We start from the raw sequence: 115,343 nt of genomic DNA, 5'->3' as shown, positions 1-115,343 counted from the left end.
CGCCGATCCCGATGTGCGGCGCCCGCGCCCCGAGCGTGGCGACGAGCCGGTCGCGCCGACGCCGGTAGTTCAGCCGCATGCGGCGCAGATGCCGGTCGTAGGCGCCGCAGGAGATGAAGTCGGCGAGGGTGAGCTGCTCCAGGGACCCCGTCCACAGTTCGCGGGCGCCCTTGACCGCGAGGATGTCGTCCACGAGGTGGTCGGGCACCGCCATCCAGCCGATGCGCAGCGCAGGCGACAGGCTCTTGCTGGTCGACCCGATGTAGACGACGCGGTCGGGGTCGAGCCCCTGCACGGCGCCGACCGGCTGCCGGTCGTAGCGGAACTCGCCGTCGTAGTCGTCCTCGATCACCAGCCCGCCACCCGCCCGCGCCCAGTCGATCACCGCCGCCCTGCGCCCGGGGTGCAGCGGCCCCCCGGTGGGGAACTGGTGGGCGGGCGTGAGCAGCACGGCTTCCGCGCCCGTCGCGGGCAGTTCGTCGATCACGGCTCCCCGCGCGTCCACGGACAGCGGGACCGTGCGCCGCCCGGCCGCGGTCAGGAGCGAGCGATGGAAGGCCAGGCCGTACGACTCGACCGCCACCGCACCGTCGAGCACCTGGCCGAGCATGCGCAGCGCATGGGCGAATCCGGCGCAGACGACGATCCGGTGCGGTGCGGTGCGTACGCCCCGGGCCCTGGCCAGATACTCCGTGAGCGCGGTACGCAGTTCGATGCGGCCCCGCGGATCGCCCACGCCGAACGCGTCGTTGGGCGCCGCGTTCAGCGCGCGCCGCGACGAGGTCTGCCAGGCCGTCCGGGGGAACGTGGCGGCGTCCGGTGAGGTCGGCATCATGTCGTACGCGGGGCGGCGGACCGGCGGCGCCGAGCGGCGCGAGCGGTCCGGCGGCAGCGGTGTGCTGCGCCGCGCGACGCGGGTGCCCGAGCCCTGCCGGGCCACGAGCCAGCCCTCGGCGACGAGTTCGCCGTACGCCTCGCCGACGGTGTTGAGGGCGATGCCGAGATCCCGGGCCAGACTCCGGTACGGAGGCAGGCGGGTGCCGGGGGCCAGGCGTCCGGAGCCGATGGCCTCGCGCAGGGCCCGCATCAGCCGTTCGCGCAGGGTGCCCTCTCCGGTCAGCTCCAGGTGGAAATCCGAGCCGGACCCGTGTTCCGGTTGGTGTTCGCCGGCTGAATTGCCCCGTTGATTTGACATGAGAATGCACCATACCGGGGGGCTAATCCACTCCTAGGGTTCTCCGTATGACAGCAGTTGAGATTCCCCAGCGCATGAACTTCGCCACCGTCGCCCCCAAGGTCTTCAAGGCCGTCCTCGCCCTGGACGCGGCCGCCCGCCAGGGCCTCGACCCGGTGCTGCTCGAACTCGTACAGATCCGCGCGTCCCAGATCAACCGGTGCGTGTACTGCATCGACTACCACACGAGTGACGCGCGCAGGGCGGGGGAGAGCGAGAGCCGCATCTACCAGCTCGACGGCTGGCAGGAGTCCAGCCTCTACACGGCCGAGGAGCGGGCCGCGCTCGCCCTGACCGAGGCGGTCACCCGGCTGCCCGGCGGAGTCCCGGACGCCGTGTACGACGAGGCCGCCCGGCACTTCGAGGAGCGGGAGCTGGCCCAGCTCATCGCCCTCATCTTCACGGTCAACGCCTGGAACCGGATGAACGTCACCACCCGCAAGACCCCCGGAACCGAGTGATCCCCCCTAGCCGCGGTCGCCGATCACCGACATCAACCGCTCGTGCGTCCCCGCGTCCACGGCGGCCACGAGTCCCCGGCTCCCCGGCCCGATCGGAGCGCCGTCGAGGCCGGTGACCACACACCCGGCGGCGAGGCACACGGCGAGCCCCGCGGCGAAGTGGACGCTCCCCGCCAGGTCCGTGCCGTCGGTGACGTACGCGGCCCGCTTGCCGGCCGCCACCCAGGCCAGCGCCAGCGTCGTCGACACGACCCGGGGGCGGAAGTCCGCGACGAACCGCGGGTGGGCGAGCAGGTCCACCGCGCGGAAACCGGGCGCGCTCGGGAACGGCGGATCCAGATTGACGTCCACCAGCCGCGTGGCGGACGACGGCGACAGCCGCGCCTCACCGCCCTCACGCCGCACCCACGCGCTTTCGCCGTCCGTGCAGTAGACCTCGCCGCCGAACGGGTCCGCCACCGCCGCCGCCCCGTCACCCAGCGCCACGTTGACCGCCACCAGCATGCTGCCGACGGCGTAGTTGAGGGTGCCGCACAGCGGGTCCACCAGCCACTGGCGCACCGCGCCGCTCGCGCCCTGCCGCCCGCTCTCCTCGCCGAGCAGCGCGTCGTCCGGCCGCGCGGCAGCGATGACGCCGAGGATCGCCTTCTCCGCCGCCACGTCCGCGGCGGTGGCGAAGTCCCCGGCGCTCTTGTCGATCCGGTCGAGCCGTCGCCCGTACAGGTCGCGCACGACGTCCCCGCCCGCGAGGGCCGCGGCTATGGCCACTTCGGTGTCGTCGAGGCCCGCGTATGAGTTGATCACGGAGCGAAGGCCAGCGGCGCCCAGCCCGACCCGCCGCGCTTTCCGGGCAGAGCGGTCGGCCCGCCGAAGGGTGAGACGCGGGTCACAGCCGGCCGTGTCACATCCCCTGTCGTCCGTTCCGTCAAAGGGGTGTAGCCATCGACAACGGCAGAGGAGCACACCATGGACGCACGCTTGAACTTCTTCGCCAGCCCGCTCGCGGGCAAGGCCCTGAAGCACCTCACCTCGGCGAACAAGGAGCTCATGGCCTCGACGCTGCCCGCCGCGACGCAGGAGCTGGTGAAGATCCGCGCCAGCCAGATCAACGGCTGCGGCTTCTGCCTCGACATGCACACCAAGGAGGCGGCCGCCGCGGGGGAGAGCTCGCTGCGCCTCAACATGATCGCGGCCTGGCGGGAGGCCAAGGTCTTCACCGACGCCGAGCGCGCCGCGCTCGAGTTGGCGGAGCAGGGCACCCGCATCGCCGACGCGGCCGGTGGCGTCTCGGACGAGGCCTGGGCGAACGCCGCCAAGCACTACGACGAGGAGCAGCTGACCGCGCTGGTCTCCCTGATCGCCCTCATCAACGCCTTCAACCGGCTGAATGTCATGGTCCAGCAGCCCGCCGGCGACTACCAGGTCGGCCAGTTCGGATAAGCCGGACCCGCACGGCAAAGCCCCAGGTCCCAGGCGTACTTGCCGGGCCTGGGGCTTCTGTGCGTACGGACGGGAACGGACGGATCAGGAATGGAGAAGCGTGGCCCACGCGCCGCCGCTAGCGTGATCGCCATGGACAACGACGACGCGCCCGCCCCCGGCGGCACGGCCCTCGCGCCGCTCAAGGAGCCGGAGCCGGTGCTTCGGCGGACGGCGTGCCCCACCTCGTCCCGCTCTCCTTCGACTGGGACGACGAAGCGCTGTGGCCGGCCACGCCGGCGGACGGCCCGGCCGGCGGGAACCTCGACGCCACCCGAGCCGTTCGGCTGTCACTGGGCCACACCCGGGAGGTGGTCATGATCGAGGGCGAGGCCGAGGTGCCGGAGATCGACGCGCTGCCGGCCTGGCGCGAGGCCGTCGAGCCGGTCGGCCGCGACCTGGTGCGCGGCGGCCGTTGGGCAGCCTGACGCAGGCCCCATCGAGCCGGATGACGCCGACGGAGGCCGCGCAGGCGGCCCTGCCCCACCAATGGAGAACATGATGACGAGCAAGGCCACCACGACGACGCACGCGCAGTCGCCCGCGCCGCATGCCGCCGACAGCCACGATCTGATCCGGGTGCACGGCGCGCGGGAGAACAACCTCAAGGACATCAGCATCGAGATCCCGAAGCGCCGCCTCACGGTGTTCACCGGTGTCTCCGGCTCGGGCAAGAGTTCGCTGGTGTTCAACACGATCGCCGCGGAGTCGCAGCGGATGATCAATGAGACCTACAGCGCCTTCGTGCAGGGCTTCATGCCGACGCCCGCGCGGCCCGACGTCGACGTGCTCGACGGGCTGACCACCGTGATCACCGTCGACCAGCAGCGCATGGGAGCCGACCCCCGCTCCACGGTCGGCACCGCCACCGACGCCAACGCCATGCTGCGCATCCTCTTCAGCCGCCTGGGCAAGCCGTACATCGGCTCGTCGGCGGCGTTCTCCTTCAACGTCGCCTCGGTCCAGGCGTCCGGCGCGTTCAAGGTCGACCGGGGGGCCGACAAGACCAGGACCGTCAAGCGGACCTTCACCCGCACCGGCGGCATGTGCACGAGATGCGAGGGCCGGGGCACGGTCTCCGACATCGACCTCACCCAGCTCTACGACGACACCAAGTCCCTCGCCGAGGGCGCCTTCACCATCCCCGGCTGGAAGTCGGACAGTTTCTGGACCGTGCGGGTCTACGCCGAGTCGGGCCTGCTCGACCCCGACAAGCCGATCCGCAAGTACACCAAGCGCGAGATGCAGGACTTCCTCTACCGGGAGCCGACGAAGGTGAAGGTGGAGGGCGTCAACCTCACGTACGAGGGGCTGATCCCCAAGATCCAGAAGTCCTTCCTGGCCAAGGACAAGGAGGCGATGCAGCCGCACATCAGGGCCTTCGTGGAGCGGGCGGTCACCTTCACGACCTGCCCCGAGTGCGACGGCACCCGGCTCAGCGAGGCGGCCCGCTCCTCGAAGATCAAGAAGATCTCCATCGCCGACGCCTGCGCGATGGAGATCAGGGACCTGGCCGAGTGGGTACGCGGCCTCGACGACCCCTCGGTGGCGCCGCTGCTGACCGCCCTGCAACAGACGCTTGACTCGTTCGTGGAGATCGGCCTCGGCTACCTCGCCCTCGACCGGCCGGCGGGCACCCTGTCCGGCGGTGAGGCCCAGCGCGTCAAGATGATCCGCCACCTCGGCTCCTCCCTCACCGACGTCACCTACGTCTTCGACGAGCCCACCGTCGGCCTGCACCCCCACGACATCCAGCGCATGAACAACCTGCTGCTGCGCCTGCGGGACAAGGGCAACACGGTCCTCGTCGTGGAGCACAAGCCGGAGACGATCGCGATCGCCGACCACGTCGTGGACCTCGGCCCCGGCGCCGGCACGGCGGGCGGCACCGTCTGCTTCGAGGGCACCGTCGAGGGCCTGCGGACCGGCGGCACCATCACCGGCCGCCACTTCGACGACCGGGCCGCCCTCAAGGAGACGGTGCGCGAGCCCACCGGCGCGCTGGAGATCCGCGGCGCGTCGGCGAACAACCTCCGTGACGTCGACGTCGACATCCCGCTCGGTGTGCTGACCGTGATCACCGGCGTCGCGGGCTCCGGCAAGAGTTCGCTCGTGCACGGCTCGCTGGTGAAGGGCCCCGTGGCCGCCGACGAGGGGGTGGTGGCCATCGACCAGAGCCCGATCCGCGGCTCCCGGCGCAGCAACCCGGCGACGTACACCGGACTGCTCGACCCGATCCGCAAGGCGTTCGCGAAGGCCAACGGCGTCAAGCCGGCCCTGTTCAGCGCCAATTCGGAGGGTGCCTGCCCCAACTGCAACGGCGCCGGGGTGATCTACACCGACCTGGCGATGATGGCGGGCATCGCGACCCCCTGCGAGGAGTGCGAGGGCAAGCGGTTCGAGGCGTCGGTCCTGGAGTACCGCCTCGGCGGGCGCGACATCAGCGAGGTGCTCGCGATGTCGGTGGCCGAGGCGGCGGAGTTCTTCGGCGCGGGCGAGGCGCGCACCCCGGCCGCGCACAAGATCCTGGAGCGGCTCGCCGACGTCGGCCTCGGCTACCTCACGCTCGGCCAGCCGCTCACCACCCTGTCCGGCGGCGAGCGGCAGCGGCTCAAGCTGGCGACCCACATGGCGGAGAAGGGGGGCGTGTACGTCCTCGACGAGCCGACCACCGGCCTGCACCTCGCCGATGTCGAGCAGCTGCTGGGCCTCCTCGACCGGCTTGTCGAATCCGGCAAGTCGGTCATCGTGGTGGAACACCACCAGGCGGTCATGGCGCACGCCGACTGGATCATCGACCTCGGCCCCGGCGCCGGTCACGACGGCGGCCGGATCGTCTTCGAGGGCACCCCCGCCGAGCTCGTGGCCACCCGGCCGACCCTCACCGGCGAGCACCTCGCGAAGTACGTCGGCGCCTGAGGGGCCCCGCTCCCCGCCCCCGCGACCGGGCTCGATTAACGATCAGGACCCCGCCTTGGGCAGGATGGGCCCATGACCGAGATCCGCACGCCCCGCCTCCTCCTCCGCCGCTGGCACGACGACGACCTCGCGCCGATGGCGGACATCAACGCGGACCCGCGGGTGATGCACTGGGTGGACGACGGCCGGGTCCGCGACCTGGAGCAGACGGCGCGGGACATCGAGCGGTGGGAGGAGGAGTGGGACGACGAGGGCTACGGCCTCTTCGCCGTCGAACTCCTGGCCTCGGGCGAGCTGGCCGGCTTCACCGGCCTGTTCGTCCCGGAGTTCCTGCCGGAGGCGGCGGCCGACGCGGCCATCGCCTGGCGGCTCGGCGCGCAGTTCTGGGGCCAGGGGTACGCCTCCGAAGCCGCCCAGGCGACGCTGGAGTTCGCGCTCCAGGACCGTGGAATCGACCGGGTCGTCGCCATCCACCGGGCGGGCGACGACGCCTCCGAGAACATCGTGCGCAAGCTCGGCATGCACTTGGAACGCGAGACGGAGCACCCGGTGTACGGCCACCCGCTGTTCGTCCACGCCATCGACCTCACCGAGTACCAGGCGTGAGGACCGGCGCGGCGTGACCGCCTCCGCGCGCTGAAGCTACAGCTGAGGCTGAGGCTAGGGCTGGAGCAGGTGCGCGTTGGGCGCCTTCGCCGCGTCGGCGTACTCCGGCAGTTCGAGTACGGTGACGCCCGCGCCCTCCAGGAATTGGGTGCCGTGCGCCTCGGGGGCGGCAACATCGGGCTCGCGCCAGGCGGTGACCAGCCGCCGCGCCCCGGATTCGCTGATCAGCCGGGCGCAGGCGCGAGGACGCGAGTCGCGCGTCGCGCACGGCGCCAGAGAGCTGTACACCGTCGCGCCCACCAGCCGCGGATCGGCGGCGTCGATCTTGGCGAAGGCGCCTTCCTCGGCATGGTCGTCCGGGTCCCTCTCGCGGGAGTGGGCGCGGGCCAGTTCGGTGCCGTCGTCGGCGACGACGACCGCGCCCACGCTGAGCGCGGTGGCGGAGGGCGGGCACTGCGCGGCGAGCCGGCAGGCGATGGCCAGCCAGGCCCGGTCGGCGACGGTGGGCTGGTCGCCGGGGCCGGGCAGGCCGCAGGCGGTGGGGTCGTGGTCGTTCATACGGTGCTTGCCTCCTTGGTGGCGTACCGGAGGAGTACCACGAAGCCGCCGCGGTTAGCGCCGCGCGGGGGCCGGGACCGGGTCCGCGGGAGCCAGGCGGTCGGCCAGATACCGCTGGAACTGCCACAGGGGCCGCTCCAGATGCGAGAAGCGTCCGCCCGAGGGCGCGGGGTCGGTGGCCAGGCCCCGCTGCACGCCCCGCACCGCCACCAGGTCCTCGTTCTGGATCACCTCGAACTGCCGCCGGGACGCCTCGACGTACGCGCCGAAGTCCGGGTCCCGCTCGGCCCGCGCCGGGACGAGCACCGTCACGAGCGCGTCGTGCGTGGCCGGGCCCGTGGGCACCCAGCGCACGAAGGTGACGCTGTCGGGCAGCAGGGCCATCACCAGGTTCGGGAAGAAGCCCGCGACCGTCATGCCGGACAGCTGCCGCTCACCGAGGCCCGGGATCAGGGGCCCGACCCTCGGAGCGTCCCCTTCCGCCAGGCCCGGCGCGTCGAGCGCGAACGGCGTGTACATGCTGAACCAGCGCCCCTCGCTCTCGTCGACGACGGTGTCCTTGCCGGGGACGAGGGTGTCGAGGGTGGAGGCGTGCGTCCCCATGTGGTGGTAGTTCTCCGAGCCGTTCTCGAACGCGACCTTCCAGTTCGCGGGCACGCCCTCCCACCGGTCCGTGTACGCGACGACGAGGTCCGCGAGGCCGTACGGCGCGAGCCGGTCGGTCAGCTCCGCCAGCTGCGGGGCGAGCGGCGGCACGGCCGGGTCGGCGCAGACCATGAGCAGCCCGTTCCACTCCTCCAAGCGGTACTGGGGCAGTCGGCACGCCGCGCGGTCGAAGTCGACCTTGCTCATCATCGGTGCGCCGGCCAACTGCCCCGCGTACTCGCCGTTCAGCCGGTAGGTCCAGGTGTGGTACGGACACATGAGGCGCTCCAGGGACCCCTGCTCCGGGGTCGTCTCGGGCGGCAGGATGTCCATGAAGCGGTGCCTGCACACCCGGGAGAGCGCGTGCAGGCCGCCCTCCTCGTCGCGGGTGACGACCAGCGGCTCACCTGCCGCGTCGGTGCGCAGGTAGTCACCGGGCGCGGCGACCTGGGAGACGTGGCCGACGCACAGCCAGTCGCCGCGGAAGACGCGGTCGTGTTCGAGCCGGTGGAAGCTCTCGTCGGTGTAGGCGCGGGCGGGCAGGGTCTCGCCGCGTTCCAGGGGCAGCGCGGCGATGCGGGCCAGCTCGTCGAGGAGGGGCTGTAGCCCGTCGTGCCGGGGGTGAGGTCCGTCGGATACGTCGTGCAGCATGGTGCCACCGCCTTTGTCCGGGATCTGGTCTCGTCCTTCCATGCTGGGTCGCCACCGCGGGCGGCGAATCGCCGCCGGGGACGACATTCCGGTACATCCTTCGGATTACTGGTGTATCCGTACGGTTACTGGCACATCGGCTGCGCCTCGCGCGCCGGGAACCGGCGGCCGGGTGAGCACGTGTCCAGGTCCACGATCAGGTCGGCGGCGCCGAGGCCCGTTCGCTCGTGGGTGACCAGGAGCGTGGTGCGGCCCCGCGTGGCGTCGAGGATGTCGGCGAGCACGGCGGTGGCGGTGTCCGGGTCCAGCCCCTCGGTGGGTTCGTCCAGGACGAGGACGGGCGGGTCGGCGAGCAGTGCGCGGGCCAGCAGCAGACGGCTGCGCTGGCCGCCCGACATCGCGGCGCCGTCCCCGCCGAGGAGGGTCTCCCAGCGGTCGGGCAGCGACTCGACCCAGTCCAGGAGCCGCGCCCTGCGGGCCGCCTGGCGCAGGTCGTCGTCCGTGGCGCCGGGGCGGGCCAGGAGGAGGTTGGCGCGGATCGTGGCATGGAAGACGTGCGCGTCCTGGGTCATGCCGGTGATCGCGCGCCGGGCTTCGGCGCCCGTGAGACCACGCAGCTCCCGCCCGCCGACGCGGATGCTCCCGGATGCGTACGGTACGAACCGCATCAGCGCCGCGATCAGCGTCGACTTGCCCGAGCCGCTGGCGCCGAGGAGCACGACCCGGCGGCCGGGCGGCAGCCGCAGGCTCACCCCGTCCAGGGCGAGGGGGCCGTCGGGGCGGTGGCGCACCCGCAGGTCGGTGATCTCGACGCCGAGCGGCTCGTCGACGGGGAGCGGGTCGGCGGGGGGCGGTTCGGTGACCGGGGGAGGCGTGTCGAAGAGGTCGGCCAGCCTGCGCGCGGAAGCCCGTACGTCTGCCAGCCGCCGGGCGGCGGCGGGCAGCGGCCCCAGGGCCTCGAAGGAGACCAGCGCGAGCACCGCGAGGACGGTCGGATGTACGGCGGCCAGATCACCGGCCGCGTGCGCGCGGAGCGCCAGCCAGGCCACGCCGGCCGTCGCCCCGCCTTGCAGCAGCACCACCACGGCCGAGGCGAGCGAGGTGGTCAGTGCCCCCTGGCGCTCCAGGGCGGCGATCCGGGCAGCGGCGCGCCGGGCCCGCTCGTCGGCGCGGCCCCGGGCCCCGTACGCGGCGAGGTCCGCGGCTCCCTGCGTCAAGTCCACGGTGAGGGCGGCCAGTTCACCCTGTGCCGCCTTCTGGGCGCGGCCCGAACGACGGGACAGCGCCAGCACGAGGGCGGGGACGCACAGCCCCGCCACGGCCAGGAGCAGCCCGAGCAGGAAGCCCGCCTGGGGCAGCAGCGCCATGGCCGTCCCGGTGGCGGCGACGGCCACCGCGCAGGCGGCCACGGCCGGGAACAGCACCCGCAGCAGCAGATCCTGCGCGGCGTCCACGTCGTCGACCAGGCGGGTCAGCAGGTCGCCGCCCCGGAAGGCGGGCGTGCCCGCGGGGGCGAGCGGTACCAGTGCCTCGTACACCCGGATACGGAAGCCCGCGACGGCCCGCAGCACGCCGTCGTGCCCGAGGAGCCGGTCGGCGTAGCGCAGGGCTCCCCGCCCCAGGGCCAGCGCGCGTACGGCGACGATCGCGAGGCTCACGGACGCGATCGGCGGCTGCTCCGCGGCCCGGGTGATCAGCCAGGCGGCGGTGGCCATCAGCGCGGCGGCGGCAAGCTCACTCCCGGCCGAGGCGACCACGGCGGGCAACAGCCGCCGCCAGTGCGGCAGGAGGTGCCGCAGGAGGCGGAGGGTGGGGCGGGAAGGGGGCGTGGGGGTGGTGGCTTTGCTGCGGGGGGTCATGGGGCCACCGGTCTTTCTGTGTGTGGGGGCTGAGGGGTGGGTGCGGTCGGCGTCGGCCAGGTGTGGCGTACTCGGCTGACGCACGGCACCCCGCCCCGTCACGACGCCACCAGGCCGGGCCGGGGGAGGGTCAGGCTTCCCGCGCGTACCGTCACGATCCTGCCGGCATGCGGCAGCAGGCTCGTGCGGTGCGCGACCACGAGCGAGGTGCGGCCGCGCATGAGGCGGACCGTGGCGCGTGTGACGGCGGCCTCGCTCTCGGGGTCGAGGTGGGCGGTCGGTTCGTCGAGGAGAAGGACCGGCGCGTCCTTGAGGAACGCCCGGGCCAGCGCGACGCGTTGGCGCTGCCCGGCGGAGAGCCCCGCGCCGTGCTCGCCGAGCACCGTGTCGTACGCCCGCGGCAACTCCTCGACGAAGAGATCGGCCGAGGCCGCCCGCGCCGCCTCCCGCACCTCCGCGTCGCTCGCGTCGGGCCGCCCGAGGCGGATGTTGTCCGCGACGGACGCCGCGAACAGATGGGGACGCTGCGGCACCCACGCCACCTGCGTACGCCACGCGTCGAGGTCGAGGTCCGCGAGGTCGATGCCGCCCACCTCGACCCGGCCGGAGCGGGGGGCCACGAAGCCGAGGAGCAGCGCCAGCAGCGTGGACTTCCCGGCCCCGCTCGGGCCGACCAGCGCCACATGCTCACCGGGGCGGACGTCGAGGGATACCTGCCGCAGGGCGGGCGCAGCGCCCCGTGCGGTCTCGGTGACCGCGTCGAAGGCGCGCAGCGTGCGCCACCACGTCCAGGAAGTGCCGCGAGGCGCCGGCAGCGTGCCGCGCCGTGGCGGCGCATGCCGACCAGCGCGCCGAACACCGGGATCAGCGGCAGCGTCACGACGACGATCAGCGCCGAGGTCCAGTCGGTCCACGCCAGCCAGGCCACGACCGTCACCGGCACCACCGCGGTGGCCGTCATCGTGGGCAGGTAGCCGACGACGTACGGGTCAAGGGCGTCGAGGCCACGCGTGAGCAGCGTGGCCGTCTCACCGTGACGGCGGGCCGCCAGCCGCAGCGGCCCGGTGCGCCGCAACCGCCCGGTGATCCGTTCCCGCAGGGCCCGCTTGGCGTCGGCCGCGGCGCGCTGCGCTAACGCGCCGCGGACCCACGTCAGCAGTGCGCGCAGCGCCATGACGCAGCCCAGCGCGGCCAGCGGCGCGGTCCGGACGCCCCGGCCCGCGAACCCGTCCGCGAGGAGCCCGGCGAGCAGCACCGCCTGGGCGACCACGAGCCCGGCGCCGAGCAGCGCCAGTGTCGCGGAACACGTCATGTGGCGGCGCAGCGCGGGGAGTTCGCGCAGCAGGCGGCGTTCGGCCGGCTTCATGGCGGTGCCTTTCGTCGATCGGGCGGCTTCAGAAGGAGAAGCGCTCGTTGCCGCAGTACTCGTGCCGCTTCAGAAGTAGCTGGGGTGCCGGCGGCCCGTCCGCCCCCGGAAGACCCACCAGCTCCACGCCTGGTAGGCGAGGATCACCGGGATCAAAAAGACGCCGAAAGCGGAGAGGATCTTCAACGTGGCGCCGTCCGTCACCGCATGGTGGATCGTCAGCCCACCGCCGGCCGCGTCGGTCAGGACGTACGGGTAATGGCCGGCCCCCACCAGCAGCACCGGCAGCGCGGTCGCGCAGGAGGTGGCCGCGAACGCCCGGACGCCGTGTCCGCGCGAGAGGGACCACCAGGCACCGGCCAGCGCCGCCGCGAACAGGACGGCGAGTACCGCCGAGGTCACGCGGTTGTTCATCGAGGCGCCCGCGCCGAAGAGCGTGAGCAGCAGGGGGAGGCAGACCACGGCTCCGGTCGCCCGCAGCAGGAGCGCCCCCGACCGCGCTGCCCTGAGGGACACTTCGGGTCCCGAGCGCAGGGCGACGAAGGCCGCGCCGTGCGCCGCGAAGAGCAGCGCGGTGGTCAGGCCGCAGCCCAGCACGAAGGGGGTGAGCACGTCACCGGCCCCGATGTGGAAGCTGCCGTCGGCGCGGCGGGGCACGCCGTGGAGCAGCAGCCCGAGGACGAGTCCCCAGCACACGGCGGGCAGCGCGCCGCCGAAGACGATCAGGGCGGCCCACCGCCGACGGCCGCCGGCACCGCGGGCGCGGCCGCGCAGCTGGATCGCGGCGTTGCCGAGGACCAGGCCGGCGAGGATCGCCACGATCAGCGGATACATGCCGGACAGGAGGGTGCCCTCCAGGTGCGGGAAGGCGCCGAAGAGGACGCCGGTGAAGGCGACCAGCCAGACCTCGTTGCCGAGGAAGAACGGCGCGATGGCGTCGAGCGCGGCGTTCCCGCTGGTGCGCTTCTCCTCCTGGCCGTCGCGGCCGAGGAAGGGGTGGAGCATCTGCGCGCCGTAGTCATAGCCGCCGAGCACGAAGTACCCGGCGAGCAGCAGGCCGAGGAGGGCCAGCCAGAGGGTCTCCAGATTCATCTCGCTCAACTTTCCGTAGCGGCGGGGGGAGGGGGGAAGCTCACAGCGCGGGCAACGGCTGCTTCTCGTCGGCGCTGCCCTCCGGCCCCTCGGGGACGTCGTCCGGGAGCGGCTCGGTGGCGCCGAGCTGTGTGGCGTCGGGCCCGCGGAGGGCGAAGCGCGTGATGAGGGCCCAGTTCGTCACCGCCAGGGCGAGGAAGATGGCGACGAACAGGGTGCAGGACACGAGCAACGAGGCCCTGCCGACGTGGGAGAGGGCGTCCTCGACCGTCAACTCGCCGTACACGATCCAGGGTTGGCGCCCGACCTCGCGGACGACCCAGCCGCCGACGGAGGCCACGAAGGGGAACGGGACCGTCACCGCCAGGATCCAGGAGGCCCACCGCCAGCGCATCAGACGGTCCTTCCACAGGAGGAAGAGGGCGATGAAGGTGATGGTGGAGACGGTGTTGCCGATGATGGTCATGACGTCCATCGAGATCCGCACGGTGTCCTGCCAGGGCACGTAGTCGCCCGGCCCGTGCTCCTTGACCAGCTGGGCCTGTACCTCGGCGACGCCGCTGTTCTCCAGCACCGCGTCCTTCATGGGCTGGGTGCGCTCGATGACGGGCCGCTGCATCTCGCCCACGATGACGACGAAGAAGGAGGCGACGGTCGACACCCACAGCCCCAGCTTCAGCGAGGTGCGGAAGAGCTCGGTCTCCTTGGTGCCCCGCAGGAAGTGGTACGCGCTGACACCGGCGACGAAGACACCGCCCGTCGTCAGGGCGCCCAGCGTGAGATGGAGGAGGGCGACCAGGGCGCTGGAGTTCGTGAGCAGCGTCGCGAAGTCGGTCAAGTGGGCGGCGCCGTCCCGTACTTCGTAGCCGACCGGGTGCTGCATGAATCCGTTGGCGACCAGGATCCAGTACCCGGACGCGTACGCGGTCAGCGTGACCAGCCAGATGAACGCGGTGTGCACGCCTCCGCGCAGCCGCCCCCAGCCGAAGATCCACATGCCGAGGAAGGTGGACTCGGCGAAGAAGGCGATGAGGGTCTCCAGCGCCAGCGGGGCGCCGAAGACGTTGCCCGCGAACTTGCTCAGACCGCTCCAGCTGAGCCCGAACTGGAACTCCATGACGAGGCCGGTGACGATGCCGACCGCGTAGTTGATGACGTAGAGCTGTCCCCAGAAGCGGGTCGTGCGCTCCCGGAGGGCTCTCTTGACGGGATCACGGGTGAACGCGGCCCGGGTGTGCATGACCGCCACGAGGGGGACGAGCCCCATGGTGAGGATCACGAACAGCCAGTGGATGCCGGTCGTGGCCGCGAACTGGAGTCGGGCCAGATCCGCAGCGCTCATGAGGCGACCTTCCTGGGGGACGAGCGACCGTCGGGACGGCGGACGGGGCGGATGGAACGGGTGCTGAGGACGACGGTAGAGAGAATTGCTTATGCATTCCAAGACCGGTTTAGTCATGTGCAGATAACCCAGAAGGCATAAGTGAAGGTGGACCGTGGATCTTCTTCAGCTGCGCTATTTCCAGGCCGTCGCCCGCTACGAGCACATCAGCCGTGCCGCCGAGGAACTACGGGTCGCCCAGCCCTCGCTCAGCCGTGCCATCGCGCGCCTGGAGGCCGACCTCGGCTCGGCGCTGTTCGACCGGCAGGGCCGGCGCATCCGGCTCAATCAGTACGGCGTGATCTTCCTGCGCCACGTCGACCGTGCCCTGAGCGAACTGGACGACGGGCGCAGGGCGGTCCGCGAGGCCCGTGACACGGGCCTCGGCAGGGTCAGCGTCGCCTCCGAGACCCTGCTGACGGTCACCCCGCTCCTCGGCCGCTTCCGTGCCGCCCACCCCCGCGCCGACGTACGGCTCTACCAGTCGAACGCGGAGGAGATGGACCGTCGGCTGCGTGCCAGGGAGGTCGACTTCTGTGTGGCGTCGCAGCCGTTGACCGGAACGAACTTCGAGTCGGTCGAGCTGACACGGGAGGAGGTGCTGCTCGCCGTCCCGTACGGGCACTGGCTGGACGGCCGGGAGAGCGTGACCATCCCGGAGATCGCCGACGAGCCCTTCGTCTCCACCCGCGTCGGCCACTGGCAACGCGCCCTCCTGGACCGGCTGTTCGCGTCGGAAGGGCTGACTCCGCTGCTGTCCTGCGAGAGCGACGAACCGGCCGCCAGCCAGGACATGATCAGCGCGGGCCTCGGCATCGGTCTCATCCCGGCGGTGTCCCGCCAGGTCGGTACGGAGACACGCGTCCCCGTCGCCTGGGTGCATGTCGACGCGCCCGACTGCCACCGCGTCCTCACGCTCGTGTGGAACCGCGACACCCATCTGTCCGAAGCGGCCCTGAAGTTCAAGGAGTTCACCCTCGGCAGGCCGTTCGTGACGCGCCGCCTCCCCGAACCGCGCGGCGAGTCGGCACCCGACGGCCGCTCGCCCCACCGCGCCTCCTGAGCGGCCCTGGCCAGGAGCGTCGAGCAGCCGCTTCATGAACCCCGGAGCAGCGCGGTGGCCGCGAGCAGGCGTGAGCGACGCGAGCCCTGTACCGCCCCGCGATGTGGAAACCCCGAACCCGCCCTCGCCGTCGTGGATCTGCACGTGGTGATGTGCTGTGCGCGGTGCACTGTCACCTGTACGCGGTGCTGAGCTGCACTGTTGACGGGGAATCGAACCCCCGCGTTGCTCTTCACGCGCCAGGAGTGAGCCGGAAACCGCCGGCTCTCGGTTGTGCACGCCTCCACGACGGCTACCTGCTCCACATCGTGACTTCTTGCCGGACCGCTCAGTCCAGCAGGTCGACCTCCCAGTTGGCGCGTTGGATGCGCACGTCGATCTCCCGGATGTCCCGCGCGAGCGCGTCCGCCTGACCGCGAAGCTCCGCGACCGGCAGCGCGGCGAGCATCACCAGCTCGGAACGGAGCTGCCGGCCGTACCCCCGCTCGCCCGTCCCCGCGGCCGCGTCGGCCGCCGCCGTGACCACCGAATGCCGCAGCCGCAGGACGTCCCGCCGCGCGAGCGCGTCGGTGAGGGTGCCGTCCTCGCCCATGTCCGTCGCGGCGTTGGTCCGGTTGATCCGGCGGATGAGGTCCTCCAGCGAGCCGAGCACCTCGGTGACCTCGGCCAGCAACCGCGCCGCGTCCTCGGCGGGCGTCTCGCCCTCCTGATAGCGCGCGCTGCTGACGATGCGCGCCCGCAATTGCTCCACGCGACGTGTCGCGTCGGCCCGTGCCGCCAACGCCTCGGCAAGCTTCACTGTCCCACTGTCCCGTGTCTCGCTGTCCCGCTCGTCGTGATCTCGCACGAGTATACGAATGCGCTGCTGGGGCCGGTGCCGTGGGCTCGGGCGAGTTCAGCGCGCTCGGCGAGCTCAGGAGGAAGGAGGCCGTACGCCGTGCCAGGAGCGCCAGAGCGCGGCGTAGGCGCCGTCGGCTGCCACGAGTTCGTCGTGGGTGCCGAGTTCGGTGAGCCTGCCCTCTTCCATGACGGCCACCCTGTCGGCGTCGTGGGCCGTCTGGAGGCGGTGCGCTATGGCGATGACGGTCCGGCCTTCGAGGACGGCGGCCAGGGCCCGTTCCGTGTGCCGGGCGGTCCTCGGGTCCAGGAGCGCGGTGGCCTCGTCGAGTATCAGCGTGTGCGGATCGGCCAGCACCACGCGGGCCAGGGCCAGCTGCTGCGCCTGGGCGCCGTCCGGCCGGTGCCCCTCATGGCCCAGGTCGGTGTCCAGCCCGTCGGGCAGATCGTCGGCCCAGGTGGCGCCGACGGCGGCGAGCGCCTCGCGCAGTTCGGCGTCGGTGGCGCGGGCGGCGGCGATCCGCAGGTTGTCCCGGACCGTGCCGAGGAACACGTGGTGTTCCTGGGTGACGAGGACGACGTGCCGGCGCAGTCGGCCGGGCTCCAGGTCGGCGACCGGTACCCGCCCTACCGTCACCGAGCCGGTGTGAGGCCTGTCCACCCCGGCCAGCAGCCTGCCCAGGGTGGTCTTTCCCGCCCCGGAGGGGCCGACGACCGCCAGTCGCTCGCCGGGCCGGACCGTCAGGTCGACGCCGTGCAGGACGTCGCCCCCGTCGTCGTAGGCGTAGCGCGCCCCGGCCACCTCGATCCGGTCGTCGGCCGGCGTGAGCGGGGCGGCCGGTGGTACGGGCGTGGCCGGGCCGAGGCCCTCGATCCTGGCGAAGGCGGCGCCGCTGCTCTGCAGTTGCTCCATCTGCTGGAGGATGGTGTCCAGGGGCTGGGAGAGCTGCCGCAGATACAGGGCCGAGGCGACCACCGTGCCGAGGCTCACCGCGCCGTGACCGTGCAGCACGCCACCGATCAGCAGCACACCGACCACGGGAACGACGTACGAGATGTCCACGGCCGGGAAGAGCACACTGCGCAGGAACAGTGTCCGGGTCCGGGCGGCCCGGCACCTTTCGACTTCCTCCTGGCACACCGTCATGCGGTGCTCCTGTAGACCGAAGGCCTCGATCGTGCGGGCGCCCGCGGCAGTGGCCGCGAGCTGCTCCGCGAGAGCCGAGTTGGCGGCACCCTCGGCAAGGTACGCGGTGAGCGCCCGGCGCAGGTACCAGCGGGCGGCGAACCAGATGCCGAGCAGGCCGAGCACCCCGCAGGCGCCGAGCAGCGGGTCGAGTGCGAAGACCGCCCCGAGGATGAACAGCGCCTGGACCGCCGCGATGAGGACCTCGGGTCCGGCGTCCCGGAGGGTGGCGCCGACCGCGGCGACATCGGCCGTGCCGCGGGTCATCAGATCACCCGTCCCCGCCCGCTCGACCACCGCGGCGGGCAGCGCGAGCGCCCGGTCGGCGAACTGCTCGCGCATACGCGCCAGGGTCCGCTCGCCGAAGCGGTGCCCGACGTAACCGGCGTAACGGGCCAGGACGAGCTGCGCCAGCGCGCAGCCGAGCATGGCGAGCGCGAGGCGGTCCACCGTGGCCACCCCGGCCCCGCCCCTGACGTCGTCGATGATGCGGCCGAGCAGCCAGGGGCCGACGAGCCCGGCACCGGCGGCCAGCGCGTTGAGGCCGATCATGGCCGTGAACGCGCCGGCGTCCCGTCGGATCAACCGGAGCGTCGCCCGGCGTACGCGGAACGGCTCGGCGATGGGCAGGGATCGGGCCGTTGCCCGGGGGCCGGCGGTCATCGCACGGCCTCGCGGGGCGACGGGACGGGCCCTGCGTCGCCGGTGGGTCCGTGGTCCTCGTCGTCCGCGTCGCGCGACACGAGGCGGCGGTAGCCGTGCTGCCCGTCCAGGAGTTCACGATGGCTGCCGACGGCCGCGACGGAGCCGTCGACCAGGTAGTACACGACGTCCGCCTGGTCCAGCAGGAGTGGTGACGTGCTGGTGACGAGTGTGGTGCGGCCGGCCCGTGCGGTGCGCAGCCGGGCCGAGACGGCCGCCTCGGTATGCGCGTCGACCGCGGAGGTGGGCTCGACCGCCAGAAGCACCTCGGGGTCGGCCAGCAGGGCCCGGACCAGGCGGACGCGCTGCCGCTGGCCCCCGGAGAGGTTGCGGCCCCGCGCCTCGATCAGCGAGTCGAGTCCGTCCGGCAGGCCGCGGACGATGTCCTGTGCCATGGCCGCGTACACGGCACGGCCGATGGCTACCTCGTCCCGGCCCCACCCGCAGATCACGTCGCGCAGCGGTCCTGCGAACAGATCCGCTTCGTTGTCCGCCACCAGGATCCGCCGCCGCACCTGCGTCAGGTCGATCTCGTCGAGGCGTATCGCGCCCCAGGTCGCGGCCGACCCGACGAACCGGCCGAGACGGTCGACGACCGCCGCGGACTCCGCCGGCCGGGCGCTGACCAACGCGGTCAGCCTTCCGGGCGCCACCTCGACGCCGGATGCCGGATCACGGAGCGTGGACGGCGGCCCTGGCCCGTCGGAAGCCGCCTCCTTGTCGGCGGAATCGGGCTCCAGGGCCAAGAAACGTATGACTCTGCGGGCAGCGACCAGTCCGCGGCTGAGGTCGTACCCGCCCTCGATGAAGAACGAGACCGGCACCACGAGGACCGCGGCGTATCCGTAGACCGCGACCAACTCGCCCACGGATATGTCCCCTTGTGCGGCCATCCGGGCAGCCAGCCACGTCACGACCCCGAGGAACAGCGTGGGCAGGCCGACGCCCAGGGCCTGCACCCAGCTGGTCACCGAGCCGACGCGGTACCCCTCCGCCCGCAGCGCCCGCGAGCCGCGCCGGTAGCGCTCGGCGAACACATCCTTGCCGCCGACGCCGTTGAGGACGCGCAGGCCCCCGACCATGTCCTCGAACCGGGAGGCGAGCCCGCCCTGTAGCTCCCGGTACGTCGCCTCGGCGCCCTGGAGGCGCCCCAGCAGCGGACCGACGAGCACCGCGAGCAGCGGCACACCGAGCAGCACCACCACGGCGAGCAGGGGCGAAACGGTGAGCAGCAGGACGGCCACGACGATGTAGGCGAGGACCGCCCCGACACCGGGGCCGGTGATGGTCAACGTGGCGGCGATCACGGCGACATCACCGAACCCGATCGTGACGACCTCTCCGGCCGTGACACGGCGCGGCAGCGCCCCGCCCAGCCTGGTCGCCTGCCTGACCACCACCTGCACGGAACGGAAGGCGGCGTCCATCCGCACCCGGGTCATCGTGCGGTGCCGCATGACGGCCAGCCACGCGTTCAATGCCCCCACACCCGCCAACGCCGCCACCCAGCCGACGAGCACGGGCCACTCACCCGGCTCGAGGCCGTCGTCGATGGCGCGCGACAGCAGGTACGGCGGCAGCGTCAGGCAGACCATCCAGGCGCTGCCCAGCAGCGCGCCGCCGGCGATCCGGCGGCGCTGACTGGTGATCAGCCACCACAGATACCGCGCGGCACTTCTACAGTCCGGGGCCCCCGGATCCGCGTACGAACGTTCCATTCACCACACGTTAGTGATCGCCGTTGCTGCCAGCACTGCCCCGAGGCCCTCTTGCAGATCTCTGACGAAGTACTCGGGAACCTCCAGCGACGGGAAATGCCCCCCGGCGTCGGGCGCATTCCATCGGACGATCCGCCGGTACCGTTCCTGTGCCCATGGGCGCGGACACTTCTCGGTGTCGCGGGGGTACATGGTGATCGCCGACGGGACGTCGATCCGCAGTTCGGGATCGAGAGAGTTGTGGCTTTCGTAGTAGATGCGGGCCGCCGACGCGCCGGACCGCGTCAGCCAGTACAGGGTGACGTCGTCAAGGACGCGGTCTCTGGAAATCGTCTCGAACGGGCTGTCCTCGGTGTCCGACCACTCGGCGAACTTGTCGAGGATCCAGGCGAGAAGTCCGACCGGTGAGTCGACGAGCGAATAGCCGATGGTCTGCGGCCGGGTCGCCTGCTGCTTCGCGTACGCGGCGCGGTGGCGCCAGAAATGGCGGGTTTCCTCGGTCCATTCGCGCTCGACCGCCGTCAGTCCGTCCGTCGTCAGGCCGGGTGGCGCCTCCGCGAACGTCGTGTGGATGCCGAGAACGTGCGCCGGGAACCTGCCGCCGAGAACCGTGGTGATATTGCCTCCCCAGTCGCCGCCGTGGGCCGCGAACCTGGCGTAGCCGAGCCTTCCCATCAGTTCCACCCATGCGGCCGCGATCTTCTCGGTTCCCCATCCGGTGGTGGCCGGCTTGTCGCTGTAACCGAAGCCCGGCAGCGACGGGACCACGACGTGGAACGCCGGCGCGCCCGCGTCCTTCGGATCCGCCAGTTCGTCCACCACGTCGATGAACTCGGCGATGCTGCCCGGCCAGCCGTGCGTCAAGAGCAGCGCAGTGGCGTCCGCGCGCGCGGATCGGCGGTGCAGGAAGTGGATTCCCAGTCCGTCGATGACCGTGCGGAACTGGCCGATCTGGTCGAGGCGCGCCTCGAACGACCGCCAGTCGTACCCGGTGCGCCAGTAGTTCACGACATCGGCGAGATCGGCGAGCGGAACGCCCTGCTCCCATCGGCGAGGACCGGGCGCGGAGCCATGGACCGTCTCGGCCTCCGGCAGCCGTGCCGCGGCCAGTCTCGCGCGCAGATCGTCGAGGTCGGCGTCGGTCGCGCGGGCTTCAAATGCCTGTACGTCGCTGCTGGGACAGGGCATGAGACCTCCTTGGCCGTCGGGGAACCGGCCACGACCTACCGTGAACCGGCTATGACGGTTCTAGCAGTCCTCCGGGCAACTCCGCAACCGGCTAAGGTGGTTCCATGCGCGCTGGATTCCCTGACTTCCGCCTCGGCAACGTGCTGGCGACCAGCTTCACGGGCACGCTGTCGGAGCGTCATGGCGACGCCGTGGAGCGCATTCCCGCCCCGCACCGGCTCGTCGACTGGCTGACGGTGAGCGGCCTCGCCGTGGCGTCCTGCACCACTGCCCAGCTCGACCGCGCCCGGGAACTGAGGGAGTCGATCCACGCCGCCGCGACAGCGGCCGCGCTCCAGGAGGCGCTGCCCGCGTCGGCCGTCCAAGTCATCAATGACTTCAGCGCTCGGGGCCGGGCCGCGGCCGTCCTGACGCCCGAGGGCGAGCGGCGGTGGCAACTCGGCGCGGCCTCCTGCGTCGAAGACGCCCTCGGCGTGATCGCCGCCGACGCGATCAGCGTCATCGCGGGCGAGCGAGACGGGCAGCTGGCCCTGTGCGCGTCACCGACCTGCCGAGCCGCCTTCTTCGACACCAGCCGGAGCCGCACGCGCAAGTGGTGCGACATGAACACGTGCGGGAATCGTCAGAAGAAGGCGCGCTTCCATGCCAACCAGCGCAGGAACTCCGGATCGGCCGACGCCCAGGCCGCATCCTGGGCATGACGTCGCCTCCGCGCGGCTGAGAGCGCGGAGGCGACGGAAAGCGGGAGCGATGCCGCGGCCTCGGCCTCGGCCTCAGCCCCGGACGGTCTGTCAGACGCCCGCGATGCTCTGGATCCAGGAGCGGTACGCCGTCACGTTCGTGTAGGCGGTCGTGGTCTGGCGGTCGCTGGTGGAGGCGACGCCGACCTGCACGCCATTGGCCATCATCGGGCCGCCGGAGTCGCCGCCCGCGGTGATGCCGTCGCCGCGCCGGGCGCAGATGGCCTGGCCCTGGTAGGCGTCGCGGCAGCCGCCGGTCACCACGACGTTGGCGACCTTGAGGAGCCGGGACTGGCAGTTGATCTCGGAACCGCACTGGGACGTCGCTCCCCAGCCGTACACCTGCACGGTCTGGTTCACCGACACGGAGCCCGGGCTGCCGAGGCGTGCGTAGGTGCCCGCCACGGAGCGGTCGAGCTTGACCAGGGACAGGTCGGAGCCCGAGTGGTTGTAGACGCTGACGCCGTTGGCCATGGTGCCGCCGGACGTCTGGTCGAGGCTGCCGATGCGGAACGAGAGGCCGCCGCCGCTGACGCAGTGCTTCGCGGTGAGGATCCAGGTCGGGGCGATGATCGAGGCGCTACAGGTCTGCCGGCCGTTGGAGAAGAGCCGGGCCGCCCAGGGGGCGTTGCTGGCGTAACCGCCGCCGATGATCGGCTGGGGTCCGTTGGCGGACGCCACGGCGGGCGTGTCGGCGCGGACGCCTGCGGTCTGGGCCGCTGCCGTGGGGGCGAGCCCCAGAACGGCGAGTGCGGTGGCCGCGAGCGCGGGGAGGAGTCTGGATATTCGCACGTTCGTCTCCATTGTGTGGGGATGAGACGTCCTGATGAGGACGAGACCGCATAGGTATGCAGTCGGAGTGCACGCGCCAGAGGCGGGGTTGCTCGTGACGCGTCCATGCCATCGCTGGCTTGGGTGAATGTGGCAGAGGAGTCGTCAGCGGCGCAAGAGGTCTACGCCGGAATTCCGTTCGCCTCCCTGGAGTGCGGGTCCCGTACGGGCCATTTCCCGGGCGACTGGCGGTACTTGGGCTTCAATTGCCCTCTTCGTCGGGGTGGGGCGGGCGTGGCCGCCGGCCCGCGCGCCGCGGTTCCTGCCGGCGGCCGGCGCCATTTGTCCGGAGGTGTGGCGGCGCGAAGAAGGCGCGGGAAAGCCTCCCGCGACAGAGTGTGGCGTTCTGTGTGGACTTGCGATCCCTCACATGATCAAACACGCCTTGGTCTTTCGCGGCCGTTGACGGGCGAGGGTCCGAGATCCGCGCGCGGCCGACGACCAGGCGCGGCCTGGGTTCGCCCCCTCGGGTGATCGGCCGGCACCTCGCCGTGCTGGAGTCCGCGGGTCTCATACGGACCTGTCGCGAGGGCCGCTACAAATTCCACGACCTGACCACACTGAACCGCTTGAGCGCATCGTCACCCGGTGGCTCAAGCCCGACGTACCGGAGACCGGAGAATGAGGATCCACCTGTCGAGCGTCTGCGTGGACGACCAGGACAAGGCCCTGCGCTTCTACACGGAGGTGCTGGGGTTCGTGAAGAAGGACGAGGTGCCGCTGGGCGAGCACCGGTGGCTGACCGTGGTCTCGCCGGACGACCCCGACGGCACGGAACTGGTCCTTGAGCCGGACGAGCACCCCGCCGTCAAGCCGTACAAGGAAGCGCTGGTCAAGGACGGCATCCCCTTCACGTCCTTCGCCGTGGACGACGTGCACGCGGAATGCGCCCGCCTGCGCGGCCTCGGCGTGCGGTTCACACAGGAGCCGGCCGACATGGGGCCGGTCACCACCGCGGTGCTCGACGACACCTGCGGCAACCTCATCCAGATCGCCCACACCAACTGAGCCGCGAGGGCCGGCGCCCTGCGAAGGCTTCGAGCAGGGCACCCGCCGTCGTGGCCCGGCACCGCGTCCTCCGGGCGGAGAACCACGCGACGGCCCCGCTCAAGTGGTGCAAGGTGGCCGCATGTTGGATCACATAGCCCTCCAGGTGAACGATGGCGCGGCCAGCGCCGCCTTCTACGACGTCGTACTCGCTCCACTCGGGGGCGAGCGCAAGAAGCAGTACGGCGAGAACATCAGCTTCGGCGTCACCGGCCACCCACTGTGGCTGGTCCCCGTGAGCGCCCCTTCGCCCACACGCGAGCTGCACATCGCCTTTGCCGCGCCCGACCGCGCCGCCGTGGACGCCTTCTACGCCGCGGCGCTCACGGCGGGCGCCGAGGTCCTGCACGCGCCCCGGCTCTGGCCGGAGTACCACGAGTCGTACTACGGAGCCTTCGTCCGCGACCCCGACGGCCACAACGTCGAGGCCGTCTGCCACCGGCCCTGACGAACTCGGCGGCCCGGCCGTCACGGGCGCGGTTCCGGGGTGATGCGGGTGCTGTGGGTGATGTGCGGGGACAGCGCCTTCAGGAAGTCGGCCGCGTCGAAGAGTTCGCCGGCGGAGGCCACGCCGACGGTCCTGGTCCGCCCGGTGAGGATGCGGTCGACCGCTTCCACCGCGAGCGGCGCGGTCACGGCGTAGATGTCCCGGCCGCTCGCCGCGGCGCGCCGCTCCGCGTCCCCGGAGCGTACGACGACGTCCACGAGGAACGTCTGCGCGGACCGCCCGAGTTCGTCGACGGCGGAGGGAGTCGGCGTGTCCGGGGCCACGACACCGCCGGCCGCCTCGACCGTCATGTAGGTGCGCACCTCGGGGATGGACAGGTGGCTGGGGACGGTGACGACGTCGGCCATCGTGAACTCGCCGATGACGGCCCGCGGGCCCATCGGGGCGGGGAAGGGCCACTCCAGGGTGGGGAGTGCGTCGTCGTGGTACTCCAGCTGCCCGCCGGTGAAGCGGACGCGGCGGCCACCACGCCGCTCGGCGGAGACCTTGCCCGCGGCCCGCGTCCCGTCGGTGGGCTCCCAGCTGTTGAGGCCGTACGCGATGTGCGCCTCGTCGGCCGTGGTCCAGTCACCCATGGCGGCGGTGACCAGCAGGTCGCCGAGGCCGCCGTAGAACGCCATCGCGGGGAGGACCACCGTGCCCGCGGCGCGGGCACGGTCCGCGAACTGCGCGAACGTGTCGGCGTTGGCCTCGATCTCGGCCGCCACGTCGACGTACGGGATCCCGGCGCGCAGGGCCGCCTCGGCCACGGGGGCGGCCGTCGTGGCGAAAGGCCCCGCGCAGTTGATGACGGCGGCCGCTCCGGCCAGTGCGTGGTCGAGCGCGACCGGATCGTCGACCGACGCGGGGCGGACATCGGCACCGGGGTGTCCGTCCGCCAGTGCCCGCAGCTTGTGGGCGTCGCGCCCCGAGAGGACGGGGACGAACCCGCGCTCCAGCAGGTGTGCCACCACGAACCGGCCCGTGTGTCCGTACGCGCCGTAGACCGTCACCGTCTGCCCCGTTGCCATGACTTCTCCCTGAGTTCTCAATCCTGTGCCCGACCTGATCGGTCGAGACCATCCTGTCGTGGTTGAACAATCAACTGTGAGTGTCCGAAACGACATGCCCCATACACTTTCGGACATGAGGACTGTCGCGCTGGCCGTCACCGACGGAATGCTGCACTTCGAACTGTCCGTGGCCCACGAGGTCTTCGGCTCCGCCCCGGCCGCGGTCACCGTCCCTTGGTACGACCTCTCCGTCTGTGGGCCGGCCCCTGTGCCCTTCGGCCGCTTCCGCCTGGAGCCCGACCAGGGCCTCGACCACCTTCGGCTCGCCGACACCGTGATCGTCCCCGGCTGGGCCGACGTCGACGTGGCCCCGCCCGCCGAACTGGTCGACGCGCTGCGCGCGGCCCACGCCGCGGGCGCCCGCGTGGCCTCGCTGTGCACCGGCGCCTTCGTGCTCGCCGCCGCCGGCCTGCTGGACGGAAAGCGCGCCACCACGCACTGGGCGCACACCGACGCCCTGGCCGCCCGCCATCTGGAGGTGGAGGTCGACCCCGACGTCCTCTACGTGGACAACGGCAGCGTGCTCACCTCCGCGGGCAAGGCCGCCGCACTGGACCTGTGCCTGCACCTCGTCCGCCTCGACCACGGCTCATCCGTCGCCAACGCCGTCGCGCGCCGCCTGGTCGTCCCGCCGCACCGGTCCGGCGGCCAGGCCCAGTTCGTCACCGCCCCGGTGCCCGCGCGCGACGACCACCCGCTCACCGCGCTGTTCCCCTGGGCCATCGAACGCCTCGGCCGGCCGCTGACCGTGGAGGACCTGGCGCGGCGGGCCCGAATGAGCTCACGACAGCTGGGCCGCCACTTCCGCGCGCGGACCGGCACCACCCCCCTGCAATGGCTGCTGGCCCAGCGGATCCGCCTCGCCCAGGAACTGCTGGAGCAGACCGACGACAGCATCGACGCCATCGCGACGGCCACCGGCATGGGCACCGCCACCACGCTGCGACGGCACTTCAACCGCACCCTCGGCGTGCCCCCGGACAGCTACCGCCGTACCTTCCGCTCCCGGACCGACCATGACGACAGCGGTACGGAGCGACGGAGCCCCTGATGCCGTGAGGCGGATGCCTTGCGCCGACAGCTCCGCCCGCCCATGTCCCTGCGCCCCACGGCCCCCTCGCTGAGGAATGCTGACGGCACGAGACGACGGACGAGGTGCGGCATGTGCGGCATGAACGACGCGGAGATCGCCATCGTGGGCGCCGGCGCGGCCGGACTGTCCCTCGCGTACCAACTCTGCGCCGCCCCTCCCGGACGTACGTGCCCCTCGATCGCCCTCATCGACGCCCCGGAGGGCCCCGCCCGGCCCTCCGAGCGGACCTGGTGCTTCTGGGAGGCGCGCGACGGCGAATTCGACACGGCACTGTCCGGCGCCTGGGACACCCTGCGCGTGCGCGCTCCCGACGGAGCAGCCGTGGTCGGCTCCCCGGCCCCGCTGCGCTACAAGATGCTCCGCTCCAGCGCCTTCGAGGAACTGGTCACGGCGCGCCTGGACCGCGAACCGCGCGTGCGGCGCCTGGCGGCCGAGGTCAAGGACGTACGCGACGTGCCCGGGGGAGCGGAGGTGCGCGGGGTCACCGCCCAGGGCAACCCGCTGACGGTGCGCGCCCGATGGGTGTTCGACTCACGCCCGCTCCGTACGCCGCCGCCCGCCCGCACCGCCCTCCTCCAGCACTTCCGCGGCTGGTTCGTCCGCACCGCCCGGCCCGTCTTCGAACCGCGTCTCGCGGACCTGATGGACTTCCGTACACCCCAGCCCGCACACGGCCTGTCCTTCGCGTACGTGCTGCCCACGACTCCGTACGACGCCCTCGTCGAGTACACGGAGTTCTCGCGCACCGTCCTCGACGAGCACGCGTACGACGAAGCGCTGCGCAGCCACGTCACGCACCGGCTCGGCATCAGCCGCTTCGAGGTGGGCCGCGTCGAGCAGGGCGTCATCCCCATGACCGACGCCCGCTTTCCCCGTAGGGTCGGCCGCTCGGTCTTCCGCATCGGCACCGCAGGCGGGGCGACACGGCCTTCGACCGGCTACACCTTCGCGACAGTGCGACGGCAGGCGCGCGCCATCGCGAGCGCGTACCACCGCGGTTGTACGCCCGTGCCCCCGCCGCCCCATGCGCGGCGCGCCCTGGCGATGGACGCCGTCATGCTGCGCGCCCTGGACTCCGGACGCGTGGACGGAGCGGCGTTCCTCACCGGCCTGTTCCGCACGGTCCCGACGGAACGGCTGCTGCGGTTCCTCGACGGGCGCACCCGGTGGGACGAGGACTTCAGGATCGGCCTGCGCACACCCGTCCGCCCCATGCTCCGCACCGTCGCGGAGCTGCCCTGGCTGCCCCGGCTGCCCTGGGACGCCACCACCACGCCGCCGGGCGACCCGACCGGCAACGAACGGAAAGAGACGCCCAGATGACGCTGCTGCGCGACGAATCCCTGTCCGCCGCGTTCGATCACGCCGCCCCCGCCTACGACCGTCTGGTGGCCGCCAACCCCGGCTACCACGCCCACCTGCGACGCTCCGCCCGGCGCCTCGGACTGCCCGACGGCGGCGCCGGGCTGCGCGTCCTCGACCTCGGCTGCGGCACCGGGGCGTCCACCGGCGCCCTCCTGCGCGCGGCGCCGCTGGCCGAGATCGTCGCGGTGGACGCCTCGCGCGGCATGTTGGACCGAGCGGAGGCCAAGCGGTGGCCGCCCGGGGTGAGCTTCGTCCACGCGGCGGCCGAGGACCTGGACCGGGCAGGCGTCCGGGGTCCCTTCGACGCGGTCTTCGCGGCCTACCTCTTCCGCAACCTCGCCGACCCGGACGCCGTGCTGGCCGCGACGCGTGAACTCCTCGCTCCAGAGGGCCGGTTGGGCGTACACGAGTACACGCTCAGCGGCCGGACGCTCGACCGCGCGGTGTGGACCGCCGTGTTCCACGGCGTGGTGCTGCCCGCCGGCACCCTGACCGGCGACCGTCGCCTCTACCGGCACCTCTTCCGCAGCGTCGTCGACTTCGACACGGCGGCCGCCTTCGCCGCGCGGGTACGGCGTGCGGGGTTCCGCGAGGTGCGCGTGCTGCCGATGCCCGGCTGGCAGACCGGCATCGTGCACACCGTGACCGCCCAGGCCCCGGGCGCCGGGCGATGAGGGGACGTGCGGCCCACGACGGCGCCCGCCACGGACGTGACCGCAGGGCGCACGTCGTACGCGGCCCGCAGGGAGCGCCCCGTATCTCCGGCGCCGCGCCGCGCGTGGCCGTCGTCGGCGGCGGCATCGCGGGCCTCGCCGCCGCGACCGCACTGGCGGAGCGCGGCGTCCACGTCACGGTGTACGAACGGGAGCACCAACTCGGAGGCCGGCTCAGGGGCTGGCCCGAGGAACTCGCCGACGGCTCCACGGTCACCATGAGCCGCGGCTTCCACGCGTTCTTCCGCCAGTACTACAACCTGCGCGGTCTGCTGCGCCGGGCCGATCCTGCCCTGAATATGCTCCACGGCCTGCCCGACTACCCGCTCCGGCACAGCGGAGGCCTCCAGGACAGCTTCGCGCGGGTGCCGCGCACCCCTCCGTGGAGCGCCCTCGGCTTCGTCGCCCTCAGCCCCACGTTCGGCCGGCGTGACCTGACGCGCATGGACCCCCGCGCCGCGCTGCCCCTGCTCGACGTACGCGTGCCCGGCGTCTACCGGCGGCTCGACCACATCAGCGCCTGGGAGTTCCTGGAGCGGATCCGATTCCCGCGCGCGGCCCACCACTTGGCGTTCGAGGTGTTCTCCCGCAGCTTCTTCGCCGACCCGCGGCGCCTCTCGGCGGCCGAACTTGCCCTGATGTTCCACATCTACTTCCTCGGGTCCAGTGAGGGCCTGCTGTTCGACGTGGTGCGAGAACCGTTCCCGGCCGCGCTGTGGGACCCGCTCGCCCGCTATCTCTCCGGCCACCGGGCCGACATCCGCACCGGCCGGGCCGTCGAGAGCGTGGAGCCCGCGCGGCGGGGCGGCTTCCACGTCGTCACCGGGGACGGCGAGCAGCGCTGCGACGCCGTCGTGCTCGCCCTGGACGCCAAGGGCCTGAAGAGTGTCGTGGGACAGTCGCCGCGCTTCATCGACGACGACGCGTGGCGGGCGCGGATCACGGGCCTCGGCACCGCGCCGCCCTTCCTCGTCTCCCGGCTCTGGCTCGACCGCCGTGTGGCGTCGGACCGGCCCGGCTTTCTGGGCACGAGCGGTTACGGCCCCCTGGACAACGTCAGCGTGCTGGAGCGCTGGGAGGGCGAGGCGGCCCGCTGGTCGGCCCGCACGGGAGGCTCGGTGATCGAGCTGCACGCGTACGCCGTCGACCCGGCCGCGGACCGGGCGGCGGTGCGGCGAAGCCTGTCGGCCCAACTGCACCGGCTCTACCCGGAGACCCGCGACGCCCGGATCGTCGACGCCCGTCACGTATGGCACGCCGACTGCCCGCTCTTCCCCGTCGGCGGCTACCGCAACAGACCGACGGTACGGACACCGGACCCGGCCGTCATGGTGGCGGGCGACATCGTGCGCAGCGATCTGCCGGTCGCGTTGATGGAACGGGCGGCCACGACGGGTTTCCTCGCGGCGAACGCCCTGCTCGAACGCTGGGGCCTGCGGGGGCAGACGCTGTGGACCGTCCCGGTCAGGGGCAGGACGCCGCTCCTGCGGGCACTTGACCGGCTGGCCGGTGACGGGAGCGGCTGAGCGGCGCTTGAACGGGTCGGCTGTTCGGTGCCGTGCGGGTGGGTGAGGGCTCAGCCGGGGAAGCGTCCGCTGTTCCGCAACGCCCAGCGCTTCTCGGCGTACGCCGTGCTTGCACGCTGGGGTCTGAGGGGACGGACGCTGTGGACCATCGCGGTCAGGGGCAGGACGCCGCTCCTGCGGGCACTTGACCGGCTGGCCGGTGACGGGAGCGGCTGAGCGGCGCTTGAACGGGTCGGCTGTTCGGTGCCGTGCGGGTGGGGGAGGGCTCAGCCGGGGAAGCGTCCGCTGTTCCGCAGTGCCCAGCGTCTCTCGGCGTACGCCATGTCATCGCGCCACAGCCGCCCGGCCGCCGCCCTCATCAGCGGACGCAGCACCGGCGCCGCGGACCTCGCGAACGCGAAGCCCCGTCGGCCGGAAGCAGCCACCACCGCCTCGGTCACGGCGGTACGCGGTCGGCCCGCCGCGTCCCGCGCCAGCGGCGTGGCATGGGTCTCCACGACGGAGCCCGCCCCCTCGCCCTCGGCGATGCGCATGACGACGGTGCGGGGCCCGGGAGCCGTGAAGACCGCCCGGACCGGCACCACCACCCGCCCGGTCACCCTGAAGGAGACGTCCACCACGAAACGGTCGTCGTCAGCACCGTCCTCGCCGGGGCCCGGCTCCGCCACGACACGCAGATCGACGAACGAGTACGGATGGAACCAGGCACCGTGCCAGGGGTCCAGCCGGTTGGCGACCACGTCTTCGGGTTCGCAGCGCCCGGTGACCGAGCAGACCGCCGACACGCTCTCGGCAGGCCGCGGACGCACGGGCACCACGGGCCGCTCCAGGGGCTTCTCGCCGCCCACCGCGTCCAGCCGGACCCAGGCCAGGACCCCGTCGTCGTACGCCGGGTACGGCTCCCAGCCCGCGCGCGCGGACCCGTCGAGAGCGAGCCCGTGCCAATGGCAGACAAGGGTGCCGCACCGCACCGGGCTGTCCTTCAGAGGCGCCCCGAGGTGAGGACAGGCCCCGGGGCCGGCTCGCAGGCCGCCTGTCGCGTCGCGCCACGCGACGACCTCCGTGCCCGCCACCGTCAGACCGAGCGCACGCCCGGCCGTGACGCTCCGACTGCCGCCCAGCACGTACCAGTTGCCCGACGGCCGGGCCTGGGCACGCTTGAGCGCCGCCGCGATCACGGCCGGCCTCGCCTCCCGCCAGGTGGGGCGCTGCCGCTCCCAGGGGACGGGGTCGCGGCGGAACCTCAACGGGTGGCGGCCGGTGCCAGGAGGACGTCCGGAGCTCATACGGTCTCCTTCCAGGGCTCCCGGCCGCGTGCCCGCGACGGACGGAACCCGAGCCGGGGCGGTGCCGCGCCGGGCGACCCGGTGACCGCGCCGCCCCCGGACGGCGCGCGGAGCCGGGCCAGTGTGAGCCGGGCCAGACCGTCGCACGCCACCACGGCCCGCCGGCGGCGCGGCACCACCGCCCGGCGGTGCAGCACCGCGAAACCGTCGTCCGCGATGGCGTCGAGAATCGCGCCGTACAGCACGAAGGCGGTGCGGATGCAGGGCCGGGAGACGGGATCGAGCAGCGGCAGACCGCCCGCCGCCTCGCGGTACACGCCCCGCGTCAGCGCGGCGGCGTCCCGCAGCGCCGCGGTGATGCGCCGGTCGCGCCGCCCGCTGTCCCTGCTCCACCGGAGGAGGGCGCGGTCGACGCCGTGCGCGGCCAGCAACTCCACGGGGAGGTAGACCCGGCCGCGGTCGAGGTCCTCCCCGACGTCCCGCAGGAAGTTGGTCAGTTGGAAGGCCACGCCGAGCGCGGCCGCGTGCGGGGCGGCCTCCTCGCGGGGAACGACCGTGCCGAGAACAGGCAGCATCTGGAGCCCGATGACCGCGGCGGAGCCGTGCATGTACCGCCGCAGGTCCTCGTAGCGCGCGTACTCGGTGACTTCCAGATCGAGCCGTATCGAGGCCATGAAGTCCGTGAAGAGCCGCGGCTCGATGGCGTAGCGGGCGGCCGTGTCGGCGAGCGCCGCCACCACCGGGTCGGCGCTGGTCCCGGCGCGCAGCCCGCTCTCCAGATCCAGCTGGAGCAGGCGCAGGGCCGCGGCCCGCTCGGCCGCCGTCGCCGTGGAGTCGAGATCGTCGACGATGTCGTCCGCCCAGCGGGCGAACCCGTACAGGGCGTGCACGGCGGGCCTGCGCTCGACGGGCAGGAGGCGGGTGGCGAGGAAGTACGTCTTGCCGTGCCGTGCGTTGAGCCGACGGCAGTGGGCGTACGCGGCGCGCAGGGCCGGGTCGGTGATGCCCGCGCTGTCGAGTTCCCGGGCGGTCATGGAGCGGTGCCCTTCGTGTCGGTGGGGGGCCGAAGGCGTGCGGACACCGCCCCCGGCGGGCCGGTGACGCGTGCCGCGGCCAGCTTCCCCGAGATCAGGACGGTCGGCACGCCGACGCCCGGGGTCGTGCCACACCCGGCGAGGACGACGTTCTCGACACCGCGTACGAGATTGCGCGGGCGGAAAGGGCCGGTCTGGGCGAAGGTGTGCGCGGCGGAGAACGGAGTACCGGCGGCGTGTCCCTGGGCGGTCCAGTCCGCGGGCGTCACCACGCACTCCTCCTCGACGGCGGAGGCGATGCCGTCAAGGCCGCGCCGCTCCAGCTCGGCGAGGAGGCTGTCCCGGTAGCGGGGCGCGAGGTCGTGCCATGCCCGGGCGCCGGGGCCGACGCGGGTGTTGGGACAGGGCGCCAGGATGTAGTGCAGATGGCGGCCCGGCGGCGCGAGAGAGGGGTCGGTCGCCGTGGGCCGGGTGATCAGGAGCGACGGGTCGGACATGAGGGTGCCGGCGCGCGTCAGTTCGTGGAAGGTGCCCTTCCAGGCCGCGCCGAACGAGATGGTGTGATGGGCCAGCTGGGGCCACGTGCGGTCGGTGCCGACATGCAGCACGACGGCCGAGGGGGAGTGACGCAGCGGCAGGGGACGGCGCGGCGCCCGCCCCAGCAGGCGGTAGGCCGCCGGGAGATCCGGGGTCAGGACGACGGCGTCGCACGGGAAGCGTTCCTGGTCGGTGACGACGGCCGTGACGCGGCCCCCGGAACGCTCCAGCCGCGTCACGTCCTGACCGAAGCGGAGGTCACCCCCGGCGGCGGTGGCGGCGGCCGCCATGGCCCGTGGCAGGGCGTGCACCCCACCGCGCGGGAAGTGGACACCGGCGACGGTGTCCATGTAGGCGATGACGGCGTACGCGGCAAGGGCGCGGGCCGGGGGCACGCCCGCGTACAGCGACTGGAACGTGAAGACGCGGCGAAGCCGTTCGTCGGAGAGGAAGCGTCCGACGCGGGCGTCCAGCCGGCCGAAGCCGCCGAGCGCCGCGAGGCGGGCCAGGTCCGGGGTCAGCAGCGCCGCCGGGGAGTCGAAGTTGGCGTCGATGAACCGGCGCATCTGCACCTGGTACAGACGGCCGAGCCAGGCCCGCAGCCGCCGGTAGCCGAGCGCCTCCCCGGCCCCGGCGAAGCGCTCCACCTCGGCTTCCATCGCCTCCGCCCCGGTGTGGACGTCCAGACTGCTGCCGTCGGCGAACCGCGCCCGGTAGGCGGGGTGGAGCGCAAGGAGCTCCACGCGGTCGGCGAGCCTGTCGCCCACCGCGGCGAACGCCTCCTCCACCAGCTCCGGCATGGTCAGGACGGTGGGCCCGGTGTCCATGCGGTACCCGCCCCGTTCGAGCAGCCCGGCCCGCCCGCCGGGCTCCCGGCTCCGCTCGATCAGCGTGACCCGCCGCCCGGCACCCAGCAGGTGCAGCGTGGCGGAGAGCCCCGCAAGCCCGGCCCCGACCACCACCACGTGGTCCGTCCGTCCCGCCAGACGCCTCATCGGCTTCGTTTCCCTCTCGCGTCGCGAAGTTCCGGCCCTGTCATGCGTAATGCCCCACTTTCCGTGATGGCCGGCGCGTTGTCCTCCGCCTCACCGGCGGCGGACGGGCGATGTCAGACCTCTCTGCCACGATCGGCGCATGAGCTTCTTCGACGACCTGGTGTTACCGGAAGAGCCGGCCGCCGAGCGGACCGCGTCGCTCCGCCTGAGCCCGCCGGGGGAGGACGCGGGGCGCTACGCCCCGCCCGTGGACTGGTTCGCACCCGTGCTGCACTCGCAGTTGGACGTGGTCGGCGCCGGGGCGCACGCCCGGGTGGTGATGACGGGATGGTCCCTGTGGCCGAGGGCGGCGACGCTGCACCTGTCGGTCTTCCGCGACGTCCGCTGGTCCAGCGCGGCGGCCGGGCGGCAGTCCGGGCTCAGGGTCGGCCTGCTGTTCCGCGACGGCCGCCGGGTGACCTCCCTGGACGGCACGGTGCACCGAGCGGTGGAGTGGACGAGGCCGGACGGGCAGGAGGCCACGGCGATGACGGACCAGGCCGTCGGCCTGATCCCGCTGGACCCTGGCCTGCACCAGTCCCGCCGCTCCCTCTTCAAGACCGACGTCGACCTGTATCTGGCGGAACTGCCTCCGCCCGACGAAGCACATCTGGTCGTCGAGTGGCCGGACGAGGGCATCGACGAGACGCGCACCCTGATCGACACCGCCGCGTTGCATGCCGCGGCGGCGCGAGCGCTCGAGGTCTGGCCGGGCCTCGAACCACCGGAGCCGGCGGAGCAGCCGGGTTCCTTCGCGACCTTGGAAGTGAGCGGACCGCCCGGCTTCCTGGCCCGGCCCCTGACAGGGCACCAGCGCATGATGCTGCGCCGTCAGGAGGAAGAGAGGCTGCGCCATGTGCCGCGGGCCGACTGGGCACGGGTGTCCTACGGGGACTGGGGCGACGCGCGGGTGATCCGGGCCCGGCTCGACGGGGGCGCGCCGCCCAACGCCCGTATCGAGGGACATGGGTCGACCCCGCTGCACCTGGCGGCGGAGCGCGGGGCGGCGGAAGCGGTCGCCGCGCTCCTCTCCCACGGTGCGGAGCCCAACTCGTACGACGAAGACGAACACACCCCGTTGTGGTACGCCGCCTGCACCGTGGACGAGGGCAGCGTCCGTGCGCTGATCGCCGCAGGGGCCGATGTGTGGACGCCGCAGACGGGACCCTGGTCCCCGGGCAGGCTGCTGCTGACCACGCCGCTCGCGCCACTCGTCGCGGAACTGCCCGGGGCGGTGGAGCTGCCTGCCGGCGAAGCCGCCGCCTTCCGGGAGGCGGACGCGCTCATCGCGGCATGCGGCGAGCGCGAGCTGTGGACGGAGGGGCTCGGTCTCTGCTTCGTGCGGGACCTGAGTGAGGAAGAGGTGATCCACCGCCTGGGCGCTGATCCCGCGCAGTGCCCGACGGCGGACCTCGAGCACGCCCCCTTCGACCTGACGTCCTATGACGAGTCCCTCCGCCATGTGGGGGTGACCGGCGTGCCCGGCGCACCCGGCGGCTGCCTGATCACCCAAGAGGGATACCTGCCGAGCGATGACACCGTGCTGCGGGCGATATCGCCGGACACCGCCGCGTACGGCGTCTACTTCAACCCCAAGGGCGGCACCTTCGGGACGCTGGCCCACAACGGTGAAGTCGCCGTGCACGAGGAGATCGACCTGTGGCCGGACGAGTCGGCCCCGCCCGCCCACTGGCACTTCCGCTTCTGGCAGCGCCGGCACGTGTTCCCCCACGGCGCCAACGTCCTCGCCTACGCCGCCTCGGCGGCCGGCATGCGGATCAGCGACGCCAGGGAAGCGGTGGCTCGCCGTGCGCCGTGCCGCTGGGTGGAGCTGCCGGCACGTCTTCAGCGCTGAGGCCAGGGCTGCCGGAGAAGGCCTACGCCCCCGTGCGCCGCACCGCGATCGCCAGCGTGTCGTCCTGGTGGAGGACATCGCTGAGCAGGTCCTCGGCCAGCAGGCCCGGGATCTGCTCGGTCGGTCGCGCGCGATGGCGGCACAGGGCCTCTTTGAGCCGGGCCTCGCCTTCGCACGGGTCCCTGCGGCTCTCGGTGAGGCCGTCGGTGTAGAGCAGCAGCACGTCGTCGGGTTCCATGGTCGCCGTCAGGACACGGTCGCTGCCCGGCATGGGGAAGCCGATGCCCCGTCCGCGTACCTCCAAGTAGCTCGCGGTGCCGTCGCCGTGGGCCAGGAGGGCGGGCGGATGGCTGCCGTTGGCCAAGGTGAGCTGCCCGTCGGCGAGGTTCAGCCGGGCCAGCAGCAGGGTGGCCATGACGCTCTGGTCGAAGGGCGCGAGGACGCTGTCCGTACGCGCCACGATGCTCTCCAGCGGGTGCCCTTCCAGGGCGAGGGTGCGCACCGCGTGGGTGACGGTCAACGCGGTGCGCGTACTGGTGATCCCGTGCCCGAGCGCGTCGACGACGGTGATGTGGACCGTGCCGTCCGGGAGGGTGAACCAGTCGTACAGGTCGCCGCCGGTGGGCGCCTCGTCGCTCGCCGGGGCGTAGTGCACGGCCAGTTCGAGGCCGTCGACATGCAGGGGTCTGGGACGCAGCGCGTCCTCCAGGGCGCGCAGGGTGCGGCCGTGCGCCGTCCGCAGCTGCTCGTCGCGCTCCTCCAGCTGCACGTACAGGGCCAGGACCCCGCTGTTGGTCTCGGCCAGTTCGTGCTTGAGCATGCGGTGCTCGTCCGCCAGGGCGTCGGCGCGGGCCAGCGCCGCGCGGAGCTCCTCCTCCAGCAGCGCGATGTCCGCCTCGCTGCTCCGCGCCGCCGCGGAAGGGCTCGCCTGCTGCCCGATGGTGGGCACCGGCTGGCCGTGCGCACCCGTGGGCGGCAGCGGGAGGTTCCACACCACCGTGCCGTCCGACCGGGCCCGCGCGCGCAGCGGCAGCCGGTCCGGCACCACGTCGGCGCCGGCGCTCTGCTGGGGCAGGCGCAGGGCCAGCGTCAGCCGGTGGGCCCCGTCCTCGTCCGTCTCGCGTCCGCTCAGCAGGGTGACGGGGCGGCCGCCGCCCAGGACCGGGGCGGCCACCTCGCTCAGCGACAGGACGAGGCGCGCCCGGTCGTCGGCGGGCAACCGGTGCCCCAGGGCGATGCTGCGCACGGTGTGCCGCAGAGCCGTGAGCGTACGGAAGGTTTCGCGGGTCATCTCATTCCCATGTGGGGGCCAAGGGCAAGGACGGTGGCGTCGTCACGACGCCGGCGATGGGTGTGGGTCAACGAGGCGGCGAGGAGCGCCGGAGGCAGCGTAAGACGCGCGGGCGTGGGGGCCTGCGTCCACCGGTGGTCGATCCCGTCGGTGTGCACGGCCACCGTGGTGTGCTCCGACAGGTCCACGAACCGGCTCCTGGGCTTGGGGAGGGTGTATCCGATGATTCCGGCCTGCCCGGTGAACTGGTGGTGTACGCCTTCGGGGGAGAGCGCCACGGCGCGGACGTTGCCGACCCCGCAGAACTCGGCCCGCCCGGCCGCGATGCGCAGCGCGGCCGCGGCGGCGCCGCGCGTGTGCCGCAGGGCCTTGTGCAGCGCGGTCAGGATGTCCGCGAGCGGGGCGGCCGGGTCCCCCAGGAACGTACGCTCGGCACGCTGCGCCGCCATGGCGGCCTCGGGGCCGTGGCCGAGGCCGTCGATCACCAACGCGGTCCGGACGCCGGAGGCTTCGGCGACGGCGTACCCGTCGCCGCTCGCGTCCTCACCGTCGGCGGGCAGGCACAGCGCCCCCAGCGCCGCCCCGCGCGGCGGGGCGTCGGGCCCGGCGAGGCGGGCGTGGACGAGCGTGCCGAGCCCCGCCTCTGAGCGGATGGCGAAGTCCGTGGCGATCCGGCGCGCGGCACCCAGACCGGCGCCCATCGTCCGGGTGGTGCTGTACCCGTCCGTGAGGCTCAGGCCGATGTCCGCCATGCCGGGGCCGGTGTCGACGGCCAGGACGTCGAGGCCGCCGCCGAGCGGCGCCCGGTGGACGAACAGGGCGCCGTTGCGGGCGTGCTTGACGATGTTGCTGGCCAACTCGCTGGCGAGGACGGCCGCCTGGTCCGGCAGCACGCCCTTCATGGCGCAGGCGGAGGCGAGGGAACGGGCATGGTCGGCCGCACTCTGCACAGCGCTCGGATGGTCGATGGCGATGTGCAGAGTACGGGCCGCGACGCTGCTGTTCACCCGCGTCCGTTCCAGCGCACGGCGGTCACGGTAGTGCCCCGGCCCGGGGAGGACCACACGTGGAACTCGTCCATGAGGCGCCGCGCACCGCCCAGACCGTGCCCGAGGCCCGCACCGGTGGTGAAGCCGTCGGCGAACGCCTGCTCGATGTCCGGGATGCCCGGACCCTGATCGCTCACCACCAGCTTCAGGCCCCGGCGACCGCCCTTCTGCACGATCTCCAGGGTGAGGTTGCCGCCGCCGCCGTGCACGTAGGCGTTGCGGGCCAGCTCACTGGCGGCCGTGACGATGCGCGTCTGGTCCACGAGTCCGAAGCCGGCCCGCAAGGTCGCCTCCCGCACCGCGTGCCGCGCCGCCAGCAGGTCCTCCTCCGCCCGGATGGCGTGGACGGCGCACCCGCCGTCGTTACCCGAGGGGCTCTCGGCGCGCGTGGGGGAGGGGAAGGCCGGCGTCTCTTCGAGGTCACCGTAGAGGGTCAACGGGGCCCCCCTTTGGGGGTCGGGAGGCCGGCTGCCAACCCAACGCGATCATGCCCTGCTCCGCGTTGAGGGTGGTCTCCACACCGGACAGTTGCAACCCCAGTTCCACCAGGGTGATCGCGACCGCGGGTCGCATGCCGGCCACTATGACCCTGGCCCCGAGCAGACGTGCCGTGGTGGTCAGTTCCATGAGTGTGCGCGCCACGAACGAGTCGATGAGCTCCAGCCGCGAGATGTCGATGAGCACGGCGCGCGCCCGGTCGGCGACGATGCGCTCCGTCAGCTCCTCGGTGAAGGCGATCGCGGCCTTGTCGTCGAGCTCGTTGAGCAGACCGGTGACCAGCACATCACCGAGGCGCAGGATGGGAACGCCGCTCAAGCCGCCGCTCACCGCACGCCCGCGAGCGAGGACTGGTGGACCGGCTGGTCCGTCAGCAGCGGGATGGCGGCGGCCAGCGCGTCCGCCAGCGTCGCCCGCGTCAGGATGGCCGACAGGTCGATGCCGAGCTGCGCGATGATCTGGGCGATCGGCGGACGGATGCCGCTGATCACGCAGTCGGCGCCCATCAGCCGTACCGCGTTGACCGTCTGCATCAGGTGGTGCGCGACCGCGGTGTCCACCGTCGGCACACCCGTGATGTCGATGATCGCGACCTGCGCCTCGTCCCGCTCGATGGCCTCCAGCAGGTTCTCCATCACCACCTGCGTCCGGGTCGTGTCGAGCGTCCCGATCAGCGGCACGGCGAGGACCCGGTCCCAGATGCGCACCACGGGCGTCGACACTTCCAGGAGCTGGCGGCTCTGGCGCCGGATGATCTCCTCGCGGCCTTCCACGTAGATCTCGAAGGACATCGCGCCCGCGGTGTCGAGCAGGCGGTTGATGAAGAGCGCCGCGTGGTAGAGCGCGGTGACGTCACGTGTATCGGACTGCACCGCTTCCAGCAGCGCCTCCTTCAGCGCCAATATTGCCGGGGAGGTCGCCGTGGGCGTCGCGCCGCCGCGCGCGCGGCGCATCGACAGGTCCGTGACGGCCTGGCGCAGGCCGGGGTGCGTGGTGACCACGTCCTGCACCGGAATGTCCGTCTCAAGACCGGCGAGCAGCGCTTCGACCAAGGAGTCGGCTTCTTCGTTCAGCTCGGCCTCGGTGATACCCGTCTCCAGGACGGCCTGCTCCGACTGGAGTTGCACCCACCGATCGGCCACTTTCTCGCCCTGCTCACGCAGGGCCGTGCTGACGCGCAACCGGGCCTCGGACTCACTGGTGTTCATTCCATCCACCTTAGCAATTGTTGTCGCACGGCAAATGTTAACCGAGGGTGGCGATCTTCAGAAGGCGGACCGTAACGAGACGTCAACCACGCCGCTGAGCTGCACGGTTGCCGTCCGTACCCGACCACCGACCGCGCCTCGACATCGAACGCACCTGAACCTCACAGGAGTCGACCCTTCACAACCGTCTGTGTGTACCTAGGAGTGCCGAAAGTAAACCCACGTCATCGCGAGAGCCGTCACCACACCCCCCCCCAGGGGCCGGACAGCGCGGCGGTTCAGGCGGACTCGGCCGAGCGGTCGCCCGCCGGTGTGCGCCCCGGCGCGGTGTGTTCCACCGCACGATGGAAGCCGTCCAGCCCCCGCACCAGGGCGGCACGGTCCGCCGGCCGCATCGCCGAGATGGCTTCCAACAGCGCACTCTCGCGTCGGGCCCGCAGCTCGGTGAGGTAATTTTCTCCCCGGCTCGACAAGCGGAGTTCGAGCTCGCGGCGGCTGGCCGGGCTGAGGGACCGCTCGATGAAGCCCAGGGCGTGAAGACGGTCACACATACGACTCACCGAGGACGGCGCAGATCCCAGGAACTCACCGAGCGTTCGCAAGTTGATCCCCTGAGCGCCGTCCAGGGCGTACAGCACGCGCAACTGTGACGACGACACCGGTGCGGTCGGAGTGAGATCCCTGCCCCTGCTCCACAGCACCTCGAGCACTTCGATGACTTCCCGGGCAGCATGCGCGGCCGCATTCTGGCCGCCCCTGACGGAAGTTTCGGAATCCATGCCCTCAACTGTGACACTTCGCAGTGGCCCTGTCAGTCGCTGAGGCATGGCAGGCCCTCGGCTCCCTCTCGCACTCTCATCCCGAACAGGAACAGGTGGTACCCGACCGGTGGACAGATTCATGGCTGTGGAGCGCGCCCTGCGCACCTCCGCACCGCACGCTCTTCTCGACGCAGTGCAGGACACGCTCACCGTTCACTACACAGCCCGCAAGGTCGACCTGCTCATGGCCGACTACGCGATGACCATACTCCAACCGGTCAACGCCCTTCCGCACACGGCGGCCCCCGTGCCGATCCACACCAGCGCCCCCGGCCGGGCCTTCGGGGCACAGGAACCGTACGTCGAAGCCGGCGGCCGCGGCGGACTGTGCACCGCCCACCTCCCCGTGAGCGTGCGCGGCGACCGCATCGGCATCCTCAGCGTCTGTCTGCCGGCCGAGGCCTGCGACCCCGCCACCCTGCGGGAACTGGCCGACGTGGCGGAGGTCCTCGGCCACGAGATCGTCGTGGCCCAGCGCGACACCGATCTCTACCTCCAGGCACGGCGCGCCGACCGGCTCACCCTCGCCGCCGAGATGCAGTGGCAGCTGCTGCCGGGCCGCTCCTGCTCCCGCCCCGAGTACGACATCGGGGCCCAGCTCGAACCGGCCTACGCCATCCACGGCGACAACTTCGACTGGTCGGCCTCCGCCGACCACCTCACGCTCACCGTCACCAACGGCATGGGCGAGGGCATCGAAGCCGCCCTGCTCACCAGCCTGGCCATCAACGCGCTGCGCAACGCCCGCCGTGCCGGACTCTCGCTGAGCGACCAGGCCTGCCTGGCCGACCAAGCCGTGTACGGGCACTACCAAGGCGCCGTCCATCTCTCCATGCTGCTCCTGCGCTTCGATCTCGCCACGGGAGAGACGGAGATCATCGACGCGGGCTCCCCGAAGATGTGGCGCATGCGCAACGGCAGGGCCGAGCCCGTCGCCCTGGACGCGCAGCTGCCGCTCGGCATGTCCGAGGACACGCCCTACACCGCGGAGCACTTCCAGGTCAGCCCCGGGGACCGGCTGCTGTTCGTCAGCGACGGTGTCTACGACGTGGCGTCGCCGACGGGGGAGCGCTACAGCGAGCGCGCGCTCACCCGGGCGATGACCAACTCCCGCCTGTTGCCGCCCTCGCAGGTCCCGCGCGCCGTGCTCCATGAACTCTCCGGTCACCGCGGCCCGATCGCCGCCGCCGACGACGCCCTGATCGTGTGCCTCGACTGGCGGGGCCGCCCCTGAGGCGTGGCCCCCGTCGGGCACATCACTCGGCAGGGGTGAGCATGCCCGCGCGCAGGCGCTTCAGCGTGCGGGTCAGCAACCGGGAGACATGCATCTGCGAGACGCCGAGACGTTCGCCGATCTGGGACTGGGTCAGCTCGTCGACGAACCGCAGGTGGAGGATCTCCCGGTCGCGCTCGTCGAGCTCGGCGATCAGGGGGGCCAGTGTGTGGAAGTCCTCCACGAGCTCCAGCGCGGGGTCCTCTTGGCCGATGAAGTCGGCGAGGGCGGCCTCGCCCTCATCGGGGTCACCGTGCACGGCCGCGTCCAGGGAGGTGGAGTTGTAGCCGTTGGCGGCCACCTGGGCCTCGATGACCTCGTCCTCGCTCAGGTCCATCAGGGCGGCCAGTTCGGCGACCCGGGGGGCCCGGCCGAGCCGCGTCCTGAGCTCCTCCGTGGCCTTGGCCAGCTCCACCCGGGCCTCTTGCAGCCGGCGGGGGACGTGCACCGCCCAGGAGGTGTCGCGGAAGAACCGCTTGATCTCACCTACGATGTACGGCACGGCGAAGGTGGCGAACTGGGTGTCGCGGGACAGCTCGAAACGGTCGATGGCCTTGATCAGACCGATCATGCCGACCTGGACGATGTCCTCCATGTCGTCGGACCGGTTGCGGAAGCGTCCGGCCGCGTAGCGGACCAGGGACATGTTCATCTCGATCAGGGTGTTCCGCACGTACTGGTACTCGGCGGTTCCCTCTTCCACCGTGGCGAGCCGGCCGAAGAACAGCTTCGACAGGGCCCGGGCATCCTGCGGGGCCACCGACTGCGGCGCGGTGATCTCCGGCAATTGCTCGCTTTCGGTCACTGCCTGCGTTGTGGTCGCCATGGTGATGTGTTTCCCTCCCTGTGCGGTCAGCCCTGTCAGTCCCTAGAGGCTGGTGATCCGCGACTACCCCGGTCCGTTCGCTTCAATCACGTCGGACGAAACGGTTGTCCGCGTGACAGCATTTGAGGGAGCGTACGTACGTTCAGGTCGTCGGTCCTGAACACTGGCGCGCCCGCCCCTCGACGGACGAATATGGCACGCATGAATGATCAACCCGAGCGATGGAGCAGAGCGACCGTCTACCCCGACATGTGGGCCGACCCGGACGACGATCCTCGCGAGAACCGGGGAGTGAGCCCAGACGGCGAGCTGGCGACGCTCCAGAATTTCCTGGCGGGCTACCGCTTGACCCTGCGCATGAAGTGCGAGGGCCTGAACGCGGAGCAGTTGGCCCGCCGCTCGGTTCCGCCTTCGACGATGTCGCTGCTGGGCCTGATCCGCCATCTCGCCGAGGCGGAACGCGACTGGTCGAACTGGATCAGCGAGGGCGACCCGCTGCCGACGCTGTACGGCGAGCCCGACGGCGACTTCGACGGAGCGGTGGCCGAGCAGGCCGAGGTCGACGCCGCGTACCGCGCCCTGGAGCGTGAGCAGGCCGCGACCGACGCGGCGCTTGCCGAACACGAGGACCTGGGCGAGCGTCTGGGCAAGGAGGGCATCGCGGTCCGGGAGCTGATGGTGCACAGGATCGAGGAGTACGCCCGGCACTGCGGGCACGCCGACCTGCTCCGTGAGTGCATCGACGGACGGGTGGGCCAGTGACCCGGCGAGAGAGCACCGGCTCCGCGACCGAGACGCTGGAGATCCCCACCCCGGACGGCCGTGCCGACGCGTTCGCCGCCTTCCCCGACCGTCCCGGGCGGCACCCGGGTGTGCTGCTGTACACCGACGCCTTCGGTACGCGGCCGGTGCTGGAGAAGATGGCCGGCGAACTGGCCGGGCACGGGTATTACGTGCTCGTCCCCCACATCTACTACCGGCACGGCCCCGCACCGGTGATCGAGCTTCCCGAGCACATCGGGGAGGAGGAGCGGCCGGGAGTCTTCGCCCGAGTGATGCCCCTGGCCCGGGCCCACACCACCGAGCGTGCCCTGCGCGACGCCGAGGCCTACCTCGGCTTCCTCACCAGCCGGCCGGAGGTCGCCACCGGACCGGTCGCCGCCGTCGGCTACTGCATGGGCGCGGTCCTCGCGGTGCGCACCGCGGCGGCCCACCCCGAACAGGTGGCCGCCGTCGCCGGGTTCCACCCCAGCCCCCTGGTCACCGAGGCGCCCGACAGCCCGCACCGTCTCTTCTCGCGGCTCACCGCCCAAGTCCACCTCGGGCTCGCCGAGAGCGACATGTCCCCCGAGGCGATCAGGGAGCTCGACGGGGCCCTGGAAGCGGCAGGGGTCGACCACACCTCGGAGGTCTACCCCGGTACCGTCCACGGCTTCACCATGGCCGACACCGACGCCTTCGACGCCTCGGCCCTGCGGCGCCACTGGGACCGCCTGCTGCCTCTCCTCGACCGCACCCTGGCCGCCGGCTGAGACCGGGCGCGGCCTTCGCCGGAAAGGTCACTTGGTCGCGCCCCGTGCGAAGCCGTTGTAGATGTAGCGCTGGAGGAAGAGGAAGACGAGGAGGGTCGGGACGATCACCAGGATCGTGCCGGCCGAGATGTGCTCCCAGTGCGCGCCGAACGGGCCCTTGAAGCGGAACAGGGCGGTGGAGATGGTGCCCAACTCCTCGGACGGCATGTAGAGGAAGGGAATGTAGAAGTCGTTGTAGACGGTGATGCCCTTGATGATGACGACCGTGGCGATCGCCGGTTTCAGCAGCGGCAGGATGATCTTCCAGTAGATGGTGAGGGAGTTCGCCCCGTCGAGGCGCGCGGCCTCGTCGAGCGAGACCGGGATGCCCCGGATGAACTGGAGGAAGATGTAGATCGAGACGATGTCCGTCCCCATGTACAACATGACCGGCGCCCAGATGCTGTTGAACAGCCCGAAGCCGTTGACCACTTGGAAGGTCGCGACCTGTGTGGTGACCCCGGGCACCAGGGTGGCGATCAGGAACAGGGCCATGACCGGCTTCTTCGCGCGGAAGTCGAAGCGGTCGACGGCGTACGCGGTCATCGAGCCGATGAGCACCGTCCCCGTGATGGAGAACAGCAGGATGAAGGCGGTGTTGGCGAAGGCGGACAGGAGCTTGCCGTCCGTGAACGCCGTCGCGTAGTTGTCGAAGTTGAGCCAGTCGCCCGGCAGTGACAGCGGGCCGCCGTCGCTGACCTCCTCGGACGTCTTGAGTGAGGTGAGGAGGACGACGGCGAGCGGGACCAGCACGACCAGGGACGCGACGATCAGCGACAGATAGGTCAGGGCGGGTGCGATCCGGCGGCGGGCGGGCATGGGCGTGGTCATACGAGGTCCACCTTCTCGTCGGGCACGAGGCGGCGCTGGATCCAGGTGATCAGCAAGATGATGAGGAGCAGGACGACGGCGGCGGCCGAGGCCAGACCGGTCTTGTTGAACTGGAAGGCGAGCTTGACCGTCTGGATCACGAACGTCGTCGTGCCGGTCGCACCGCCGGTCATGATGTACGGGATCTCGAAGACCGCGAGTGACCCGGAGATCGCCAGGATGACGCTCAGGCTGATGACCGGCCGGATGCTCGGCGCGATGATGTGCCGGAACTGCTGCCGGCGCGTCGCCCCGTCCAGCTGGGCCGCCTCGTAGAGCTCGGCGGGGATCGACTGGATGGCGCCGAGGAACAGCACGAAGTTCAGCCCGGTGAAACGCCATACGGAGACCCCGGCCAGCGAGGTGTTCGCCGAGGCGGGGTCGCCGAGCCAGGCGTGGCCGGAGCCGGCGCCGAACCACGACAGGACCGAGTCGAGCGTGCCGCCGTCCTGGAAGAAGTAGAGGAAGACGAAGCCGATGGCCACGCCGTTGATCAGGTAGGGGAAGAAGAGGATCCCCTTGAAGAGGTTGCGGAAGCGCAGGTCGAAGCTGAGGACCGTGGCGAAATACAGGGCGATCGCGATCTGCACGGCCGACGCGGCCAGGTAGTAGAAGCTGACGAAGAACACGCGGAACAGCTCGGGGCGGGTGAAGATCTGCTCGTAGTTGTCGACGCCGGTGAAGCGGCGGTCGGGGCTGACGCCGTCCCAGTCGGTGAAGCTGTAGAAGATCATGTTCCCGACGGGCACATAGGTGAACGTGATCAGCAGCGCCAGCGGGACGGCCAGGAAGAGCCACGGTGTGAGCCCGCGCGGCAGCCGGCCGCCCCTGCCCGTGCGGGGCGGCACGGCGGCGCGTGGCACTTTCGCCGGCGCCACGGGGGGCGTCTCGGTCGTCTCTGTCATCTCGGACCTCTCCTCTTCGCGGGTGTACGACGTGCGGCGGGCCCCGCCCGGTGGCGACGGGACCCGCACCGACGGCCGGGCCGAAGGAACCGGCGCCGGTCAGGAACCGGCGGTCCCGGCCGCCTGGTTCCACCGCTTGTCGAGGTCCGCGAAGTAGTCGTCGAGGCTGCCCTGCTGGGCGCCCCGCGCGAGGTCGACGAGCTTTTGGCGGTAGTCGGGCTTGTTGAGGCCGATCTCGGCGGCGTTGTCGATCGTGTTGACCTCGCCGGTCTTCGCCTCGGAGCGCTCCAGGAAGGTGACATCGTTGTCAACAAAGTCCTTCAGGGTGCTCGGCATCGGAGCGGACCTCAGGGTCGGGACGGCGCCCTCCTTCGCGGAGTAGCCGGACTTCTCGGTGAACCAGTCGATCCAGGCACGGGCGGCGGTCTTGTGCGACGAGTGGGCGTTGACCGCCTGCTGGTAGTCGCTGGCGAGGACGGCACAGTGCTTGCCGTCCTTCCGCACGGGGAAGGGCATGAAGCCGATGTCGTCGGGGTCGGTGTCGGCCTTCACGGCCGCGTCGCGCAGCTGGGTGATCGCCCATGAGCCCAACTGCATGGTGGCGACCTTTCCTTCGGCGATCAGCCCCTTGGAGGCCTCCCAGTTGGTGGTGCTGGGGTCCTTCTCCGAGAGGCCGCCCTTGACGATGTCGTGGAGCAGCGAGTCGATGGTGTGCAGCTCGCCGCCCCGCTTCCAGGGGGAGACCGCGCCCGCGAGCTTGTCCGTGGCCTCGGCGTCACAGGTGACGGAGCCGATGTTGTTGCTCCAGGCGGTCAGCGGCCAGGCGTCCTTGAAGTTCGTGTAGTACGGCAGGGCGTCCGTCTTCGCCCTGACCGCCTTCAGGGCGGCGAGGAACTCCCGCGGGGTGGCCGGCGGCTCGCTGACGCCGGCCTTCCTCCAGACGGCCTTGTTGTAGACGAAGCCGTTGGCCGTGCCGAACTGGGCGATGCCGTAGACCTTCTTGCCGACCGTCGTCTTGTCGCTGAAGCGGTAGGTGTCCGCCAGTTCGGCGGCGGAGCCCAGCGGGGCGAAGAACTTCGGGTAGTCGTTCTTGGCCACGGCGGCCGGGATCATCAGGACGTCGCCGTAGTCGTCGGTGTTCATCCGGATCTTGACCTCCCCCTCGTAGTCGGTGAGGGCCTCGAACTCGACCTTCACCTTGGGGTAGGTCTTGTTGAACTCGGCGGCGTACTTGTCCATCGTCCCGTTCTGGACGAGGTCGGTGCGGTGGGTGAGGACCTTGATGGTGCCCGAGGCGTCGGCCGGATCGGCCGGTGACTTCGCCGTCTCACCGGAGGCCGCCCCTCCGCCACCGCACCCGGCGACGGTCAGCGTCGCGGCGACCAGAAGCGCTCCCGTCAGCGTCTTCTTCTTCCCCATGTGCCCGGCTCCTTCAGGATTGCGGCTCAGCTCTGCGAGTGGGATGTCGGCACTATGTCAGCCACTCCTTAACCGGTAAAGCTAAGGATGCGTGCAAGATGCTCAATCGTTACCGACGCAACCTCGAGTGGCATCTGACATGCACATCAGCTGCTGTTTTTCTACGGAACCGTAACTAGACCGGTTTATGGACAGTGCGCTGATCAGCGCGTTAGGTTGTCCGCCGTTATCCCTTGACCGGCCTGAGTCAGGCGATTGGAGCCGCACCATGAAGGACGTCACCCAGCTCACCGAGGGCTGGCGGCTGCGCCACGGGGAGGAACTCCTTGAGGCCCGGGTGCCCGGCTGCGTCCACACCGACCTGCTGGCGGCGCAGGCCCTCGCGGACCCCTTCCTCGGCCGCAACGAAACGGACGCCGCGTGGGTGGGGCGCCGCGCCTGGACCTACGTCCGGCGCCTCGACGACGACAGCGGCCACCAGCGCACCGACCTCGTCTTCGAGGGCCTCGACACGGCCGCGTACATCACCCTCGCGGGCCGCCCCGTCGGCACCACCCGCAACATGCACCGCGGGTACCGGTTCGACGTCACGGGACGCACCGGTGAACTGGAGGTCCGGTTCGCCTCCGCCTACGACGAGGCCGCTGCCGTCCGGGCGGTGACGGGGGAGCGGCCCAACGTCTATCCCGAGCCCTCGCAGTACATCCGCAAGATGGCGTGCAACTTCGGCTGGGACTGGGGCCCGACGCTGGTCACCGCGGGCATCTGGCGGCCGGTGCGGCTCGAGCACTGGTCCACCGCGCGCCTCGCCCGCGTGCGCCCCCTGGTCACGGTGGAGGGGGAGACCGGCCGGGTCGAGCTGCGGCTGGAACTGGAACGCACCCCGCAGGGGCGGGGACGCACGCTGCACGCCGAGGCCGAGGTGGCCGGCGTCCGCGCCGAAACCGTCGTCACCGGTGACGAGGCGGTGCTGCGCCTCGACGTTCCCGACCCGCGTCTGTGGTGGCCCCGCGGCTACGGCGAACAGCCCCTGTACGACCTCCGCCTCACCCTGCGCGACGACAGCGACGACAGCGACGACAGCGACGACCGCGACGACAGCGGCCTTCTCGACACCTGGCACCGCCGGATCGGCTTCCGCACCGTCGAGCTGGACCGCTCGGCCGACGAGCACGGCACGGGCTTCACCCTCGTGGTCAACGGAGTACGGATCTTCGCCCGCGGCGTCAACTGGATCCCCGACGACGCCTTTCCCTCCCGGATCACCCCCGAGCGCTACCGCACGCGTCTGACTCAGGCCGCCGACGCCAACGTCGACCTGGTAAGGGTGTGGGGCGGCGGCATCTACGAGGACGAGGCCTTCTACGACGCCTGCGACGAGCTCGGCCTGATGGTCTGGCAGGACTTCCTCTTCGCCTGCTCCGCCTACCCGGAGGAACAGCCGCTGCGCCGCGAGGTCGAGGCGGAGGCCCGCGACAACGTTGTCCGGCTCATGCCGCACGCCTCGCTCGTCCTGTGGAACGGCAACAACGAAAACCTGTGGGGCTTCCGCGACTGGGACTGGGAGGGGCCGCTCGCCGGTGACTCCTGGGGCGAGGGCTACTACCTCGGCCTGCTGCCCCGCGTCGTCGCCGAACTCGACCCCACCCGCCCGTACACCGCGGGCAGCCCCTGGTCCGGCTCCTGGGACCACCACCCCAACGACCCCGCCCACGGCACCCATCACTCCTGGGAGGTGTGGAACCGGCAGGACTACGCCGAGTACCGGGCGAGCGTGCCGCGCTTCGTCGCCGAGTTCGGCTGGCAGGCGCCACCCGCCTGGGCCACCCTGCGCCGCGCCCTGCTCGGCGAGGAACTCGCCCCCGACTCCCCGGGCATGCTCCACCACCAGAAGGCCGAGGAGGGGAACGACAAGCTGAACCGCGGCGTCGCCCGCCATTTCCCGCTGCCCGAGGGCGATTTCGACCGCTGGCACTACCTGACCCAGCTCGTGCAGGCCCGCGCCGTCGCCGCGGGCATCGAGCACTGGCGCGCCCACTGGCCGGTGTGCGCGGGAACCGTCGTCTGGCAGCTCAACGACTGCTGGCCGGTCACCTCCTGGTCCGCCATCGACGGCGACGGACGCCTCAAGCCGCTCCACCACGAACTGCGCCGCGTCTACGCCGACCGGCTCCTGACCCTCCAGCCGGGCGCCGACGGACTCGTGCTCGCCGCGGTCAACCAGTCCGCCCGACCCTGGCGTACGACGGTGACCCTGCGACGGCTGGACGCCGAGGGCGCCACGCTCGACGAGGCCGTCCTCGACGTGGCCGCGGGCGCCCGGTCCGTCGCCCGGCTCGCGGTGCCCGCGAGCCTCGTACCGGATGAGCGGTCCGCCAAGGAGTTCCTGGTCGCCGACGGCGGTGATGCCGGCGACGGTGAGGGAAGGCTGCGGGCCCTGCACTTCCCCGTGCCCGACAAGGACTTCGCGTACCCTCGGCCGCGCTACGACGTCGCCCTGGAACCGGTGCCAGGGCCGGGGGATAGAGTCGACGTCGTGGTGAGCGCCCATACCCTCGTCAGAGACCTCCTGCTCCAGCCCGACCGGCTCGGCCCGGCCGCCGCCTGCGACAGCGGTCGCCAGACCCTGCTGCCGGGTGAGCGGACCCGCATCCGGGTCCACGGCTGTGGCGCCGTCGGCATCCAGGACATCAGGGCCGCCCTCTTCTGCGTGGACGTGAGGTGAGCGGCACCCAGCGCGTCACCATCAAGGACGTCGCGGCCCGGGCCGGGGTCTCCAAGGGGGCGGTGTCGCTCGCCTTCAACCACAAGCCCGGCGTCTCCGAGGCCACCCGCGAGCGGATCTTCACGGTCGCCCGCGAGCTGGGCTGGGCCCCCAGCGCCACCGCCCGCAGCCTGTCGAACCGCCGGGTCGACATCGTCGGGCTCGCCCTGTGCCGGCCGGCCCGGCTGCTCGGCCTCGAACCGTTCTACATGGACTTCATCTCCGGCATCGAGAGCATCCTCGCGGAGCGGTCGTGCTCGCTGCTGCTGCGCCTGGTGCGCGACCTCGACGAGGAGATCGCGCTCTACAAGGAGTGGTGGCGCGGCCGGATGATCGCCGGCGCGATCCTGGTGGACTTCCGCGAGGACGACCCGAGGGTCCCGTCCCTCCAGGGCCTCGGCCTGCCCGCCGTGGCGGTCGGGCATCCCTCCCTCACCGGGCCCTTCCCGGCGGTATGGACGGACGACGCGTCCGCGGTCGCCGAGGCCGTCCGTTACCTCGCCGCCCTCGGGCACCGGCGCATCGCCCGCGTCGGCGGCCCGGCCGACCTCGGGCACAGCGCGATCCGGGCCCGCGCCTTCACCGCCGTCACCCGGGAACTGGGGCTGGACCAGGAGCGGCAGATCGCCACGGGGTTCGACGAGAAGGAGGGGGCCCGTGCCACCCGCACTCTGCTGCTCGCCGCCGACCGGCCGACGGCGATCGTCTACGACAACGACATCATGGCCGTCGCGGGCGCGGGTGTCGCCGCTGAGATGGGGTTCACCGTCCCCGACGATCTGTCGCTGCTGGCCTGGGACGACTCGCAGTTGTGCCGGATCACCCACCCGACGATGTCGGCCATGAGCCACGACGTGCACCAGTTCGGCGCCGAGGTGGCACGTGTCCTCTTCGACGTGGTCAACGGCACCGACACGGACGGCCTTCAGGTGCCGACGCCATCGCTGACCCCGCGTGGCTCCACCGCGCCGGCGCCGGGTTCGTAGCGGGGGCGGGTTCTCGTAGCGGCAGAGGAGGGCCGTGTCCGGTGCGGACGCGGCCCTCCTTGCTCCTTCAGTCGGGCGGTGGCCGGTGACCGTCGCGAGCCGTCAGCCGTCAGCCGTCAGCCGGCCGCCCGGCTGCCCTTCGCTGCACGGGAGCCGGTGAAGACGCCGGCCTCCTTCGCGGTCTGCTGGATGCCGTCGGCGCCGTGGAAGATCCGCTGCCCCCAGGAGGTGAGCCGGGAGGCGTCGAAGCCCGTGGCCATGTCCAGATACTCGACACCGCCGCCGTTGCCGCTCCAGGACCAGCCGAGATAGCCCACGCCGAGTTGGCGCGCGGTGGACATGATGGCGGCCTCGTCCGGGTCACCGTCCGAGTGCATGTCGCCGAACTCGCCCACGACGATGGGTAGACGCTGCGAGGTGAACCGGTTGAGGTAACTTTTCACTTTGTCGGCCGTGTTGAATACGCCGTACATGTGGACCGAGAACACCGTGTTCCGCCGAGGATCCGCGGCGAATACCTCTGCGGCACGGTCGCGCATGGTGAACGACCAGTCCTGGCCCCAGTTGGGGGCGTCGGCCATGAGCGTGTGGTGGAACCCGGCCGTGCGCATGCGGGCGAGGGCGTTCTTGGTGTCGGACGTCCATGACGCGTAGCCGGAATTGCCGTGCGGCTCGTTCCCGATGTTCAGGATGACGTATTTCTCCTGGCCCTGCACCGCGCCCTTGACGCTGATCCAGTAGTCCACGGCGCGCGCGAGGGAGATGGCTCCGCTCTGCTCGCCGTAGCCGGTGGTGTCGTGGGCCTCCAGGACGCAGACGAGCCGGTTCTGCTTGCACTGTGCGACGACGGCGGCGACATCGGCGGTGTCGTTCTTGGCCCAGCGGTCACCAGTGGAGAGTACGACACGTACGGAGTTGGCGCCGAGCGCCTTGACGTCCTTCAGCGCCTGCGCGGTCCTGCTCGGATACCAGGTGTGGGCGTGGTTCACGCCGCGCAGGACGAAGTCCTTGCCGGTCGCGTCGAGCAGGCGCCCTCCGGCGACGTGGAAGCCCGGTACGGCCCGTGTCCCGTTCCGCGCCTCGGCCCGGCTCCTGGCCCCCTCATCCGCGGCCTGCGCGGGGGAGGGCGCCGTCAGTATGGACGCGGCGAGGGCCAGCAACGCTCCCGCCGCGGTGGCCAGTCTCATTCTCATTCCTGCTCCCAGGGTGGTGGCGCGTGCGACGTGACACGAGACGCCGGAACGGGGAATGCGCCGGAAAGTCATCCGCTGATGACTTCGCCACGAAAGGGATGATGGGGAAAATCCCTTCGGCCGGCGACTGGGAGAGAGGCTAGGACGAGGCGTCTACGGAGACAACAGCAGGAGCCAAACCGGTTAAGTTTAGCGGGAGTTCAGTGATTCTTCCTGCGCCGCCGTCGACGTCACACGGGAGTCGACCGACGTCACACGGAGTCGATGAAGAACACCTGGTCGGTGCGGTCGGCGCAGGGCGCCTGTTTGGCCGTGGCACCCTCGGCCGTGGAGCTGTCGCTGATCCCCACGCAGTACTTCCGGTCGGACGTGTAGAGCGTGTAGATCCGGTAGGTGTTGGGCACGGGCGTGTCGACCGCCTCGATGTAGAAGACGTTGGCTCCCGCGCAGTTGGTCGTGGGCTCCAGCATGTCGGCCACCGAGCTGACGATGAAGATGGTGAGGCAGCGGATGCCGGCCTGGGTGCTGTGCCACTGCAACTTGAACAGGCTGTTGCCCTGCGGCACGAGGTACGTGCGCGGCGACGTGGCCTGCGCGCACGAACGCTGCACGGCGACCGGGGCGTTCAGGAATCCAGCGCGTCCCTCGGTCAGGCACAGCCCGGGCGCGCTCGCCGGACGGATCTTGATCCAGCCTTCCTGGAGTCCCCGGAAGTTCCCCTGGACGAAGTTCGCGCCCGGTTGGCGGTCACAGGACCACTGGCGCAGTGCCGTGCCGTCCGTGGTGGCGGAGGAGGTGACCTCAAGGCACTTGCGCGGTCCGGCCGTCATCGGGTGTACCAGCGCGGCTTCCTCGTGGTCCTCGAACTGGAAGCTCGTCCCGGGCCGGTTGTCGCAGTCCGCCTGTACGACGGCGGCTCCGTTGTCGGCGCTGGAGTTCTCCACCGCCATGCACTTGCCGCTGAGGACGCTGACGATCTGCACCGCCCCGCCGTATACCGCGGATTCCCGCAGGCTCCACGACGCTCCCTCCCGCCCGGCGCAGCGCCGCTGTCTGACGGGCTCGCCGGTCGCCTGCGTGGCCACCTCCAGGCACATGCCGGTGTGGGTCGCGGCGATGTTGATCCCCTGGCCCGCGGCGGCGGTCGCGGGCCGGGCCGCCGGGCCGCCGACCGTCAGCAGGGCCAGGACCAGCGCCAGGACGAGGACCAGGGGCGGGGCGGCCGCGTACGGACGGGGTGAACGGAACCTCAGCATGGGAGTTCTCCATCCCTGTGGGAACAGGCCCGCCCCGGCGGGCTGAGCCGCCGGCTCGGCTCGCGCGGACGCGGGCATGGCGGCGCAGATGCTGCCCGGCGGTGCTGACGCGGTGCTGACGCGGCCGCGCGGGACGATGGGCCGCCGCTATCGAGGTGCGATCGCCTTGACCCACTCGTCGACGGTGACGACGTCCGCCCACTGCGGGAACAGCCGCTCGACGAGGACCCGGTGCACTTCCGGGTCGGTGTCCAGGCAGGCGTCGGAGAGCACGGTGAGGCCGAAGTCCATGTCGTTCGCCTGGCACAGGGTGGAGAGCACCACGGCGCTGGTGGCGATGCCGGTGAGTACGAGGCTGTGGATGCCGCGCGCCCGCAGCACCACGTCGAGATCGCTGCCGGAGAACGCGCTCGCCCGCCGCTTGGTGACCACCACGTCGCCCGGCCGGGGCGCGACGTCGGGGTGGATCTCGGTGCCGGGCGCGCCCTCGACGTAGAGACCGGCCCGTGCGATGGCGGCGAGAGGCTTGTTGCGCGTGCCGACTTCGGGAAAGCCGGGGCGCAGCGCGATGACCACGTAGATGACGGGCATGTCCGCCGCCCGGGCCCCGTCGATCGCCTTGCGCAGACGTGGCAGATACCCGGAACCGTCGTCGGCGATGTCCACGATGGCCTGTTGGACGTCCATCACCAGAAGGGCGCTGCTCATGTCGTCTGTCTCCAGGAACGAAGTCGGTTCGGTGGTGGCGCGGGCGTGGTCCCGCCAACTGGCCAGCGCCGTCCGGGTGGTGAACGCCGGTCCGAAGGTGGACGGCCTGCCGACCTACGCCTGGTCGACCGGCATCCAGGTCGGCTCGGACGGCCAAGTAGAGGTCAGTTGCAAGCAGTTGAAGATACCCGAGAAGGGCGCCCGGTATCCCGTGGGCGCCCGGGAGACCCCGGACCGGCTGAACGCGACCGGTGTGGCGCGCCCCTCGGACGACATAGGCCCGGCAAGGACCGGTCGGTCGGCGGTTCGTGTGCCGCGACGGCCGAACTCCCGCACGCCCCGCCGGTCCTGGAGCCCGGCTCCGCCTGAGCCCGCGCGGCGGCCTCAGTACGTCTTGACCTGGCCGGGCCCCGAGACCGGCGCCGGTGTCCCGCGCTGTGCGTGGCCCCCTTCGACGGGCCGCGCGCGCAGTGGCCACCAGAGGGACCGGCCGAGGAGCGCGGCCAGCGCGGGCACCAGGACCAGCGACAGGACGAGCGCGGAGAGCAGGATGCCGAGCGTCGTCGCGAAGGCCATCTGCTCGTTGCCGGGGACCGTGGCGAGGGAGGCGAAGGAGGCGGCAAGCACCAGGCCCGCCGTCCCGATGGCCGGGGCGGTGTGCCGTACCGCGCGGGCCACGGCGGTCCGCGCCGGGCCCGGTCGCCGCATCTCCTCGCGGATCCGGTCGGCGATCAGGATGTTGTAGTCGGTGCCCAGCGCCACGACGAACAGGAACAGCACCAGCGGCAGGGTGTAGCTGATGCCCGGCTCACCGAGACCGTGCTGGAAGAGGAGCGTGGCGGCGCCGAGGGTCGCGGCGAAGCCGAACCCGACGGAGAGCATCAGGATCAGCGGGGCGAGCAGGCTGCGCAGGAGCAACAGCAGGATCAGCGCGATCAGTCCGGCGGCGACCGGGAACACGATCCTCAGGTCGTGATCGACGGCGGTCGATATGTCGGCGAAGATCGCCGCCGTCCCGCCGACGTGCGCCGTCGCCCCGGCGGGCGTGTGCCGGGCGGCCGCCGACCGGATCGGGCCGGAGGCCAGGTCGCGGGCCTCCTGGCTCTGCGGGTCCGCGGTCGGATACAGGTCGATCCGGGCGGCACCGCGGTCCTTGCTCAGGACGGTCGGCGCGACCTGGCCCACGCCCTTGACCTGCTTGAGCCCGCGGGAGAGGCCGTCGAGCCGGGCGATGGTGAGGGTGCCGTCGCCCTTGGCGGTGACGAAGACGCTCGTCGGGTCCGACACACCGGCCGGCAGCGCGCGGGATATCTCGGCCGTGGTGGCGGAGGAGGGCGTCCGGTCACCGGAGTCGCCCCGGCCGTAGTCCATACGGATGCCGATCAGCCCGGCGGCCAGGGCGGCGAGCACGGCCACGGAGCCGAGCAGCATCGTCAGCGGCCGCCGGGTGACCAGCGCGCCGAGGCGGGCGGCCCGGCCCTCGCGCGGCTCGTGGTCGAGGGTCCGGGAGGGCCAGAACATCTTGCGTCCGGCGGCCGCGAGCAGCGCCGGGAGCAGGGTGAGGCTGCCGATGAGCATCACCAGGACCGCGACGGCGATCGCGGGGCCCATCGAACGGAACTGCCCGAAGGTCGCCACACCCAGCGTGGCGAACGCGGCCACGATCGTCAGCGCCGCCGAGGTGATCGCGGTGCCCACCCGGCCGGAGACCTGCTCGGCCGCCTCGCGGGCGGACTGCCCCGGCCTCGCCCGCAGTTGCTCGCGGAAACGGAACAGCAGGAACAGCAGGTAGTCGATGCCGATGCCGAGCAGGACCACGGTGATCAGATCCGGGGTGCCCGCGTCGAGCTTGCGCCCGGTGAGCAGCGCGGCGCCCGCGACGGCTCCGCCCGCCGCGCCACCGATCATGACGACGGCGAGCAGCGGCAGCACGGCCGCCGGCACGCTGCGGAACGCCCGTACGTTGAGCAGGATGATGAGCCCCATGAGCAGGGCGCTGCCGACCTTCGCGGCGGTCTCGTGGGAGTCGGTGGTGTCGACGAGGTCGGCGAGCCCGCCGGTGAAACCGGTGCGCATCCCCGCCTCGGAGAACTGCGTCCGGGCGGAGTCCCGGAACGTCCGGTAGACGCCCTGGACCCCGGGGTCCGTGGGGTTCCCGATCAGCTGGACGGAGAGCAGTTCGAAACTGCGGTCGGGCGCCGTCATCGCCGGGGCGACCCGCGGCGTCTGGGAGCGGTCCGGGACCAGGAACTTCGGCCGGTCGTCCTCCCTCGGCATGGTGACCCGGCGGTTCGCGAGCTTCGCCGCCTCGGCCGCGATCCGCTTGCGGTCGGCGGCGGTGAGGGGCTCGCCGTCCTCCCGGGCGACCAGCACCGTCACCGTGGTGGCATCGGGATCCGCCCCGAACCGTTCCTCGGCGATGTGCAGCGCGGCGGCCGAGTCATAGCTCCGGGGCAGGAAGTCCCCGGTCTGGTTCTGGGTGACACGCCCCATGAGCGTCGGTGTCAGGGCGCTCAGCACGATGCCCAGCACCGCCCAGAAGGCGATGACCTTCCAGGGGTTTCTGGTGGAGTATCCGGTCAGGGCGCGGATCACGAGGTCCTCCGGCGGACGCAGTTGAGTGCGGACGTCTGCCGGGGGCTCCCGGCCGGTCTCCAGACCATCACTTCGAGGTGCCGGCGGGCGTCGGGGCAGGGGATGATCCACACCGGGGACCTGGGTCCTGCCCGCGCCCCTGACCAGGACCCTGGTCCTGGTCAGGGTGTTGATCCCGCTCGTGGTCAGGGTGCTGGCCCTCAGGACACCTGTGCGACCCTGGCCAGGGAGCCACGAGGCGGCCGGACACAGAGGGAACACACATGCCCATGAGCCGACAGGTCCGGCCCGGCGACGCCCGGGAGACGGCGCACATCGACGGCGCCGACCCGCCATGGACCCGTAACGACGCGCTCGTCACCGGCGGCGCCTGCGCGATGAACCTGCTCAGCTACGTGTTCTTCGACGACCCCGACGGCCGGCACGCGGTGACCGTGACCGGGTTCTTCCTCGTCGCGCTGGCGGCCATGCCGCTGCTCGCACGCCGGCGCCACCCGGTGTCGGCGCTCGCCGCCGTACTGGCACTCGATGTGACGGCCGCCCTCACCGTGCCGCTGCCCCGCCACTTCGGCGCCGTCCTGGTGGTCGCCCTGTACTCGGTCGCCAGGGCCCGGCCCGGCCGGGTGACGGCGGTCGCGGCCACCGTGACGGTCGCGCTGACGCTGCTCAGCCAGAGCGACGGCCGGATCCCGCGCTGGCAGGACGCCGTCGTCGCGCCGCTCACCACCCTGATCGTCGTCGGCACCGCCATGGTGATCAACCGCTGGCAGCAAGAGGTCGCGGCCAACCGCAGGCTTCTCGCCGACCGCGCGGTGGCCGACGAACGCCGCCGCATCGCACGGGAGTTGCACGACATCGTGGCCCACCACATCACCACCATGCAGCTGATGGCCGGCGGCGCCCGGGCCAACATCGCCGAACCGGACGTGGTCAGGGACGCCCTGGTCACCCTGGAGTCCTCCGGGCGGCTCGCGCTGCGCGAGATGCGCCAACTCCTGGACGTACTCAGGGCGGGCGACGAACCGGAGACAGTGCCGCCGCTGCCCCAGCCCGGCGCCGACGACCTGGAGCGCCTGGTGGCCGAATCCCGCCTCGCCGGACTGCCCACCGAGCTGAGCGTCCACGGACCACGGCGCCCGCTTCCGCCGACCGTCGGCCTGACGGTGTTCAGGATCGCCCAGGAAGCCCTCACCAACGCCCGCAAGTACGCGGGGCCGGCCCGGGCCTGCGTACAGCTGACGTACCGTCAGGAAGGGCTCACCGTCGAGGTGCGGGACGACGGCGGGGGAGCGGCGTCGAAGGAGGGGCGGGCGCCGGCGGAGGTATCGGGCGGTTACGGCCTGATCGGCATGCGCGAGCGCGTCGCCCTGCACGGCGGCACCCTGACCGCCGGCCCGCGGGCGGACGGGGGGTACGCCGTGGTCGCCGACCTGCCGCTGACCGCGGACGATGCCGATGAGCCGGGCGAGGCAACGGCGGGGGCAGGGTTGGCCGTGCCGCACGAAGGGGGGCACCGATGAGCGGGGCCGGGGCAGGGACGGGGCCGACGGGGCAGAGGATCAAGGTGCTGATCGTGGACGACCAGCCGCTCGTCCGGCGCGGTCTGTCGCTGATCCTCTCTCCCGACCCGTCCTTCGAGGTGGTGGGAGAGGCCGAGAACGGCGCGCAGGCCGTCACCCTCGCCCGCCGACTGCGCCCCGATGTCGCGCTGATGGACATCCGGATGCCCGTCCTCGACGGGGTCGCCGCGACGGCGGAACTCGCCGCCGACGTGCCCGGCTGCCGGGTGCTGGCCCTCAGTACGTTCGACATGGACGAGTACGTCGTGGGCGCCCTGCGCGCCGGAGCCCATGGGTTCCTGCCCAAGGACAGCTCCCCGGAGGACCTGGGCGCGGCGATCCGGACCGTCCACTCCGGCGAGGCAGCCGTGGCGCCGCGCCTGCTCACCCGGCTGATCGCCACCTACGTACGGGCACCCCGAGACGCGCGGCCGACCCCCACCGGCCTGGGTGCGCGGGACGAACTCACGCCCCGCGAGGTTGAGGTGTGGCGCCTGATGGCCACCGGCCTCGACAACACCGGCATCTCCCGTGCCCTGGACCTCAGCATCTCCACGGTCAAGAATCACATCACCAGCATCTTCGACAAGCTCGGCGTCCGTGACCGGGCGCAGGCGGTCATCGCCGCGTACGAATCGGGCCTGGTCACCGCCCGCACGGCAGCCGGGGAACCACCCGGCGACGGACGGGCCGGGTAGTGCGGACCGGTGGCGGTGTGTGGGTTAGGGTCGGGCTGTCTGTCTTTCTTTCTGTCCTGTTTGCGTCGAGGAGGGGTCGTTGAAAGACGAGGGCGAGGACAAGGGCCAGGACGCGGTCGAGGACGCGGAGAATCTGCTCGACGGACTGAGCGTGGACGAGTCCCGCCCGGAGCGCCCTGTACTCCTGGACGAACAGGGGCGTCCGCTGCGGACGTGGCGGGAGAATTACCCGTACTCGCAGAAGCTTCGGCGCCATGAGTACGAACGCCGCAAGCGGGTCCTCCAGATCGAACTGCTCAAGCTGCAGAAGTCGGTCCGTGACCAGGGACTGCGCATCGTCGTGCTGTGCGAGGGCCGCGATGCCGCCGGCAAGGGCGGCACCATCAAACGCTTCACGGAGCGGCTCAATCCCCGCGGGGCGCGCACGGTCGCGCTGGACAAACCCACGGAGCGCGAAGGGAGCCAGTGGTATTTCCAGCGGTACGTCGCGCACCTTCCGGCCGCGGGCGAGATCGTGTTCTTCGACCGGTCCTGGTACAACCGCGCCGGGGTCGAGCCCGTGATGGGATTCTGTACGCCCGAGCAGCACAGCCAATTCCTGCGCCAGGCACCGCTGTTCGAGAAGATGCTGACGGAAGACGGCATCATTCTGGTGAAGTTCTGGTTCTCGGTCTCCCGGGCCGAGCAGCGTACGCGTTTCGCGATCCGTCAGGTGGATCCCGTCCGCCAGTGGAAGCTCTCCCCCACCGATGTCGCCTCGCTGGACCTGTGGGACGCCTACACCCGCGCCAAGGTGGAGATGTTCCGGGCCACCGACACGGAACACGCGCCGTGGACCGTCGTGAAGACGAATGACAAGAGACGCGGACGCCTCGAAGCGATGCGCCATCTCCTGCTGCGCGTCGACTACGAGGCCAGGGACGAAGGAGCGGTGGGCAAGGCCGACCCGCTGGTGATCGGCGCCGCCGACACGCTTCTCGAGCCGGGGGAGGACCCGACGGACCTCTCGCCCAGCAGGCTCGCCGGCAGCGACGAAGGCCCCGGGCAGCATCCGGAAGGCCAGGGCCCGCCCACGCTGTAGCGGGTGTCGGCCGGCCAGGGGCGACGAATTCGGTTGCGGCGGGCCGGTGAGCCCGGTGAGGTACCTCCATGGACGGTGCCATGGAGCGGGTGCGACGGGCGGGGGCAGGAAGAAGCGGCGCGGTCCAGGGGCGACCGGCCCCCTGGCACGCGCCGGCGGTGCTCATGGCCCTGATGCTGGCGGCCTTCACCTTCAACACCGCGGAGAACCTGCCGATCGGCCTCTTGGAGCCCATCTCCGAGAGCGTTCGGGTGTCCCTGTCAGCGGTGGGTCTGCTGGTCACCGGTTACGGCGTGACGGTGGCCGTGGCGTCTGTTCCCCTCGCCCACTTCGTGCGGGCCGTGCCCCGACGTCATGTGCTCACGGGACTGCTGGCCGCGCTCGTCGTGTCCAGTCTGGGTGCGGCGCTGTCGACGTCCTACTGGCCGCTCCTCGCGTCGCGGCTGCTGACGGCGCTCGCCCAGGCGCTGTTCTGGGCCGTGATGGGACCGGTCGCGGTGGGCCTGTTCGCGCCGGAGTTCCGTGGCCGTGTGGTCGGGGCGCTGTCCGTCGCCGGTTCGCTGGCCTTGGTGCTCGGTGTTCCTGCCGGAACCTGGCTGGGCCGGCACAGTGACTGGCAGGCGCCCGTCGCCGCGCTGGCGGCTCTGGGACTCGTGTCTCTGGTGACGATCGCCGTTCTGCTGCCGACCTCGCGTCCGGACGAGGAACCCGCCGCCCACGGAACCAGTCCCGACGCGCGCCGGTTCGCAACGGTGCTCGTGGCCGGGGTGCTGGCCGCCACCGGGGCATTCACGGGATACACGTACATCGCGAAGTTCCTCGGCGACGTGAGCGGGTTCTCGCCGAACCGTGTCAGCGCCCTGTTCCTGGCCTTCGGCGTCGCGTGTCTGGCCGGGGTGAGCATCACCGGGGCGTTGCTAGACCGCTTTCCGCAGTCCGCGCTGACCACGGCCGTGGCGACGCAAGCGGTGGGCATGCTCGGGCTGTACTCGGCCGGCACCGAGCCGGTGGCGGCGGTGGTGTTCCTGGCGCTGATGGGCGGTGCGCTCGGGCCGGTGTTCATGACCACTCAGAACGCGATGCTGCACTGCGCCCCGGGCCGCACGGACATCGCGCTCGCAGCCAACTCCGGTGCCTACAACGCCGGAATCGCGGCGGGCGCCGCGCTCGGCGCCCTGATCCTGGCGCGGGCCGATGTGCGGGACACCTTCCTGGCCGGCGGCCTGCTGACCGTCGCGGCCTGCGCGGTGCTGCTCGGCGGGCGGCCGCACCGTCATGGATCGAAGCCCGCCAACTAGCACCCGGCCGCACCGCACGGTCAGCGGCCGTCACCCCGACGACCCATAGCCACACGGCTACACGGCTACACGGCATGCGGTTATGCGGCTATGCGGCTATGCGCCCGATCAGTTCCTCGGCCGTCAGGCTGCCCGGCTCCCGGGCCTGGCGCACGCTCTCCCGGGCGGCGGCCTGAAGCGCCGCGTTCACCGGGGTGGGCACGCCGTGCTCCCGGCCGAGCAGCACCAACTCCCCGTTGAGGTAGTCCGTCTCGATCGATCCCGCGCCCCGCGCCAGGCTCTGCCAGGACGAGCCGCGGGTGCGCTCGCCGGGGACCGGCTGCGGGTCCACCGTCCCGCTGCGCAGCTCGGCGAGCTCGGCACCGCTCGCGTAGGCGATGCCCGCGGCGTCGAGGACGGCGGCGCCCTCGGCCTTCGCCCGGGCGACCAGGTCCTGGGCGGCGGCGTCCGAGGCGGAGCCGCACACGGCTTCGACCACGTTGGCGAGGTTGGCGAGGAGCTTGCCGTACTTCCAGCGCATCACGTCCGCCGCCACCGGGGCCAGGAAGTGCGCCTTCTCCAGGTCCCGCGCGATCCGCCGGGCGGTGTCGTCCGCGTCCGACCCCTGCCGGCCGACGGCTGTCCCGTACCGGCCGATGACCAGGGCGCCGGTGTACGGGCCGCAGGGCGCGACGACCTCACCGGGGTTCAGATACGTGCTGGGCAGGATGACGCAGACGCCGTACACGTCGCGGAAGCGGCGCAGCGCCAGGCGCTCGTTCTCCACGCCGTTCTGGGCGCACACCAGGGGCAGGCGTTCACCCGCCGTGCCGCCGCCCGCCACCGGCCGCCCGGCCCACGCGTCCAGCGCCGCCACGCTGTCCTGGGTCTTGACGGCGAGTACGAGCACGTCGTCCGCCCGCAGTTCGACGTCCTCGGGCCGTGCCACGACGGGTATGCCGAGGGTGAGCGTGCCGGTGGGGACCGTGAGCCGCAGCCCGTTGTCGCGCAGCGCCTCGAAGTGCGCGCCTCGGGCCACCAGGACGACGGACCGGCCGCTCTCGTGCAGCCGCCCCCCGATCGAACCGCCGACCGCTCCGGACCCGATGATGACGTAACGCATTGTGCTCCCTGCCTCTCCGCTTCAGGTGCCGCTCGGCTCGAAGCGGGTCTGTCCCGCTGTCAGTTGAGGGCGTCGTCCGTAGAGTCGCACTCGCCGTGGCGTCCGCTCCACCAGCCACGGACATGCCGGACTTCTCGCCCCCCCGGCACCGCCGCGCCCACCGTACCCCGCAGGAGTTCCTCCGCCCCGCGAAGGTTCCGGGCAGACCGTCCGCTGCGGCGTCAGGGACGGGCGGGGTAAGGCAGCAGCTCCTTGTCCGTCCGCTCCCACGCCGTACGCAGCTCCGCCAGCAGTCCGGGCTCCGCGGCCGCCCGGTCGGCCTGCTCCCGCTGGTCATCGGCGAGGTTGAACAGCTGGTCCGGGCCGCCCTTGCCCCGGTAGTACTTCCACTCCCCGCGCCGCAGCGCCCGCTCGCCCCTGACCCGCCAGAACAGCTCCCGCTCGGCGAGCTCCGCGCCCCTCAGCAGGTACGGGGCGAGGCTCGTGCCGTCCAGCGGATACGCGGGGTCCGGCCGCGCCCCGCCGATCTCCAGGAGCGTCGCCGTCCAGTCGGGGGTGAAGACGGGCTCGTGGCTGACCTGCCCGCCGTCGATCCGCGCGGGCCAGCGTACGAGGGTCGGCACGCGGATGCCGCCCTCTTTCAGCGAGCCCTTGCCGCCGGACAGCGGCCAGTTGTACGAGAAGCGCTCACCGCCGTTGTCCGAGGCGAAGAAGACGAGGGTGTCCCGCTCCTGCCCGGACGTCTTCAGTGCGCGCAGCACCTCGCCGACCGACCGGTCCAGGTCCTGCACCAGCTGCGTGTACTTCGCCACGGAACCGCCGTCCTGGTGCCACAGCGCTCCCTTCTCGCCCGCCTTGATCCGCCGTACGATCTCGGCGCTCTCCGCCTCGTCCCCGTCGGCGATCCAAGGCCAGTGCGGGGTGGTGAAGTTGAGGTTGAGCAGCCACGGCCGGCCGTGCCCGCGCCGGATGTACTCCCCGGCCCGCTCGGTCAGGATCCGCGTGTAGTACCGCAGGTCCTTGTACTCGACGTCGCCTTCATAGAGGTCGTACTCGCCGCCGAGCCCCAGCTTCGAGTAGTACTCGAGGGCCCCGCCGAAGTTCCCGAAGAACTCGTCCCAGCCCGACTTCGTGGGGGAGTGGTCCGGCAGATGGCCGCAGTGCCACTTGCCGATCAGCGCCGTCGCGTATCCGGCGTCGCGCAGCAGCGAGGCGAGCGTCGGATGCGCCGGTGCGAGGCCCGTGGACCTGTCCGCGATGGGCTCCGCGAGGCCGCCCTCCGTACGCCCGGGAAAGCGCCCGGTATAGAGGCTGAAGCGGGTGGGTGAGCAGGTCGCCGAGCCGGAGTAGGCGTCCGTGAACCGCACGCCTTGGTGTGCGAGGCGGTCCAGGTTCGGGGTCTTGATGTGCGGCGAGCCGTAGGCGGAGAGATCGGCCCAGCCGAGGTCGTCGCCGAGGATGAAGAGGATGTTGGGCCGCTTGGAGCGGCGGTGCGGGGCGGCGCGGAACGGCTGCTCCCGGGGCCCGACCGCGGCCCGGGCCCCGGCGGCCGGAAGTCCGACGGCCGCGGCGGTGGCACCGATGGCGCCCCCGAAGGCGCGGCGGGACAGCTTGGATTCGTACGAGGACACAGTGCGCTCCTGAACGGGGCACGGCGCGCCGAGGCGTCACGGCGTCACGTGCCCGGAGATGGCATGAGGGAGGGGATCGGGTTCAGGAAGCGCGGCGACAGATCGCGCTCGCCACACGGACCAGGTCGACATGGCGGCGCGCCACGAGCGTGACCGTCGGGTCGGCGAGGGGCTGCATGGCGGGGAGCCTGACGCAGGGCTCATGTACGTGTCAACGAAGGGGCCGATCTGTTCACACGGGCTTCGTACTCGCTCGCAGGTATCCGACGACAGGGGTTCGGTCGCCCCTCCCTCGCGCGGGGGAGGGGAATGGCCCGTGGGGCTGACGTGGCCGGAGCGGAGCCGGCGGAACATGAATGGCCAGATCACGGAAGCCGGAGGTCACAGTGGCCGCGCCCGAAGCGACACAGACACGTGAGGGGACGCCGCGCCTCGCCCGGACGCCCCTCTGGGCCGGGTGGCCGCGGCGGTGGCCCGAGTGGGCGCCTGCCGCGGCGGCGTCCTGCGGCGCGATATACGCCGTCATCGAGGCCACTTGGGCCGTGACGGGGACCACGGTGCCCTTCACCCCGTACACCTCCTACGCGCCGATGGTCCAGCTGACCCTGGCCGGCCTGGCCCTCGCCGCGGGTGTCGCCTGCCTGGCCACCAGGCGACGACAGCTGGACCGGCCTGGCCGAACAGCGGTGTGGGGTGCATTCATCCTGACCACCCCGGTGTTCGCGATGGGCGCGACCGGCCTTCCCGCCTACTTCGTCACCCTGGCGGCCGGTGCGGGGCTGGAGAGCGCCACTGGCCTGGCCCACGTGCTGCTGAGCACGGCCTTCACCGCAGTCCTCGTCCTCGTCGCGCTCTCCTACCGCCGACGGCTGGCCGGTACCTGCCCCCGCTGCGGACAGAGGCACACCGGCGGCCACGACGCCCCGCTCATCCATCCGCGCGCCACGACCGCCCCCCGGCGCACCAGAAAACTGGCGTACCTGCTGATGTGCGGGATGCTGCCGTGGGCCGGAGCGAAGACCGTCTGGACGCTGGGCGGCGACGCGTTCGGCATCACGGCCGAGAAGTGGAAGGCATCGAACTCCGGCGGATCGGACGCGGCAAAGGCGCTCGCCGAGGCGGGCATCGACGTCACCGTGCTTGCCGCGGGGCTCGGACTCTTTCTGCTGACCGGGCTGATGTATCCGTGGGGGCAGGTGTTCCCCCGCTGGACACCGATCCTCTCCGGACGCCGCGTACCGCGCCTGCTGCCCCTGGTCCCGGCCTGGCTCACCGGCTTCGGCCTGTCGGTGTACGGAGTGTTCCTGGTGATCTACGCCCCGCTCGCCGCCTTCGGAGTGTTGCCGGCCCCCGAACCCGACACGGATCTCGGCGCCACCCTCTCCGGCACCCTCTGGCTGGCCGCCATCGGCGGAACGGCCTTCGGCGGCCTGGGCTTCGCCCTCCTCGCGGCCGCCCGCTCCTACGCCGCCCGGAGCCGCCCCGTCTGCGCCACGGCGGCGGCGAGCGGAGGCGGCTCGGGACGGGCGGACAGCGGCGGGAGCCGCCGGCGGAGTCCGGTGCCTGGCCCGTCGAGCTGACCTGGAGCGACCCCGGCCTGTCGGCTCGGTACACGGTCCTGGTCGCCACGCGCGCCGAGGTGGCCGTACGAGAAGTTCGCCACCGACGTCGCGCCCGTCGGCTCGACCAGCAAATCGCACGGCCCGCAACCAATTCGCTCGTCCACTGGAACGCACCGCGTGACCGAAGCCGCAGCCCGCTCACGCTGCGATTCGCGTACGAGCACGGCGGCGACGCTCGCCTCACGGCGCTTGGCGGGCCATTCTTCGGCCGTGCAGGACAGGCACGACGGGCGTTGACCAAGCGCGTCCGTCCAAGACCTCCCGCACAGCCACAGAAGGTGGATCCATGCTGAGATTCCTCGGATTCGGCTGCCCCTACGGTGCTCGTCGACTCGCCGCCGCAGTCAGCCACCGCCGCTCCCGCGTCCGTACCCGTACCCGCGTCCGTATCCGTCTGATGCTCGGCTTCGCGCCCGCCGCGCCACCCCCGTCGCCACGACCCGCGTCGAAGGCCGAGCCCGACAAGGGCTTCCCGATGCGCATCGTCGCGTACGTGGCCAACAGCGGTTCCGGTACGGCCTCCTCCTTCGACGTCCGTCTTGAGAGGCCGGTCACCACCACGACGGTGGGCAGCGGACCGACCGGCGTGGGCGCGGCCCCCGACGGCTCTCATGTGTACGTGGCGAACGGCCTGTCCGACTCGGTCACCTTCATCGAGACGACCAGTCACAAGGCCGTGGCCACCGTGCCGGTCGGTTCCTATCCGTTCTCGGCCTTTCCGAGCCGTGACGGGAGCCAGGTGTTCGCGGCGAACTGGGGCAGCGACAACGTGTCCGTCATCGACACGGCCAGCCGCAAAGTCATCGCGACGCCCGCGGTCGGTGAACTCCCGCACAGCGTCGCCACCTTGCCCGACGGGACCACTCTCGTCACCAACAGCGGCACCAACAACGTGACCGTCCTGTCCAAGGCACATGAGCCCGTGGCCCAGATCCCCGTGGGTGATTTCCCCAGCGGAATCGTTGCCACGGTGAAGGGGGACAGGGTGTACGTCGCCAACACGGGTTCCGGGAGCATCTCGGCCATTGACCCGGTCACCCGCAAGGTGGTGGCCACCTGGCCGGTCGGCAAGGCCCCGCTCGGCCTCGGGGTCAGCCCCGACGGGCGACGGCTGTACGCCGCGGATTCCGGGGCCGACAGCCTCCTTGTCATCGACACCGCGACGGGCGGTGTCCTTTCCCAGGTTCCCGTGGGCAAGACGCCGCAGGGCGTGGCGGTCAGTCCGGGCGGCAGCCGGGTCTGGGTCACCAACGAGGACTCCGACAGCGTTTCGGTGATCGACCCGACGCTCACGAAGGTGCGGGTGACCCTGCGCACCGGCCACAACCCCGAGGGCATCGCCATCAGCCCCAGGTGAGCCGGTGCCTGTGGCTGATTGCCTCGATGGCGGCTTCGGGAGAACGGTGACCGTCGGTGGCGTCCGGCTCGTCAGGCGCGGTCGTGGAGCGTGACGTGGTAGCCGTCGGGGTCGGCGAAGGTGAAGGCCCGGCCGAAGGGGCCGTCGACCGGTGCGGAGACGATGGTGTGACCATCGGCGGCGAGAGCGTCGTGGATGGCCGCGACGTCCGTGGCGTGGAGCCAGATCGCGGCCCCGATGCCGGGCCGGACGACGGATGCGAGATCAGTGCCGGGAACGATGTCGCGGAGCGCGAACGCGATCGGCTTGGTCTCGAAGACGACGGCGTGCGGAGGTCCGGCCGGTGAGCGGACGAGGCCGAGGTACCGCTCGTAGAACGCCTGCGAGGGGCCGAGGTCGCGCGCTTGGAGCGAGATGAAGTCAGGACCGGTGGCGGGCATGAGCGGCCGAGCTTGTCGAACTCCGAGCTCGCGCGGGGCGCGTTCGTGACGCGGCAGTCGATGAACGTGCTGCTCCAGGCCCTGGAACGAGAGGGCTACGTGACCAGGCCCGCGGAAGCGCCCGTCGGGAAGGCCCTTCCCACGCGCCTCACGCCTCACGCCTCGCGGCCGCCGGAGCCTGGAGGAGGCGACCGTGGCGGTCCGGTCCGTCGAGGTCAGAATGCTGGCCGGCATGACCGAGGCCGAACAGGCAGGCGCGTTCCGGATCCTGCGGAGCGTGATTCATTCCCTGCGCGACGGCGACGACGGCGCATAGCCCGTGCCTGGTCACCGACGACGTGCTGGGGCTGGACGCTGTGCGGGTCGGCGACCTTGCGGCACCCATGAAAATGTTGACGGAAAATGTTGGCGTCGCACAGACGAACCGACCAGAAGGGAAGTCATGAGTACCGAGACGCTGGAGTTCCAGGCCGAGGCGCGGCAGCTGTTGGAGCTGATGGTCCACTCGATCTACTCGAACAAGGACATCTTCCTTCGCGAACTCATCTCCAACGCCTCTGACGCCCTGGACAAGCGGCGCTTGGCCGGCCTGAAGGACGACAGTCTCAAGGCGGACGACCTGCACATCCGGATCGAGGCCGACAAGGAGGCCCGCACGCTGACCGTGCGGGACAACGGCATCGGCATGACGCGCGACGAGGTCGTGGGGCTGATCGGCACCATCGCCAGGTCCGGCACGGCCGAGACGCTGCGACGGCTCAAGGAGAACAAGGAGTCGGCCGAGCTGATCGGCCAGTTCGGCGTCGGCTTCTACTCGGTGTTCATGGTCGCCGACAAGGTCACGCTGCTCACCCGCAAGGCCGGCGAGCCGACGGGAGTGCGCTGGGAGTCGGAGGGCGACGGCACGTACACGGTCGAAACCGTCGAGGACGTCGAGGACGTACCCGAGGGCACGTCGATCCGCGTACACCTGCGGCCCGCCGACGAGGAGGACGCGCTCTACGACTACACCGACGAAGCGAAGATCCGGGAGATCGTCAAGCGGTACTCGGACTTCATCTCGTTCCCCGTCCGGATGGGGGAGTCCACCCTCAACTCGATGAAGGCGCTCTGGGCCCGTCCCCGCTCGGACGTGAGCGAGGAGGAGTACCGGGAGTTCTACCGGCACATCAGCCACGACTGGACGGACCCGCTCGACATCATCCAGATGCGGGCCGAGGGCACCTTCGAGTACGAGGCTCTGCTGTTCCTGCCGTCACGGGCTCCGCACGACCTCTACCAGCGGGACGCCCGCCACGGCCTCCAGCTGTACGTCAAGCGTGTGTTCATCCTGGACGACAGCCGTGAACTCCTGCCCGACCACCTGCGCTTCGTCAAGGGCGTCGTGGACGCGGCCGACCTGTCGCTGAACATCTCCCGCGAGATCCTCCAGCAGGACCGGCACATCCAGCTCATCCGCCGCCGCCTGGCGAAGAAGATCCTGGCGTCCATCAAGGACCTGATGAGCAAGGACGCCGAGAAGTACCGCACGTTCTGGCGCGAGTTCGGACCCGCCGTCAAGGAGGGACTCCTCGACCGGACGGAGGACCACAAGGCGATTCTCGACATCGCCTCCTTCGCCTCCACCGCCGGTGAAGAGCCCACCACTCTGGCCGACTACCTCGCCCGGATGCCGGAGGGCCAGGACAAGATCTACTTCATGACCGGCGACAGCCGCGCACAGATCGAGAACTCCCCGCACATGGAGGCCTTCCGGGCCAAGGGGTACGAGGTCCTGCTGCTCACCGACCCGGTGGACGAGATCTGGGTCGAGGCGGTCCGTGACTACGAGGGCAAGGAGCTGCAGTCCATCACCCGCGGCGCGGTGGACCTGCCCTCCGAGGAGGAGCCGTCGCCGGAGGAGGCGGGGGAGTACGCGGCAGTGCTGACCTGGCTCAACGAGACGCTCGACGACGTCAAGGAGGTGCGTCTGACGACCCGGCTCACGACCTCACCGGCGTGCCTGGTCAGCGACACCGACGGCATCACGCCGGCCCTGGAGAAGATGTACAAGGCGATGGGCCAGGAGATCCCCTCGGTCAAGCGCATCCTTGAGCTGAACCCGAAGCACCCGCTGGTCAGCGCGGTCAGGACGGCCCACGACAAGCGGCCCGACGACCCGGAGCTGAAGGGCACGGCCGAGCTGCTGTACGGCACCGCCCTGCTCGCCGAAGGCGGCGACCTGGCCGACCCGGCCCGCTTCGCCGCCCTGCTGGCCGACCGCCTCAGCAAGACGGTCTGAGCCGCGGAGTGAAGACGGTCTGACCCGCGGAGCGAAGACGATGGCCGCGAGCACCGCCGTGCTCGCGGCCATCGTGCGAGGAATAAGTGTCCGATGAACGGATCAGGCCATCTGAATAACGGTCTGGTTTCGTTCGCTGGGAGTTTCGAATATTACGCATGGTGATGTGATCTGCATCACTAAAGAATCCGTAAAGGTCGTGGTAGAACTGCGCAACTCCGCAGGTGGCACCACCCCTCGCCGCGACACGGAGCGGCCGGCACGCACCGGCAGTACGACCAGGGTGATCACGTTCCGAGTCCGCGGCACGTGAGCCCAGGGTCGCCGATCGGACAACGGCGTTCGCTCAAAGACCGCACATCTTCCGGCGCAACCCCCGGCGCCGGCCCTGCGCCATCGAGGTAGCCACCGTGTCACTCGACTCCATCACCACTTCCGTTGACGAGGCCGTCAGCGGGTTCTTCGAGCCCATAGCCACCTGGCTCGGGGAGGTCGTCTTCTACTCCGTCCCCGTCGCCGGTACGGAGCTGCCCCTCATCGTTGCCTGGCTCGTCATCGCAGGTCTGGTCTTCACCGCCTGGTTCGGTCTTGTGCAGGTCAGGAAATTCAGACTCGCCGTCGACGTGGTGCGCGGGAAGTACGACGAGAAGGGGTCGGCCGGTGAGGTCAACCACTTCCAGGCGCTGACCGCCGCCGTCTCGGGCACGGTCGGACTGGGCAACATCGCCGGCGTGGCCGTCGCCGTATCCATCGGTGGCCCCGGCGCCACCTTCTGGATGATCCTGTGCGGCCTGCTGGGCATGGCCACCAAGTTCGTCGAGGTCACCTTGGGCGTGAAGTACCGCGAGGTGCACGCCGACGGCACCGTCTCCGGCGGCCCGATGCACTACCTGCCCAAGGGCCTGGCCGACCGCTTCGGCAAGAACGGCAAGACGCTCGGCAAGGTCCTGGCCGTCCTCGCCTCCTTCATGATCCTGTTCTTCGGCCTCTTCGGCGGAAACCTCTTCCAGGTCAACCAGTCCTACGCCCAGCTCGTCTCCGTCACCGGCGGCGAGGACGGCCTGATGGGCTCCTCCGCCGGTGCGCTGTTCTTCGGCATCCTCATCGCCGCGCTCGTCGGGATCGTGCTGCTCGGCGGCATCCGCTCCATCGCCAACGTGACCAGCAGGCTCGTCCCCGCCATGGCCGGCATCTACATCGTGGCCTGCCTGGTCGTCATCCTGGTCCACGTCTCCGCCCTGCCGGCCGCGATCGGCACGATCATCGAGGGCGCGTTCAACCCCCAGGGTGTCGCCGGCGGTGTCATCGGCGCGCTGATCATCGGCTTCCAACGGGCCGCGTTCTCCAACGAGGCCGGCCTCGGCTCCGCCCCGATCGCCCACTCCGCGGTCAAGACCAAGCACCCCGCCAGCGAGGGCCTGGTCGCCCTGCTGGAGCCGTTCATCGACACCGTCGTCATCTGCACGATGACCGCGCTGACCATCGTCATCGCCAACCCGGCCAGCTGGGCCGAGGCCCGCAAGAGCAACGGTGAGTCCATCGGCGGTGTCACCATCACCTCCGACGCCTTCGGCACCGTGATGCCCTGGTTCCCGTACATCCTCACCGTCGCGGTGCTGCTGTTCGCCGTCTCCACCGTGCTCACCTGGGGCTACTACGGCCTTAAGGCCTGGACGTACCTCTTCGGCCGCACCAGGGGCAGCGAACTGACCTTCAAGGTCCTCTACACGCTGTTCGCGGTCGCGGGTTCCCTGCTGACGCTGGAGACCCTGATCGGCATGGCCGACGCGGTGCTCTTCATGCTCGCCGTCATCAACATCATCGGCCTGTACCTCCTCGCCCCGGTCGTCAAGCGTGAGCTGAACTCGTTCCTGGAGTTCGTCCGAGCTCGCAACGCCCACGAAGTCATCGAGGGCGACGGAGACCACGAAGACGAGTCGGTGAAGACCACAGTCTGACCGCCCCCCCCGGCGACCCAGCTCCTGAGCGGGCCCGTCCACACCTCGCGCCTTGGTGTGGACGGGCCCGCTCGCCATGCGGCGCCCTTGCGCTGTTCGGGTGCTCTTACGAGGTTCACGGCCACGTACCCGAGATTTTCGACTTGCATGACTACGGGCATCTGTTCCGCCCCGGCGCAGCGTCTCAACCGCTGACGTCGGACCACGCGAGTTGTCGTAGGCGGGGGCGAACGCAGTGAGTCGTCAGGTCAGCTTCGAGTACGTGTCCGCGGTGCTGCCCGCGGGCCGCCAGGCCGTATCAGTGCTGGACGCGGGCCGCCGCCTGGTGGGCTGCCTCGAGTACCAGGTCTGTCATGTGTGCCGCGTCGGGTACGTGGTCAACATCGCCGTCGCCAGTCACTGGCAGGGGCAGGGCGTCGGTCGTCATGCCCTGCACACCGCCATGGAGCCGTGCGCTGGTTACACATGGTCCACGTCGCGGCAGTCGCTCGATGGACGACGCTTCTTCGGCGCGATGGAGGAGGAGATGGACATCGCTTTCCCGGCCGGCGGCGTGCGGTGCCCGCACATGACGCCATGACCAGCGCACGAGCTCGCCATAGGCAGCTGACCTGGCGCTTTAGAAGAACCCGAGCTTCTTTGGACTGTAAACGATGAGCAGGGAGTGCGTTTTCCCGCGGGCCGCCCGTGCAATCGACTCCGGCCGGTGGTCCTCGCAGAGCCATGCGACGGGATAGAAGCGAGCGGGTGCCCCGCATGGCCACTTGCCCCGGTAGGCGATCGGTAAAGTCCCCGGCACCATAGGACGCCGCACCTGACGTGGTCCGCTTCTTCGGACACGGCCCCGGGAACCGCTCGTCGCACTTGGCGAGTGACGTCGAAGCGTCGACTCCACTGTCTGGGGGGGGCAGCATGCCCTCGGGACCATCCCCGCGGGCGCGGGGAGCACGGCATGGTTGCGAACCGGCGCAAGGCCTGTCGGGTCAGGCCCGCGAGTCATCAGCACCACGCGGGGCAGTTGCTGCCGGAGTCGAGCGTGTCACAGGCTGCAACGGGCGTCGGCGGGCGGGGTTTCGGGGTCGAGGAGATACTCACTGACCACGTCGTCGACGCACTTACTGCCGCCGAGGATATAGGCGCCGTGCTGCTTGCCGTCGACGGTGAGCAGACTTCCGCCGAGAGCTCGCGCCATCGCGATGCCACCCTCGTGCGGTGTCGCAGGATCGCCGGTGACCGACACGACGAGCGTCTCGGGGAGGCCTTCGACATCGGCGAGCCAGGGTTCGTCACGTGTCGGCGGCGCGGGCCACGCCTCGCATTCGCTGTGGTAGTTGCCCGCCGTGAACACGTCGATGTCGAACATCGGAGCGGCCTCCCCGATCTTGCGTGCGAGCGCGGTCTGTTCCTCCGGCGTCGGACGGGGTGAGTCCATGCAGCGCACAGCGATGTTCGCGAGCGGAGCATGGAAACACGCGAGAAGATCCTGCAGGCCGCTGCGGAGATGATCAGTGAGGACATGGCGGCGAAGCTGAGCGTGCGCGCGGTCGCCGCGCGTGCGGGAGTGAGCACCGGCTCGCTGAGGTTCCACTTCCCCACCCAGCGCGCCCTGCAGGACAGCTTGCTCGCGCGGATCTACGAACACCTGCTGCCCGGCGACCCGATCCGGGACCAGACACTGCCGCCCCGCGAACGGCTGCTGAACTGCCTGCGGCAGGTTCTCGCACCGCTCGGCACCAACGAGGACGCGCGAACCACCTGGGGCACGATGTATCGGGCCTTCATCGAATCCGAGCCGACCGAACAGGTACGCGCCGCATACCTCGGCCATGAGCGGGAGGCGGAGCGCCGAGTCGAACACTGGCTGACCGTGCTCGCCGAGGAAGGCGCGCTTTCCCCGGGAGACCACACCCGCAACGTCAGGTTCCTTCTCACCGTCCTCAACGGACTCTCGGTCGAACGCGCCCTGCCCACCCGCGAATCCGTCCTCATCGCCGAGACCGAGACCCTCGACGCCGCCGTCGACCGCGTCCTCTCCACCGGCCCCGCACCACCCGCCGGGCCGACTCGGCCGTGAACCGAACCAACCACTCCGCTCCAGGTACCCGAGACGTAGTACGGCGTCGTCCGCCGGGATCTTCCCTCAGCTCAACGGCCCGCTGCGGGAGCCCGCTCTCCCCTGCGCGGGTCTGATCGCGGACATGCGTGACGGCCCGGATTCCGACCCGGACCCGCGTGATCTACGGACTCTCGACGAGGAGTTGGCCGCCGCCATCGAACGCCTGCAACACGCCCGCGCCGAGGTCGGCGCCCTCATGCGCAGAACGGCCACGGCCGATCTTCCCCTCCGACTCGCCTCCGTGGACGAGACAGCAGAGCTTGCTGATCCCGACCGCTCTTTCGTCACCGTCCTCGGTACGGTCCTCGGCCCCCGTGGGATGGACGCCTACGCGGACTTGCTCCATGAGGAGCCGCAGCCGGTGGCACGCGAATTCGACGAGCTTCCCGCCGATGCGGACGAGCAGGCGCGCCAGAGTCTCGCTGAGCGTCTCGTGTCTCACGTCCGAGGTCTCCGGGCCAGGCATCCCGGGCTGAGCGACCTCGCCTCGGACGCCCCGCGCGGCCGGCAGCACACCGCTCGCACCATCCGCACAGCCATTACCGATCTCTACAATCCGGCCCAGGTCGACGTGATGCGGCGTCTCCACGCCCTTCTGTCCGATACGGGCGACCCACGTTGACGGCCTCCGGGGAAGGTCAGTCCGCGCGGCAGGACGTGTCCTCCGCGGGCATCTCGCCTTCGACGAGGTAGCGCGTGGCGGTGTTCAGCGCGCAGGAGTTGTCGCCCAGGACATACACGCCGTGCCCGCTGTCGTCGACGCTGACCAGCCGCGCCCGGTCACGGAACTTCTCGCGCAGCATCTTCCCGCCCCGATGCGGGGTCGACGCGTCCCGCCGGTTCTGCAGGAGCAGCACGTTGCGGGGACCTGGGATCCTCCTCGTGCCGGGAAATGGCGGTCGCCGAGTCGGTCGTCGCGCACGCGCTGGTCGAGTTCTACCACCGCGCCCACCTCGACGTGCTGCAACGCGTCCACGCGATCCTCTTCGAGGACGACACCGCGGAGAGTGAAAGCAACGACGCGCGGGGGTGAGCCGGCGTGCCGGGGTGCCGGGCTCCGACCCGTCCTGACGGATTCCCGGCCGCCCGCGCTGTCGGTTCGCTGGTCTGTGCAAGCGGTTCCTGATACGTACGGTGCGTACCGAGCGGACACACGTACGTGACCGCGCGGTCCCGAGTGCCGGAGGTCCGTCATGGGCAAGCGCTTCACGCGGCAGCACATCGGCCCGGTGGCCCTGATCGCCCTGATCGCCACCGCCCTGCTCGGTGCGGGCCTGGCTCCTGCCGCTTCGGCGGGAGCGGGGAGTGGGCGCCCCGGCACCGGTTCCGGCGCCGTCGCGGGGGCCACTTCCGGCAGCGGGTCCGCAACCGCCCCCATCACCGACGGTATACCTCGCCTCACCGACGCCCGCGGACGCACACTCACCCTGCGCGGCTGGAACGTCGAGGACAAGATCCACCACGGCCGGGACGCCCTCAGCGCGATCACCGAGCGGCACTTCGCCGACTTGCGGGCCCACGGCTTCAACTTCGCCCGCCTGCTGGTCTTCTGGGACGACCTGGAGCCGCGGCGCGGGCGCTACAGCGAGTCGTACCTGCGCAAGGTCCGGCGCATCCTCGACTGGGCGCACGAGCACGGTGTCTACGTTGTCATCGACGCCCACCAGGACGTGTTCGGGCCCGCGTTCGGCCACCGCGGGATCCCGGAGTGGGCGACGCGGACCGACGGGCTGCCGTTCACCCCGCACCCGGACGACTGGTTCGCCGAGTACTTCGAACCCGCCGTCCAGCGCGCCTTCACCCATCTCTACGAGGACGCGGACCTGCGGCGCGCGCAGGCTCGCATGTGGCGCCTGCTGGCGGACCGTTTCGGCGGGCACCCCGCGGTGTTCGGCTACGACCTGATCAACGAACCGATGGGGGAGCTGCGCGCGGGCGAGGACCTGACGAGTGCCGCACGCCGCATCGAGGCAACGCAGCTCACCCCGATGTACCGCCGCCTCGCCGCCGCCATCCGCACCCGGGACCGCTCGAACCGCCTGTTCATCGAGCCGACCCCGATCGTCGGCGAAGGCGTGCCCACCGGCCTGGGCCGCATCCCCGACGAACGCGTCGTCTACGCCCCGCACTTCTACAACACCGCGATGGAGGCAGGCGCCGATTACGACCCGGCGGCCGGCTGGATCACGGCGTACGAGAACGCCGTCACCGCATACCCGCGCGAGCACTCGGTTCCCGTCGTGGTGGGCGAGTGGGGCCCGCTGAACAGCGGCTTGCCGAACATGCGCCGCTTCCACGACGACGCGCTCGCCTCCTTCGCCCGCTACTCCTCGGGCTGGGCTGCCTACGTCTGGTGCTACGGCGGCGGCTACTGCGCCCTCGACCGCGACGGCCGCTTGCGTACGAACAAGGAGCGCACTGTCACGCCGTACGCCCCGGCGGTCGCGGGCACCGTGCGCGCCGACACCCACGACCCGGCCCGCGCGACGTACCGCCTCGCCTACCGGTCGACTCGCCGTCCCGGCACCACCGTGCTGTCCCTGCCGCCGAACCCCACCGGCTGGCGGATCGAGGTGTCGGGCCGCACGGCACACCCCAGCGCCAGAAGTGTGCCGCCCGGGCAGGCACGACAGGTGCGCGTACGGGCGTCCGACGGAACGGAGGTGCAGGTGACGGTGCGGCCGGGCTCCGGCCGCCGGGGGTGAGACCGGGTCGAGCCCTCTGGTGCTGCCTTGATGGCAGACCATGCGGTGATCTATGGGGCACTGTTACATGATCTGCGGTTATCCGTTATGACCGGTCAACTAGGTTGATTGTGTACTCGCCGCACAGCATGGATGGCGAGAGTCAACAGGACAGCTCCCGGCATGGCGCCGCCCGACCAGCGGAGCTGTGCCGTGCGTGCGAACAGGTCCATGACCGTGAAGGGGAACCACGTTATGCGTACCACCACCCACCGCCGCGGCGCCCTGCGTACCGCCGCCGTTTCGGTCCTCGTCGGTACGGCGCTCCTGGCCCCGGCCGCGGCCGCGCTGGCGAGCGCGCCCGCCGCTGAGCAGCGCACTGCTGTACAGAGTGTCGTCGCCGCCAAGCCCGTGAAGATCGATATCGGTGCCGGAGTCACCGTCACCGTCAAGGAGGGCAAGCCGTACTACAACGGCAAGATCCTCAAGCCGGGCCAGACGGTCAACGACGGCATCTACCTGCACCTGAGCGCCGACGGCAAGCGCCTGTACAGCAAGACGCAGGGCGGTGGCACGCCGTACGCCATCTGGGACGTCGCGACCGGCAAGAGCCTCGGCACCCAGAGGAACAGCCCCACCGCCGCGGTGAAGCCCGCGCTGACAGCCAAGCCCTCGGCGGCCTCCGTGAAGGCATGGCAGGAGCTGCGCGTCAGCGGCAAGGCCACCGGCATCACGGCGGGCACCAAGGTCGGCCTGCAGCAGAAGCAGCGCGGCACGTGGAAGACGCTGCCCGCCTCCACGACCGTCGACAAGTCCGGCGCGTACAGCCTGCGCGTCAAGCTCGGCCTCAAGGGCAAGAACGAGCTGCGCATGAAGAGCGGCTCCACCCTGTCGCCCGTCTTCACGGTGACGGTCCGCTGACACCGGGGGAGGCGCCACGAGAGCGGCGGCCGGCGCTACGAGAGTCTCCAGCCGGTCACCGGAGGGTGTGAGTGTGTCGGCGCCTGCACATGCGGGATTTTCTGCAGCTTCACCGGTCACTTCTGGGATGCCGGGACGAGATCGGGGGCGGCCTTGAAGGAGATGGCCTCCATAAGCGGCTTGCGCTTGGTGTTGTGGAAGGCCGCGATGCGCCACTGGCCGTCCGGCTCCCGGACCAGCGTGTAGGTCTGGACCTTGGTCAGCTTCTTCGGCCTGCCGCCCTTGTAGCTGTCGCCCCGGCCGGTGATCACGGCGGTGTCCGGACCGTAGAAGCGGATGTCCAGGATCTCGTCGGCGAGCTGTGTGCCCTTAAGGAACTTGGCGAACAGCGTCCGGTGGCTGTCGATGATGTCGCGGCGGCCCTGGTAGTACGTGCCGGCGAAGGTGACGTAGGTGGCGTCCTGGGTGAACTGCGCACCGTACGCGTCGGCGTCGTGGCGTCGCCAGGCGTCGATGAGTGAGGCGATCACATGGGTGACGGCGTTCCGGTCGTCCGTGGTGGGCATGAGGGCCTCCAGATAGTTACACTGGTGCAGATATTGCAGGTACGCATTATCTGCACATGTGCAGTTATCTAGGCAAGGGGTACCCAGGGACATGGCAGACCTGACGCCGGCCGACCAGCACCTGGTCTTCCGTCAGTACCTCGACGCCGTGGGGCTCCACGGCATGGCCGGGGCGGAAGCGGTGGGGCTGAGCGCCTCCGAGTGGTACGCGCTCAGCCAGATCGCGCTGGAAGGCACGCTCACCTCGGGAGAACTGGCCGCATGCACCGGCCTCACCACCGGGGCGACCACTCGCTTGATCGACCGCCTGGAGCGAGCCGGATTCGTCCGCCGGGCCACCGATCCGGATGATCGGCGCAAGGTCATCATCGAGCCGGTGGCTGACTCCCTCGACCGGATCGAAAGCGTGGTCGGGCCTGCCCGGAGCCAGATCGCCGAGGTTCTCAGCCGATACACCCCGGACCAACGCGCCGTTCTCTTCGACTACTTCGCTCACGCTGCCCCTGCCTTTCGGGCGGCCACCGAGGAAGTCCGGGATGCAGCAGCACACCATCGTCAGCGCAAGGGAGGTGCGGTGGCCCACCGCCCGTGAGGGCGGCGGGCCACCGAGTCGGAACCTGCAGGTGTCAGCCGACCTTGGCGGGTTCCTCGGCCTTGGCCCGGGTGGAGGCGAGGCGGTAGGAGTCGGTGCCGGTCTCGATGATGGTGCCGTTGAAGGTCAGACGGTCGACGATGGCCGCGCAGAGACGGGGGTCGGTGAAGGTCTTGGTCCAGCCGCCGAAGGACTCGTTGGAGGCGATCGCAACGCTGTTCTCCTCCTCGCGCTCGGTCAGAACCTGGAACAGCAACTCGGCCCCGTGCCGGTCGAGTTCCATGTAGCCGAGCTCGTCGATACACAAAAGATCAACACGGCCGTAGCGGGCGATCGTCTTGTTCAGCTGCTTCTCGTCCGCGGCTTCGACCAGCTCGTTCACGAGCTTCGTGGCGAGCGTGTAGCGGACGCGGAAGCCCTTCATCGCGGCCTCGGTGCCGAGTGCGATCAGCATGTGCGATTTGCCGGTGCCGGAATCGCCGATCAGGCAGAGCGGCTTTCCCTTCTCGACCCACTCGCAGCTGGCCAAGGTATGGATGGTGGCAGCGTCGATGTTCGGGTTCATGTCGAAGCCGAAGCTCCGCAGGGACTTTTCCCTCGGGAAATTTGCCGCCTTGATCCGCCGTTCCGATCGGCGGCGAGCCCGGTCGTCGCACTCGGCCATCAGCAGCTCGGCGAGGAACCCGCGGTAGCTCATCTGCTCCTTCGCCGCCCGCTCGGCGATATCGGAGAACTCCTTGCGGATCGAAGGAAGCCGCAGCATGCGGGAGGAGGTGTCGATGGCGGCGTCGGCAGCCTGCTCGGTCAAGCCTCCCTGGCGGGGCAGGTTCACTGGGCTTCTCCCTCTCGGTGGTCACCGACGCTGTCGCGGCGGCGTCTCAGTAACTGGTCGTAAGGCATCACCGAGGGCAACGGCCTGGTATCCGGCGGAAGATGAGTGAGCCTCCACTCGTGCAGGACGTCACATTCGCCGCCGAGGGCGCCGTCGGCGAGGCTGGCGGCAAGGGGATATACGGCTCGTCCTCGCTATGGGCGGCTATGCGGGCCTCCAGGGCGACCGCGTCCGCAGTCAAAGCCCCCGCCCGCAGGGCGATGACAAGTCCGGCGACCAGAAACTCGTGGGGAATGTGCCGGCCCAGCAGTAGAACCTCGATCAGGGCCCGGGTTCCATCGCGATCGCCGAGAACCTTCTTGGCCTGGGCCCACCAGGCGTCATGAACAGGATTGAACTTGCCTGCCGAGCGGGCCTGTTCGAGTGCAGTGGCGCCCGCGGAAGGCGCCCGGCTTTCGGATCAGCGCCTCAAGGTAGTGGTCCAGCTCGAGACGGCATCCGCCCTTCGCGATCAGCCGTTCGTGCCGGGGGGACTTCGATGTTCTGGTCGTAGACGACCAGGTGAGAAGCGTGCAGGACCACGCGGACACGCTTGCCGATCAGACGGACCGGAACCGAGTAGCGGTTCGTTCTGACCGCGATCTGGCTGTAGCGGTCGACACGGGGAGTGAACGCCCGGCCGGTCTCGAACGGCTCCTCCGGCAGCGGCAGCAGCAGCGGCTGTTCGACGGCGAAGTACTCGTCGATGGTCCGCGGTCGGGACCCGATCCGGCGCCGCCCGTCGTGCAGGTCCCACTGCTCGACCATCTCGTTCAGCTCGGCGAGCGAGCCGACCTCCGGGACCGGGGCGAAGTGGTTGCGGCGGAAGTACCCGATCTGGCCCTCGGCGCCGCCCTTCTCGTGGGCGCCCTCGATACCGGGCCGGCAGTAGAAGCTCTCGATGCCGAAGTGCGACTTGAACGCGATCCACCGGTCGCTCTCCACCCTCGCCCGGTTCAGGCCCAGCACGCGGGTGACGGCAGCCTTGAGGTTGTCGTAACGGACTTGTCCCGCGGAACCCAGCGTCCGTAACGCGTGGCTTGCTGCGGATCTATTCCCTGCTGACGAACACGCTCTTCTGCCATGCACAAGAGTTGGAATCGCATCAGCTAAGGGTCGTCCCGCAAGTGATCTCGCTCTGCGGTGATCTTGATCGTGTCAGGTGTGATCACGGCCTTCGAGCCGTCCTGGAATAGCCCCGTTTACCGGGCTGCGCCCGCCCGTCTTCAGCAAGTTGGTGCCCGCGCTGCGTCGTGAGGGTGCCGACTCCCCGGGCCGGGGCCGACCGTAGAACTGTTGCTGGAGGACGGGATGCCGCTGGTCGCCGCGTACTGCCCAACGAACTTGCCGTTGGGGCAACTGGCCCTGCTGTTCGGGGGTTTCGAAATCGGACGCAGACCAAGTGACCGACGACATCGGCCCGCAGTCGAAGAACTACCGATACTCCACCAACCACCAGGTCGTCATCGACGCCGACACCCGGCTGGTCGTGGTGGTCGACCGGCCGCTGCCGGGCAATAGCAACGACTGCTCCGGGCCCGGGTGCGCGACTGCCGCCTGAGAGGCGACGGCGTGCGCTACGCAATGTACGGCGTCGCCCGCCTACGCAACCTCGCTCCCACGGGAAACCCCCGCCGCATGCGGACCTGAGAGATCACCCAGGGCAGACGGCTCCCTGCCTGGCAGTCTCGGAGGGGCTCAGTCGAGGCAGAACTCGTTGCCCTCAGGGTCCTGCATCACGATGCAGGACTCGTTCTCGCCGTCGGCACGCATCGTTCGCACATGTACCGCGTCGAGCGCGACAAGTCGTGCGCACTCGGCCTCGAGTGTGGCAAGGCGCTCCTCACCCACGAGCCCGGTACCGGCTCGCACATCGAGATGCAGCCGGTTCTTCACGACCTTGCCTTCGGGAACTCGCTGGAAGAGAAGCCGCGGACCCACACCCGAGGGATCACTGCACGCGAAGTAGATCACCTGCTCCTCGGGCGGCAGCGAGCGGTGGTACTCCTCCCACGTGACGAAACCCTCCGGGACCGGCGGTACGACGTACCCCAGCACCTCACACCAGAAGGCGGCCAGGCGCGCCGGTTCAGCGCAGTCGAAGGTCACTTGAAACTGCTTGATCGTTGACATCGGCGCACCCTACCAAGGGTGCTCTGCTGCCCCTCTCCCCAGGTGGATTCCCACGCAGTCGCGATGTCGACCCAACCCTTACTGCCTCCAGGTATCGGCGGTACGTGTACCTCAACGGGCCTGCGACGGAGCACTGCCGCTCAGTTCGGCGTGTGCATTCGCCGACGGAGCGCCGGGTCAGCAAGGTGAAGCGCGGGCCTCGGCACCGGCGAAAGGAAGGCACGCGATCCGGCAGGATGGCCGCATGCCCCGCACCCCGATACGCCCCGTACAGCCCTTCGACGAGAAGTGGATCGCCCAGGCCCTCAACGGTTTCATCGAAGGTTCCGGACACTGGGGGCCCGGCACGCTCACCGCGTTCACCGAGGTCGGCGACTACTTGACCGGGAGCGGTGAGGAGGCGCCCGCGCGCTACCGGGGCTGGAACTGGTACCGGTTCATCGGTCGGTGCGGCGCCGTGGCCCTGCGGGCGAGCTCCTTCCACGTGCAGGACCATCTGCGCGCGGTCCAGCTGGCGATGCTGGAGGTATGGGCAGAAACTCCCTTTGCCGACCCGGAGGCTCGCTCCCGGATGCGTACGGGCGTCCTCGAACTCGCCGACAAGGACACGCGCGCCGCTCGGACCCACGATGGTGCGGTGGTCGCTCTGCACGGGCTCGGCACCGGCCGGGACGGGCAGCGCTTCGTCGAGTTGCGTACCGGCACCGCCCAGCCGTCGGCACCAGGTCGGATCACCGCCACCGAGCCGGTGCCCGAGGCCGGTTGGGACACACCTGACCGGCTGCGGCGCCTCGTGCACCTCGTACGGGAGAAGGGTCCCGCGCCCTGGGACCGCGCGGCGGCCGCGGTGCTCGCCGAGCGGACCGGGCTGAGCCGGGCCGGAGCCGCGCTGCTGCTTGCCGGAATACCCGATGTGAAGTACGGGTACCGGGGACTCGATGCCGAGGCGCGCAAGGTGATGGGGCTCAAGCAGTCCGAAGCCGAGGCCGGTGAGCGGGAGTTGGCGGCCCTGCGGGTGGCCGAGCGCCTCGATCTGCTGGCCGACGCACTGCCCGCTGACCCCGAACAGCTGTGGCTGGAGGGCGGGCAGCTGGCGCTCGCCGAGCGGATCGCCGAGGCCTGGCGCAGGCAGCAGGGCGTACGCCCCGCCGTGCCGGAGTCGACGCTCGCGGTCGCCGCCGAGCACAGCGATGTACGGATGGCCCCGGCAGCCGTGTGCGCCGTGTTCGCCGATCCCGCGCGCGAGCCGCGGCTGACCCGCGACCCGGACACCCGGCTGCGGGTGAACAGCATCAGCGGCGGCGGCTGGGAGGGCGACGAGGGTTTCCGTTTCCGAGAGCTGCTCGCCGTGGTCTGCGACGCCGTCGACTGGGTGTACGCCGAGCTTCCGGAAGGAGATCCCGTACGCCGGGGTGTCCCCGAGACCGTACGGCTGCTGCGGGAACGTCTGGCCCACCCGGGGTTGCTGCTCTCCGCCCGCGGCCGCAGCCTGCGCGGCCGCACCGTGGCGGAACTGCTGCCGGGCTTCCCCGGGGCCCTGCCCTACTTGGACGCCGCCGAGCCGCTTGCCCATCCAACGCTGGACGACGGCCTGGTCGTCGTGTCCGAGGCAGGGTTCGACCGGCGCGGTGAGCGCGAGGCGCCCAGCGTGTACTTCCGGCCCGGCCGCTACGGGTCCGACGAGCGCTCGCGGCGCCTGGAGACCGTGGTGGACGTGGAGGACTCACATCTGGCGCTGGTCCGCCGGGTGCGCGGTCCCGAGTTCGAGAGGATCGTGCAGCGCATAACCGAGGGGGCTCTGCCGCCGTGCGGCTACGAGTCCGATCCGCGGCTGTCCGCACCAGAGGTGGTCGAGGAGGCGGTCGCCACCACCGGTCTGGATACGGACGCCGCCACTCTGTATCTGCAGCTGCTCGCTCTGCCCGTGCCCACTGACCGCCGTATCCGCCGCTTCAACCGGTGGACTCCCGGGCACCACAAAGCCGTTGCGGCCGCACTCGTCGAGGTCGGTCTGGCGGTCGCCGACCGCAGAGCCCGGGCCGGGCGCGGGGTGTTCCTGCCCGGCGACTGGGCGGGCGGGGACAAGTTCTACCCTCCGATGGAGACCTGGAAGGCCGGGCTGCTCGGGGTCCGGGTCATCGGGCACAAGGTCTGCTCCCGGCCCGTCGCCGGCCCCCTGCCCGAACTCTTCGCCCGGGCCTGGCGGACGCGTTCCCACGGCAATCGGGGCGCGGGGTGCTGAACCGATCGTGGAGAGTGGCGCAGGTGCGGAGGTCGCCTGGAGAGGAACAGGGTCGGTACAGCAGCTGCTACCAGGCTGACCTGGGGTAATGATGTTCTGTAAGCCTTTCGCCCGGGGGCTGGTCCGGTAATGGTCCGGATCTTGGTAGCCACTGGCACGGGCGGGAGGGGTCGGTCAATAGTGGGAAGTCGTGGGAGCGAACGGGAGCAGGGGGCGCTCCCGCGGGCAGCCCGTGCAATCGATCACGGCTGGTGGTCGTCGCAGAGCCACCCCGCGGTGGTGTCCCCGGCACCGTCAGGCGGCCTTGAGCTCGGGGCGGACCCTACTGAGTGGGGTGCCGGGATGTAGGGGAGCGATGCGGTCTCGTGGTCCGGCGCAACCAGCGCAACCGGCGGCCGGACACGGTACGTGGCGTCGCGGTCCTCCATAGGACGCCGTACCTGACGTTGCCTCGACACGACGGCGGGCGGTTCGCCCGATGTCGCGTCGAGGCACGCAGTGAGATCGGTAGTGAGAGTCCAGGACTCAAACGCAGTCCGCCTCACTTTGGCGATTCTGCGCCGGACACCACCGCGGAACGGGATGGGGGAGTCTCGCCTCGTGATCAGTGTCAGCGATGGGTCGCAACTCTCGATCAGCGGTCAGAGCGCCCAAGGGAACCGGGCGGCCGTGCCCCGAGAGCTATGGGTGGCGCTTTTTCATCAGCCACACCCGCTTCCCCCGGGCCGGGACCACACTGCCCGACCGACCGGCGCCCACCACGACAACGAGGACCAGGAGCACGAGCTCGTTGTCGACGGCGCGACGGAGACGATCCGCCCTCTTCGGCTCCTTCGTCGAGTACGGGGCCGGTGCGTCTACACCGGCATCCACGAGCCGGGTCGCCCGACGGCGGACGAGACGGGCCTGCGGGGGACGTCTTGGACCCGACGCCGATCCACGGACTCGGTGTGACCACCATCCGCTAGTGCTGTGACCGCAAAGGTTCACCGGCCTGGGGAGTGTGCCTCCTTTGACTGAGCAGACGTTCAGGAACACTCGCGCAAGGGAGCTGTCGCAGGAAGGCAGCGCATCACACGCCGGCGGATGAGCCTTGTCGTCGGGAGAGGGCTAGCCTGCGTCGCTCTCGGTCGATCTCGGTGACGACCACCGTGATCTTGTCGCCGACCTGGACGACATCTGATGGAGTCTCCACCGGTGTCCAGGCGAGCTCTCGCAAGTGAACCAGTCCCTCGATGCCGTCGGTGACCTGGACGAAGACGCCGAACGGGATCAGCTTGGTGACCTGGCCAGGCAGTTTCTGCCCCACCGCGATGGTGTCAGCGAATACCTGAAAGGGGTCCGGCTGTGTGGCTTTCAAGGACAGTCTGGCCTCCAGGTTCCACGTGTCGAACTGGAGGAACTCGCATGAGAGGCGCTGTCCGATCTGCACGACATCGGAGGCTGCGTCGAAACGTCGCCAGGACAGCTCAGCGAAGGAGATGAACCCGACGCCAGGGAAGACCGGATGGTCGGGGCTGTCGTCCAGCGCAACGAACACACCGAACCGTTCGATCGCTGTGACGGTGCCGGAAAGGAACTCGCCGCGGTGCAGTGATTCCAGGAAGGCCCAGAGTTCTGGGTTCTCAGACGGTCCGCCCATCATGCTCCCAGCCTTTCACGAGGAGCCGTGCACTGGGTGGGAAGTGCGCTCACGCTGCGGTCTTGAGGGGACGTCCGCCCCAGCGGATGCCCTTCTCGCTGCGGATGCGGGCGCGTTCACGTCGTTCGGCGGACAGGACGTCGCGGTGGCGGGCGTTGGCGTTGCGCCAGCGCAGGTAGGCGTGCAGGGCCCGTGTCTGGACGGTGTGGTTGGGGTGGTGGGAGTTGGCGATGGTGAACTGCCGAAGCGGTCCGAAGTGGGCTTCGATCGGGTTCGCCCAGGATGCATAGGTCGGGGTGAAGCACAGCTCGACCTTGTTCTTCCTCGCCCAGCGGCGGATGTCGGCGCCTTTGTGGGCGGACAGGTTGTCCAGGATCACGTAGATCGGGGCGCCGTCGGGCCGGGCAGCGCGGATCGACTTCAGCGCGGCCAGCGTGTTGGCGGCGCGCCCTTTCTGCGGCGGTTGACGCCCCACAGGGTGTCGTCGCCGATCGAGTAGCAGCCGTGGAAGTAGCGCACGCCGTGGGTGCGGTGGTAGGTGGCGGGCAGCCGGTCGGGGCGCTTCTGCTCAGCCCAGCCTGAGCCCGCGGTGGGACGGATCCCGAGCGGGCCGAACTCGTCGAAGGCGAAGACCCGGTCGGAGAAGCGGTCGAGGACCTCCTCGATCCGGTCCAGCTTCGCCTCGCGGTCGGGGTCCGGGGACTCCTTCCATGTCTTGATGCGCTGGAAGGTAATGCCGCGGCGGGCGAGCAGGCAGCGTAACGCCTCGCGGCCGATGCGGACCACGTGGCCGTGGGCTTTGCGCAGGTAGGCGACGAGCTTGCGCAGGGACCAGCGGGTGAAGGGCTGGCCGAGCTTGGCCGGGCGGGTGATGGCCGTCTGGATGACGAAGTCTTCGTCGTCAGGGCTGAGTTGGCGGGGACGGCCTCCCGCCCACCTAGGGTCCAGACAGGCCAGGCCCATCTCGTTGAACCGGTGGATCACGTCCCGGACAGTGTCCTCGTCGGCCTGCACCAGCTGGGCGATCACGGGCACCCGGTTCCCGCCGGCCGAGGCCAGCAGCATCATCGCGCGCCGGTAACGCACCGAGCTGGTGCTGCCCCGACGCACGATCTGCTGCAGCTTCTGCCCCTCCTGGTCGGTCAGTCTGCGCACGCGGACAGGCTCGGCCACCGCACCTCCAGCGGTTGGATCGGACGTCACCACCCATCCAACCGCCACGATCACCAAACCGGCCAACCTATGCGGTCAGAGCACTAGCCCGGCGGCAACTTCGTCTCCGGCTACAGGTGGGAGGACTCCGTCGGCCCGGTCGAGTAGCGGCCCGCCTCGACCTGGGCTGGCGCTCCACAGAGTCCGACCGTTTCGGCCTCGCCGAGTACAGCGCGACGGTCAACCTCGGCACCAGGGGAGTGGCCGAGACACGGGAGCTTCAGGAGTACGCCAACCCCTCGGCCGGGACGACCTTTTCGAACCTGCGCGCCGCACGTGGGCTTCCACGTGGCCTTCGACCGGGCGGTCAGCGAGGACATCGGCAATGTGTCGTGATCCTGGGTCTGCCGCCGGACGACAGCGGACATCGGCGGGTGCCGGCCTGTCTGAACGCGCGGTAGCGGGGTGCGGGGCGTGTGCTCAGGGCGTGAGCGAAACGTGAGCGAAACGTGAGCGTCGGAACTCAAGCTGGGCCGTGTAACCCCCCCCGCTCTGGACAGGAGTACCATGCTCGGCCCCACCCCCCGCGCCGGATCGCGCAGACGGCCCCGCCCGCTGGCGCATCTGATGACGGTCTGCGTCGCGCTCGGCGCGGCACTGCTGACCCCGACCGCCGCCGAGGCGGCCGGGTCGACCAATGATGACGCCTACCACAACCTCGGCGCACCGGACCGGAACGAGTGGATGTGGGGCGTCGCGAGCGACACCAGGCTGTCGGACATGTCCATCCCAGGGACTCACGACACGCTGTCCATCCACGGTGGCAACTACGTGGAGACGCAGCAGGACTACGGCGACAGCGGGCAGACGCTGCGGGCGCAGTACGACCGCGGGATCCGCGCCATCGATATCCGGGTCCGCTCCATCGGTGGCAAATTCACGATCCACCACGCGTCGTACTACCAGAAGGCCAACTTCGACGACGTCCTCAAGAAGACGCGGGACTTCCTCAGGGCCAACCCGCACGAGACGATCGTCATGCGACTGAGGGCCGAGTGCCTTTACGAGGGCGAAAAGGGCGCCCTGACCGACTGTAAGAACGAGCCGGACAACGTGACCAAGGAACAGATCCGGTCGACCTTCGACACTTACGTGAAGGACTACCCCGGCCTCTTCTACGACGCTTCGGTGAAGGGGAACGGCAAGGCGGGCATTCCTAGGCTGGGGGACGTCCGCGGCAAGCTGGTCCTGGCCAGCTTCGACAATGCGGAAGCCGGCGGGTACGGCATCAAGGATTTCAACTCCAACACGGAAGACACCTGGAACGCGGCGGACCCCAACACGAAGTGGGACTACGTCAGAAAGAATGTCGACAAGGCGATGGACAGCCCTTCGCCCCATGATCTGTTCCTGACCTATACGTCCGCATCAACCGTCCCCCTGGGCTTCTCCCCGTACGAGTACGCCGGCGGCCGCGTGTACTCGAACAAGCCCCAGATGGGGGGCGTCAACCTCTGGCTGATGAAGCACCTCAACGACCGCAAGGCCGGCCGGGTCGGCTTCGTCATGATGGACTACCCCGGCTGGGGCCTGGTGAACGCGATCATCGACCACAACGCGGACAAGTTCGTCTCAGGCGGCAACCGGATGTTCTGGGTGGTCAACAAGGACAAGACCTACGTCAACAGCTTGTACGGCCGCTGCATGGTGAGGGGCCCCGAGTTCGACGATTCCAAGTCCGGCGGTCTGGTCACCCAGCGCGAATGCCAGTCGGACGCGCCCAGCAGCCACCAGTGGGAAGCCTCGCAGCCGAAGTCGTTCGACCCCAAAGGCCACTTCTGGATCAAGGCGAGCAACGGCAAGTGCCTGACGGTCCCCTACAACAACGGCAACCCGCCCGGCTCCGGCACCCAGCTGTTCTGGTGGGACTGTGAGACCCGCTGGTTCTCCGGCAGCCAGATGTGGAACGTCGTCCCGACCAAGATCGCCACCCCGACCGGCTCCATGGACGGCTACAAGTTCATCAACAACTGGACGGGCATGTGCCTGTCGATGGACCCGGCCACCTCCGACAAGTCGGGCGGCAAGGTAACCCAGGAGACCTGCCCGAAGAAGTAACCCCCGGCACGCTCCCAACGCAACCGACATCCAGGCCGCCCCCCTTCCCGCAGGCCCGGCTCCCAGCGTCTGCCCGGCGCCGCCCGGAACGCCGACACCGGCGGCGCTCCGGCTGCGGATTCGGCGGAGGAGTTCTGGTGAGACTGGCATGAGCGCTTGTGGCCGTCGCGGTCATCGCCCTCATCGGTGGTCTGGGGATCGGCGCGGCGCATGAGGACAACCCCTTGCTCACGCTCGTCCTCGGCGTCCTGACGGCTGTGCTCGCGGAGCTCGTCCACGGGTGGGGGTACGCCGGACCGAGAGCCGGGAGGGGGCCAGGCCTCGCTCGGCGTGGGGACGCTGATCGGCATGGCGGTGTTCGGGCTTGTCATCCTGCGACTGGCCACCAACGGGTACTACGAGATCAACGGCCGGGGCTCGACGACCGGAGTGGTAGGGCTCGTCGGTTTCATGGTCGCCGCCGCCGTGGCGATGGTGACCAAGACCTCTGCGTCCACGTTGTGGCGTCCCCATGCGGTATGGGGAGCGGCAGGTTTCGAGTTCGGTGCCGAGGTGCGGCGGATCCCCCCCGCTTGTCTGCGCCTACGGCCACGGCTCATGTCCTTCGTCTCGTGGTCATCCTCGGGCTGGTGGTCGTCCGGCTGGTCGGAGCAGCTTGTCGGAGAGCGTTCGGCAACCGGCGTCCCAACGTCCCGGCGTCCCGTTCCATACCCACAACGTCTGTGCTGGTCAGGACATGTTTCTTCGTTCCGGCGTCCCGTAGTGGTCGTCATCTGTGGCGGGCGGGACGGATCACCGAACAAGCTGCGGTCATCCCAGCCAACCCGCTGGACGAACCACTTCCGCACCCTTCAGCACCATGGAGATCTGGATGCGTTCGCGCTGTGTCGCCCGCTCCGCCCGCCTCTCCCTCGCCGCGGTCGCCTCGCCGGCCCTCACCGGCGCCGCGACGGCCGACAGCCGCAGCACCGCCGCACCGGCCTGCGTAACGGACGACCTGACCTTCACGGTCACCGAGGAGACGGAGGCGGGCGGCTACCTCTTCCTCACCGCCAAGGCCAAGCCCGGTATCTCCTGCATCCTGAAGGACGTCTTCCCCTCCGCGTCCCTCGGTTCCTCCCCCGACACCGCCGTGTCGCCCGCCGAGCACGCTGTCAGCGAGAGCATCACCCTCGAAGGCTCCATCACCGCCTACGCCGGCATCAACCCCACGGAAAACCCGACACCGAACGGTGATTGCCCTCCGTCCTGAGACGGCAAGGGCGGACCGTAGCGCTCCGACGAAGACCAAGAGTTGGTGCGCGCGTGAGGTGAGGGGAGGCGGGTGTACGGCTGCCGCATTGATTCACAATTTATCTCGGCGTTCACCACCGGCCTCATACAGGAGGCTCTCTCCTCGCCAGTTCTCACCACGCGCCTCGCCGGCACATACGAACGCGGCGCCGTCCCTCCCTCTGCCTGCCATCCATCTGCGAGTGCTATCCAGCCCGGTTCAAGCTATGACGAACCTGGGCGCCTGTCGCTCCTCCTTTCCCCGACCCGCGCAAGGGAAAACTACGTGACCATTACGTGGCGAGACCAATCCTTTCAGAAACTCATTGTGGAAGAGCAAGTCGCTGGACACGATAGCGGCACCTGGACATACCAATTGTCGGATCAGTGGTTCGGCATCGTCACGCCAATACGAGGGGTGTGTCAAATTGAACGTCGAGACAATCACGGTTGGCGACGTACCACGCTCACGCCTGGAGAGGTCTGCCGGGTCGCACCCAACAACCTGATCCGGCTCAGCAGCACACCGCCCAGACGACTCCCATTCGAAGTCGTCTATATCCAGCTTTCCGTTGACTTTCTTCAGCGAGCACTGGACGCACACACCGCCGCTCCTGTCCGTGATGTTTCGGAATTGCAGACACTGCGCGCGTTCGACCCACATGTCGCATCCATGGCGCAAACTCTACTTCACGCCCAAAAGACAGGTGCAGGAGAACGCTATGCCTTGAGTGCAGCCCACTACCTGGCCGAATACCTGCTCCATCCACTCCGTTCCGCATCACCGGGCACGGGAGGTCTCAGCCCGGAACAACTGCTCACACTGCGGGCCTACATGGAGATGCACCTGTCCGAGAACATCACCCTCGACCAGTTGGCTGGAGAAGTACGTCTCAGCCGGTACCACTTCCTGCGCCGATTCTCTGTCACCACGGGAAAGACGCCCATGCGGTACTTGACCGGGTTACGCATCGACGCTGCCCGCCATTTGCTCACAGCGGGCAGCGACCCCATATCCCAGGTCGGCAGGCTCTGTGGTTTCCCGAATCCGGAGAACTTCGCGCGGGTGTTCAGGAAGCACATGGGCTGCTCGCCCTCGGAGTACCGGCAGCGAGGGCAGTGTCCGCCTTCTCCTTGAACGCCGACACGTGAACCGTCCGACGGCGTTACGGGTCGGCAGCCGTCGCCCAGCTCACAACTCCGCACCAACGCGAACTGCTGCTCCGTCTGCGGCAATGCGCCGACATCATGCCTCAAGGAACTCCCCTTCGGCCGAGGCGGGTGCCACATTCAGGCGATTGCCTCAAAAGTGATCGGAAGGGATGCAAGGAAGCGGAAGTTGATGCTTTCGAGCCACTCGGGCTGCGCCACCTCGCACTTCCAGTTGGTGGTCCGACGCAGCAGCGCCCGCAGTGCGACGTCGATCTCGGTGAGAGCCAGTGAGGCACCCAGGCAGTAATGGATGCCGTGCCCGAACGACAGGTGATCAGCGGCCGGTCGGGAGACATCCAATATGTCAGGGTCGGTGTATCGACGGGGGTCACGATTCCCTGAACCGAGAACCAGGGTCACCGATTGGCCGGCTCGGATCAGGTGCTCACCGAGGTCGATGTCGGCGAGCGCCTTCCGAGTGGTGAACTGGACGGAACTGTCGTATCTCATCAGTTCGTGCGTGGCCGGTGTAATCAGCTCAGGATCTCTGCGCAGCCGCTGAGTTTGCTCGTCGTTGTTCAACAGGGCGAGGGCCGCGTTCCCGATCAGATGTGTGGTAGTCGCCTGCCCCGCGTCGATGAGCAGCAGGAGGTTGGCGAAGACCTCGTCGTCGGTGTAGTCGGCTGCCCGGAGTTGGGGACTGATCATCCGACTGAAGAAGTCGTCAGCCGTGCTGTTTCGACGAGCGGTGGCAGTGCGGTCGAAGGACTCCCTCAGTGCCTGTATTCGCGCATTCTGGGAGTCGGACTGGGTGAAGAACTCATGCAACAGCCCCTGCCAGCTCTCCAGGAGGTGGGCCGCGTCGTCGGATACGCCTGCCAGTTTCGCGATGACGCCACGGCTGAGCGGTTCCGAGAAGTCGTGAATGATGTCCATGTGCCCGCGCGGCAGGACCTTGTCGAGCAGTTCGTCGGCCAGTTCCTGGACATGGCTGCGTAGTTCCTGGGTGAGACGGGGAGAAAGGCTCGGCCTGATCAATCGGCGTAGCCGGGTGTGATGCGGCGGATCAGTGAACAGCATCATGTCCGACAGTGTGCGAGCCAGCGGTGCGACATCGCCACGGGCCTGTTCGGGAAGGCTCTCGTAGAAATCCGATATTCTGGCTACAGAAAGACGCCTGTCCTTCGAGAGATCAAGGATTTCCGGATGGCCGAACACCGCCCAGGTCTGCATCCATTCATCCCACTGCACCGGTGATTTTGTACGCAACTCGGCATAAAATGAGTATGGCTCCGCCGCATGTTCGGGATCGAGTAGGTGCGAAAGATTCGTCGTATGGGGAGTGCGCATGGAAGATCCTCCAGTCCGCCGCATCGAAGAAGAAGTCGAAAACCCGAGGCTTCTTGGTGGGGGAGTAGATCGACAGAAGTAGGCCCGGCAGAAGTCGACCTATCGTCGTAGACAAGAGTCAGGTCGCCACGAGCGCATAGAGTACCCGAAAAACCGAACTCCGATTCTGTTCCAGCTCGCTGGAACGGCCTGATCAAGCGGCCCGCCGGATTTTGAGTAACGTACAGGAGTTGAGCACTGTACCGGTAATAGAATATTGATACAGGCTAGCAATGTCCGCGAGCTGTCGTCAAGAGTCGCCAGCAAAGCACGGCTGACAGTTATTGCGCTCCTCTGGACACATGTTGCGCGCCTTCTCGCCGGCCCTTCTTGCGGCATTGACGCTGGGGTGAACGGATGCCAGATTGAATGCTCTCCGGTCTGAGCAGAGTTCAGTGACCGTCCGATGAGTGTGTACTGCTCATGTTCGCCCCGCCACTCCTGTCCGTAGGAATGCAGTCTGTTTTCGGGAGTTGATACCGGTAGTGCCTGGTCCGTTGGCAACGCTAGCCGGGTTGTGGACTGAACTGCTTGGGCACACCGATCTCCGTGACGACTCCGACTTCTTCGTCGTCCTTGGCCTGTTGGCACGCCATGAACCGAGCAGCATCAGCCGAGAATTAGTGTGGGAATTTTGATGACCTTGCCAGAACAGAGTTCTGTGTCGAACGCTCCACACGAGGAGCTCAGCCCAGTCCATGCAGTCGTGGCCCGGATAGCCGGCAGTGATCCGCTGAGGATCGCCGTTCGGAGCAGGGACGCCGAGCTGAGCTACGGCGAGCTCGACGCCTGGGCCAATCGCATCGCAGCGTCCGTCCGTGCGGCAGGTGTGGGCAGAGGCGAGCGAATCGGTGTGCTCATCGAACCTTCGAACGCGATGATTGCCGCCGTGCTCGGAACCCTGTACGCCGGTGCCGCGTACGTCCCGGCAGACCCGGCCCACCCCGATCAGCGGATCGCTGATGTGTTCGCTGACGCGGGCGTGTCTGCCGTGATCGTCGCAGACGGCATGTCTGCCCGACTGCCCACGCTCACCTGCCCGGTCATTCGAGCGGAGGACGCCCAAGAAGGAGAAGAGACCACGGCGGCGGCAGTCACGGTGACACCCGATGACGCCGCTTACATCATCTACACCTCGGGCAGCACTGGCGAGCCCAAAGGCGTCCTGGTCGAGCACGGTCAGCTGTCCGCTTCCACTTGGGCACGCCGCGCCGTGTATCCCGGCGCTCCAGTCTTCCTGCTTGTGTCCCCCTTGGCCTTCGATTCCTCGGTCGCCGGGGTGTGGGGGACCTTGACCGCGGGGGGATGCCTGGTCGTAGCGGCATCGGATGAAATCCGCGATCCTGAGCGGCTGGCACGCCTGGTGGAACGTCGGCAGGTGACCCGGCTGCTCTGTGTACCGCTCCTCTACAGCGCACTGCTGGACGCGGCGGCACGGCAGGGCACGCGGCTGGATACGCTGGATACGGTGATCGTGGCCGGCGAGTCGCCGGCCGAGGCATTGGTGGAACGCCATTTCGCCTTGCTCGGCCGCACGGCTGCCCTGGTCAATGAGTACGGCCCGACCGAGGCCACCGTATGGGCCAGCTTCCGCCGCTATGAGGCCCCTGGACCGATATCGATCGGCGGGCCGGTGCCTGGTGTCCGCCTATACCTGCTGAATGAGGATCTGGAGCCGGTCCCGCGCGGTGTGAGCGGCGAGTTGTTCATCGGCGGCCCAGCTGTGGCGCGGGGATACTTCGGCCGCCCTGGAGCGACTGCCCAGGCTTTCATCGGCGACCCTTTCACCGACGTCGAGGGCGCCAAGATGTACCGCACGGGCGACCTCGCCCTGTGGAACGACGATGGTGAGTTGCAATTCCTCGGACGCCGCGATCAACAAGTCAAGATCCGTGGCCATCGGATAGAGCTCGGCGCAGTCGAGGCTCATCTGCGTACTGCACCAGGGGTCAGCGACGCCGTCGTGGTGACGAACGCGGAGCGGACCCAGCTTGTCGGGTTCGTCCTTTCGCCTCCTGACATTTCTCCAGAACCAGTCCGCGAGCATGTGGCCCGCAGACTGCCGCAAGCCATGGTTCCGAACTGGATTCATGTGCTCGATAGGTTTCCTGTGACTGCCAACGGCAAAATCGACCGAAAACGCCTTAGTGATCTGGCAGAAACCTATGCGGACTCCCAGACAGAGGATGCAGCCGCCGCCCCCACCGACGACACCACTGGACGGGTGTCTGCCGCGTGGGCCGAGGTGCTGCAGCGGAAAAACGTTCCGATCGAGGTGAATTTCTTCGATCTGGGCGGCCACTCGATCAAGCTCTTTGAGCTTCAGAACGCCCTTGAGCGACATACAGGAGTTCGGCTCTCGGTTGTCGCTCTGTTCTCGCACACCACGGTGGCGGCGCAGGCGACGCTGATCCGTGACGGCGTGCCCTCGGACGATGGTTCGGCTGTGGCCGGGCGAGCGGCATCGGCCAGGCGCTCTCGCACACTGCGAGCACGGCGCCAGCGTTTGGAGGCAGGGGAACGGCAGTGACGGTGAAGTTGCCCTGGTTGCGGCGCGACCTCGTGCCTGGCGGTGCCGTCCATCGGGGTCCGCCTCCCACATCCAGGCGGATCGGCCCGGTGACCCGGAAACCTCTCAACGTCAAGACAACCAGCCGGAAGGAATCGTCTCGTGCAGGCCAATAGGGAGAATAGGGATGTAACCCTGACATGGGAAAATCCGTAGTGGGGTGCGAGGAAAGGGCTCCGGGGGCTGATGTGACGCAGGAAGGCGTTCGAACGGCTTCTGATTCCGTGCCCGCGCATTTGATACCGCCGGCCATCGTTGTCCTCGACCGCATGCCCATGACGACGAATGACGTGGACGATATTGCGCTGTCCGATCCCCCTTCCTCGCGTCCCGAACTGAGGCGGTCGTATTCCGCCCCGAACAGCGCGGCCGAGCGGCGCACGGGCCGGGTGCGGCAGCAGGTGCTGACCCTGGACCGGCTCGGCGTCCACGACGACTTCTTCGACTCGGGCGGCAATGCGGTACGGCTGCCGGCCGTCCTCGCGGCGCCCCAGAAACACCCGGAGTACCAGGACCTCATCACCCTGACCGACCTGTTCCGGCACCCGACGGTGGCCGCCGTGGCTGCCCATCTCGACCAGACGGCCGAGCAGGAGGCGGCCCGGCGCGGCAGCAACCGCCAGGCCGCCCTGCACAAGCTCCGTTCCAAGAAGGGCACGACGCGATGACGACCGAGGAAGCCGCACAGCAGGACCTTGAGCAAGCGGTGGCCGTCGTGGGGATGAGCGGACGCTTCCCCGGCGCCCCCGACCTCGACGCCTACTGGGCCAATCTGCGCGACGGCGTCTGCTCGCTGTCCGAGTTCACCGAGAAGGAACTGCTCGCCGACGGGGTGGACCCGGCCGAGCTGCGCAATCCCGCATTCGTCCCGGTACAGGGGCATCTCGCTGACGCGGACCGCTTCGAGGCCGAGCTCTTCGGCTTCAATCGCACCGAGGCGGCCGCCCTGGACCCGCAGCACCGGGTGCTCCTGGAGACCGCCTGGTCGGCGCTGGAGGACGCCGGGTACGCCCCGCTGAACGCACCGTCCCGCACCGGCGTCTACATGGGCGGCAGCTCGACGGAGCACGCGCTGGCCGCCGAGGCGGACCCGGCGCTCGCCGCGTCGATCGGCGCGATCCAGGTGCGCCTCCTCACCGACCGCGAGTTCCTGGCGCCCTGGATCTCCTACCGGCTGGGCCTGGACGGGCCGAGCATGATGGTCCAGACGGCCTGCTCGTCCTCGCTGACGGCGGTCCATGTTGCCGTCCAGGCCCTGCTGCTCGGCGAGTGCGACACCGCGCTCGCGGGCGGCGTCGCCATCGGCGCCCCGCGCAAGGAGGGCTACGTCTACTACCAGGGCGGGACCTCCTCCCCCGACGGCCGCTGTCGCCCCTTCGACGAAAAGGCGGCCGGCACGGTGCCGGGCAGCGGGGTGGGCGTGCTGGTGCTGCGGCGGCTGGAGGACGCGCTCGCCGACGGCGACCCGGTGCGCGCTGTGATCCGGGGCACGGCCGTCACCAACGACGGGGCAGGCAAGGTCGGCTTCACCGCTCCGGGCGTGGACCGGCAGACGGCAGCGATCACCGAGGCGTGGACGGCGGCGGGGCTGGAGCCGTCGGCGGCGCAGTACGTGGAGGCGCACGGGACCGGGACCGAGCTGGGTGACCGGATCGAACTGGCGGCGGCGAGCGCGGCGTTCACCGCCCGAGCCGGCCTCGACGGCGGCGTAGGCATCGCGCTCGGTTCGGTGAAGTCGAACATCGGGCACGCCGACGCGGCGGCCGGTGTGGCGGCGCTGATCAAGACGGTCCTGATGCTGGAGCACGCCACCCTGGTCCCGACGGTGAACGTCACGCGCCCGATGGCCGCCCTGCGGGACTCGCCGCTGCGGCTGGTGACCGAGACCCGTCACTGGCCGTGCAGGCCCGACCTGCCCCGGCTGGCCGGCGTGACGTCGGTCGGCATGGGCGGCACGAACGTGCACGTGGTGGTGGAGGAGGCACCGGCACGCGAGCCGCGCGCGAAGGCCGACGCCCGCCCGACGGTCCTGCCGTTGTCGGCCCGCACCGAGCATCAACTCGCTCTCGTGACATCACGGTTGGCGGCACGTCTGCGCGAGGCCGACGCCCCCGCCCTCGCCGATGTCGCGCACACGCTGCGCACCGGCCGGGTCGGGATGCCCGTGCGTGCCTACGTGGTCGCCGCCGACGCGCAGGAGGCGTCGGACAAGCTCATGGCACTGGCCGAGGGTCACCCGGATCCGGTGCGGGACCCGTCGGGGGAGGCGTGGCTGCGCGGCGAGGAGGTGACCTGGCCGACGCTCGACGGCGAGGTGCGCCGGGTACGGCTCCCGTCGTATCCGTTCGCGGGCGAGAGCTACGGCGCCCTGACGCTGCGCGGCCCGGCTGCTCAGGCGCCGGCGGTCGAGAGTGCGGCGCCCGCGCTGGACAGCGCACTGGAGGCTGGCGTCGCCGAGTTGGTGATCGAGGCGCTGGGTCTCGACGGGTCCGCCGGTCTGGAGAAGACGTACCTCGAGGCGGGCGGCGACTCGCTGACGTCCGTGCATCTGGCCGGATGGCTCCGTGACGAGCTGGAGATCGACGTACCGATCGAGCTGTTCCTGGAACCGGTCACGCTCAAGGAGATGACGGTCCGCATCGTGGAGATCAAGGAAGGCGGTGAGGGCGCCGGGCGCCCTGCTCGCCGAGGTACGGCCGTGTGGCGGCCCACCTTCGCCTCGGTGCACGGCGAGGGCGTGACCGAGGTCCACGCGAAGGACCTCACCCTCGACAAGTTCCTCGACGCACACCTCCTCGCCGACGCCCCCGCGCTGCCCCGCGCCGAGCGGGAGCCGCGCACCGTGCTGCTGACCGGCGCGAACGGCTACCTCGGCCGCTTCCTCGCCCTGGAATGGCTGCGCACCCTGGCGCCGGCCGGCGGTCGGCTGATCGCCCTGGTGCGCGGCAAGGACGCCACCGCGGCCCGGCAGCGGCTGGACGCGGCCTTCGACAGCGGCGACGCGGAGCTGGTGCGGACGTACGAGGAACTGGCCGCGGTCCAGCTGGAGGTCGTGGCGGGTGACATGGCGGAACCGCGGCTCGGCCTGGACGAGGCGGCCTGGGACCGGCTGGCCGACGAGGTCGACCTGATCGTCCACGCCGGTGCGCTGGTGAACCACCTCCTGCCGTACCCGCACCTCTTCGACGCCAACGTCGTCGGCACCGCCGAACTCGTCCGGCTGGCCCTCACCCGCCGGGCGAAGCCGATCACCTACATCTCCAGCGTCGCGGTCGCCGACTCCTGCCGGCCGGCCCTCGACGAGGACACCGACGTCCGCGTCGCCATATCGGCCCTGAACGTCGACGACGGCTACGCCAACGGGTACGCGACCAGTAAATGGGCTGGCGAAGTGCTGCTGAGGGAGGCGCACGACCTGTGCGGACTGCCGGTCACGACCATCCGGTCCAGCATGATCCTCGCGCACAGCCGGTACGGCGGACAGCTCAACGTCGACGATGTGTTCAGCCGCCTCCTGTTCAGCGTGCTCGCCACCGGGATCGCGCCGCGCAGCTTCTACCGTGCGGACGGCGAACGCGCCCACTACGACGGCCTGCCGGTCGACTTCACCGCCGCCGCCGTGGTGGCGCTGGGGGGCCGCGGCACCTCTGAACTCTCGTCCGGATACCGGACGTTCAACCTCGTGAACCCCAACGACGACGGCGTCTCCCTCGACGCCATCGTCGACTGGCTCGCCCAAGACGGCCATGCCATCGAGCGGGTGGACGACTACGCCGAGTGGTACCTGCGGTTCGAGGCGGCCATGCGCGCCCTGCCCCAGCCACAGCGGCAGTACGCGGCGCTGCCCATCCTGCAGGGCTACAAGGAGCCCGAGGACCCGGTACCCGGATCCGTCATCCCATCCGACCGGTTCCGCGCCGCCGCCCGGGCCGGCGCGATCGCCGGGCACGGGGACATCCCGAGCGTCACGCGCGACCTCGTCGCCAAGTACGCCCGGGACCTGAAGAACCTGATGACAGCGGGGCGCCCCATGCACGGCGGCCACGTCAACCACTGACGTGCCGCCCGGGACGCGGGGACGGGGGGGCATCCCCCGTCCCCGGCTCCGCGTCCCGCAGTACAGCCCCGGCACGGCCGGAAGGGCTTGGTGCCATACCGAACCTTCGGTGGGCCCGTGGTCCACGGTTCGACGCGCAGGCAGGGCGAGAAAGGCCGGGGGCGACCGAGCAGCGCATCAGGAGCGTGCGATCCGTACGCGTGAGGCCATCGTCGCCTGGACAGCAAGTCGACAGCGCCGCGGTCAGTTGCTGCGGCACCTGGTGGAGACGGCCGGGGTGGCGCCCCGGCCGCCGCAGATCCTGAAAGGCTGAACCGTGCACGGCCTATCGGCCGGGCGTGAACCGTATCGGCAGAGCCTTGATCCCGTATACGGGGGTCAGATCCGGAAACCATTCGATCGCCGCGTCATCGGCGACGGTGTAGTCCGGCATCCGGTCGAACACCTCCTCCAGCATCGCCGTGAACATCTCTCGCACCATGGCCGCGCCCACGCAATAGTGCTGGCCGGCACCGAAAGCGAGGTGGCGGCCGGCGTCGCGGTTCAGGTCGATCCGATCCGGGTGCGGGAAGACGGAATCGTCGCGGTTCGCCGCGGCCCACCCGAGCAGCACCTGCTCGCCCCTGGTGATGCGCTGCCCGCCGAGTTCGACGTCCTCGGCGGCGATCCGGCCCGTGCTTTGAACGGGCGAGACCCACCGCAGGAACTCGTCCACGGCGGTGCGGATCATCGAGCGGTCGGACATCAGCCGGGACCGCAGCTCGGGTTGCTGGGCGAGGGTACGGAGCGCGATAGCGGTCAGGCTTGACGTCGGATGGATGCCGAGCAGCAGCAAATACATCATCGAGACGATGTCATCGTCCGGTACCGGTGCTCCGTGGACCTCACGGGTCGCCAGGTGCCCGAGCAACCCCCGCTTGTCGCCGTCCCGTTGCGCGTCGAGTGCTTCCACCAGCTCCAGGCAGATCAGTTGCGCGCATTCGCGGGCTGTCGACGGATCGTGCGGAGCGGCGAAAAGCGCCCGGTAGAGCAGGGAGTCGATATCGAACCACCGCTCCTCCGGCAGTCCGAGGTCCCGCATGGTCAAAATGCTGGGCAGCTTCTCGGTCAACGCCGGAACGATGTCACACTCGCCGCGCTCGATCACCTCGTCGATACAAGCCGCCGCCAACTGCCGGACTTCGTCGGCGCGCGCGGCGACCCGCTTCGGGGAATAGAACACGGAGATCAGTTTGCGGTACTTCAGGCACTCCGGCGAGTCGAGTTCCAGCGGTATCATCCGGTTGCTCTGCCCGAGTGAGGGAATGGTCACCCCCTGCACCGTACCGTCCGCCCTGTCCCGCGCGGTCTGGAAGGTCAGGGCATCGCGGGCCGCCGAGGAGACCTCACGGTGGCCGGTCGCGACCCAATAGCCGTCCCAGGCGCGGCTCCACTGAACCGGGCAGGTTTCGCGGAGTTTCGCATATGTCGGAAACGGATCCACCGCTATCGCCGGGTCATGGCTGTCGTAGTCGAACCCTGCTCGCATGTCCACCAAGGAAATCACCTTCACTGTCACGGAGTTTGCTCGGCATCGCGCTCCGTGACCTTAACAGCCGAATCGATGACGGCAGATGACACAGCAATATTGATCGAGTATCGGGCAACGATCGACAACAGCCTATTCTGGGTCTTCGAATATGCCTCGCTCCTTCGGTGGGGTTTGGTCGCCAAGGGCTTGCCGGGAAATGAGTCGTGGCTTCCAGCTGTGGGACTCGTTGTTCTGGTACGGGGAGACCGGCGGGGATCGAGGCCGTCCTGGCTGCGAAGTTCCAGGTGTCGTTGCCGCATCTGGACGAGCGTCAGCGTCCCTCGGTCTCGCACGGAGCGGCTGGACCGGGGCCCTCGGGCATGCCGTCCAGCGCGGTGCACCAAGTACTCCAAAGCAGCCGGCGCGACCAGGCCCGGAAGGGCAGTTCGCCGGTCAGGGCGAACGGACGCGCGGACGCTTCGCACATCGCCTTCCGCAGCTCTGTTCCGGCCGGCTCCCGGTACTGCAGCACCATCGCGCGTTCCGGCAGGTCCAAACGACCGGATGCGGCTTGACCGCACCGTCTTGGGACACCGCGCGCGGCGATTCGTGCCGGCGCGCGACGCCCCGCAGCGCCCGGGGACCGCAAGGACGGCACGGCCACCGCGCATGTGGTGGGGCACCCGACTCATCGACGCATGGGCAGCAACGCAGATCCCGTAGCGGGCAATATCTGTCAACTGCCCCTATCGGAGGGGACATACATTGCTCCACAGAAGAGCTCACACCCTCGATCCGGGAGTTTGAGGAATCACAGTCATTGGACCAGAAACGCGAGATCAACATCTGTGCCGAACTGAATCTACTTTCCTCTTGTGATCTCTGTATGGGGTCGCGGTTCTCGGGTCGTGCGGACAAGGTTCTGGAGAACAATGAATTTTGATGGGGCATTGCTCGAAGACTGGATGCGCGACCACTATCATGACGCTGCGATAGACATCGGGTCGAGTGGGGTTCTTGACTACTCGCTCGGCCAGGTGCGACAACTCGCCGGCATCGAGTCCCGTGATTTGGACGAGATCGTTTTCCGGGACAGTCCGTGCCTGGGCCGGGACGACCTGCGCGAGGCCATCGCCTCGCGCTGGGGGGACGGTGACGCGCACAGGGTGATGCTTACGCATGGCGGCAGCGAGGCTATCTACGTCGCGCTCCAGACCCTCCTTGAGCCAGGTGACCAAGTCGTAGCCCTGCACCCGGCCTACCACTCGCACGTATCCGTCGCAGAGTCCATGGGGTGCGAAGTTCTGCGCTGGCGGCTGCGCGAGGAGGACAAATTCCGGCCTGACGTGGAGGAACTCGCGAGGCTCGTCACTGCGCGCACAAAGGTTATTGTGGTCAACTTTCCGCACAACCCGACCGGCGCGACACTCGACCTTGCTGGTTTCCGTCGCCTGCTTGAGATTGCTGACAGTGTCGGCGCCCATCTCCTGTGGGACGGCGCTTTCACGGACCTGGTCTACGATGACGCACCGCTGCCGGACCCCGGACTGTCCTATCCGCGCACTGTGTCGATCGGAACCTTTTCAAAAGCTTTTGGTCTACCCGGCATGCGTTTCGGATGGTGCATGGCCGACCCGGAGCTTCTGCGGGCGATGACCAACCTGCGCGACCGCATCACCCTCAGCCTCTCTCCGCTTCTCGAGTACATAGCGCTGCGCGTCGTACAGCGTGCAGACGTCTTCCTCGCTCCCAGGCTGAAGAACGCAAAGGCCAACCGACGCCTGTTGGCCGACTGGGCCGCGCGGCACGAGGGTCGTGTCGACCTCCCGCTGCCCCTCGGCGGAGTGACGGCGTTCCCGCAACTGCGCCCCTGGCGGGACACGACCGAGCTTTGCCGTCGGCTGGGAGAGACCAGCAACATACTGCTCGTCCCCGGCCGGGCATTCGACCACCCGTGCCGCGTCCGGCTCGGTTTCGGCGGCGATCGCAGCCAACTGAGCAAAGGCCTGGACATTTTGGGCGCTGAGTTCGCCGCGAGTCTCCAATCGTGAGGCGGAAAGGAACCCTGACGAACATGCAGAGCATTGAACTCTCGGACATTGAGCTGAAGACAGTCAACGAATTACTCGCTTCACTCACGGCGAAGTTCCACTCGGTCAGTGACCCGGAGTTCGTCCGGCAGTGCGCGGTGTACGCACACGAGCTGCCGCAGCGGCTGCGGGCTGAGTTGAACGCGTTCCGCCTGGAGGCTTCCGGCGGCGTGCTGTCCATCCGCGGCTTCCGGATTGACGACGTTGCCATCGGGCCCACCCCCGAGCACTGGCGTACCCATGTCGGCCGGGCGTCCACGCTCCCCGCGGAGGTGTACTTCATGCTCTGCGCATCCCTGCTGGGCGACCCCATCGCCTGGGCGACGCAGCAGGACGGCCGGATCATGCACGACATCTTTCCGATCAAGGGTCACGAAAATGAGCAGCTCGGCTCGGGCAGCGAAGAACTGCTGACCTGGCACACCGAGGATGCCTTCCACCCGCTGCGGGCCGATTACCTCGGCCTTGCCTGTCTACGCAACCACGACCGGGTGGCAACGACCTTCGCCTCGGTCGACGACCTCGAGCTCACCGATGAGATCAGGGACCTGCTCTGTCAGGACCGGTACCCGATCAAGCCCGACCGCTCGCATCTGCCGCACCACGACGAGGAAAACCGGCAGATGTCGACGCGCGAACGCGAGCTGCTCTCGCGCAGCTATGAATGGATCATGTCCAAGGACAGCAAGCCCGACCGAGTCGCAATTCTCTTCGGCGACCGCGAAGCACCCTATCTACGCATCGATCCATTCTTCATGGAGGACGCATACGCCGTCCCGGACAGCGCCCGCGCAATGAAGGCCATCGTCGCGGAGGTCGATCGCAACATACGGGACTACGTGCTCGAACCGGGTGAACTGCTCTTCCTGGACAACTACAAGATCGTGCACGGCAGGGTGCCATTCACTGCCCGCTTCGACGGCACGGACCGCTGGCTCAAGAGGCTGAACGTGGCGCGCGACCTGCGGAAGTCGCGCGATCGCAGAATCAGCCACGACGCGCGAGTGATCCATTGACGACCTATAGTTCCTCGGCCTTCACGGCCGGACGGACCCTACCCGGAAACGACTGGGAGACGTCAGTGTCGACTACTCAGGACTCTGCGATGCAACCGAAAGACAGCCAGGACCGCGGTGTCGACCGGGATTTCCCCCTTTCCCTGGCACAGGAGCGGATCTGGGTCTCCGAGCAGCTCGCCGATGCGGGCTCGCACTACGGGACCCCGGTTGTGTTCGCCTTGCGCGGCGAGCTGGACCCCGGGCTGCTTGAGGTGGCTCTGACCCATATCGTTCAACGGCACGAAGTGCTGCACTCGGTGGTATCCATCGCGTCTGGCGCGCCCCGGTTCGTCGTCGCCCCCGCACGCCCCGTAAGACTCGACCCACAGGATGTGGCCTCGGAGCAGGAGATGAGTGAGCGGGTGAGCGCCGCGACGGCAGCTCCGTTCGACCTTTTGCAGGGGCCGCTCGTGCGGTTCGGCTTGTACCGCCTTGGTCCTGCGGATCACCGCCTGCTGGTGGACATACATCACCTGATCTTCGACGGAGTCTCGGCCGGCGTGTTGGTCCAGGAGCTTGTCGAACTTCTTGCCGCGGAAGCCGAGGGCCGCACACCCGAGCTTCCCGTGCTGCCTTTCGCCTACGGGCAGTACGCCGTTGCGCAACGGCGCTCGCTCGACGAGGGCCTGTTGGACGATCAGGTCGAGCACTGGTGTACCCAGCTCAGGGACGCGTCCTTCACACTCGAACTGCCCACCGATTACCAGCGTCCCTCACGCATGAGCTTCCATGGCGCCAGCCACTCCTTCACGTTGCCGGCTTCGCTGGGAGTCGAAGTCGCGGAGGCGGCCCGCCGCTGGAGCGTCACCCCCTACGTGGTCATGCTCGCCGGCTGGGCTGCCGTTCTCGGCCGCTACGCAGGCCAAGAGGACCTGCTGGTGGGCACCCCCATGGTCGGTCGGACCGAACCGGGCACCGAGGAAATGATCGGCATGTTCGTCAATGTCCTGGCCCTCCGGATACGCCCGGAGCGAGATCAGACCTTCCTTGGCCTGGTCAACCAGACACGCCAGGCTTCCATCGAAGGTCTCGTCCATCAGGAAGCGCCGATCGAGAAGGTCGTCGAGCGACTTCGTCCACCACGCGACCCGAGCCGCAACCCGCTGTTCCAGACGGCGTTCATCTACGACGAGGCGCTCGAGGAGTCCACACACGTCGCGGGACTGACGATCGAGGGCGCCGCGCCGCCACCGCGCACCGTCAGCAAACTTGACCTGAGTATCGAGGTCGTTGAACGGGACGGCCGACTCGAAGCGGAAATCGAGTACGCGACCGACCTGTTCGCGCCGGAGACGATCCGCCGCATCGCGACGCACTACACCACCTTCCTCGCCAACGCGGTCCGCTCGCCGAACCGACCGCTGGGCGAGATTCCACTGGCCTCAAAGGAGGAGCACGCTCTGCTGGCAACGCAGCGGAGCGGAGACGGCGCGTCATACGATCCCGTCGTCCTCCCCTCGCTCTTCGAGGCCCAGGTCGTGCGGCGCCCCGACGCATGCGCGGTCTCCTGCGGCGAATCGCGGTGGAGCTACCGACAACTCAACGAGCGGGCCAACCGGCTTGCCAGAGCCCTGATTGCCCGCGGAATGGGACCCGAGAAGCTGGTGGGGGTCGCGTTGCCCAGCGGCCCGCTCCTCGTCCTGGCGATCCTCGCGATCAGCAAGGCGGGTGCCGCGTTCCTACCGCTCGACCCGGCCTATCCGGCCAAGCGAATCGAGTACATCGTCGGTGACGCGCGCCCCGCCCTGCTGCTGACCGATGCCGCTGGCGCCACGGCCCAGCCCTGGACGACGCCGATCCTGGTCCTCGACGAACAGCAGACCGGGTGTGACGCGGACGCGGACGCATCGAACCTCTCCGACGCGCAGCGGTCGCACCCACTCACCCTCGCGCACCCGGCATACGTCATTTACACCTCCGGTTCGACCGGGACACCGAAGGGCGTGACGGTCACGCACGAGGGCCTCGCCGGGCTCTCCGGCGCGCAGATCGAGGCATTCGGCGTACGGTCCGACAGCAGGGTCCTGCAATTCGCCAGTCCAAGTTTCGACGCCTCCGTCTCGGAGCTCTGCATGGCCCTGCTCAGCGGCGCTACGGCGGTGTTCGTCCCGGGCCTTCACGATTTCGTCGGGGGTTCGTTCGAAGCAGTGCTTGTCCGAGAGACCGTGACGCACGTAACCCTGCCACCCTCGGTACTCGCCTCGCTCTCCCCCGACGAGGATCTGCCCGCGGACCTGACCGTCGTGGTTGCCGGGGAAAGCCTGACCGCCGACCTCGCCGCACGCTGGTCGGACCGTTGCAGTGTGTTCAACGCTTACGGGCCTACCGAGGCCACGGTGTGCGCAACGCTGATCGGCCCGCTGACGGGGAACGAGGGGAACGAACCCCCACCCATCGGCCGGCCGATCGCCGACACCCAGATCTTCGTCCTGGACGAGGGCCTGCGGCCGCTGCCGGTGGGCGTGGCGGGCGAGCTGTACCTTGGCGGCGCTGGGCTGGCCCGCGGATATCTCAACCGACCCGACCTCACTGCGGCCGGCTTCGTTGCCTGTCCCTTCGGGCCGGCCGGTGGGCGGATGTATCGCACCGGAGATCGGGCCCGCTGGCGTAGCGACGGGAATCTTGAGTTCGTCGGGCGCCGGGACGACCAGGTCAAGATGAACGGCTTCCGGATCGAGCTCGGCGAGATCGAGAACGTGATCGCAGCGCACCCACATGTGGAACAGACCGCCGTCGTGGTGCGCGAGGACAGGCCGGGGCTGAGGCAAGTCGTCGCCTACGTAGTGGCCCAGGCGCCCAACGAGGAGATCCTCGCCCACACCGCGTCACAGTTGCCCGGTTACATGGTTCCGTCTGCCGTGGTGCGCTTGCAGAACCTGCCGTTGACCACGAACGGCAAGGTGGACCGGCGTAACCTGCCTGCTCCGGACGACCGTACGTCTGTCCCCGATCGCAGCCCGGGCACCGCGCGCGAGCAGCAACTGTGCAAGCTGATCAGCGAGGTGCTGGACCTCTCTGCGGTCGGCGTGGACGAGAGCTTCTTCGAACTCGGCGGCCGGTCTCTTCACGCGGTGCGTCTGCTGAGCCGGATCCGCAGTGTCATGGGTGTGGAGATCGGTATCAAGGCCCTGTTCCAGGCGCCTACCGCGGCGTTGCTCGCGGCGCGGATCGACTCTGGTCAGATCGCCGTCATCACCCGGCCGGCACTCCTCCCGAGCCATCAACGGCAAAGCGTCAATGGGGACCAGTCATGATCCCCCTGTCGTTTGGGCAGCTCGGACTGTGGTTCGTCCATCAGATGAATCCGGGCAACTCGATATACACCATGCAGCTCGCTTCGCGGCTGACGGGGCAGCTGGACCGCACAGCCCTTGAGGAGGCACTGCGGGACGTCGTGCAGCGACATGAATCGCTGCGCACGGTGATCCGGGACGGTGAGGGCGGGCCGCACCAGGTTGTCCTGGACATCTCGGAATACGCGGTGAGACTGGAGTACGAGGAGCTTGCCGAGGAAGAGGTGTACGAGGCGATGCACGAGGCCTCGGAGCACCCGTTCGACCTTGTGCACGACCTGCCTCTTCGGGCATGGCTGTTCGCACTGGGGCCGCAGGAGCACGTGCTGCTCCTATCGATGCACCACATCGTCAGCGATGGCTGGTCGCTCGGGCCGCTCACCCGAGACCTCGCCCGGGCCTACGCGGCGCGGCGCCGTGGTGCCGAGCCGGATATGCCGCCGCTGCCTGTCCAGTACGCCGACTACGCACTCTGGCAGAGGCGGTTGCTGGGCCGCGAGGAGGACCCGGACAGCCTGGCGTCGAGACAGCTCGCGCACTGGCGTTCGGTGCTCGACGGCATTCCCCAGGAACTGCGGTTGCCGGTGGATCACCCGCGCCCCCCGATGTCCGACTTCGCCGGGGGCACCATCGAGTTCACCCTCGACGCCGATCTGCATACGGCACTGGCCGATGTCGCCCGCACCGAAAATGCGACCATGTTCATGGTATTGCAGGCCGGGTTTGCGGCGCTGTTGAGCAAGCTCGGTGCGGGCGCCGACATTCCGATCGGCTCACCTGTGGCCGGCCGCATGGATGATGCGCTGACCGACCTCGTCGGGTACTTCGTCAATATGCTGGTATTCCGCGTCGACGTCTCCGGCGACCCGAGTCTGCGAGACCTGGTCAAGCGGGTCCAGGCCGTCGCCCTTGATGCCTACGACAACCAGGACATCCCCTTCGATCACCTGGTCAGGGAACTCAATCCTGCCCGCTCGCGAACCCGTCACCCGCTTTTCCAGGTCATGTTGACCCTGGAGGACAACACCGACGCCGGGCTCAAGTTCGACGGATTGACCGACGTGCCCGTGGACTTCGACGCCGGCAGCTCCATGTTCGACTTGGCGTTGAGCCTGCGGGAGAACTTCGGCCCGGACAGGGAGCCGACCGGGATGGATGCGTTCCTGGAGTACCAGCTCGACATGTTCGAACCGGAGACCGCACAGCACGTGGCCGACGGTTACCGGCGGATGCTGGCCGCTCTTGCCGCGGACCCGGATGCGCCGATCAGCACGGTCGACGTGCTGCGGGTTGCATAAGTTCCCTATTGCGCTATTGCCCATGAATTCGGCACGCATATCGAGTTGAGCGGCCGTTGACGAATGATGACAACTTACCTAGGGGAGTGAAATCAGTGGCGAATCCGTTCGAGGACCAGGACGGCGTGTACCTGGTGCTGGTCAATGCCGAGGGACAGCACTCGTTGTGGCCCGCCGCCATCACCGTGCCCAAGGGCTGGACCGTAGCGCACGGCGAAGCCGGGCGAGAGGACTGCCTTGAGTACGTGAAACGGAACTGGACGGACATGCGGCCCAAGTCCCTGGTCGAGGCGACAGCCTCTTGAGGGCTCCTCGGTATGGCACCGCTGCCCCGACCGGACCCGAAGAAACCATCACCTAGCCCTCGTGCCGGGACCTGAAACCAGCACGCGCGGAAAGAGACGCAATGAGCGATGTAGAGGTCTCCGACAAAAAAGGACGCCGAAGCAAACGCAGAAGGCTGCTGACCAACCGAAACTTCACCTGCCTATTGGCCGCCCGTCTTGGCTCCAGCATGGCCAACGGCTTCCTTCCGGTCGCGGAGAGCTTCGGTATCCTCCACACCACTGGTTCTGCGAGTGACCTCGGCCTTGTCCTCGGAGTTCAGGCGGCGGTCTCGCTCGCCTTGTCGCTGTTTGCCGGCGTCGCGGCGGACCGCTTTCCGCGTGCCGCTTTGCTCATCGTTTCGTCGATCGTACGCCTGGTCGCGGCGGCGACCTTGGCGATAGGGCTCCTCACGGATACTGCGACCCTCGCCTGGTTCTTCGCTCTGGCAGTCGTGTATGGCGGCGCTGACGCGCTGTTCGGTCCGGCCAGCATGGCGATCATGCCGGACGTCGTTGCGAGAGAAGACCTGGACGAGGCCAATGCGCTGGTCGGCGCTTCTTCCTCGCTGGCTTGGACGGTGGCCCCTGCGTCGGCAGGATTCGTCGTGGCGGCGTACGGTTCGGGAGCCGCTTTCCTGGTGGAGAGCGTGCTGATGGCTCTCATCACCCTCTGTCTCGTATTCGCCAAGATCCCCGCCCGGCGTGAAGTCGAACCGGATCACGAAGGCGGGACCCTCACGCAGCTGAAGCAAGGCTGGCAGGAGTTTCGAAAACGCCCTTGGCTCTGGCTGCTCACCTTGCAGTGGACGTTGTTCTCGCTGGTCCTGCTGGCTCCCCTCGCGGTCCTCGGCCCGTTGGTGGCTGACACCCATCTGGGCGGTCCCGCAGCCTGGGGTGTCATCGGCACCTGCATGACCCTCGGCGTGCTCTGCGCGGAGTTCACCTCCAGCCGGATCAAGCCGAAGCAACCGGTGGTCTTCATAGCGTGGCTGCCACCGCTGATCGTCTTCGAGGCGTTGGCCCTCGGTTCTGGCGTGCCGACGGTGGTGGTGGCGGGTGCCGCAGTGCTCTCCGGCTGCGCGATCGGCCTGCAAGGAGTGTTCTTCCAGACCCTCATGCAGCGAGCCGTACCGAGCGCGGTACTCGGCCGGGTGGCCGCCTTCGATCTGATGGCCTCGGAGATCGCCCAGCCGGTCGGCTTCGCCGTAGCCGGCCCGCTCGGCATCCTGTTCGGCCTGCGCCCGGTGCTGGTGGGCTGTGCTGTGGTCGCGGTGGTGGGCACGGCACTGTTCGCCCTTGCCCTGGCCAGGGTTGAGCAACCAGAGCTACCGGTGCAGAACAAACCGCACGTGCCGGACAGCGGCAGTGAGGCGACGGTCGGCTGAGCGGTACTTGACTGCGGACGAGCCTTTGACGAAGCCGGACCACCGCGGCACGAAGGAATCAGGAAGATGATCTACAAGGACAGATTGGCCATACCCGGTCCGACCCCGCTGCCGCCCGCGGTCATCGCGGCGGCGACGCATCCCATGGTCGACGAGCGCACCGTGGACTTCGCACGCATATTCACACGCATCATCGACGGGCTCAGGCATGTGCTCGGTACCGCGGGGGACGTGCTGGTCTTCACGTCCAGCACCACCGGTGCGTTCGAGAGCGCGGTGCAAAACCTCTTCAGCCCAGGGGAAAAGGTACTCGTGGTGGACAACGGTGCCTTTGGAAGGCGCTGGGTGGAGCTGTGCCGCGCTTACGGCCTCGAGACCGTCGTGCTCGACGTCGCGCCGGGTTGCGAGCCGGACCCTGCCGTTGTCGAAGCCCGTCTGGAGGCCGACTCGCAGATCGTCGCGGCGATCGTCGTGCACTGCGAGACCTCCACAGGCGTCGTCACCGACCTTGAGGCCTTCGGGCGAGCGACTCGCAACGTGCTGACGATAGTGGACTCGGCCTCCGGGGTCGGCGGCTGCGAAATGCGGGCCGACGCGTGGGGGTTGGACGTCGTGGTCAGCGGGACTCAGAAGGCGCTGATGGCGCCACCAGGAGTCTCTTTCGTCTCGGTCAGTGAACGCGCCTGGCGCCGGCACGCCGAGGCCGGGCATATGCGGTACTACTTCGACTGGACGATCACGCGTGACAGCCTGAACCACTCCATCCCGCGTACCCCCTGGACGCCGGCGATCGGCGTGCTGCTCCAGTTGTCCGCGGCGCTCGACCAGGTACTCGCCGAAGGCATGGAGCAGCGCCAACGGCGGCATGCGGAGCTCGGCCGGATGGCCAGAGCGGGCATGCGCGGCCTCGGACTCCGGCTGCTGACCCCAGATGTGGCGCGCAACGGCATCGTGACGGCCGCGTTCACACCACCCGGAGTGGACGCGCAGAATCTCGTCGATGCGGTGGTCGAGCACACAGGCGTCCAGCTGACCACCGGCAACGGAGAACTGGCCGACCACGTCGTGCGGATCGGTCACTGCGGCCACGTCGACCCGCTCGACCTGGTCACCGCGCTGGCCGCACTCGAGACGGGGTTCGCAGCCCTCGGCGCCCCGGTGCTACCGGGAAGTGGCGTCACACCCGTTTTGAAGCTGATGGCAGAACAGGCTGCTGCCGCCGCAGGCCCCTTGACGTCGATGTCGTCCAACTCTGAGGAGCCTGCTGCGTGAACGCCGACGTCCGATCGGCGCGCAACGACGCGCCGAAGCTCATCCCGAGCCTGCTCGAGCAGCACTCGAGGGTGACGCCGCACGCCCCCGCCACCGAGGATGCACAGCGGGCGCTGACCTACGCCGAACTCGCCGCCGAAACGGAGCACATGGCGGCGCGCCTGGCGGAGGCGGGAGTGCTTCCCGGAGATCGCGTCGGCATCATGATGCGTCACTCCGTCGACCTGCTTGTCGCGATTCTCGGCGTGCTGCGTGCGAGAGCGGCCTACGTGCCCATCGACCCGGACTACCCCGACCAGCGCAAGAGTTTCCTCGCGGCGGACTCCGGTATCAAGATTCTCCTCGTGGACGGAGCGCATGAGGGGCCGACCAGCTTGCCCGTCACGACGCTTGCGCCGGACCGAGGGCGCCTGGCTCCCCGCCCGGGCGCCCCCGCAGCCGCGCCGGACGATCTGGCCTGCGTGATCTACACCTCAGGTTCCACCGGAGCGCCCAAAGGCGTCATGATCACCCATCTGGGCCTGGCGAATCTCGCAGCCGCCGCGAGTGGCGAGTTCGGCATGGGGCCGCGTGATCGCTACCTGATGCTGGCCGCCGCCGCGTTCTCCGCCTCACTCGAGGAGCTGTTCCCCCCACTCGTGCAGGGCGGAACAAGCGTGTTCCCGGCCGACCGGGTCGCGCTCTCCCCGGTGGAGGCACTGCTCGACTTCCTCACCGCGCACGACGTCACGCTGCTGGAGATGCAGACCGCGCACTGGCACCTGCTGGTCCACCACCTCGTGGACACCGGCGGGGCACTGCCCCCGTCACTGCGCACGGTCGTCATGGGCGGAGACCGCGCCATGCCCGAAGCCGTCCAGCAGTGGAACCGCTTTCGCCTTCCGCTGGTGCACGTCTACGGGCCGACCGAGACCACTGCGACCGCGGCGTACTGGAGCGTGCCGCCGGGACAGACACCCAAGGACGGGGTGCTGTCCATAGGTGATGCCATCACCGGAACCCGCATGTTCGTCGTCGACGAGCGGCTCGAACTCGTTCCCGCGGATACCGAGGGCGAGCTGCTCATCGGTGGTGACTCGCTGGCACGCGGTTACCTGGGCAGGCCCGACGTCACCGCGGAGAAGTTCGTCGCCGACCGCTACTCGGGGATTCCGGGCGCCAGGTTGTACCGCACCGGCGATCGGGTACGCCGTCTTCCCGACGGTCGGCTGCAATTCCTCGGACGCAGCGACCAGCAAGTCAAGGTGCGTGGTTATCGCGTCGAACCGGGCGAGATCGAGGCTGCGCTCGACCGGCACCCAGCGGTGCGTCAAGCCTTGGTCACGACGGGTCGGGACGCGTCGGGTGAGCAGCGTCTGATCGGCTACGTGACCGCTGACCGGGACACGGTGAGCGTCGGTGAGCTGCGTTCCTTCCTCGCCGACGAGCTGCCGACCCATCTGATCCCCTCAGCGCTGATCCGGCTGGACGAGTTTCCGCTGACGACGCATCGGAAGATCGACCACGCGATGCTTCCGCAGCCGCCGAAACGCCGGCCCGACCTGGCCACCGAGTTCGTGCCGCCGGCAAGTGAGAGCGAGCGGCGCATCGGCGCCGCCGCGGCGGAGCTCCTGGGACTCGACGAGATCGGTGTGCTCGACAACCTGCTTGAGCTGGGTGGGGATTCGCTGTTCATGTTGCGGCTGATCAGCTGGATCCGCAAACACTTGGGCATCAGCCTCGGTCCTCGCGAGGTCTTCGACGCGTTCTCGGTACGTGGAGTGGCAGCGCTGGCCGGCGCGACGGCGGACGTCACGGCCGTGGGTAAGCCGGGCAGTGGCTGGTGACCATGCTTCCTGACCTGCCAGTGGCAGTGCTTCCGCAGCCGGCGCCCGCCGATCTCATGACAGCGCTGCATCATTCAGGCGTTCGACTGGCTCCGCCGGGCCAAGCTCAGGGCTTGATCTGGACCGGCGAGCAGCCCTCGGTGCTGGCGGCCGCACTGGAGCGCGCGCCGTCGGTGCGCTGGGTTCAGCTGGCGAGCAGCGGCGTCGAAAGCTACCTGCCGCTCATGGATCGGCGGATCCGCTGGAGCCGGGCCGTGGGTGTCCAGTCCGAGCTGGTGGCTGAACACGCCCTCATGCTCGCGCTGACCGCGCTGCGTCAGGGCACTGCCTCCGTGAGGGCCGGTGCCTGGCTGCCGCGCCCCGCCATCGGGCTGACGAACGCCGAGGTCCTTGTGGTGGGCGGCGGCGGGGTTGCCCGGGCACTGCTCGCACTGCTGCGCCCGTTCAGGGTCCGCCCCAAGGTGGTGTGCCGCAGCGGCGCCCCGATGGCGGGCGTCGAGGTCGGCACGCCCGATCGCATCGACGAATGGCTGCCCGAGGCCCGTGTGGTCTTCCTCGCGGCGCCGCTGACCGCGGACACGGCCGGGCTGATCGACGCAGTCAGACTCAGGTCCATGCGTCGGGACGCGTGCCTGGTGAACGTGGCGCGCGGCGGGCTCGTCATCACAGATGACCTCGTTCGTGCGCTGATCTCCGGGTGGATCGCCGGCGCCGGCCTGGACGTCACCGACCCCGAGCCGCTTCCTCCGGAGCACCCGCTGTGGTCCCTTCCCACCTGCGTGATCACCGCGCACTGCGCCGGCGATCTGGACCACGCACTCGGACCCTTCGTCGACCTGGTCCGGCGCAACATTCGTCGACTGGCGAACGGCCTCGAGCCGATCGGCCTGGTCGACCCGGAACTCGGTTACTAGCCGACTGTCAGGAAGAGCGGATCACGATGACCGAGTCAACCACCACTCCGAAGGCCACGCACCCGACCGGAGCACCCATGGGCAACCGACAGACCGAGAGGATCTCCCTCCTGCAGGAGCAGATCTGGATTGCCGAACAACTCGCCCCGGGCCGCAGCGTTTACGGAATACCCGTCGTGATCCGACTGCGTGGCCCGTTGGACACGGAACTCGCGGCGCGCTGCGTGACCGAGATCGTGCGCCGGCATGAGGTGCTGCGCTCCCGGGTGGGCGAGGAAAACGGTGAACTGTACCTCGTCACAGATCCGCCGCAGCCCTTCGAGCTGCCTGTGTTCGACTTTCGCTCCCGGCCCGACGAGTGGCGTGCGTTCGTCGAGACCGCCGCTCGCGAACCCTTCGACCTGGTGCACGGCCCGCTGCTGCGGGCTGCTGCGCTACGTCTTGAGGATGACGCCTACGCGTTTTTCCTCAACATGCACCACATCGTTGCGGATGGCTGGTCGCTGCGTCTGTTCTGGACCGAGTTCGCCGCGCTCTACACCGCATGGCACGCGGGCCATGAGCCCGATCTGCCTCACCTCACCCTGCAGTACCGCGACTTCGCGGCCGAACAGCGGCGCCTCACCGAGGACGGCGGGTACGGCGACGCGCTCGACGCGTGGGCTCGGGAACTGAACGGTGCGACGACGACCCTTGCGCTGCCGGTCGATCACAGTGCAGGAGCGTCCCGGGAGTATCGGGGGGGCGAGTTCACGACAGTGGTGCCAGAGCAGCTCCGGGCCGATGCCTACGACTGCGCCAAGCGGCTCGGGGTCACGCCGTTCGCGATGCTCGGCGGTGTCTGGGGCGTGCTGCTGGCCCGCTACACCCGTCAGGACGACCTGCTGATCGGAACGCCTCTGGCCGGCCGGGTCCGGCCCGAGTACCAGACGCTCATCGGGCTGTTCGCCAACACCATGCCGTTGCGACTGCGGCTGGACGCGGACATGTCCTTCGCCTCGCTGGTCCGCGAACTCCAGCTGAGCACTTTCGACGCGCTCTCCTCGCAAGACGTGCCTTTCACCGAGCT

General features: G+C 69.8%; 95 protein-coding genes and 6 pseudogenes (2 of these 101 running past the window's edge). 56 read left to right on the top strand and 45 right to left on the bottom strand.

Features of this window, described 5'->3' with window-relative positions:
• On the bottom strand, positions 1–1,195 hold the 5' portion of the coding sequence (locus KKZ08_RS03930; RefSeq protein WP_223773103.1) for a PLP-dependent aminotransferase family protein. Its footprint begins 233 nt before the window's first position; 1,195 of the gene's 1,428 nt are visible here — the first part of the coding sequence; its start codon is at positions 1,193–1,195; its stop codon lies beyond the left edge, outside the window.
• A 47-nt stretch (positions 1,196–1,242) separates the two neighbouring features.
• On the opposite strand from KKZ08_RS03930, the gene KKZ08_RS03925 reads away from it, so the two are divergent.
• The gene (locus KKZ08_RS03925; RefSeq protein ID WP_223773102.1) at positions 1,243–1,695 is read left to right on the top strand and encodes a carboxymuconolactone decarboxylase family protein; all 453 of its coding nucleotides are present in this window, start codon (positions 1,243–1,245) and stop codon (positions 1,693–1,695) included.
• A gap of 6 nt (positions 1,696–1,701) precedes the next feature.
• On the opposite strand, the gene KKZ08_RS03920 is transcribed toward KKZ08_RS03925, so the two are convergent.
• Positions 1,702–2,499, bottom strand: a complete 798-nt coding sequence (locus KKZ08_RS03920; protein ID WP_223773101.1) for an inositol monophosphatase family protein — start codon at positions 2,497–2,499, stop codon at positions 1,702–1,704.
• 162 nt (positions 2,500–2,661) lie between these two features.
• On the opposite strand from KKZ08_RS03920, the gene KKZ08_RS03915 reads away from it, so the two are divergent.
• The 4 genes and pseudogenes from KKZ08_RS03915 (at position 2,662) to KKZ08_RS03900 (ending at position 6,699) form a co-directional block, all read left to right on the top strand.
• Positions 2,662–3,135 (top strand): carboxymuconolactone decarboxylase family protein, encoded by a 474-nt coding sequence (locus KKZ08_RS03915; protein WP_223773100.1) that lies wholly within the window; start codon positions 2,662–2,664, stop codon positions 3,133–3,135.
• A 212-nt stretch (positions 3,136–3,347) separates the two neighbouring features.
• Positions 3,348–3,602: pseudogene (locus KKZ08_RS03910) on the top strand (pyridoxamine 5'-phosphate oxidase family protein); the annotation flags it as partial.
• 73 nt (positions 3,603–3,675) lie between these two features.
• Positions 3,676–6,093, top strand: coding sequence for an excinuclease ABC subunit UvrA (locus tag KKZ08_RS03905; RefSeq protein ID WP_223778894.1), 2,418 nt, complete (start codon positions 3,676–3,678; stop codon positions 6,091–6,093).
• 72 nt (positions 6,094–6,165) lie between these two features.
• Positions 6,166–6,699, top strand: a complete 534-nt coding sequence (locus KKZ08_RS03900; RefSeq protein WP_223773099.1) for a GNAT family N-acetyltransferase — start codon at positions 6,166–6,168, stop codon at positions 6,697–6,699.
• Between the two features lie 54 nt (positions 6,700–6,753).
• On the opposite strand, the gene KKZ08_RS03895 is transcribed toward KKZ08_RS03900, so the two are convergent.
• From KKZ08_RS03895 to KKZ08_RS03880, 4 genes are all read right to left on the bottom strand, one after another.
• On the bottom strand, positions 6,754–7,257 hold the full coding sequence (locus KKZ08_RS03895) for a hypothetical protein (RefSeq protein WP_320591715.1): 504 nt from the start codon (positions 7,255–7,257) through the stop codon (positions 6,754–6,756).
• A gap of 54 nt (positions 7,258–7,311) precedes the next feature.
• Positions 7,312–8,553: an aromatic ring-hydroxylating dioxygenase subunit alpha gene (locus KKZ08_RS03890; RefSeq protein WP_223773098.1), complete on the bottom strand. Its 1,242-nt coding sequence runs from the start codon at positions 8,551–8,553 to the stop codon at positions 7,312–7,314.
• Positions 8,554–8,678: 125 nt separating this feature from the next.
• Positions 8,679–10,412, bottom strand: a complete 1,734-nt coding sequence (gene cydC, locus KKZ08_RS03885; RefSeq protein ID WP_223773097.1) for a thiol reductant ABC exporter subunit CydC — start codon at positions 10,410–10,412, stop codon at positions 8,679–8,681.
• A 98-nt stretch (positions 10,413–10,510) separates the two neighbouring features.
• Entirely contained in the window at positions 10,511–11,095 is a 585-nt protein-coding gene (locus tag KKZ08_RS03880) for an ATP-binding cassette domain-containing protein (protein WP_263303330.1), read from the bottom strand.
• 153 nt (positions 11,096–11,248) lie between these two features.
• On the opposite strand from KKZ08_RS03880, the gene KKZ08_RS38580 reads away from it, so the two are divergent.
• The gene (locus KKZ08_RS38580) at positions 11,249–11,386 is read left to right on the top strand and encodes a hypothetical protein (RefSeq protein WP_263303329.1); all 138 of its coding nucleotides are present in this window, start codon (positions 11,249–11,251) and stop codon (positions 11,384–11,386) included.
• A 461-nt stretch (positions 11,387–11,847) separates the two neighbouring features.
• Here the strand turns inward: KKZ08_RS38580 and cydB are convergent, their stop codons facing one another.
• Entirely contained in the window at positions 11,848–12,870 is a 1,023-nt protein-coding gene (cydB, locus tag KKZ08_RS03870; protein WP_223773095.1) for a cytochrome d ubiquinol oxidase subunit II, read from the bottom strand.
• Between the two features lie 40 nt (positions 12,871–12,910).
• Positions 12,911–14,212 (bottom strand): cytochrome ubiquinol oxidase subunit I, encoded by a 1,302-nt coding sequence (locus tag KKZ08_RS03865; RefSeq protein WP_223773094.1) that lies wholly within the window; start codon positions 14,210–14,212, stop codon positions 12,911–12,913.
• A gap of 154 nt (positions 14,213–14,366) precedes the next feature.
• Here KKZ08_RS03865 and KKZ08_RS03860 point away from each other — a divergent pair, with 154 nt between their 5' ends.
• On the top strand, positions 14,367–15,314 hold the full coding sequence (locus KKZ08_RS03860) for a LysR substrate-binding domain-containing protein (protein ID WP_223773093.1): 948 nt from the start codon (positions 14,367–14,369) through the stop codon (positions 15,312–15,314).
• 328 nt (positions 15,315–15,642) lie between these two features.
• Here KKZ08_RS03860 and KKZ08_RS03855 read toward each other — a convergent pair whose 3' ends face one another.
• From KKZ08_RS03855 to KKZ08_RS03840, 4 genes are all read right to left on the bottom strand, one after another.
• Complete coding sequence (locus KKZ08_RS03855; RefSeq protein WP_223773092.1) at positions 15,643–16,113, bottom strand: DIP1984 family protein; 471 nt, start codon at positions 16,111–16,113, stop codon at positions 15,643–15,645.
• A gap of 114 nt (positions 16,114–16,227) precedes the next feature.
• Positions 16,228–18,000 carry an ABC transporter ATP-binding protein gene (locus KKZ08_RS03850; protein ID WP_223773091.1) on the bottom strand — a complete coding sequence of 591 codons (1,773 nt, stop codon included), beginning with the start codon at positions 17,998–18,000 and terminating at the stop codon, positions 16,228–16,230.
• Entirely contained in the window at positions 17,997–19,757 is a 1,761-nt protein-coding gene (locus KKZ08_RS03845) for an ABC transporter ATP-binding protein (RefSeq protein ID WP_223773090.1), read from the bottom strand. Before KKZ08_RS03845 ends, KKZ08_RS03850 begins: the two co-directional genes overlap by 4 nt.
• Positions 19,758–20,945, bottom strand: a complete 1,188-nt coding sequence (locus KKZ08_RS03840; protein WP_223773089.1) for an epoxide hydrolase family protein — start codon at positions 20,943–20,945, stop codon at positions 19,758–19,760. It lies immediately after the preceding gene.
• Positions 20,946–21,049: 104 nt separating this feature from the next.
• On the opposite strand from KKZ08_RS03840, the gene KKZ08_RS03835 reads away from it, so the two are divergent.
• Positions 21,050–21,646 carry a CGNR zinc finger domain-containing protein gene (locus KKZ08_RS03835; protein WP_223773088.1) on the top strand — a complete coding sequence of 199 codons (597 nt, stop codon included), beginning with the start codon at positions 21,050–21,052 and terminating at the stop codon, positions 21,644–21,646.
• A gap of 90 nt (positions 21,647–21,736) precedes the next feature.
• Here KKZ08_RS03835 and KKZ08_RS03830 read toward each other — a convergent pair whose 3' ends face one another.
• A complete protein-coding gene (locus KKZ08_RS03830; RefSeq protein WP_223773087.1) occupies positions 21,737–22,477 on the bottom strand; it encodes a trypsin-like serine protease in 741 nt (246 codons plus the stop codon).
• Positions 22,478–22,935: 458 nt separating this feature from the next.
• Between KKZ08_RS03830 and KKZ08_RS03825 the strand changes: the two are divergent.
• From KKZ08_RS03825 to KKZ08_RS03815, 3 genes and pseudogenes are all read left to right on the top strand, one after another.
• Positions 22,936–23,141, top strand: a pseudogene (locus tag KKZ08_RS03825) (transcriptional regulator); the annotation flags it as partial.
• Positions 23,138–23,524 (top strand): VOC family protein, encoded by a 387-nt coding sequence (locus tag KKZ08_RS03820; RefSeq protein ID WP_223773086.1) that lies wholly within the window; start codon positions 23,138–23,140, stop codon positions 23,522–23,524. The pseudogene KKZ08_RS03825 and the gene KKZ08_RS03820, both read left to right, overlap by 4 nt.
• Before the next feature lie 121 nt (positions 23,525–23,645).
• Positions 23,646–24,011 carry a VOC family protein gene (locus KKZ08_RS03815; protein ID WP_223773085.1) on the top strand — a complete coding sequence of 122 codons (366 nt, stop codon included), beginning with the start codon at positions 23,646–23,648 and terminating at the stop codon, positions 24,009–24,011.
• Between the two features lie 20 nt (positions 24,012–24,031).
• On the opposite strand, the gene KKZ08_RS03810 is transcribed toward KKZ08_RS03815, so the two are convergent.
• The gene (locus KKZ08_RS03810) at positions 24,032–25,081 is read right to left on the bottom strand and encodes a saccharopine dehydrogenase NADP-binding domain-containing protein (RefSeq protein WP_223773084.1); all 1,050 of its coding nucleotides are present in this window, start codon (positions 25,079–25,081) and stop codon (positions 24,032–24,034) included.
• A 115-nt stretch (positions 25,082–25,196) separates the two neighbouring features.
• On the opposite strand from KKZ08_RS03810, the gene KKZ08_RS03805 reads away from it, so the two are divergent.
• From KKZ08_RS03805 to KKZ08_RS03790, 4 genes are all read left to right on the top strand, one after another.
• The gene (locus KKZ08_RS03805; protein ID WP_223773083.1) at positions 25,197–26,174 is read left to right on the top strand and encodes a helix-turn-helix domain-containing protein; all 978 of its coding nucleotides are present in this window, start codon (positions 25,197–25,199) and stop codon (positions 26,172–26,174) included.
• Between the two features lie 120 nt (positions 26,175–26,294).
• Positions 26,295–27,539 carry a lycopene cyclase family protein gene (locus KKZ08_RS03800; protein WP_223773082.1) on the top strand — a complete coding sequence of 415 codons (1,245 nt, stop codon included), beginning with the start codon at positions 26,295–26,297 and terminating at the stop codon, positions 27,537–27,539.
• Positions 27,536–28,255, top strand: coding sequence for a methyltransferase domain-containing protein (locus KKZ08_RS03795; RefSeq protein ID WP_223773081.1), 720 nt, complete (start codon positions 27,536–27,538; stop codon positions 28,253–28,255). The genes KKZ08_RS03800 and KKZ08_RS03795 overlap by 4 nt, the downstream gene beginning before the upstream one ends.
• Positions 28,252–29,820, top strand: a complete 1,569-nt coding sequence (locus KKZ08_RS03790) for an FAD-dependent oxidoreductase (protein ID WP_223773080.1) — start codon at positions 28,252–28,254, stop codon at positions 29,818–29,820. The genes KKZ08_RS03795 and KKZ08_RS03790 overlap by 4 nt, the downstream gene beginning before the upstream one ends.
• Before the next feature lie 266 nt (positions 29,821–30,086).
• On the opposite strand, the gene KKZ08_RS03785 is transcribed toward KKZ08_RS03790, so the two are convergent.
• From KKZ08_RS03785 to KKZ08_RS03775, 3 genes are read right to left on the bottom strand one after another with little or no spacing between them, the layout of a single operon-like run.
• Positions 30,087–31,106: a DUF5914 domain-containing protein gene (locus KKZ08_RS03785; RefSeq protein ID WP_223773079.1), complete on the bottom strand. Its 1,020-nt coding sequence runs from the start codon at positions 31,104–31,106 to the stop codon at positions 30,087–30,089.
• Positions 31,103–32,140 (bottom strand): phytoene/squalene synthase family protein, encoded by a 1,038-nt coding sequence (locus KKZ08_RS03780; RefSeq protein WP_223773078.1) that lies wholly within the window; start codon positions 32,138–32,140, stop codon positions 31,103–31,105. Before KKZ08_RS03780 ends, KKZ08_RS03785 begins: the two co-directional genes overlap by 4 nt.
• On the bottom strand, positions 32,137–33,672 hold the full coding sequence (locus KKZ08_RS03775) for a phytoene desaturase (protein WP_223773077.1): 1,536 nt from the start codon (positions 33,670–33,672) through the stop codon (positions 32,137–32,139). The genes KKZ08_RS03780 and KKZ08_RS03775 overlap by 4 nt, the downstream gene beginning before the upstream one ends.
• A gap of 139 nt (positions 33,673–33,811) precedes the next feature.
• Between KKZ08_RS03775 and KKZ08_RS03770 the strand changes: the two genes are divergently transcribed.
• Positions 33,812–35,566: an ankyrin repeat domain-containing protein gene (locus KKZ08_RS03770; protein WP_223773076.1), complete on the top strand. Its 1,755-nt coding sequence runs from the start codon at positions 33,812–33,814 to the stop codon at positions 35,564–35,566.
• A gap of 22 nt (positions 35,567–35,588) precedes the next feature.
• Here KKZ08_RS03770 and KKZ08_RS03765 read toward each other — a convergent pair whose 3' ends face one another.
• The 6 genes from KKZ08_RS03765 to KKZ08_RS03740 all read right to left on the bottom strand — a co-directional run bounded on the left by KKZ08_RS03765 (position 35,589) and on the right by KKZ08_RS03740 (position 40,391).
• On the bottom strand, positions 35,589–36,857 hold the full coding sequence (locus KKZ08_RS03765; RefSeq protein ID WP_223773075.1) for a PP2C family protein-serine/threonine phosphatase: 1,269 nt from the start codon (positions 36,855–36,857) through the stop codon (positions 35,589–35,591).
• Positions 36,854–37,864: a SpoIIE family protein phosphatase gene (locus KKZ08_RS03760; RefSeq protein ID WP_223773074.1), complete on the bottom strand. Its 1,011-nt coding sequence runs from the start codon at positions 37,862–37,864 to the stop codon at positions 36,854–36,856. The genes KKZ08_RS03765 and KKZ08_RS03760 overlap by 4 nt, the downstream gene beginning before the upstream one ends.
• Positions 37,861–38,244 carry an anti-sigma regulatory factor gene (locus tag KKZ08_RS03755; RefSeq protein WP_223778893.1) on the bottom strand — a complete coding sequence of 128 codons (384 nt, stop codon included), beginning with the start codon at positions 38,242–38,244 and terminating at the stop codon, positions 37,861–37,863. Before KKZ08_RS03755 ends, KKZ08_RS03760 begins: the two co-directional genes overlap by 4 nt.
• A gap of 82 nt (positions 38,245–38,326) precedes the next feature.
• On the bottom strand, positions 38,327–38,734 hold the full coding sequence (locus KKZ08_RS03750) for an STAS domain-containing protein (protein ID WP_223773073.1): 408 nt from the start codon (positions 38,732–38,734) through the stop codon (positions 38,327–38,329).
• Positions 38,731–39,612: an STAS domain-containing protein gene (locus tag KKZ08_RS03745; protein ID WP_223773072.1), complete on the bottom strand. Its 882-nt coding sequence runs from the start codon at positions 39,610–39,612 to the stop codon at positions 38,731–38,733. The genes KKZ08_RS03750 and KKZ08_RS03745 overlap by 4 nt, the downstream gene beginning before the upstream one ends.
• 278 nt (positions 39,613–39,890) lie before the next feature.
• Positions 39,891–40,391, bottom strand: a complete 501-nt coding sequence (locus KKZ08_RS03740) for a MarR family transcriptional regulator (protein ID WP_223773071.1) — start codon at positions 40,389–40,391, stop codon at positions 39,891–39,893.
• A gap of 121 nt (positions 40,392–40,512) precedes the next feature.
• Between KKZ08_RS03740 and KKZ08_RS03735 the strand changes: the two genes are divergently transcribed.
• Positions 40,513–41,667 carry a PP2C family protein-serine/threonine phosphatase gene (locus KKZ08_RS03735; protein WP_223773070.1) on the top strand — a complete coding sequence of 385 codons (1,155 nt, stop codon included), beginning with the start codon at positions 40,513–40,515 and terminating at the stop codon, positions 41,665–41,667.
• Between the two features lie 22 nt (positions 41,668–41,689).
• Here the strand turns inward: KKZ08_RS03735 and KKZ08_RS03730 are convergent, their stop codons facing one another.
• Positions 41,690–42,532, bottom strand: coding sequence for an RNA polymerase sigma factor SigF (locus tag KKZ08_RS03730; protein WP_223773069.1), 843 nt, complete (start codon positions 42,530–42,532; stop codon positions 41,690–41,692).
• A 192-nt stretch (positions 42,533–42,724) separates the two neighbouring features.
• Between KKZ08_RS03730 and KKZ08_RS03725 the strand changes: the two genes are divergently transcribed.
• Together KKZ08_RS03725 and KKZ08_RS03720 are read left to right on the top strand one after the other, a co-directional pair.
• Complete coding sequence (locus KKZ08_RS03725) at positions 42,725–43,294, top strand: DinB family protein (protein WP_223773068.1); 570 nt, start codon at positions 42,725–42,727, stop codon at positions 43,292–43,294.
• Entirely contained in the window at positions 43,291–44,064 is a 774-nt protein-coding gene (locus KKZ08_RS03720) for a dienelactone hydrolase family protein (RefSeq protein ID WP_223773067.1), read from the top strand. The genes KKZ08_RS03725 and KKZ08_RS03720 overlap by 4 nt, the downstream gene beginning before the upstream one ends.
• Positions 44,065–44,091: 27 nt before the next feature.
• Here the strand turns inward: KKZ08_RS03720 and KKZ08_RS03715 are convergent, their stop codons facing one another.
• From KKZ08_RS03715 to KKZ08_RS03705, 3 genes are all read right to left on the bottom strand, one after another.
• Positions 44,092–44,934 carry a carbohydrate ABC transporter permease gene (locus tag KKZ08_RS03715; RefSeq protein ID WP_223773066.1) on the bottom strand — a complete coding sequence of 281 codons (843 nt, stop codon included), beginning with the start codon at positions 44,932–44,934 and terminating at the stop codon, positions 44,092–44,094.
• Positions 44,931–45,878: a sugar ABC transporter permease gene (locus KKZ08_RS03710; RefSeq protein WP_223773065.1), complete on the bottom strand. Its 948-nt coding sequence runs from the start codon at positions 45,876–45,878 to the stop codon at positions 44,931–44,933. The genes KKZ08_RS03715 and KKZ08_RS03710 overlap by 4 nt, the downstream gene beginning before the upstream one ends.
• A 99-nt stretch (positions 45,879–45,977) precedes the next feature.
• Entirely contained in the window at positions 45,978–47,297 is a 1,320-nt protein-coding gene (locus KKZ08_RS03705; RefSeq protein WP_223773064.1) for an extracellular solute-binding protein, read from the bottom strand.
• Positions 47,298–47,565: 268 nt separating this feature from the next.
• Here KKZ08_RS03705 and KKZ08_RS03700 point away from each other — a divergent pair, with 268 nt between their 5' ends.
• Both KKZ08_RS03700 and KKZ08_RS03695 read left to right on the top strand, forming a co-directional pair.
• The gene (locus tag KKZ08_RS03700) at positions 47,566–50,022 is read left to right on the top strand and encodes a glycoside hydrolase family 2 protein (protein WP_223773063.1); all 2,457 of its coding nucleotides are present in this window, start codon (positions 47,566–47,568) and stop codon (positions 50,020–50,022) included.
• Positions 50,019–51,047: a LacI family DNA-binding transcriptional regulator gene (locus KKZ08_RS03695; RefSeq protein WP_223773062.1), complete on the top strand. Its 1,029-nt coding sequence runs from the start codon at positions 50,019–50,021 to the stop codon at positions 51,045–51,047. Before KKZ08_RS03700 ends, KKZ08_RS03695 begins: the two co-directional genes overlap by 4 nt.
• Positions 51,048–51,163: 116 nt before the next feature.
• Here KKZ08_RS03695 and KKZ08_RS03690 read toward each other — a convergent pair whose 3' ends face one another.
• The 4 genes from KKZ08_RS03690 to KKZ08_RS03675 form a co-directional block, all read right to left on the bottom strand.
• Positions 51,164–52,234 carry a glycoside hydrolase family 5 protein gene (locus KKZ08_RS03690; RefSeq protein WP_223773061.1) on the bottom strand — a complete coding sequence of 357 codons (1,071 nt, stop codon included), beginning with the start codon at positions 52,232–52,234 and terminating at the stop codon, positions 51,164–51,166.
• Positions 52,235–52,491: 257 nt separating this feature from the next.
• Positions 52,492–53,496 (bottom strand): RICIN domain-containing protein, encoded by a 1,005-nt coding sequence (locus tag KKZ08_RS03685; protein WP_223773060.1) that lies wholly within the window; start codon positions 53,494–53,496, stop codon positions 52,492–52,494.
• 147 nt (positions 53,497–53,643) lie between these two features.
• Positions 53,644–54,204, bottom strand: a complete 561-nt coding sequence (locus KKZ08_RS03680) for an isochorismatase family cysteine hydrolase (RefSeq protein ID WP_223773059.1) — start codon at positions 54,202–54,204, stop codon at positions 53,644–53,646.
• Between the two features lie 384 nt (positions 54,205–54,588).
• Positions 54,589–56,799, bottom strand: coding sequence for an MMPL family transporter (locus KKZ08_RS03675; RefSeq protein ID WP_223773058.1), 2,211 nt, complete (start codon positions 56,797–56,799; stop codon positions 54,589–54,591).
• A gap of 269 nt (positions 56,800–57,068) precedes the next feature.
• Here KKZ08_RS03675 and KKZ08_RS03670 point away from each other — a divergent pair, with 269 nt between their 5' ends.
• From KKZ08_RS03670 to KKZ08_RS03655, 4 genes are all read left to right on the top strand, one after another.
• A complete protein-coding gene (locus KKZ08_RS03670; RefSeq protein WP_223773057.1) occupies positions 57,069–58,319 on the top strand; it encodes a sensor histidine kinase in 1,251 nt (416 codons plus the stop codon).
• Positions 58,316–59,056: a response regulator transcription factor gene (locus KKZ08_RS03665; RefSeq protein WP_223773056.1), complete on the top strand. Its 741-nt coding sequence runs from the start codon at positions 58,316–58,318 to the stop codon at positions 59,054–59,056. Before KKZ08_RS03670 ends, KKZ08_RS03665 begins: the two co-directional genes overlap by 4 nt.
• Before the next feature lie 79 nt (positions 59,057–59,135).
• Entirely contained in the window at positions 59,136–60,137 is a 1,002-nt protein-coding gene (ppk2, locus tag KKZ08_RS03660; RefSeq protein WP_223773055.1) for a polyphosphate kinase 2, read from the top strand.
• 173 nt (positions 60,138–60,310) lie between these two features.
• Positions 60,311–61,435, top strand: coding sequence for an MFS transporter (locus KKZ08_RS03655; RefSeq protein WP_223778892.1), 1,125 nt, complete (start codon positions 60,311–60,313; stop codon positions 61,433–61,435).
• 88 nt (positions 61,436–61,523) lie between these two features.
• On the opposite strand, the gene KKZ08_RS03650 is transcribed toward KKZ08_RS03655, so the two are convergent.
• From KKZ08_RS03650 to KKZ08_RS38920, 3 genes are all read right to left on the bottom strand, one after another.
• Positions 61,524–62,537 carry a 2-dehydropantoate 2-reductase N-terminal domain-containing protein gene (locus KKZ08_RS03650; protein ID WP_223773054.1) on the bottom strand — a complete coding sequence of 338 codons (1,014 nt, stop codon included), beginning with the start codon at positions 62,535–62,537 and terminating at the stop codon, positions 61,524–61,526.
• Between the two features lie 221 nt (positions 62,538–62,758).
• The gene (locus KKZ08_RS03645) at positions 62,759–64,168 is read right to left on the bottom strand and encodes a sulfatase-like hydrolase/transferase (RefSeq protein WP_223773053.1); all 1,410 of its coding nucleotides are present in this window, start codon (positions 64,166–64,168) and stop codon (positions 62,759–62,761) included.
• 82 nt (positions 64,169–64,250) lie between these two features.
• Entirely contained in the window at positions 64,251–64,346 is a 96-nt protein-coding gene (locus tag KKZ08_RS38920; RefSeq protein WP_320591742.1) for a putative leader peptide, read from the bottom strand.
• 178 nt (positions 64,347–64,524) lie between these two features.
• Here KKZ08_RS38920 and KKZ08_RS03640 point away from each other — a divergent pair, with 178 nt between their 5' ends.
• A complete protein-coding gene (locus KKZ08_RS03640) occupies positions 64,525–65,748 on the top strand; it encodes a hypothetical protein (protein WP_223773052.1) in 1,224 nt (407 codons plus the stop codon).
• A gap of 328 nt (positions 65,749–66,076) precedes the next feature.
• Positions 66,077–67,147, top strand: coding sequence for a beta-propeller fold lactonase family protein (locus KKZ08_RS03635; protein ID WP_223773051.1), 1,071 nt, complete (start codon positions 66,077–66,079; stop codon positions 67,145–67,147).
• A 71-nt stretch (positions 67,148–67,218) separates the two neighbouring features.
• Here KKZ08_RS03635 and KKZ08_RS03630 read toward each other — a convergent pair whose 3' ends face one another.
• A complete protein-coding gene (locus KKZ08_RS03630) occupies positions 67,219–67,587 on the bottom strand; it encodes a VOC family protein (protein ID WP_223773050.1) in 369 nt (122 codons plus the stop codon).
• Here KKZ08_RS03630 and KKZ08_RS03625 point away from each other — a divergent pair.
• From KKZ08_RS03625 to KKZ08_RS03610, 4 genes and pseudogenes are all read left to right on the top strand, one after another.
• Positions 67,588–67,903: pseudogene (locus tag KKZ08_RS03625) on the top strand (MarR family transcriptional regulator); the annotation flags it as partial.
• A gap of 126 nt (positions 67,904–68,029) precedes the next feature.
• Positions 68,030–69,868, top strand: coding sequence for a molecular chaperone HtpG (gene htpG, locus KKZ08_RS03620; protein ID WP_223773049.1), 1,839 nt, complete (start codon positions 68,030–68,032; stop codon positions 69,866–69,868).
• Between the two features lie 410 nt (positions 69,869–70,278).
• A complete protein-coding gene (locus KKZ08_RS03615) occupies positions 70,279–71,826 on the top strand; it encodes an alanine/glycine:cation symporter family protein (protein ID WP_223773048.1) in 1,548 nt (515 codons plus the stop codon).
• 235 nt (positions 71,827–72,061) lie between these two features.
• Entirely contained in the window at positions 72,062–72,406 is a 345-nt protein-coding gene (locus KKZ08_RS03610; RefSeq protein WP_223773047.1) for a GNAT family N-acetyltransferase, read from the top strand.
• A 459-nt stretch (positions 72,407–72,865) separates the two neighbouring features.
• On the opposite strand, the gene KKZ08_RS03605 is transcribed toward KKZ08_RS03610, so the two are convergent.
• Positions 72,866–73,258: an alpha/beta hydrolase gene (locus KKZ08_RS03605; protein ID WP_223773046.1), complete on the bottom strand. Its 393-nt coding sequence runs from the start codon at positions 73,256–73,258 to the stop codon at positions 72,866–72,868.
• A 30-nt stretch (positions 73,259–73,288) separates the two neighbouring features.
• Here KKZ08_RS03605 and KKZ08_RS03600 point away from each other — a divergent pair, with 30 nt between their 5' ends.
• Together KKZ08_RS03600 and KKZ08_RS03595 are read left to right on the top strand one after the other, a co-directional pair.
• A complete protein-coding gene (locus KKZ08_RS03600) occupies positions 73,289–73,900 on the top strand; it encodes a TetR/AcrR family transcriptional regulator (protein ID WP_223773045.1) in 612 nt (203 codons plus the stop codon).
• Positions 73,901–74,024: 124 nt separating this feature from the next.
• On the top strand, positions 74,025–74,564 hold the full coding sequence (locus tag KKZ08_RS03595) for a MerR family transcriptional regulator (RefSeq protein WP_223773044.1): 540 nt from the start codon (positions 74,025–74,027) through the stop codon (positions 74,562–74,564).
• 16 nt (positions 74,565–74,580) lie between these two features.
• On the opposite strand, the gene KKZ08_RS03590 is transcribed toward KKZ08_RS03595, so the two are convergent.
• On the bottom strand, positions 74,581–74,799 hold the full coding sequence (locus KKZ08_RS03590; protein ID WP_263303328.1) for an alpha/beta hydrolase: 219 nt from the start codon (positions 74,797–74,799) through the stop codon (positions 74,581–74,583).
• Between the two features lie 35 nt (positions 74,800–74,834).
• Here KKZ08_RS03590 and KKZ08_RS03585 point away from each other — a divergent pair, with 35 nt between their 5' ends.
• The 3 genes from KKZ08_RS03585 (at position 74,835) to KKZ08_RS38915 (ending at position 77,547) form a co-directional block, all read left to right on the top strand.
• Entirely contained in the window at positions 74,835–74,975 is a 141-nt protein-coding gene (locus KKZ08_RS03585; protein WP_223779370.1) for a hypothetical protein, read from the top strand.
• A gap of 160 nt (positions 74,976–75,135) precedes the next feature.
• Positions 75,136–76,647, top strand: coding sequence for a cellulase family glycosylhydrolase (locus KKZ08_RS03580; protein WP_223773043.1), 1,512 nt, complete (start codon positions 75,136–75,138; stop codon positions 76,645–76,647).
• Between the two features lie 234 nt (positions 76,648–76,881).
• Positions 76,882–77,547, top strand: coding sequence for a hypothetical protein (locus tag KKZ08_RS38915; RefSeq protein ID WP_320591750.1), 666 nt, complete (start codon positions 76,882–76,884; stop codon positions 77,545–77,547).
• Between the two features lie 116 nt (positions 77,548–77,663).
• On the opposite strand, the gene KKZ08_RS03570 is transcribed toward KKZ08_RS38915, so the two are convergent.
• Complete coding sequence (locus KKZ08_RS03570) at positions 77,664–78,113, bottom strand: SgcJ/EcaC family oxidoreductase (protein ID WP_223773042.1); 450 nt, start codon at positions 78,111–78,113, stop codon at positions 77,664–77,666.
• A 91-nt stretch (positions 78,114–78,204) separates the two neighbouring features.
• Here KKZ08_RS03570 and KKZ08_RS03565 point away from each other — a divergent pair, with 91 nt between their 5' ends.
• The gene (locus KKZ08_RS03565; RefSeq protein ID WP_223773041.1) at positions 78,205–78,705 is read left to right on the top strand and encodes a MarR family transcriptional regulator; all 501 of its coding nucleotides are present in this window, start codon (positions 78,205–78,207) and stop codon (positions 78,703–78,705) included.
• A 34-nt stretch (positions 78,706–78,739) separates the two neighbouring features.
• On the opposite strand, the gene istB is transcribed toward KKZ08_RS03565, so the two are convergent.
• Together istB and KKZ08_RS03555 are read right to left on the bottom strand one after the other, a co-directional pair.
• Positions 78,740–79,537, bottom strand: a complete 798-nt coding sequence (istB, locus tag KKZ08_RS03560; protein ID WP_223773040.1) for an IS21-like element helper ATPase IstB — start codon at positions 79,535–79,537, stop codon at positions 78,740–78,742.
• 468 nt (positions 79,538–80,005) lie between these two features.
• The gene (locus KKZ08_RS03555) at positions 80,006–80,545 is read right to left on the bottom strand and encodes a hypothetical protein (RefSeq protein ID WP_223773039.1); all 540 of its coding nucleotides are present in this window, start codon (positions 80,543–80,545) and stop codon (positions 80,006–80,008) included.
• 186 nt (positions 80,546–80,731) lie between these two features.
• Between KKZ08_RS03555 and KKZ08_RS03550 the strand changes: the two are divergent.
• Positions 80,732–81,226 (top strand): annotated as a pseudogene (locus KKZ08_RS03550) (hypothetical protein).
• Positions 81,227–81,274: 48 nt separating this feature from the next.
• On the opposite strand, the gene KKZ08_RS03545 reads toward KKZ08_RS03550, so the two are convergent.
• On the bottom strand, positions 81,275–81,709 hold the full coding sequence (locus tag KKZ08_RS03545) for a VOC family protein (RefSeq protein WP_223773038.1): 435 nt from the start codon (positions 81,707–81,709) through the stop codon (positions 81,275–81,277).
• Between the two features lie 244 nt (positions 81,710–81,953).
• Between KKZ08_RS03545 and KKZ08_RS03540 the strand changes: the two genes are divergently transcribed.
• Positions 81,954–83,951, top strand: coding sequence for a hypothetical protein (locus KKZ08_RS03540; RefSeq protein ID WP_223773037.1), 1,998 nt, complete (start codon positions 81,954–81,956; stop codon positions 83,949–83,951).
• 1,072 nt (positions 83,952–85,023) lie between these two features.
• On the opposite strand, the gene KKZ08_RS03535 is transcribed toward KKZ08_RS03540, so the two are convergent.
• Together KKZ08_RS03535 and KKZ08_RS03530 are read right to left on the bottom strand one after the other, a co-directional pair.
• Positions 85,024–85,596 carry a S1 RNA-binding domain-containing protein gene (locus KKZ08_RS03535; protein ID WP_223773036.1) on the bottom strand — a complete coding sequence of 191 codons (573 nt, stop codon included), beginning with the start codon at positions 85,594–85,596 and terminating at the stop codon, positions 85,024–85,026.
• A gap of 46 nt (positions 85,597–85,642) precedes the next feature.
• Positions 85,643–86,766 (bottom strand): annotated as a pseudogene (locus KKZ08_RS03530) (IS630 family transposase).
• A gap of 87 nt (positions 86,767–86,853) precedes the next feature.
• On the opposite strand from KKZ08_RS03530, the pseudogene KKZ08_RS03525 reads away from it, so the two are divergent.
• The 4 genes and pseudogenes from KKZ08_RS03525 to KKZ08_RS03510 form a co-directional block, all read left to right on the top strand.
• Positions 86,854–87,077, top strand: a pseudogene (locus tag KKZ08_RS03525) (alpha-N-arabinofuranosidase); the annotation flags it as partial.
• 235 nt (positions 87,078–87,312) lie between these two features.
• A complete protein-coding gene (locus tag KKZ08_RS03520) occupies positions 87,313–88,863 on the top strand; it encodes a phosphatidylinositol-specific phospholipase C domain-containing protein (RefSeq protein ID WP_223773035.1) in 1,551 nt (516 codons plus the stop codon).
• Between the two features lie 871 nt (positions 88,864–89,734).
• Positions 89,735–90,115: a DUF4232 domain-containing protein gene (locus KKZ08_RS03515; RefSeq protein ID WP_223773034.1), complete on the top strand. Its 381-nt coding sequence runs from the start codon at positions 89,735–89,737 to the stop codon at positions 90,113–90,115.
• A 306-nt stretch (positions 90,116–90,421) separates the two neighbouring features.
• Entirely contained in the window at positions 90,422–91,273 is an 852-nt protein-coding gene (locus tag KKZ08_RS03510) for an AraC family transcriptional regulator (protein WP_223773033.1), read from the top strand.
• Between the two features lie 152 nt (positions 91,274–91,425).
• Here KKZ08_RS03510 and KKZ08_RS03505 read toward each other — a convergent pair whose 3' ends face one another.
• Entirely contained in the window at positions 91,426–92,637 is a 1,212-nt protein-coding gene (locus KKZ08_RS03505; protein WP_223773032.1) for a cytochrome P450, read from the bottom strand.
• Positions 92,638–93,382: 745 nt separating this feature from the next.
• On the opposite strand from KKZ08_RS03505, the gene KKZ08_RS03500 reads away from it, so the two are divergent.
• The 3 genes from KKZ08_RS03500 (at position 93,383) to KKZ08_RS03490 (ending at position 99,302) form a co-directional block, all read left to right on the top strand.
• Positions 93,383–95,206, top strand: a complete 1,824-nt coding sequence (locus KKZ08_RS03500; protein WP_223773031.1) for a non-ribosomal peptide synthetase — start codon at positions 93,383–93,385, stop codon at positions 95,204–95,206.
• Between the two features lie 314 nt (positions 95,207–95,520).
• Positions 95,521–95,913 (top strand): hypothetical protein, encoded by a 393-nt coding sequence (locus KKZ08_RS03495; protein ID WP_223773030.1) that lies wholly within the window; start codon positions 95,521–95,523, stop codon positions 95,911–95,913.
• The gene (locus KKZ08_RS03490) at positions 95,910–99,302 is read left to right on the top strand and encodes a thioester reductase domain-containing protein (protein WP_223773029.1); all 3,393 of its coding nucleotides are present in this window, start codon (positions 95,910–95,912) and stop codon (positions 99,300–99,302) included. Before KKZ08_RS03495 ends, KKZ08_RS03490 begins: the two co-directional genes overlap by 4 nt.
• Before the next feature lie 325 nt (positions 99,303–99,627).
• On the opposite strand, the gene KKZ08_RS03485 is transcribed toward KKZ08_RS03490, so the two are convergent.
• Positions 99,628–100,860 (bottom strand): cytochrome P450, encoded by a 1,233-nt coding sequence (locus KKZ08_RS03485; protein WP_223773028.1) that lies wholly within the window; start codon positions 100,858–100,860, stop codon positions 99,628–99,630.
• An 884-nt stretch (positions 100,861–101,744) separates the two neighbouring features.
• On the opposite strand from KKZ08_RS03485, the gene vioD reads away from it, so the two are divergent.
• The 10 genes from vioD to KKZ08_RS03435 form a co-directional block, all read left to right on the top strand.
• Complete coding sequence (gene vioD, locus KKZ08_RS03480) at positions 101,745–102,863, top strand: capreomycidine synthase (RefSeq protein ID WP_223773027.1); 1,119 nt, start codon at positions 101,745–101,747, stop codon at positions 102,861–102,863.
• A gap of 23 nt (positions 102,864–102,886) precedes the next feature.
• Positions 102,887–103,918, top strand: a complete 1,032-nt coding sequence (gene gntD / locus KKZ08_RS03475) for a guanitoxin biosynthesis L-enduracididine beta-hydroxylase GntD (RefSeq protein WP_223773026.1) — start codon at positions 102,887–102,889, stop codon at positions 103,916–103,918.
• A gap of 89 nt (positions 103,919–104,007) precedes the next feature.
• Positions 104,008–107,214 (top strand): non-ribosomal peptide synthetase, encoded by a 3,207-nt coding sequence (locus KKZ08_RS03470; RefSeq protein WP_223773025.1) that lies wholly within the window; start codon positions 104,008–104,010, stop codon positions 107,212–107,214.
• Positions 107,211–108,551, top strand: a complete 1,341-nt coding sequence (locus KKZ08_RS03465) for a condensation domain-containing protein (RefSeq protein ID WP_223773024.1) — start codon at positions 107,211–107,213, stop codon at positions 108,549–108,551. The genes KKZ08_RS03470 and KKZ08_RS03465 overlap by 4 nt, the downstream gene beginning before the upstream one ends.
• Positions 108,552–108,646: 95 nt before the next feature.
• Complete coding sequence (locus KKZ08_RS03460) at positions 108,647–108,856, top strand: MbtH family protein (RefSeq protein WP_223773023.1); 210 nt, start codon at positions 108,647–108,649, stop codon at positions 108,854–108,856.
• Between the two features lie 101 nt (positions 108,857–108,957).
• Positions 108,958–110,262, top strand: coding sequence for an MFS transporter (locus KKZ08_RS03455; RefSeq protein WP_223773022.1), 1,305 nt, complete (start codon positions 108,958–108,960; stop codon positions 110,260–110,262).
• Between the two features lie 66 nt (positions 110,263–110,328).
• Entirely contained in the window at positions 110,329–111,534 is a 1,206-nt protein-coding gene (locus tag KKZ08_RS03450; protein ID WP_223773021.1) for an alanine--glyoxylate aminotransferase family protein, read from the top strand.
• Positions 111,531–113,360, top strand: coding sequence for a non-ribosomal peptide synthetase (locus tag KKZ08_RS03445; protein ID WP_223773020.1), 1,830 nt, complete (start codon positions 111,531–111,533; stop codon positions 113,358–113,360). Before KKZ08_RS03450 ends, KKZ08_RS03445 begins: the two co-directional genes overlap by 4 nt.
• Positions 113,361–113,473: 113 nt before the next feature.
• The gene (locus KKZ08_RS03440; RefSeq protein ID WP_223773019.1) at positions 113,474–114,274 is read left to right on the top strand and encodes an NAD(P)-dependent oxidoreductase; all 801 of its coding nucleotides are present in this window, start codon (positions 113,474–113,476) and stop codon (positions 114,272–114,274) included.
• 26 nt (positions 114,275–114,300) lie between these two features.
• Positions 114,301–115,343, top strand: partial view of a non-ribosomal peptide synthetase gene (locus KKZ08_RS03435; RefSeq protein WP_223773018.1) — the 5' portion only. Its footprint extends 2,170 nt past the window's final position; only the first 1,043 of its 3,213 coding nucleotides appear in the window; its start codon is at positions 114,301–114,303; its stop codon lies beyond the right edge, outside the window.

The sequence above is a fragment of the Streptomyces sp. 135 genome (assembly GCF_020026305.1).
Taxonomy (GTDB): Bacteria; Actinomycetota; Actinomycetes; order Streptomycetales; family Streptomycetaceae; genus Streptomyces.
The sequence above is the reverse complement of the archived record's forward strand: the minus strand, read 5'-3'. Positions and strand labels throughout refer to the sequence as shown.

Coding starts and splice junctions, on each gene's coding strand:
- KKZ08_RS03925 (WP_223773102.1), top strand. CDS start 1,243: ATGACAGCAGTTGAGATTCCCCAGCGCATGAACTTCGCCACCGTCGCC.
- KKZ08_RS03915 (WP_223773100.1), top strand. CDS start 2,662: ATGGACGCACGCTTGAACTTCTTCGCCAGCCCGCTCGCGGGCAAGGCC.
- KKZ08_RS03905 (WP_223778894.1), top strand. CDS start 3,676: ATGACGAGCAAGGCCACCACGACGACGCACGCGCAGTCGCCCGCGCCG.
- KKZ08_RS03900 (WP_223773099.1), top strand. CDS start 6,166: ATGACCGAGATCCGCACGCCCCGCCTCCTCCTCCGCCGCTGGCACGAC.
- KKZ08_RS03895 (WP_320591715.1), bottom strand. CDS start 7,257: ATGAACGACCACGACCCCACCGCCTGCGGCCTGCCCGGCCCCGGCGAC.
- KKZ08_RS03890 (WP_223773098.1), bottom strand. CDS start 8,553: ATGCTGCACGACGTATCCGACGGACCTCACCCCCGGCACGACGGGCTA.
- cydC (WP_223773097.1), bottom strand. CDS start 10,412: ATGACCCCCCGCAGCAAAGCCACCACCCCCACGCCCCCTTCCCGCCCC.
- KKZ08_RS38580 (WP_263303329.1), top strand. CDS start 11,249: ATGCCGACCAGCGCGCCGAACACCGGGATCAGCGGCAGCGTCACGACG.
- cydB (WP_223773095.1), bottom strand. CDS start 12,870: ATGAATCTGGAGACCCTCTGGCTGGCCCTCCTCGGCCTGCTGCTCGCC.
- KKZ08_RS03865 (WP_223773094.1), bottom strand. CDS start 14,212: ATGAGCGCTGCGGATCTGGCCCGACTCCAGTTCGCGGCCACGACCGGC.
- KKZ08_RS03850 (WP_223773091.1), bottom strand. CDS start 18,000: ATGACCGCCGGCCCCCGGGCAACGGCCCGATCCCTGCCCATCGCCGAG.
- KKZ08_RS03845 (WP_223773090.1), bottom strand. CDS start 19,757: ATGGAACGTTCGTACGCGGATCCGGGGGCCCCGGACTGTAGAAGTGCC.
- KKZ08_RS03840 (WP_223773089.1), bottom strand. CDS start 20,945: ATGCCCTGTCCCAGCAGCGACGTACAGGCATTTGAAGCCCGCGCGACC.
- KKZ08_RS03835 (WP_223773088.1), top strand. CDS start 21,050: ATGCGCGCTGGATTCCCTGACTTCCGCCTCGGCAACGTGCTGGCGACC.
- KKZ08_RS03820 (WP_223773086.1), top strand. CDS start 23,138: ATGAGGATCCACCTGTCGAGCGTCTGCGTGGACGACCAGGACAAGGCC.
- KKZ08_RS03815 (WP_223773085.1), top strand. CDS start 23,646: ATGTTGGATCACATAGCCCTCCAGGTGAACGATGGCGCGGCCAGCGCC.
- KKZ08_RS03810 (WP_223773084.1), bottom strand. CDS start 25,081: ATGGCAACGGGGCAGACGGTGACGGTCTACGGCGCGTACGGACACACG.
- KKZ08_RS03805 (WP_223773083.1), top strand. CDS start 25,197: ATGAGGACTGTCGCGCTGGCCGTCACCGACGGAATGCTGCACTTCGAA.
- KKZ08_RS03800 (WP_223773082.1), top strand. CDS start 26,295: ATGAACGACGCGGAGATCGCCATCGTGGGCGCCGGCGCGGCCGGACTG.
- KKZ08_RS03795 (WP_223773081.1), top strand. CDS start 27,536: ATGACGCTGCTGCGCGACGAATCCCTGTCCGCCGCGTTCGATCACGCC.
- KKZ08_RS03790 (WP_223773080.1), top strand. CDS start 28,252: ATGAGGGGACGTGCGGCCCACGACGGCGCCCGCCACGGACGTGACCGC.
- KKZ08_RS03785 (WP_223773079.1), bottom strand. CDS start 31,106: ATGAGCTCCGGACGTCCTCCTGGCACCGGCCGCCACCCGTTGAGGTTC.
- KKZ08_RS03780 (WP_223773078.1), bottom strand. CDS start 32,140: ATGACCGCCCGGGAACTCGACAGCGCGGGCATCACCGACCCGGCCCTG.
- KKZ08_RS03775 (WP_223773077.1), bottom strand. CDS start 33,672: ATGAGGCGTCTGGCGGGACGGACGGACCACGTGGTGGTGGTCGGGGCC.
- KKZ08_RS03770 (WP_223773076.1), top strand. CDS start 33,812: ATGAGCTTCTTCGACGACCTGGTGTTACCGGAAGAGCCGGCCGCCGAG.
- KKZ08_RS03765 (WP_223773075.1), bottom strand. CDS start 36,857: ATGACCCGCGAAACCTTCCGTACGCTCACGGCTCTGCGGCACACCGTG.
- KKZ08_RS03745 (WP_223773072.1), bottom strand. CDS start 39,612: ATGAACACCAGTGAGTCCGAGGCCCGGTTGCGCGTCAGCACGGCCCTG.
- KKZ08_RS03740 (WP_223773071.1), bottom strand. CDS start 40,391: ATGGATTCCGAAACTTCCGTCAGGGGCGGCCAGAATGCGGCCGCGCAT.
- KKZ08_RS03735 (WP_223773070.1), top strand. CDS start 40,513: ATGGCTGTGGAGCGCGCCCTGCGCACCTCCGCACCGCACGCTCTTCTC.
- KKZ08_RS03730 (WP_223773069.1), bottom strand. CDS start 42,532: ATGGCGACCACAACGCAGGCAGTGACCGAAAGCGAGCAATTGCCGGAG.
- KKZ08_RS03725 (WP_223773068.1), top strand. CDS start 42,725: ATGGCACGCATGAATGATCAACCCGAGCGATGGAGCAGAGCGACCGTC.
- KKZ08_RS03715 (WP_223773066.1), bottom strand. CDS start 44,934: ATGACCACGCCCATGCCCGCCCGCCGCCGGATCGCACCCGCCCTGACC.
- KKZ08_RS03710 (WP_223773065.1), bottom strand. CDS start 45,878: ATGACAGAGACGACCGAGACGCCCCCCGTGGCGCCGGCGAAAGTGCCA.
- KKZ08_RS03705 (WP_223773064.1), bottom strand. CDS start 47,297: ATGGGGAAGAAGAAGACGCTGACGGGAGCGCTTCTGGTCGCCGCGACG.
- KKZ08_RS03700 (WP_223773063.1), top strand. CDS start 47,566: ATGAAGGACGTCACCCAGCTCACCGAGGGCTGGCGGCTGCGCCACGGG.
- KKZ08_RS03690 (WP_223773061.1), bottom strand. CDS start 52,234: ATGAGACTGGCCACCGCGGCGGGAGCGTTGCTGGCCCTCGCCGCGTCC.
- KKZ08_RS03685 (WP_223773060.1), bottom strand. CDS start 53,496: ATGCTGAGGTTCCGTTCACCCCGTCCGTACGCGGCCGCCCCGCCCCTG.
- KKZ08_RS03680 (WP_223773059.1), bottom strand. CDS start 54,204: ATGAGCAGCGCCCTTCTGGTGATGGACGTCCAACAGGCCATCGTGGAC.
- KKZ08_RS03670 (WP_223773057.1), top strand. CDS start 57,069: ATGAGCCGACAGGTCCGGCCCGGCGACGCCCGGGAGACGGCGCACATC.
- KKZ08_RS03665 (WP_223773056.1), top strand. CDS start 58,316: ATGAGCGGGGCCGGGGCAGGGACGGGGCCGACGGGGCAGAGGATCAAG.
- KKZ08_RS03655 (WP_223778892.1), top strand. CDS start 60,311: ATGCTGGCGGCCTTCACCTTCAACACCGCGGAGAACCTGCCGATCGGC.
- KKZ08_RS03650 (WP_223773054.1), bottom strand. CDS start 62,537: ATGCGTTACGTCATCATCGGGTCCGGAGCGGTCGGCGGTTCGATCGGG.
- KKZ08_RS38920 (WP_320591742.1), bottom strand. CDS start 64,346: ATGCAGCCCCTCGCCGACCCGACGGTCACGCTCGTGGCGCGCCGCCAT.
- KKZ08_RS03640 (WP_223773052.1), top strand. CDS start 64,525: ATGGCCAGATCACGGAAGCCGGAGGTCACAGTGGCCGCGCCCGAAGCG.
- KKZ08_RS03635 (WP_223773051.1), top strand. CDS start 66,077: ATGCTGAGATTCCTCGGATTCGGCTGCCCCTACGGTGCTCGTCGACTC.
- KKZ08_RS03630 (WP_223773050.1), bottom strand. CDS start 67,587: ATGCCCGCCACCGGTCCTGACTTCATCTCGCTCCAAGCGCGCGACCTC.
- htpG (WP_223773049.1), top strand. CDS start 68,030: ATGAGTACCGAGACGCTGGAGTTCCAGGCCGAGGCGCGGCAGCTGTTG.
- KKZ08_RS03605 (WP_223773046.1), bottom strand. CDS start 73,258: ATGGACTCACCCCGTCCGACGCCGGAGGAACAGACCGCGCTCGCACGC.
- KKZ08_RS03600 (WP_223773045.1), top strand. CDS start 73,289: ATGGAAACACGCGAGAAGATCCTGCAGGCCGCTGCGGAGATGATCAGT.
- KKZ08_RS03595 (WP_223773044.1), top strand. CDS start 74,025: ATGCGTGACGGCCCGGATTCCGACCCGGACCCGCGTGATCTACGGACT.
- KKZ08_RS03585 (WP_223779370.1), top strand. CDS start 74,835: ATGGCGGTCGCCGAGTCGGTCGTCGCGCACGCGCTGGTCGAGTTCTAC.
- KKZ08_RS03580 (WP_223773043.1), top strand. CDS start 75,136: ATGGGCAAGCGCTTCACGCGGCAGCACATCGGCCCGGTGGCCCTGATC.
- KKZ08_RS38915 (WP_320591750.1), top strand. CDS start 76,882: ATGCGTACCACCACCCACCGCCGCGGCGCCCTGCGTACCGCCGCCGTT.
- KKZ08_RS03570 (WP_223773042.1), bottom strand. CDS start 78,113: ATGCCCACCACGGACGACCGGAACGCCGTCACCCATGTGATCGCCTCA.
- KKZ08_RS03565 (WP_223773041.1), top strand. CDS start 78,205: ATGGCAGACCTGACGCCGGCCGACCAGCACCTGGTCTTCCGTCAGTAC.
- KKZ08_RS03545 (WP_223773038.1), bottom strand. CDS start 81,709: ATGTCAACGATCAAGCAGTTTCAAGTGACCTTCGACTGCGCTGAACCG.
- KKZ08_RS03540 (WP_223773037.1), top strand. CDS start 81,954: ATGCCCCGCACCCCGATACGCCCCGTACAGCCCTTCGACGAGAAGTGG.
- KKZ08_RS03535 (WP_223773036.1), bottom strand. CDS start 85,596: ATGATGGGCGGACCGTCTGAGAACCCAGAACTCTGGGCCTTCCTGGAA.
- KKZ08_RS03520 (WP_223773035.1), top strand. CDS start 87,313: ATGCTCGGCCCCACCCCCCGCGCCGGATCGCGCAGACGGCCCCGCCCG.
- KKZ08_RS03515 (WP_223773034.1), top strand. CDS start 89,735: ATGCGTTCGCGCTGTGTCGCCCGCTCCGCCCGCCTCTCCCTCGCCGCG.
- KKZ08_RS03505 (WP_223773032.1), bottom strand. CDS start 92,637: ATGCGCACTCCCCATACGACGAATCTTTCGCACCTACTCGATCCCGAA.
- KKZ08_RS03495 (WP_223773030.1), top strand. CDS start 95,521: ATGACGACGAATGACGTGGACGATATTGCGCTGTCCGATCCCCCTTCC.
- KKZ08_RS03490 (WP_223773029.1), top strand. CDS start 95,910: ATGACGACCGAGGAAGCCGCACAGCAGGACCTTGAGCAAGCGGTGGCC.
- vioD (WP_223773027.1), top strand. CDS start 101,745: ATGAATTTTGATGGGGCATTGCTCGAAGACTGGATGCGCGACCACTAT.
- gntD (WP_223773026.1), top strand. CDS start 102,887: ATGCAGAGCATTGAACTCTCGGACATTGAGCTGAAGACAGTCAACGAA.
- KKZ08_RS03470 (WP_223773025.1), top strand. CDS start 104,008: ATGCAACCGAAAGACAGCCAGGACCGCGGTGTCGACCGGGATTTCCCC.
- KKZ08_RS03465 (WP_223773024.1), top strand. CDS start 107,211: ATGATCCCCCTGTCGTTTGGGCAGCTCGGACTGTGGTTCGTCCATCAG.
- KKZ08_RS03455 (WP_223773022.1), top strand. CDS start 108,958: ATGAGCGATGTAGAGGTCTCCGACAAAAAAGGACGCCGAAGCAAACGC.
- KKZ08_RS03450 (WP_223773021.1), top strand. CDS start 110,329: ATGATCTACAAGGACAGATTGGCCATACCCGGTCCGACCCCGCTGCCG.